A 108,869-nucleotide genomic window follows, 5' to 3' on the forward strand; every position below is an offset into this window, starting at 1 on the left:
TCCCTATGGCTTTTCGGAGTTGTCGCGGAGAGGCCCCGCCCCCACAACGCAAAGCCCCCGCCCCCCAACGCGAAAGAAACGCCACCCCACAAAACAAGGAGGCCCCCTACAACGGAGCAATCTCCGGCGCCCCCAACCGCGCCGCATCAGCCGTAAGATCATCCGGCTGCAACTGCGACTCCCGCTCCGCGGCAACCCGCTTCTCGTAGTGCTCAACCTCCCGCAGCACCTGCGACTTGTCCCACCCCAACACCGGCGCCATCAACTCCGCACACTCCAACGCCACCCGCGTCCCCCGATCAAACGTCTCGATCGAAGCCCGAGTCCGCCGCGTGAGCACATCGTCCAGATGCCGCGCCCCCTCATGAGACGCCGCATAAACAACCTCAGCCCGCAGATAGTCATCCGCCCCCGACAGAGGCTCCCCCAACCCAGGATCCGCAGCGATGAGTTCCAGCACCTCGGTGGCCAACGACCCGTACCGGTTGAGCAGATGCTCGATCCGTGCCACGTGCACCCCCGAGGAAGCGGCGATCCGAGCCCGAGCGTTCCACAACGCCGCGTACCCCTCAGCCCCGATAAGCGGCACGTTCTCCGTCACACACGGCCCCACCCGCTGATCCAGCCCGTGCACCGCGGCGTCGACCGCGTCCTTGGCCATGACCCGGTACGTCGTGTACTTGCCCCCCGCGACCACCACGAGCCCCGGCACGGGATGCGCCACCGTGTGCTCCCGCGACAGCTTGCTGGTCGCCTCCGACTCCCCGGCGAGCAGCGGCCGCAGCCCCGCGTAGACCCCCTCCACGTCGTCCCGCGTCAGCGGCACCGCGAGCACGGAGTTCACGTGCTCCAGCAGATAGTCGATGTCCGCACTGGAAGCGGCAGGATGCGCCTTGTCCAGATCCCACTTGGTATCGGTCGTCCCCACGATCCAGTGCCGCCCCCACGGAATAACGAAAAGCACGCTCTTCTCGGTCCGCAGGATCAACCCCGTACTCGAGTGGATCCGATCCCGCGGCACGACCAGATGGATCCCCTTGGACGCCCGCACATGGAACTGCCCCCGCTCCCCCACCATGGCCTGCGTCTCGTCGGTCCACACCCCGGTCGCGTTGACGACCTGCCGCGCCCGGACCTCGAACTCCCCGCCCTGCTCCAGATCCCGCACCCGCGCCCCGACGACCCGCTCGCCCTCGCGCAGGAAGCCGACGACCCGCGCCCGGTTGGCGACCTGGGCCCCGTACGAGGCGGCGGTACGCACCAGCGTGGCGACGTAGCGGGCGTCGTCCATCTGGGCGTCGTAGTACTGGATGGCGCCGACCAGCGAGTCCTTGCGCAGGCAGGGCGCCACCTCCAGGGCCTTGCTCCGGGAGAGGTGGCGGTGCACCGGCATGCCGCGCCCGTGGCCGCTGGAGACGGACATCGCGTCGTAGAGCGCGACGCCGCTGCCGGCGTAGGCACGCTCCCAGCCGCGGTGGCGCAGGGGGTAGAGGAACGGCACCGGCTTGACCAGGTGGGGGGCGAGGCGCTCGGTGAGCAGCCCGCGCTCCTTCAGCGCCTCGCGCACCAGACCGAAGTCGAGCATCTCCAGGTAGCGCAGCCCGCCGTGGATCAGTTTGCTGGAGCGGCTGGAGGTCCCCGAGGCCCAGTCCCGCGCCTCGACGAGCCCGGTCGACAGCCCCCGGGTGGCCGCGTCCAGCGCGGTGCCCGCGCCGACCACGCCGCCGCCGATGACCAGGACGTCCAGCTCGTGCTCCGCCATCCGTGCGAGAGCCCCACCGCGTTCGGCCGGCCCCAACTTCGCTGTCCTCACCGCTGCCTCCGCTCCGACGCCGGCCCGGGGGTCGCCCGGGGAACCGACGCCACGTGCCGCCGTTGTCCCGTCTGTCGATTCTGTCCGCAGGAGCGCCGGTCGGCCAGCGTGCGCACACGACCCGCGGGCCCACGAACCGCAAGCCACCGGTCGGGGGCCGCCCCCGAGCTGCCGCCACCCGTGCGAACTTCCCCGCCCCCGGGGTTCGTATGCTGAATACCAGTCATATTCGCGTTTAGCCTGACAGCATGCCCGCCGACCTCGCCGTGATCGGACTCGGTCACCACGGCCTCCCGCTCGCCCAGGCCGCCACCACGGCGGCGATCGACACCCTCGGCTACGACCCGGACGCGCGGGCGGTGCACGAGCTGACGGCCGGGCGCCCGCCCGTGGACGGCTCGCTCTCCGCCGCCGAGATCCGCCGGATGCTCGGCAGCGGCTTCCGCGCCACCGGCGACCCCGCCGAGCTGGGCCGGGTGCGCACCGCGGTGCTGTGCGCGCAGACCCCGCTGGGTGCCGACGAGCACACCCTGGACCTGACGGCGCTGCGCGAGACGGCCCGTACCCTCGCGGCGAAGCTGCGCCCGCGCACCACGGTGATCCTCGAATCGCCCGTCTACCCGGGGACGACCGAGGGACTCCTGCGCTCGATCCTGGAGGAGGGCTCGGGGCTGCGCGCGGGCCGCGACTTCCACCTCGCGTACTCCCCCAGCAGGCACGACCCGGGCAGCCGCACCCACGACTACGCGCACATCCCGAAGGTCATCGGCGGCCTGACCCCGGCCTGCACGGAGGCGGCGGCGGTCTTCTACGGGCGCATCACCGACCGGGTCGTACGGGCCCGCAGCCCGCGCGAGGCGGAGGCGGTGAAGGTGCTGGAGACCAACTACCGCCACGTCAACATCGCCCTGGTCAACGAGATGTCCTGGTACTGCCACGACCTGGGCATCGACCTGTGGGACGTGGTGCGCTGCGCGGAGACCAAGCCCTTCGGCTTCCAGGCGTTCCGCCCCGGCCCCGGCGTCGGCGGCCACGGGGTGCCCATCGACCCCAACCACCTGCCGTACTCCACCCGCAGCCTGGGCTACCCGCTGCGGATGGTGGAGCTGGCGCAGGAGGTCAACGGGCGGATGCCGCGCTACGTCACCCAGCGCTGCGCCCAACTCCTCAACGAGCACGGCAAGTCGGTGCGCGGCGCCCGCGTGCTGCTGCTGGGGGTCACGTACAAGCCGGACCTGGCGGATCTGGAGGGCGCCCCGGCGCACGAGATCGGCTCGCGGCTGATGGAGCTGGGCGCGCACCTGTCCTTCCACGACCCGTACGTGATGCAGTGGCGGGTGCACGGCCATCCGGTGCCGCGCGCGGACTCGCTGTACGAGGCGGTGGCGGGCGCGGACCTGACGGTGCTGCTGCAGCAGCACCGCACCTACGACCTGCAGGGGCTGGCGGTGAAGGCGCAGCTGCTGCTGGACACCCGGGGGGCGTCGCCGGCGGGCGCGGCGGAGCGGCTGTGAGCCGGGGCGCGGGGGCGGGCGCGGATACGGGCGCGCGGGCGCCGGGCGGTTGGGCCGGATGAGCGAAACGACGATGCGGAACGAGTCCGCGGGCCACCGACCCGGCGTGCTGCCCGGCCTGCTGGCGGGGGCGGGGGCGGCGCTGGTGGGCGCGCTGCTGCTGGGGCCGCTGCAGGGAAGCTCCGGCCACCGGGTCCTCGAACTCGGCTATTTCGCACTGCTGTTGGGCGTGACGGTGGGTGCCGTGCTCGGCAGGGCGTCCGGCGCGGCGGCCCGCAGCCGCCGGGTCGCCCTGCTGGCGGTTCCGCTGGCACTGCTGGGCGTGCTGCTGACCCAGTGGCTGGCGTCGGCGGCCTACACCGGCTCCTGGCAGGAGGCGCTGCCCTTCTGGCGCCAGACGCTCCTCGGCGGGAACGACGTGACGTTCTTCGCGGTGGCGGCGGTCGAGGCGTACCTGGTGGCCAAGCGGGTCTCGCAGGGCATGTAGCACGGCATTACGGCATTGCGGCATTACTGCTTGACCGTATTGCGAGACCGGGTGGACACTGGTCGCATGACCTACCACGGCTACGTCGCTATCCAGGGCCGGGGCACCATGGCCCTCCCCGCCGAGCTGCGCCGTCGCTACCGGCTGGACGAGCCGGGTGCGCAGATCGAGCTGACCGAGCGGGCGGACGGCGTGATAGAGCTGCGTCCGGCGCTGCCCGTGCCCGTCGACCAGATGTGGTTCTTCACGCCCGGCCACCAGGCCGCCGAGCGTGAGGCCGAGGCCGACATCCGGCACGGCCGCTACCGCGACCACGACTCCGCCGCCGACCTGCTGGCCGCCCTCGAATCGATCAGCGGCGAGGAGACCCCGGGCCGGTGAAGTACCGCACCCTCGCCTCGTTCGACCGCGACTTCGCCCGGCTCCCCGCCGAGCACCGCCGGCTCTTCCTGGCGGCACTGCGCGAGCACTTCCTGCCGGCCATCGAAGCGGGCGGCTTCACCGGCACACCCCCCTGGCCCCGCCGGCTGCGCATCCACCGCCTTGCCGACAGCGAGGTCTACTCCCTGACCTGGAACTTCGCGGCTCCCGACGGCCGCGCCACTTTCCACCTGGAGAAGACCCCGAACGGCGAGCCGCTGCTGGTCTGGCGCCGCATCGGCGACCACGGCATCTACCGCGCCTGACCGCCGCGTACGCGAAGAGGCGGCCCCCACCGGCAGGAACCCGGCGGTGGCCGCCCCTCGGCGTCGCGCTCCGTCAGTGGGTGACGGTGACCTCCACGCGCTGGAACTCCTTCAGGTCCGAGTAGCCCGTCGTGGCCATCGCCCGCCGCAGCGCGCCGAAGAAGTTCATCGAGCCGTCGGGGGTGTGGGAGGGGCCCAGCAGGACCTCCTCCGTCGTGCCCACGGCGCCGAGGTTCATCACCTTGCCCCGGGGGACGTCCTCGTGCACGGCCTCCATGCCCCAGTGGTGCCCGCGCCCCGGCGCGTCCGTCGCGCGCGCCAGCGGCGAGCCCATCATCACCGCGTCCGCGCCGCAGGCCACGGCCTTGGACAGGTCGCCGGAGTGGCCCACGCCGCCGTCGGCGATCACGTGCACGTAGCGGCCGCCGGACTCGTCCATGTAGTCGCGCCGCGCCGCCGCCACGTCCGCCACCGCGGTGGCCATCGGCACCTGGATGCCCAGCACGCCGCGCGTGGTGTGCGCCGCGCCGCCGCCGAAGCCGACGAGCACGCCCGCCGCGCCCGTACGCATCAGGTGCAGCGCCGCGGTGTACGTGGCGCAGCCGCCGACGATCACCGGCACGTCCAGCTCGTAGATGAACTGCTTGAGGTTGAGCGGCTCCGCGGCGCCCGAGACGTGCTCGGCCGAGACGGTCGTCCCGCGGATGACGAAGATGTCGACGCCCGCGTCCACGACGGCCTTGGAGAACTGCGCGGTGCGCTGCGGGGAGAGCGCCGCCGCGGTGATGACACCGGCGTCGCGCACCTCCTTGATCCGCTGGCCGATCAGCTCCTCCTTGATCGGCTCCGCGTAGATCTCCTGCATCCGGCGGGTCGCCGTGCGCTCGTCCAGCTCGGCGATCTCCGCCAGCAGCGGCTCGGGGTCCTCGTAACGGGTCCACAGGCCCTCAAGGTTGAGCACGCCCAGGCCGCCCAGCTCGCCGATGCGGATCGCGGTCCGCGGGGAGACCACCGAGTCCATCGGAGCGGCCATGAACGGCAGTTCGAAGCGGTACGCGTCGATCTGCCAGGCGATCGAGACCTCCTTGGGGTCCCGGGTGCGCCGGCTCGGTACGACGGCGATGTCGTCGAAGGCGTACGCCCGCCGCCCGCGCTTGCCTCGCCCGATCTCGATCTCAGTCACGACCAACCCTTCCCTCGGTGTACGGACCCAGTATCGCCCCTGCGGGCCGCCCCCACCGCCCCGCTCACGGCGCCAGGACGTCCAGCTCCGCCAGCGCCCCCACCGTGATCTCCCGGGTCAGCGCCTCGGCCCGCTCGGCGTCGCGGGCGCGGATCGCCTCCGCCACCCGTACGTGCAGGGTGACGGCCGCCGGATCGGGCTCCTCGAACATCACCCGGTGCTCGGTGCGCGCGCTCAGCACCTCGCGCACCACGTCGCCCAGCCGCGCGAACATCTCGTTCCCGGACGCCTGCAGCACCACCCGGTGGAAGGCGATGTCGTGCACCAGGTACTCCCGCAGCCGGGGCCCGCGCGAGTTGGCGACCATCTCCACCGCACACCGGGTGATCTCGGCGCACTGCTCCGCGCTGGCGTGGAGCGCGGCCAACCCCGCCGCCGCCGGCTCGATCGCCGAGCGCAGCACGGTCAGGGAGCGCAGCTGGCGGGGGCGGTCGGCGCCGGCCATCCGCCAGCGGATCACCTGCGGGTCGAAGACGTCCCAGCGCGCGGGCGGCAGTACGGTGACGCCGACGCGGCGGCGCGACTCCACCAGGTGCATGGACTCCAGCACCCGGACCGCCTCGCGCACGACCGTGCGGGAGACGCCGAAGCGCTCCTCCAGCTCGTCGGTGCGCAGCACCGTGCCGGGCGGGTGCTCACCGGCCGCGATCGCCGGCCCGAGCGTCTCGAGAAGGCGGGCGTGCAGGCCCTGCCGGCTGGTCTCCATGGCGGGTTCATCCTACGCGGGGGCGCCGCTTTGTCGGACACGACCGTTAATTACGTATGACTTTTGCGTCACAGAGTCTTGAATAAGTAATACGTATGGCTCCACAGTGTGGGTGAGCAGTCAACGGAGACAGCGAGGTATCCCGGATGAACGACAAGCCCGTCGTGGTCGTCATGGGCGTGTCCGGTACGGGCAAGTCCACCGTCGGAGCGGCGCTCGCCGCCCGGCTGGACGTCCCGTACGCCGAGGCCGACGCCTTCCACTCCCCCGCGAACATCGCCAAGATGGCCGCCGGGCACCCCCTGGACGACGCCGACCGCGCCCCCTGGCTGGACGCGATCGGCGCCTGGGCGCGCGAGCGGGCCGGCGCCGGCGGCGTGGTCAGCTGCTCGGCGCTGAAGCGCGCCTACCGCGACCGGCTGCGGGCCGCCGCGGGCCCGGGCGTCTTCTTCGTGCACCTCACCGGCACCCCCGAGCTGATCGCCGAGCGACTCGCGGGCCGCCGGGGCCACTTCATGCCCTCCACCCTCCTGGACTCCCAGCTCGCCACCCTGGAGCCGCTGCAACCCGACGAGCCGGGCGTCGCCGTCTCCATCGACGCCGACCCGGCGGCCGTCACCGAGCAGGCGGCCGCCGCCGTACCGGGCCCCCTGGCCGCCTGACCCCCCTTTTCGTACGGGCCCGGGCCTTCCCGGACCCGTAGCAGAAGCCGCCCACGCCCCCCACGGGCGGTCGAACACCCGCACCACCAACCCGTAGAGACCGAACACAAGGACACCCCCATGCCGCATCTCAGTGCCGCGATGCTGGCGGCGGCCCCGGCTCCCGTCGAGCCCATCACCTCCGCCGGCCACGGGCAGCTCGCCCTGGCCGTACTCCTGGGCATAGCCGTCATCGTGCTGCTGATCACCAAGGCGAGGCTGCACGCCTTCCTCGCGCTGATCATCGGCTCCTTCACGCTGGGCGCCGTCGCCGGCGCCCCGCTCGACAAGGTCATCACCAGCTTCTCCACCGGACTGGGCAACACCGTCGCGGGCGTCGGCGTGCTCATCGCGCTGGGCGCCGTACTCGGCAAGCTGCTCGCCGACTCCGGCGGCGCGGACCAGGTCGTCGACACCATCCTGGCCAAGTCCAGCAACCGCGCGATGCCCTGGGCGATGGCCCTGATCGCCGGCATCATCGGGCTGCCGCTCTTCTTCGAGGTCGGCATCGTGCTGCTGATCCCGGTAGTGCTGCTGGTCGCCCGGCGCGGCAACTTCTCCCTGATGCGCATCGGCATCCCGGCCCTCGCCGGCCTGTCCGTGATGCACGGCCTGGTGCCCCCGCACCCCGGCCCGCTCGTCGCCATCGACGCGGTCGGCGCCAACCTCGGCGTCACCCTGGCGCTCGGCGTGCTCGTCGCCGTCCCCACCGTGATCATCGCGGGCCCGCTCTTCTCCCGCTACGCCGCCCGCTGGGTCGACGTCACCCCGCCCGAGGGCCTGATACCCCAGCGCCCCTCCGAGGACCTGGACAAGCGCCCCAGCTTCGCCGCCACCGTGGCCACCGTGCTGCTGCCGGTCGTGCTGATGCTGTCCAAGGCACTGGCCGACATCGTCATCGACGACCCGGCCAACAGCGTCCAGCGGGTCTTCGACGTCATCGGCGCCCCGCTGGTGGCCCTGCTCGCGGCCGTCCTCCTCGGCTTCTTCACCCTCGGCCGGGCGGCGGGCTTCACCCGCGACCGCATCGCCACGACAGTGGAGAAGTCCCTCGTCCCCATCGCCGGCATCCTGCTGATCGTCGGCGCGGGCGGCGGCTTCAAGCAGACGCTGATCGACATCGGCGTGGGCCAGATGATCCTGGACATCTCCCACGACTGGCACATCTCCGCCCTGCTGCTGGCCTGGCTGATCGCGGTCTGCATCCGCCTGGCCACCGGCTCCGCCACGGTCGCCACCATCTCGGCCGCCGGCCTCGTCGCCCCCCTCGCCGCAGGCATGGGCACCGCGGAGGTCTCCCTCCTGGTCCTCGCCATCGGCGCCGGCTCCCTCTTCTTCAGCCACGTCAACGACGCCGGCTTCTGGCTGGTGAAGGAGTACTTCGGCATGAGCGTCGGCCAGACACTGAAAACCTGGTCGGTCATGGAAACGATCATCTCGGTGGTAGGCATCATCTTCGTCCTACTGCTGTCCCTGATCGTCTAACCCAGCACACAAAGATCCCGGTGGCCCGCCCAGACTCCGAGCGGCCCACCGGGATCAACCATTCCATCCCACGCGACAAAGCCATCCCAGCCCGGCCGGCGCTTGAGGCCATGGCGCGAAGCGCCATTCCAGCCCGCCCGGCAGAACCGATCAGCGCGAAAGCACCCCATCCAGCCCGCCCGGCAGAGCCAATCAGCGCGAAAGCACCACCTACAGCCCGTCCGGCGCTTGAGGACGAGGCGCGAAGCGCCAATACAGCCCGGCCGGCGTTTGAGGCCAGAGCTGCGAAGCAGCGATCCGGGGGCCCGGGGGCGAAGCCCCCGCAGCGCAACCCGCACCTACCGCCGAGGGCTGTAGTTCGGCGCCTCGGTAGTCATCTGGATGTCATGCGGATGCGACTCCTTCAACCCCGCCGCAGTAATCCGCACGAACCGCCCGTTCTCCTTGACCTCGGGAATCGTCCGCCCCCCGACGTAGAACATCGACTGCCGCAACCCCCCGACCAACTGGTGCACCACCGAGGACAGCGGCCCGCGATAGGGCACCTGCCCCTCGATACCCTCCGCGATCAGCTGCTCGTCGGACTTGACCTCCTCCTGGAAGTACCGGTCCTTGGAGTACGACTTCGAGCCCCCGCGCGTCTGCATCGCACCGATCGACCCCATGCCGCGGTACGACTTGAACTGCTTGCCGTTGATGAACAGCAGCTCACCCGGCGACTCCTCGCAGCCCGCCAGCAGCGAACCCAGCATCACGGTGTCCGCGCCCGCCACGATCGCCTTGGCGATGTCGCCGGAGTACTGCAGACCGCCGTCGCCGATGACCGGCACCCCCGCGTCCTTCGCCGCCTGCGCGGCCTCGTAGATCGCGGTGACCTGCGGGACACCCACACCGGCGACGACGCGCGTCGTACAGATGGAGCCGGGGCCGACGCCGACCTTGATGCCGTCCACCCCCGCGTCGACCAGCGCCTGGGCGCCGTCCCGGGTGGCGATGTTGCCGGCGACCACGTCCACCGTGGAGTTCGACTTGATCTTCGCGGCCATGTCGGCCACCAGCCGCGAGTGGCCGTGCGCGGTGTCGACCACGATGAAGTCCACCCCGGCCTCGATCAGCGCCTGCGCCCGCTCGTAGGCGTCGCCGGCCACGCCGACCGCCGCGCCGACGATGAGCCGGCCCTCGGTGTCCTTGGCCGCGTTGGGGTACTTCTCGGCCTTCACGAAGTCCTTGACCGTGATGAGGCCCTTGAGCACGCCGGAGTCGTCGACCAGCGGCAGCTTCTCGATCTTGTGCCGGCGCAGCAGCTCCATGGCGTCCGCGCGCGAGATGCCGACCCGGCCGGTGATCAGCGGCATCGGCGTCATGATGTCGCGCACCCGCACGCTGCGGTCCGGCTCGAAGGCCATGTCGCGGTTGGTGACGATGCCCAGCAGCCGCCCCTCGCCGTCGGTGACCGGCACCCCGCTGATGCGGAAGCGCCCGCACAGGGCGTCAGCCTCGGCCAGGGTGGCGTCGGGGTGGATGGTGATCGGGTCGGTGACCATGCCCGACTCGGAGCGCTTGACCTGGTCGACGTGGCGCGCCTGGTCCTCGATGGAGAGGTTGCGGTGCAGTACGCCGGCGCCGCCCTGGCGGGCCATCGCGATGGCCATCCGGGCCTCGGTGACCTTGTCCATCGCGGCGGAGAGCAGCGGGACGTTCACCTTGACGTTGCGGGAGATGTGGCTGGAGGTGTCGATCTCGTGCGGCGCCATGTCGGCGGCGCCCGGCAACAGCAGCACGTCGTCGTAGGTCAGCCCGATGGTGGCGAACTTGGCGGGGACTTCGTCGACGTGGCTGCTCATAACACCCTTTCGCAAGGTCTTGCCCTGGTACGGACTGCCATGCTACTGGGCCCGGCAGCCTGCTTTCGCCCCGCCCCTGAGCGAAAGCTACGAACCACCCACCGCGAAACTGTCCGAACCTCCAAGGAAACCAGGGGAGATGGGCTGCGCCCCGCCCCGGTCGCTCACTCCCCGGCGAGGGCGCGCAGGCGGGAGAGCGCTCGGTGCTGGGCGACACGTACCGCCCCTGGCGACATGCCGAGGACCTGGCCCGTCTCCTCCGCCGAGAGGCCGACCGCGACCCGGAGCAGGACCAGCTCGCGCTGGGTCTCCGGGAGGCGGGCGAGGAGGCGCTGGGCCCACTCCGCGTCGCTGCGCAGCAGCGCCCGCTCCTCGGGGCCGAGGGAGTCGTCCGCCTGCTCCGGCATCTCGTCGGAGGGGACGGCGGTCGAGCCGGGGGAGCGCATCGCGGCCCGCTGCAGGTCGGCGACCTTGTGCGCGGCGATGGCGAAGACGAACGCCTCGAAGGGGCGCCCGGTGTCCCGGTAGCGCGGCAGTGCGCAGAGCACCGCCAGGCAGACCTCCTGGGCGAGGTCGTCGGTGAAGTGCCGCGCGTCGCCCGGCAGCCGCCGCAGCCGGGTGCGTACGTACCGCACGGCCAGCGGGTGGACGAGGCCGAGGAGGTCGTCGGTGGCCTGCTCGTCACCGTCGACGGCCAGCTGGACGAGATCGGCCAGACTGCCGCCGGAGCGGGGGGATGCTCCCTCCCCCGCCCTGATCTCGTCGCCACGCATCCGTCCATGGTGCCCTGCCCCAGGAGCATCCGAGACACCAGCCGGTGGACGATCTTCGTTGTAGACCGAAGCGTTATGAGCAGGCGCGGCGACCATGTCAACACCCTCCCGGTCCGGACCGTCCCCAAGGACCCTCATGCTTCAAGCATGCGGCATCGGGCGCGAAGCCCGCCCCGCCCGCAGCGGCCGGCCCGCCCGCAGAGCGGGCGGGTTGACGGCCGCGTCGTCGCCCGCACGGCGCCCGGGGGCGCCCGGAGGCCGGCGATGGACCCCTCAGCGCACCAGGCCCCAGCGGAAGCCGAGGGCCACCGCGTGTGCGCGGTCCGAGGCGCCGAGCTTCTTGAAGAGCCGGCGCGCGTGCGTCTTGACCGTGTCCTCGGAGAGGAACAGCTCGCGCCCGATCTCCGCGTTGGAGCGGCCGTGGCTCATCCCCTCCAGCACCTGGATCTCCCGCGCGGTGAGCGTCGGGGCGGCGCCCATCTCCGCGGAGCGCAGGCGCCTGGGGGCGAGCCGCCAGGTCGGGTCGGCGAGGGCCTGGGTGACCGTGGCCCGCAGCTCGGCGCGCGAGGCGTCCTTGTGCAGGTACCCGCGGGCGCCCGCGGCGACGGCCAGGGCCACGCCGTCCAGGTCCTCGGCCACCGTGAGCATGATGATCCGGGCGCCGGGATCGGCGGAAAGCAGCCTGCGGACCGTTTCCACGCCGCCCAGTCCGGGCATGCGCACGTCCATCAGGATCAGGTCCGAGCGATCGGCGCCCCAGCGGCGGAGGACTTCCTCGCCGTTGGCCGCCGTTGTCACACGCTCGACGCCCGGCACGGTCGCGACCGCGCGCCGGAGCGCCTCTCGGGCCAGGGGGGAGTCGTCGCAGACGAGGACGGATGTCATGGCCGCCCTCCGGAGCTGATGCGCGTCACCTTGAGCCTCCAGGGCTGATGCGATCTGTACAAAGCGTCTTGGCCGGCGATGGGGCTTCCGGACCGGTCGGTCCGGCGGCCTTCTCAACCGCTTCCGCACTCTCAACGACGGTCACCCGAAAGAGTTACGGGGGCTCCTCATGGCGCGCCTCGGGCGATCTCGCGGCGCCGGGCTCCGCTGCTTCCTCCCCGGAACTCTACGCGCGGGGGCGGTCACTCCACAGGGCCCTTGACAGGTGTCGGGCCCTCGTGCGCGTGACCTGATCGGAGGATTTACCGGCCCTCCATGTCGCTTATGAGCAGTTTTGGGCGAAGAGTAATATTTACATCTAGTTAGTAAGTAGACGTAGGCTTTTTCTGGAAGACGCCCTGTCCGCACCTTCAGAGGGATTTGTGATGGCTGACTTCTCACGCCTGCCGGGCCCGAACGCCGATCTGTGGGACTGGCAGCTCCTCGCCGCATGCCGTGGTGTCGACAGCTCGCTCTTCTTCCACCCGGAGGGCGAGCGGGGCGCCGCCCGCAGCGCCCGCGAGACCTCCGCCAAAGAGGTCTGCATGCGCTGCCCGGTACGAGCGGAGTGCGCGGCGCACGCGCTGGCCGTCCGTGAGCCCTACGGGGTGTGGGGCGGGCTGACGGAGGACGAGCGCGAGGCGCTCATGGGGCGGGCGCGGCACCGGATGGCCACCGCCACCACGGTCACCACGGTGGTGACGGTGGCGGACTGACCGGGTGGGGGCTGCCGCGCCGCGGGCGGGCGGGCGGGCCGGGGGTGGTTACCCCCTGGCCCGGGCGGGGGCGCTGCGGCTACCGTGCGGCGCATGAAGCTGCTCTCCGTGAACCTGGGCCATGCCCGCCACGCCCCCGACATCACCGACGCCGACAGCGGCGTCACCGGCATCGACAAGCGGCCCGCCCAGGGGGCGGTCGCCGTCTCCTCACCCGCGCCCGGCGTCGGTGGGCTGGCCGGCGACACCATCGGCGATCTGCGCCACCACGGTGGTGAGCACCAGGCCGTCTACGCCTTCGCCCGCGAGGACCTCGATGTCTGGGCCGCCGAGCTGGGGCGGGAGCTGCCCGGTGGGGTCTTCGGCGAGAACCTCACCACCGAGGGGGTCGACGTCAACGGTGCGCTGATCGGTGAGCGGTGGCGGGTGGGGGCCGATCTGGTGCTGGAGGTGGCCTCCGTCCGGATTCCCTGTCGGACCTTCGCCGGGTGGCTGGAGGAGCAGGGGTGGGTGCGGCGCTTCACCGAGGCCGCGGCGCCGGGGGCTTATCTGCGGGTGGTCTCGCCCGGGGAGGTCCGGGCGGGGGATTCCGTCGAGGTCGTGCATCGGCCTGAGCACGAGGTGACGGTTTCTTTTCTCTTCCGGGCGCTGACCCGTGAGCGGGGGTTGCTGCCTCGGGTGCTGGTCGCGGGGGAGGCGTTGGATCCTGGGGTTCGGGAGAAGGCGGTGGCGTACGTCGAGAAGTACGGGGACGGGGGCTTCGTGCTTGGGGCGGGGCCTCTCCGCGACAACTCCGAAAAGCCATAGGGATTCACTGGCCATCGGTCGATTTGCTGCTCTGTCGGGGGCCTGCGTTGCGGTGCGTCTTTTCGGAGTCGTCGCTCCGGGCCCCTCACACGGGCGGGTGGGTTCCTGGTGCGCTCGGTGCGGACAACTCCCTTTCTTTTTGGGTTATTTGGGGCCGTATTTGCGGCCTGCTCCTGAGGAGACTCTGCCTAGTAGGGAGCGGGGGATCAGTCTGGTCGCGGTCAGGAGGGCCTTGTAGCGGGGGTCGGGGACCGAGAGGGTTTTGCCTTTTTTCAGGTCGTTCAGGGCTTCTTTGACCAGGTTGTCCGCGTCCAGCCACATCCAGTGGGGGATGTTGGTTGTGCCCATGCCGGCTCGTTCGTGGAACTCCGTGCGGACGAAGCCGGGGCACAGGGCCATCAGGTGTACGCCTGTGCCTGTCAGGTCGCGGGCCGCGCCCTGGGTGAACTGCACTACGTATGCCTTGCTGGCGCCGTAGGTGCCCCGGGGGACGAAGGCTGCTACCGAGGCCACGTTCACTACGGAGCCCCTGCCTCGGGTGCGCATCGCCTCGGTGGCGGCGGAGGTCAGGCGCAGGACCGTTTCGCAGTGCAGTTTGAGCATGCGCAGTTCGTCGGCCATGGAGACCTCCAGGTAGCGGCCCTTGAGGCCGAAACCCGCGTTGTTGACGAGGAGGTCGACGGGGTGGGTCTGGTCGCGTAGGCGGGCTGCGGTCTTCTCGATGCCCTCGTCTTCGGTGAGGTCCGCGGGGAGTACCTCGACCTCGATGCGGTGGCGGTCGTGGAGGTCGTCCGCCTGGCGGCGCAGGCGTTCGGCGTCTCTGGCCACCAGCACCAGGTTGTGGCCTCTCGCGGCCAGTTGGCGGGCGAAGGCTGCGCCGATGCCGGCGGTGGATCCTGTGATCAGGGCGGTTGGCATGGGCATCAGTATGGACGCCCCGAAGCCCGGTCCGCCCTTGGAGGGCGGACCGGGCTTCGGGGCGGTGCGGGCCTCGGGGCGGGGGCTCAGGCGCTCAGATGTCCGGGGCCTGGGCTTCCCTGCCGGTCAGCTCGTCAGTGCGCGTGGCCGTGGCCGCCGGCGGCCTCGGCCTTCTCCTCCTCCGGCTTCTCCACGACGGCGGCTTCCGTCGTGAGGAGCAGGGAGGCGATGGAGGCGGCGTTCTCCAGGGCGGAGCGGGTGACCTTCACCGGGTCGATGACGCCCTGCTTGACCAGGTCGCCGTACTCGCCGGTGGCGGCGTTGTAGCCCTGGCCGGCCGGGAGGTCGGCGACCTTGGAGGTGATGACGTAGCCCTCCTGGCCGGCGTTCTCCGCGATCCAGCGCAGCGGCTCGACCGAGCCGCGGGCGATGATCGAGACGCCGGTGGCCTCGTCGCCCGTCAGGCCCAGGTTGTCGGCGAGCACCTTCGCGGCGTGCACGAGCGCGGAGCCACCGCCGGAGACGATGCCCTCCTCGACGGCCGCGCGGGTGGCGGAGATGGCGTCCTCCAGGCGGTGCTTGCGCTCCTTGAGCTCCACCTCGGTGGCGGCGCCGACCTTGATGACGCAGACGCCGCCGGCCAGCTTGGCCAGGCGCTCCTGCAGCTTCTCGCGGTCCCAGTCCGAGTCGGTGGACTCGATCTCGGCCTTGATCTGGTTGACGCGGCCCTCGACCTCCTCGCCGGCGCCGGCACCGTCGACGATGGTGGTCTCGTCCTTGGTGACGACCACGCGGCGGGCAGAGCCCAGCACGTCCAGGCCGACCTGGTCGAGCTTGAGGCCGACCTCCTCGGAGACGACCTGGCCGCCGGTCAGCGCGGCGATGTCGCCGAGCATGGCCTTGCGGCGGTCACCGAAGCCCGGGGCCTTGACGGCGACCGAGTTGAAGGTGCCGCGGATCTTGTTGACCACCAGGGTGGAGAGCGCCTCGCCGTCGACGTCCTCGGCGATGATCAGCAGCGGGCGGGAGGCCCCGGACTGCATGATCTTCTCCAGCAGCGGCAGGAGGTCCTGGATGGAGGAGATCTTGCCCTGGGTGATGAGGATGTACGGGTCCTCCAGGACGGCCTCCATCCGCTCCTGGTCGGTGACCATGTACGGCGAGAGGTAGCCCTTGTCGAAGGCCATGCCCTCGGTGAAGTCCAGCTCCACACCGAAGGTGTTGGACTCCTCGACGGTGATGACACCGTCCTTGCCGACCTTGTCCATGGCCTCGCCGATCAGCGCGCCGACCTGCTCGTCCTGGGCGGAGAGCGAGGCGACGGCGGCGATGTCGGACTGGTCCTCGATCGGGCGGGCCGTCTTCAGCAGCTCCTCGGAGACGGCGGCGACGGCGGCGTCGATGCCCTTCTTCAGGGAGGCCGGGGAGGCGCCGGCGGCGACGTTGCGCAGGCCCTCGCGGACGAAGGCCTGGGCCAGGACGGTGGCGGTGGTGGTGCCGTCACCGGCGACGTCGTTGGTCTTGGTGGCGACCTCCTTCACCAGCTGCGCGCCGAGGTTCTCGAACGGGTCCTCGACCTCGACCTCGCGGGCGATGGTGACACCGTCGTTGGTGATGGTGGGGGCGCCGAACTTCTTGTCGATGACGACGTTGCGGCCCTTGGGGCCGATCGTCACCTTGACCGCGTCGGCAAGCTTGTTGACGCCGCGCTCGAGGGCGCGCCGGGCGTCCTCGTCGAACTTCAGGGTCTTGGCCATGGGATTGGGTGTGTCCTCTCAAGTGCCCGTCAAGAGCCGGAGCCCCGGTCCCCGCCCTGTCGCTTAGCGCGGAGGTGTTGGGTGGGGCCGGGGCTCTGACTGCAGCTGGCTGCTGTCGGCTGCTTGCGCTGCCGGTCTTACTCGGTCTTACTTCTCGATGATCGCGAGCACGTCGCGGGCCGAGAGGACGAGGTAGTCCTCGCCGTTGTACTTCACCTCGGTGCCGCCGTACTTGCTGTAGAGAACGAGGTCGCCGACGGAGACGTCGAGCGGCAGGCGGTTGCCGTCCTCGAAGCGGCCCGGGCCCACGGCCAGGACGACGCCCTCCTGGGGCTTCTCCTTGGCCGTGTCCGGAATGACCAGGCCCGAAGCCGTGGTCTGCTCGGCGTCGAGCGGCTGGACCACAATGCGGTCCTCGAGCGGCTTGATGGCAACCTTGGAGCTGGCGGTCGTCACGATCCGACCTCCCCCTTCGGAGATCTGCGGGGTCATATGTCTGGGGTGGCGACCTGGTAGGCCCGTCGTCGCGGGTGCCGGACCTGCCCTGTCGCGGTTGGCACTCTCCAGTGGAGAGTGCCAGGGGCGAGCCTAGGACGACTGCTGGCACTCGGTCAAGCGGAGTGCTAATGCGTCGGGGGTCGGGGCCGCAACCCGGACGGCGGAAAGGTGCTCTGACGGGACGTCGGGCACGGTGGCGGGGCGCTCACACGTAGTCCTCCAGCCGGGCCACCGCGAAGCCCTCCGCGTCGGCCTTGCGCAGCACCTGCCGTACGACGTCGGGCATCGTGCCCTTCCAGTCCGCCCGGCCGCGGAAGTGCGTGAGCACGATGTCGCCGGGCTGGAAGGACCGCGAGGCGCGGCGGTAGGCCCAGCGGTCGGGGAAGACCTCCTGCTCCCACAGCGGCACGACCTCCACCCCGCAGGAGGCGGCGGCGCGCAGCGAGTCGCCGTTGTAGTTGCCGAACGGCGGGCGGAAGAGGCGCGGGGCGGTGCCGAACTCCCGGCGCAGCCGCTCCTGCTGGCCGCAGATCTCGCGGCGCTGGGCCTCGTAGGGCATGAGGCGCAGGTTGGGGTGGGTGAGGGTGTGGTTGTTGAGCGCCACCCCGGCGTCCTGCATCTCGTGGAAGTAGGGGTAGTCCTCACTGGCCAGGAAGTCGGAGAGGAAGGCGCTGTAGGGGACGCCGAGTTCGCGCATCATGCGGATCAGCTCGGGGTCCTTGTCCTTGCCGTCGTCGATGGTCAGGAAGATGACCTTCTCGTCCGTCGGGACGCGGGTGATCACGGGAGGCAGTCCGGCGCCGCCACCGGTGGTCTCGAAGCCGCGCGGGGTGGTCAGGCGCGGTTTGGCCGCCGGGGGCAGCGGTGCCAGCAGCGGTGCCCTGGCCAGGCCCCAGGTGCGGGCGGCGGCAGTGCGGCGGGCGTGGGCGCGCGACTGGCGCCAGGCGTCGTAGGCCAGCGCGCGCGCCTCGGTGGAGCGGTACGCCCGCACGGAGGCGGGGGCGGCGGCGGTGCGGCTGTCGAGCAGGACGTCCGCCGGGGTGCGGGGGTTGCGGGCGTCCGCGAGGTCGTGTTCGGGGGATTCACCGGATCGGCCGCAGGAGGTGGCGGCCAGTGCGGTGAGCAGGAGGACGGCGAGGGCGGTGCCGGTCCGCCGGGTCCGGAGGGTTCGAGGGGTTCGAGGAGTTCGAGAGGTCCCCAAGGAGGTGCGCCGCCTCCCTTTTTCTTCATTTCGCCTTACTTGTCTTACTAGTTGCATAAGCGGGATATTGGCAGCTTGGGCTGTTTCTTCCGGGGCGGCGCCCCGGAGGCGTCCACCGGCCGGCCGACAGCCGGCGGGTGGTGCCGGAGAATGGGCCCGTGCGCTCCCCCGAAGACCTCGCCGCCCTGCGCTCCCCCGAGGGCCGCGCCCTGCTCGCCGAACTCCGCGACCACGACCCCGGCCAGGCGCTCGCCCTGGCCACCCGGCTGCGCCGCGACCACCCGGTCGAGCTGGTCTCCGCCGCGCTGACCCAGGCCCGGCTGCGCCAGCGGGCGGCGGCGAAGTTCGGCGCGGACGCGGGGCGGATGTACTTCACCCCCGGCGGCGTGGAGCAGGCCACCCGTACCGTCGTGGCCGAGCACCGCGCGGCGCGCTTCAAGGAGCTGGGGGTCAGCGCGCTGGCCGACCTGTGCTGCGGCAACGGCGGCGACGCCCTCGCCCTGGCCCGCGCCGGCATCCGCGTACTGGCCGTCGACCTCGACCCGCTGACGGCCGCCGTCGCCCGCGCCAACGCCGAGGAGCTGGGCCTGGCCGACCTGGTCGAGGTGCGCTGCGCCGACGTCACCGACGTGGACGTCTCCGACTACGACGCCGTCTTCTGCGACCCCGCCCGGCGCGGCGCCCGCGGGCGGATCTTCGACCCCGAGGCGTACTCCCCGCCCCTGTCCTGGGCGATGGAGGTCGCCGGGCGCGTCTCGCACGCCGCGCTCAAGGTCGCCCCCGGCATCCCGCACGAGCTGGTCCCCGCGGGCGCCGAGGCCGAGTGGATCTCGGACGGCGGCGACGTGAAGGAGGCGGTGCTCTGGTTCGGCACGCCCACCCCGGGCGTGCGCGCCACGCTGCTGCCGGACGGCGCCACCCTGCACACCTCCCTCGCCGCCAAGCTCCCCGACCCGCCCGTGCGCCCGGTCGGCCGCTTCCTCCACGAGCCCGACGGCGCCGTCATCCGCTCCCACCTGGTCGCGGAGGCCGCCCGGCAGATCGACGGCGGGCTCATCGACGAGACCATCGCCTACCTCACCTCCGACACCCTGGTACGCACCCCGTACGCGACCCCGTACAAGATCAGCGACGTCCTCCCCTTCAGCCTCAAGCGGCTCAGGGCCCTCCTGCGCGAACGCGGCGTCGGCACCCTCACGGTGAAGAAGCGCGGCTCCGCCATCGAGCCCGAGGAGCTGCGCCGCAAGGTCAAACCCGCCGGTCCGAACTCCGCCACCGTCTTCCTCACCCGCGTCGCCGGAGCGCCCTCGATGCTCATCGGCACCCCCGTGCGGGATGCGACACTGGGCGGCGATGACTGAGACACCGACGCGGATCAGGGCCGAGATCGATCTGGAGGCCGTACGGGCGAACGTGCGCGCCCTGCGCGCCGCCGCGCCCACCGCGCAGCTGATGGCCGTGGTGAAGGCCGACGGATACGGGCACGGCGCCGTCCCCTGCGCCCGCGCCGCCCGCGAGGCCGGCGCCGCCTGGCTGGGCACCGCCACCCCGCAGGAGGCCCTGGCCCTGCGCGCGGCCGGCGACACGGGGCCGGTGCTGTGCTGGCTGTGGACGCCCGGCGGCCCCTGGCGCGAGGCCGTCGAGGCCGGTATCGACGTCTCGGTGAGCGCGCTGTGGGCGCTGCGGGAGGTGGCCGCCGCCGCGCGCGCCTCGGGCCGCACCGCCCGCATCCACCTCAAGGCCGACACGGGCCTGGGCCGCAACGGCTGCGCGCCCGCCGACTGGGCCGGGTTGACCGCCGCCGCGCGGGCCGCCGAGGCGCGGGGCACGGTGCGCGTCACCGGCCTGTGGTCGCACTTCGCCTGCGCCGACGAGCCCGGCCACCCCTCCGTCACCGCCCAGCAGAGCGCCTTCCGCGAGGCACTGGCCGTCGCCGAGGGCTGCGGACTGCGCCCGGAGGTGCGCCATCTGGCGAACTCCCCCGCCACGCTCACCCTGCCGGACAGCCACTACGACCTGGTCCGCACCGGCGTCGCCGTCTACGGCATCTCCCCCAGCCCCGAGCTGGGCACCCCCGCCGAGCACGGACTGCGGCCCGCCATGACGCTGCGGGCCGCCCTGGCCTCCGTCAAGCGCGTCCCCGCCGGCCACGGCGTCAGCTACGGCCACCGCTACACCACCACCGGCGAGACCACCCTCGCGCTCGTCCCCGCCGGATACGCCGACGGCGTCCCGCGCCACGCCTCGGGCGCCGGCCCGGTGCTGGTCGGGGGCAAGTGGCGGCAGGTCGCCGGGCGGGTGGCGATGGACCAGTTCGTCGTCGACCTGGGCGCCGACTCCGCCGCCCCCGGCGACGACGCGGTCCTCTTCGGCCCCGGCGACGGGGGCGAGCCCACCGCCGAGGACTGGGCGCGGGCGGCGGGCACCATCGCGTACGAGATCGTCACCCGGATCGGCGCGCGGGTGCCCCGCGTCTACCTCGGCAAGAGCGGCGAGAACGACGGGGACGCCGGCAGCGGCACTGACGGAGGAGCCGGTCATGGCTGACAGCGGGGCGGCGGGCGACGGGAGTTGGGCGGGGCGCGCCGGGATCGCGGGCGCGGCGATAGGAGTGGTCGCCGCCGGGGCCGCGGCCGGGATCGCGCTGGAGCGGCTGACGGTCGGCCGCGGGATACGGCGCAAGGCCCGCATGGCCCTGGACGCCGCCAGCCCGTACGGCGCCCTGCACGCCGCCCCCGCCACCGTCCGCGCCGAGGACGGGACGGAGCTGCACTACGAGGTCGAGGAGGTCGCCGACCACGCCGAGCCGGCGCCGGCGCCGCTGCACCGCCGCGTCTTCTCCCGCAAGGGGCCGCCGCCCCTGACGGTGGTCTTCTGCCACGGCTACTGCCTCAACCAGGACGCCTGGCACTTCCAGCGCCTCGCCCTGCGCGGCCGCCTGCGCACCGTCTACTGGGACCAGCGCAGCCACGGCCGCTCCGGGCGCGGGCCGGCGGGCGCGCCGGTCACGATCGAGCAGCTCGGCCGCGATCTGAGGGCCGTGCTGGACGCCGCCGTCCCCGAGGGGCCCGTGGTGCTGGTGGGGCACTCGATGGGCGGCATGACGGTGATGGCGCTGGCCGCCGAGTACCCGGACTACGTGACCGAGCGGGTGGCCGGCGTCGCCTTCGTCGGCACCTCCGCCGGCGGGCTTGAGCAGGTCGACTTCGGGCTGCCCCTCGCCGGCATGCGGGCGGTGCGGCGCCTCGTCCCCGGGGTGCTGAAGGCGCTGGGCAGCTCCCAGGTCACGACGGATCTGGTGGAGCGCGGCCGGCGGGCCACCGCCGACCTCTTCGCCGGCCTCATCAAGCGCTACTCCTTCGACTCCCTCGACGTGGACCCGGCCCTCGCCCGCTTCGCGGAACGCCTGATCGAGTCCACCCCGATCGACGTGGTGGCGGACTTCTACCCGGCCCTCCTCGCCCACGACAAGACCGCTGAGCTGGCCGCCTTCGCCGGCATCCCGGCGCTGGTGCTGGTGGGCGAGAAGGACCTCGTCACCCCGGCCTCGCACAGCGAGGTGATCGCCGCACAGCTGCCCGACGCGGAGCACGTCGTCGTACCGGAGGCCGGCCACCTGGTCCTGCTGGAGCGCCCGGAGGCGGTACAGGAGGCCCTGTCAGCACTGCTGGAACGGGCGGCGACACCAACCGGCCAGGCGACGAAGGGCCGACAACGGCTCTGAGGGCCCTCGCGCCTGTCTGAAGTTCCCCGTCGCCCGTGCACGCGGTGTCCGGTGCGTGCTCTCGGTGTGCGGTGGATCAGGTCATGTGGCGGAGCCACCTGTCCTGATCCACCGTGCGGCGAGAGTGCGTGCTGGGCGCCGCGTGGGAGCCTCTAGGGTGGCTGGCATGCAGGATGTGTACACACAGCTCACCGTCCGGTCGCCCGAGGAGATGCGCGAGCTGGGACGGCGGCTCGCCGGGCTGCTGCGGGCGGGCGATCTCGTCCTCCTCACCGGGGAGTTGGGCGCCGGCAAGACGACACTGACCCGCGGGCTCGGCGAGGGCCTGGGCGTACGCGGCGCCGTCACCTCGCCGACCTTCGTCATCGCCCGCGTCCATCCCCCCCTCGCCGGGGGGCCGCCGCTGGTGCACGTGGACGCGTACCGGCTGGGCGGCGGGCTGGACGAGATGGAGGACCTGGACCTCGACGTCTCGCTGCCGGACTCCGTCGTCGTCGTGGAGTGGGGCGAGGGCAAGGTCGAGGAACTGGCGGAGGACCGGCTGCACGTGCTGATCGCGCGGGCGGTGGGTGGCTCGACCGACGGGGCCGGCGAGTCCGACGAGGGCGGGGTGCGCGAGGTGACGCTCGTGGGCGTCGGCGGGCGGTGGGCGCACAGCGCGCTGGCGGCGGTCGCGCGCTGAGCCTTCCGTGCGGGGCTTTCGTACGGGCCCGCGCGCACCCCTCGTACGTTCCGACGAAGATGCCCGGTGATGCCGACAGCGTGTCGGCAAGGCGTTGCACGCGGCCGGGCGGCCGTGGTGCCATGGCCGTATGCCGCAGACCGGGAAGCACCCAGAGCAGCGGCCGTCGATGCAGGAGCTCCTCGCCGCGGGAGCCGCGGCGCAGGCGGTCTGCACCCCGCCGCGGGATGACCCGGCGGAGTCCGCGGCGGGCGAGCCTCCGCCCCGGACGGAGGCCGGGCGGCGCGAGGCCGCGTAACCCGTTCGGGTGAACCGGCCGGAGCTGTGTGGCCGTCAGCGGCCGTCAGCGGACGACGACCACCGGCGTCCCGACGCCCGCGAAGGACCACATCGCGTCGCCGTTCGCCCGCGCCGAGCGGATGCCGCCCGTCTTGCGCTTGCCGTCGGCGGGCGGCGCGGTCGAGCCGTCCACCGCCGAGCTGAAGCCGATGACGACCTCGCCGACGCTGGTGAAGCGCACCACGTGCTCGATGCGCACCCCGTCCGAGCCGGTGATCTCGTTCGACCGGGTGCTGACGCGGTACTTCCCCGGCACCGGGCTGACGCTGCTGGGCGTCACCTCGTACGTGCGCCGCACCGAGCCGTCCTGGCCGACCAGCCACACCCGCTCGGCGCCCAGCGCGTAGACCACGCGCTTGCCGGAGCCGGAGTTCGCGGGCAGCGCGGTGGGGGCGCCCTTGCGGCCCGGGGCGGCGGAGGACTCCCCGGCCGGGGCGGACGAGCGCGCCACCTCGCCCGGCTCGGGCTCGTTGGCCCCCGCCTGGAAGGCGAGGAAGCCGACGACCGCGAGCGCGGCGGCGGTCAGCACCGCCACGAACGTTCCGGGGTTGCTACGGCGTGCCACGTGCCTGACCTCCGCTGGGCCTTCGACCGGATCCCCCCTGCCGGGGGCTACCCCCGGACCGTACTCCAGTCCGGGCGCGCGGGGCGGGCGGGGCGGACCCGTTAGGCTCATCGTGTGCTACTGCTCGCCCTGGACACCGCCACCCCCGCCGTCACCGCCGCCCTCCACGACGGCTCCCGCGTCGTGTCCGACAGCCACCAGGTGGACGCCCGCCGGCACGGCGAGCTGCTGCTGCCCGCCGTGGACCGGGTGCTGGCCGAGGCCGGGCGCTCGCCGGCCGAGGTGACGGACATCGTGGTGGGCGTCGGCCCCGGTCCGTACACCGGACTGCGCGTCGGGCTGGTCACCGCCGAGACCCTCGGCGCCGCCCTGGGCGCCCGCGTCCACGGCCTGTGCACGCTCGACGGGCTGGCCTACGCCTCCGGGCTGACGGGGCCGTTCGTCGTGGCGACCGACGCGCGCCGCAAGGAGGTCTACTGGGCGCGCTACGCGGACTCCCGTACGCGCCTGGGCGAGCCCGCCGTCGACCGCCCCGCCGGGATCGCCGCCGAGGTCGCGGGGCTGCCCGCCGTCGGCGCCGGCGCGGAGCTGTACCCGGAGGTCTTCCCCGACGCCCGCCCCCCGGCCCACCAGAGCGCCGCCGCGCTGGCCTCCCTCGCCGTGGAGCGCCTGGCGCGCGGCGAGGAGCTGCCGGCGCCGCGCCCGATGTACCTGCGGCGGCCCGATGCGCAGGTGCCGGCCGGGTACAAGGCGGTCACCCCCAAGTGACGCCCCCGGAAAGCCCGTTGGCCGGCGAGGTGCGGCTGCGCCCCATGCGCTGGTGGGACATCCCCGCCGTGCTGGAGCTGGAGCACGACCTCTTCCCCGAGGACTCCTGGTCGGAGGGGATGTTTTGGTCGGAGCTGGCGCACACGCGCGGGGCGCGCGCCAGCCGCTACTACGTGGTCGCCCAGGACCGCTCGGGCCGCCTCCTGGGCTACGCGGGACTGGGCGCCCCCGCCGACCAGGGCGACGTGCTGACCATCGCCGCCGCCCGCTCCACCTGGGGCGGCGGCCTGGGCCCGCGCCTCCTGCACGACCTGCTGGACGCCGCCGCCGCGCGCGGCTGCACGGAGGTCCTGCTGGACGTACGCGCCGACAACCCGCGCGCGCAGCGGATGTACGAGCGCTTCGGCTTCAAGGAGATCGGCGTGCGCCGCGGCTACTACCAGCCGGCGAACGTGGACGCGCTGGTCATGCGGCGCGAGATGAACGGCAAGGAAGAGACGTATGGCTGACTCCCGCAGCGCCTCCCATCCCACCCTCCGCAGGGAGGAACCGCTGGTCCTGGGCATCGAGACCTCCTGCGACGAGACCGGCGTGGGCATCGTGCGCGGCCGTACCCTGCTGGCCGACGCGGTGGCCTCCTCGGTCGACGAGCACGCCCGTTTCGGCGGCGTGGTGCCGGAGGTGGCCAGCCGGGCGCACCTGGAGGCGATGGTCCCGACCATCGAGCGGGCGCTGAAGGAGGCGGGCGTCGCGCCGCGCGACCTCGACGGCATCGCGGTCACCGCCGGTCCCGGTCTGTCGGGCGCGCTGCTGGTGGGCGTCTCGGCGGCCAAGGCGTACGCCTACGCGCTGGGCAAGCCGCTCTACGGCGTCAACCACCTGGCCTCGCACATCTGCGTCGACCAGCTGGAGCACGGGCCGCTGCCCGAGCCGACGATGGCGCTGCTGGTCTCCGGCGGGCACTCCTCGCTGCTGCTGGCCCCGGACATCACCTCGGACGTACGGCCGCTGGGCGCGACGATCGACGACGCGGCGGGCGAGGCGTTCGACAAGATCGCCCGGGTGCTGGGGCTGGGCTTCCCGGGCGGGCCGTTCATCGACCGGGCGGCGCTGGAGGGCGACCCGAAGGCGATCCGCTTCCCGCGCGGGCTGACGGGGCCGCGCGACGCGGCGTACGACTTCTCCTTCTCGGGGCTGAAGACCTCGGTGGCCCGCTGGGTCGAGGCGCGCCGGGCGGCCGGGGAGCCGGTGCCGGTGGCGGACGTGGCGGCGAGCTTCCAGGAGGCGGTCGCGGACGTGCTGACCCGCAAGGCGGTGCGGGCCTGCAAGGACAACGGGGTCGGCCATCTGATGATCGGCGGCGGGGTCGCGGCCAACTCCCGGCTGCGGGCGATGGCCCAGCGCCGCTGCGAGGACGCGGGCATCGTGCTGCGGGTGCCGCGCCCCGGGCTGTGTACGGACAACGGGGCCATGGTGGCGGCGCTGGGCGCGGAGATGGTCGCCCGGGGGCGTACGCCCTCGGCGTGGGACCTGTCGGCGGACTCCTCGCTCCCGGTGGAGGAGACGCACGTACCGGACCCGGCGTACCAGCACGGGCACGAGCACGGGCACGGGTCGGACGACCACGACCACGTGCACGAGCAGGAGCTGCGCAAGGGCAACCTGTACGAATGACGGTCACGCTGATGTGGGAGGCGAAGGCCGCCTCCGGCCGGGGCGCGGAGCTGCTGGCCTGGGCGCGGGCCCAGGACCTGGCGCGCACGCCGCTGCGGCGGGAGGTCCTCACGGCCCCCGGTGAGCGGGTGCTGACGCTCACCTGGTGGCCGGGCCCCTACGAGGCGCCGGCACCGGAGCTGCCCGATCCGCCGGCGGAGTTGCTGGCCCGCCCGGTCCACCGCTGGCGCTTCGAGTCGGTGGCGGTGACCGAACCGGACGGGCCCGCCGCCTGATCCGGGAGCACACTGGACCGCATGAGGTTCGCTCACCGCGTCGAGACCGTACGGGCCGCCGAGGCCGCGCTCATGGCCACCCTCCCGGACGGGACGCTGATGGCCCGGGCGGCTGCCGGTCTGGCGGCCTCGTGCGCCCAGCTGCTGGGCGGGCTCTACGGCCGCCGGATCGCGCTGCTGGTGGGCAGCGGCGCCAACGGCGGCGACGCGCTGCTGGCGGGCGCGCGCCTGGTACGGCGCGGGGCGACGGTGAAGGCGCTGCTGCTGGACCCGGACCGCGCGCACCCCGGCGCCCTGGCGGCGCTGCGGCTGGCGGGCGGCTGGATCGTCCCGGCGACGGCGGCGCAGCTGGCGGACGCGGACCTGGTGGTGGACGGGATCACGGGCATCGGCGGCCGGGGCGGCCTGCGCCCGCACGCGGCGGAGCTGGTACGGGCGGTGCGCGCGCCCGTCGTGGCGGTGGACGTACCCAGCGGCGTGGACGCCGACACCGGCGAGGTGGCGGGCGAGGCGGTACGGGCCGCGGCGACGGTGACCTTCGGGACGTACAAGAACGGCCTGCTCATCGACCCGGGCCACGCCTACGCGGGCGCGGTGCGGCTGATCGACATCGGCCTGGGCCCGTACCTCCCCGGCGCGGACCTGGCGGCGCCCCAACACGCGGACGTGGCCCGGCTGCTGCCCCTCCCCACGGCGGCGAGCGACAAGTACGGCCGGGGCGTGGTCGGCGTCGCGGCGGGCTCGGAGCGCTATCCGGGAGCGGCCGTGCTGGCGGTGGGCGGCGCCCTGTGCGGGGGCGCGGGGGCGGTGCGCTACGTGGGCCCGGCGCGGGAGGCGGTGATCGCCCGCTGGCCGGAGGCGCTGGTGCACGCGGGCGCCCCCGGGGACGCGGGCCGCGTGCAGGCGTGGGTCGTGGGCCCCGGACTGGGCGAGGGCGCGGAGGCGGCCGAGACGGTGGCGCAGGTGCTGGCCTCGGACGTTCCGGTCCTGGTGGACGCGGACGGACTGCGCTACCTCACCCCCCACCAGATCGCGGCGCGCACGGCCCCCACCCTGATCACGCCGCACGCGGGCGAGGCGGCCCGCCTGCTGGGCGTGGACCGCGCGCAGGTGGAGGCCCGCCGCCTGTCCGCGCTGCGGAAACTGGCGGCGGCCTACGGGGTCACCGCGCTGCTGAAGGGGAACACCACCCTGGTCTCGGGCACGCCCGCGCGGGTCAACCCGACGGGCACCCCCTGGCTGGCCACGGCGGGCAGCGGCGACGTCCTCTCCGGCCTGACGGGGGCCCTCCTCGCCGCGGGCCTGCCCCCCACGGAGGCGGCGATGACGGGCGCGTACCTGCACGGGCTGGCGGGACGGCGGGCGGCGCAGGGGGGCGGGCCGACAGGCCGGGTCGGCTGGACGGGAGAGGCGCGGGACACGGAGCGGGACGAGGCGGCCGCCGCCCGGCGCCCCTCCGGGGAGGCGTACGTCCCCGGCGCCCCCATCACGGCGATGGACCTGGTCACGGCGCTCGGCCCGGTCTGGCGGGAGGTGTCGGCGAGCGGGCTGTAGCTACGGCCTCACACCGCGGCTACGGCCTCACGCCGCGGCGCCCTTCACCAGCCGCCACACCACATCGACCCCCGACTCCCCCGGCGTCACGTCCGCCCCCCGCTCGACCGGCCCGCGGCTGACCTCCGTGAAGCCGAGCCGGCGCGGCACGGCCTCGCTGGCCAGGTTGGCGGCGTCGTGGTGGATCTCCACCCGGTCCACCCCGGGGAGTTCGAACGCGGCCGCGACCAGGGCCCGTACGGCCCGCGAGACCGCGCCCCGGCCGGTCGCCCCCGGGTGCAGCCAGTAGCCGATCTCCAGGCCGCCCGCCCCGATCTGCCGGTGCAGGCCGCAGCTGCCGGCCACCGCGCCGTCCACCACGATCGCGTAGTTGAACCCCTCCCCGGTGCGCCACTCCTCCTGGCAGCGGGCCAGGAATCCGGCCGTCTGCTCGCGGGAGGCGGTGGCGGCCCAGGGCATCCAGGGGAGCAGCCGGTCGAGGGACTCCTCGACCATCCGGTCCAGTACGTCCAGGTCGTCGGTGTGCCATCGCCGCAGCTCAACGGTCTCGTACAGCAGCTTCTCGGGAGGAGTGTCCATGACATGATGCTGCCCTGCGGAGACGGCCGGAGCAACCGGGTCGCCAAGGGGCCGCACCCACCCCCGCGCGACCCCCCGCACCCCTCCCCGCAGAATGGAGCCGTGACCCCGTCCCCCGGCATGCTCACCCCCCCGCCCTCCGCCCGGCGCAAGGGTGCCGACGCCTCGCCCTATGTCGACCTCACCCGCGCGGAGTGGAGCGCGCTGCGCGAGAAGACGCCGCTGCCGCTCAGCGCCGAGGAGGTGGAGCGGCTGCGCGGGCTGGGGGACGTCATCGACCTGGACGAGGTCCGCGAGGTCTACCTGCCGCTCTCCCGCCTCCTCAACCTCTACGTCGGCGCCACCCACGGCCTGCGCCGCGCCGTCAACACCTTCCTCGGCGACACCCCCGACGGCAGCGGCGCCCCCCAGACGGGGACGCCCTTCGTCATCGGCGTCGCCGGCAGCGTCGCGGTGGGCAAGTCCACCACCGCCCGCCTGCTCCAGGCGCTCCTGGCCCGCTGGCCCGAGCACCCCCGCGTGGAGCTGATCACCACCGACGGCTTCCTGCTGCCCAACGCCGAGCTGGACCGGCGCGGGCTGATGTCCCGCAAGGGCTTCCCCGAGTCCTACGACCGCCGCGCCCTCACCCGCTTCGTCGCGGACGTCAAGGCCGGCAAGGAGGAGGTGCGCGCCCCGGTCTACTCCCACCTGGTCTACGACATCGTCCCCGGCGAGGAGCTGGTCGTGCGCCGCCCCGACATCCTCATCGTCGAGGGGCTCAACGTCCTGCAGCCCGCCCTCCCCGGCAAGGACGGCCGTACCCGCGTCGGCCTCGCCGACTACTTCGACTTCAGCGTCTACGTCGACGCCCGCGCCGAGGACATCGAGCGCTGGTACCTCGACCGCTTCCGCAAGCTGCGCGAGACGGCCTTCCAGAACCCCTTCTCCTACTTCCGCACGTACACCCAGGTCTCCGAGGAGGAGGCCCTGGAGTACGCCCGCCGCATGTGGCGCACGATCAACGAGCCCAACCTGCTGCAGAACGTCGCCCCCACGCGCGGGCGCGCGGCGCTCGTGCTGCGCAAGGGCCCCGACCACAAGGTGCAGCGGCTCTCCCTGCGCAAGCTCTGAACCGTGCGCAGCCTCTGAGCCCCGTGCGGCCCGTACCGCCGCGCCCGCTACCCTCCCCCCATGCTGCATCTGAGGATCTACGTCCCCGCCGGGCGCACCGAGGAGGTGACCGGCCTGATCCACAAGACCGTCGGCACCACCCACCTCGCGGTCCACCCGGGTGCCTCCCTCGACCCGGCGGGCGACATCGTCACCTGTGACGTGGCCCGCGAGGCGGCCGACGAGCTGCTGCACGCGCTGCGCCGGCAGGGATTGTGCGACGAGGGCGGCGTGGACGTCGACGAGGTGGACCTGACGCTCTCCAGGCGCGCGGACCAGGCGGAGGTGGACGCCCCCGGCGAGGGGCGCGACGCCGTGGTCTGGGAGTCGCTGGTGGAGGCGACCCACGAGGAGTCGACACTCTCCCTGACCTATCTCGCCCTGCTCTCCGTCGCCACCCTGCTCGCCGCCTGCGGCGTCATGATCGACAGCGCGATCCTGATCGTCGGCGCCATGGCCGTGGGGCCGGAGTTCGGGCCGATCGCCGGACTGTGCGTGGCGCTGGTGCAGCGCCGGCCCAAGCTGGTCGTCCGTACGCTGGTGGCGCTGCTGGTGGGCTTCGCGGTGGCGATGGCCCTCACCGTCGGCTTCAGCCTGGCCATGGACTCGCTGGGCTACTTCACCAAGGACATGCTGGAGAAGGCGCGGCCCCAGACCGGTTTCATCTGGCAGCCCGACGCCTTCTCCTTCATCGTCGCCCTGCTCGCGGGCGTGGCCGGCACCCTCTCGCTGACCTCGTCGAAGTCCGGTGCGCTGGTCGGGGTGGCGATCTCCGTGACCACCGTCCCGGCCGCCGCCAACGCGGCCATCGCGCTCAGCTACGGCGACGTCGGCCAGGCGCGCGGCTCCACCGAGCAGCTGCTGCTCAACCTGCTGGGCATCGTCATCGCCGCCACGCTGACCCTCCTGGTGCAGAAGGCGTACTGGGCCTTCCACAACACCCGCGGTCCGGCCGCCCGTTCCGTACGGAGGGCGGCCGACGCGCACCTGGGCGGCAAGCGGCTGTAGGACGCGGGCGGTTCGGGCCCGGATAACGGATCGGCAAAACTTCCCCCCGTCCCCCCCGCCCGGCCCGTGGACCCGTCCTCCTCGCCCTGGTAGGTGTGGCCCTTGCCGTGCGCCCGCGACAAGGGAGGCCCCCATGCCCGTGGTCCGTAGATCCTGGTTCGGCGTCACCGCCGCCACCCTGCTCGCCGGGGTCCTCACCGGCCCCACCGCCCGCGCCGCCGAACCCGCCCCCGCGCCCGTCACCGTCCCGGCCGTACGCGCCTGGGAACCGGCCCCCGGCACCTGGGAGTTGACCGGCGGCACCCGCATCGTCCTCGGCGACCCCGCGCTCGCCGACGTCGCCGACCTGCTCGCCGGCGAGCTGGCCGACCAGGAGGGCGTCCGCCCCCGCGTCGCCGCCGGAGAGCCGCACGCCCACGACATCCACCTCACCCTGGGCGCCCCGGCCCCGGGCGGCAGCCCCGAGGGGTACGAGCTGACCCTGGCCGACTCCGCCCGTATCGCCGCCGCGGACCGCCGGGGCGTGCTGTACGGCACGCGCACCCTGCTGCAGGCGCTGCGGACCGGGAAGGCCCCCGGCGTGCTGGCCCGCGGCACCGTGCGCGACTGGCCCACGCACGGCTCGCGCGGCCAGATGCTCGACGTGGGGCGGAAGTTCTTCCCCGTCGACTACCTCAAGCAGCAGATCCGCCAGCTCGCCTGGTACAAGCTCAACACCTTCCACCTGCACCTGACCGACTGGAACGGCTACCGCATCGAGTCCGACCTCCACCCGGAGATCGTCTCCCCCGAGCACTACACCAAGGCCGAGCTGCGCGAACTGGAGCGCTACGCCGCCCGCTACGGCGTGACGATCGTCCCCGAGATCGACCTGCCCGGCCACGCCGCCGCGATCGGCGCCGCCCGCCCGGACCTGGCGTTCACCTGCGCCTCCCTGTCGTACCCGAACAACCACTGGGAGGGCTCCGACACCGGGCACTGGACGCTGGACTACACCAAGCCCGCCATGCGCGACTTCGCCCGCGACCTCATCGGCGAGGTCGCCGACATCTTCGACAGCCCCTACCTGCACCTCGGCACCGACGAGGTCCCGCTCACCCCGGCGCAGCTCGCCTGCCCCGAACTGGTCGCGTACCAGCAGGAGAAGGGCTACCCGCACGTCGGCGACGTGCTGGTGGAGTTCATCGACGAGATGGACGCGGCGGTGCGCGCCAAGGGCAAGACCACGCAGATCTGGCAGTGGTGGGACTACCAGCAGGAGACCAGCATCGACCCGGACCGGCGGATCGTCGTCAACGAGTGGAAGTCCTCCCCCGAGGCCCGTGCCGCCCAGGGCTATCCGGTGATCGGCAGCCAGGACGGCCCGCTGTACGTCTCCCCGGGCTTCGGCGCCGCCCCCGGCAAGTACGGCTTCTTCGACGTTCGCAAGACCTACCGCGACTACCCCTTCGCCACCGGTGGGAACATCCTCGGCTACCGGGTCTCGCGCTGGTCGGACCGCACGCGGTCCCTCGCCCTGGGCTGGGTGGACTACTTCGCCCGCCGCCCGCTGGCCGTGGTGGCGGACCGCACCTGGGCGACCCCGGCCGGCTCGGACGTACGCCCGTTCCTGGACCGCTACGACCAGGTGGGAGACGCCCTGCCGCTGCGCACCCCCGACCCGGAGAGCCCGGAGTCGCAGATCGGCGCGAACCCGGGGATGCTCAGCCAGGCCGGCTGGACGGCCACGGCGAGCAGCCGGGAGACGGGCCCGCCCTCCCACGCCGTCGACAACGACCCGTACACCCACTGGCACAGCGCCTACACGGCGACGCTCCCGCAGCGGCTGACCGTCGACACGGGCACCGTCCAACGCATCGCGGGCGTGCGCTACATGCCGCGCCAGGACGGCGGGATCAACGGCCGGATCAGGGACTACGAGATCCTCGTCTCGACCGACGGCACCCAGTGGCGCACGGTCGCCTCCGGCACCTTCCCGGAGGACCGCACGGAGTTCATCGTGCCCTTCGAGACAACAGGCGCCCGCCACATCGCCCTGCGAGCGCTGAGCGAGCACGGCCCGTCGGGCACCTTCGCCTCGGTGGCGGAACTGGACGCGGTCCGGGCACGCTGAGCCGACACCGCTGCTCGTACGGAAGCCCCCGCCGGTCACCACGACCGGCGGGGGCTTCCGTACGAGCAGCGGCGGTGTCAGCCCAGCGTCGACTTCACCACGTCCGCCAGCCGACCCGCGACCGCGCGGGCCTGGTCGATGTCGGCGGCCTCGACCATGACCCGTACCAGCGGCTCGGTGCCCGAGGGGCGCAGCAGTACGCGGCCGGTGGCGCCCAGCTCGGCCTCGGCCTCGCGGACCGCGTGCTGGAGCTCGGCACAGGTGGCGACGCGGGAGCGGTCCACGTCGGGGACGTTCACCAGGACCTGCGGGAGTCGCTCCATCACGCCCGCCAGCTCGGCCAGCGTACGGCCGGTGGCGGCGACGCGGGCGGCGAGGAGCAGGCCGGTGAGGGTGCCGTCGCCGGTGGTGGCGTGGTCCAGGGCGATGACGTGCCCGGACTGCTCGCCGCCCAGGGCGAAGCCGCCGCGCTTGAGCTCCTCCAGCACGTAGCGGTCGCCGACCGCGGCCTGGATCAGGGTGAGGCCCTCGCGCTCCAGCGCGAGCTTGAAGCCCAGGTTGGACATCACGGTGGCGACGACCGTGTCCTCGCGCAGCGTCCCGGCCTCGCGCATGGCCAGCGCCAGCACGGCGAGGATCTGGTCGCCGTCGACCTCGTTGCCGTCGGCGTCCACCGCCAGGCAGCGGTCCGCGTCGCCGTCGTGGGCGACGCCCAGGTCGGCGCCGTGCTCCAGGACGGCGGCCCTGAGCTTGTCCAGGTGGGTAGAGCCGTAGCCGTCGTTGATGTTCAGGCCGGTGGGGTCGTCGCCGATGGTGACGATCTCGGCACCCGCGGTGGCGAAGGCCGTCGGGGACACGCGGGCGGCGGCACCGTGGGCGCCGTCGATGACGACCTTGAGGCCGTCGAGGCGGTTGGGCAGCACGCCCAGCAGGTGGGCGACGTAGGTGTCGAAGCCCTCCGCGTGGTCCGTGATACGGCCGACGCCGGCGCCGGTGGGGCGCGTCCAGGGCTCGCCGTGCGCGTGGCGGGCGTACACCTCCTCGATGGCGTCCTCCAGCTCGTCGGAGAGCTTGTGGCCGCCGCGGGCGATGAACTTGATGCCGTTGTCGGGCATCGGGTTGTGGCTGGCGGAGAGCATCACGCCCAGGTCGGCGCCGAGCACGGCGGTGAGGTGGGCGACCGCGGGCGTCGGCAGCACGCCGACCCGCAGCACGTCCACACCCGCGCTGGCCAGGCCCGCCACCACGGCGGCCTCCAGGAACTCTCCGGACGCGCGGGGGTCGCGGCCGACGACGGCCTTGGGGCGCGCGCCGGCACCGGCGGAGGACCCTGAGGGTGCCGCCTCCGCGATCCGGGCCAGGACGTGCGCCGCGGCGACCGAGAGGCCGAGCGCGAGCTCGGCGGTCAGGTCCGCGTTGGCGACACCGCGCACGCCGTCCGTTCCGAAGAGTCGTGCCACTGGTGTTCCTCCGATGATCGGTCTTCGACGGCGGGCATGCGGGTGCCGTCGAAGAGATGAATACCTTTCGACCATACGCGAACGCCCCGCCGGCACCCAGGAGTGCCGGCGGGGCGTTCGTCGTACGAACTCGTACAGCGGCGTCAGATCAACGCTTGCTGTACTGCGTGCCCTTACGGGCCTTCTTCAGACCGGCCTTCTTCCGCTCGACCGCGCGGTCGTCACGGGTCAGGAAGCCGGCCTTCTTGAGGGCGCCGCGGTTGTTGTCCACGTCGGCCTCGTTGAGCGCACGGGCCACACCGAGGCGCAGCGCGCCGGCCTGGCCGGAGATGCCGCCGCCGCTGATGCGGGCGAAGACGTCGTAGCGGTCGTCCAGCTCGAGCACCTTGAAGGGCTCGTTGACCTCCTGCTGGTGGACCTTGTTCGGGAAGTAGGTCTCCAGGGTGCGACCGTTGATCTTCCACTTGCCGGTGCCGGGGACGATACGCACGCGGGCGATCGCCTCCTTGCGACGGCCGGTGCCGGCGCCCGGAAGCGCCTCACCGAAGCGGCCCGCGAGGGACTCGCTGGTGTATTCCTGGGTCTCCGGAGTCTCGGTCGTGTACTCCTCGACCTCGATGATCTCCTCGGCGGTGGTCTCAGCCACGATTCTCCTCAGATTCTTTTCTTCTTAGGGGGGTGGCCGGACTTACTGCGCGACCTGGGTGATCTCGAACGGCACCGGCTGCTGGGCAGCGTGGGGGTGCTCGGCACCGCGGTAGACCTTCAGCTTCGAGATCATCTGACGGCCCAGGGTGTTCTTGGGGAGCATGCCCTTGACGGCCTTCTCGATGGCCTTCTCGGGGTTGTCCGTCAGCAGGTCCTCATAGCGGACGGAACGCAGGCCACCCGGGTAACCGGAGTGGCGGTAGGCGAGCTTCTGGGTCCGCTTGTTGCCGGAGAGGTGCACCTTCTCGGCATTGATGATGATGACGAAGTCACCAGCGTCAATGTGAGGCGCGTACACCGGCTTGTGCTTACCCCGCAGAAGCGTGGCGGCCTGGGTGGCCAGGCGGCCGAGGACGACGTCCTCGGCGTCGATGACGTGCCACTGGCGCTGGACGTCGCCGGGCTTGGGGCTGTACGTACGCACGGTCGTAGCCTTCACTTCTTCAATGAGTGGGTCCTGACAAGGCCACCGGCGAAGGCCTCCACTGGCGGCGGACGGGGACGCAACCCGTATTCGCGGCCGTGCGGCTCAGCGCTGGTGTCCGGTGTAAGGGCCCCTCACGTGAGAATGAGCAAGCCAATACACACAACGAACTGGCAGGATACCGGCTCAGTCAGCCACGGGTCAAAACGCGGCGGACCGACCGGCCCGGACCGACCCCGCGGCCCAGGCGCCCCACCGGTTTCGCGGCCCCTCTCACCTCGCCCGCGCGACCCGCTTCTCGTCCCAGACCGCCTCGGACACCTCCCGCACCCGCCCGTCGGCGCCGAAGACGAGGAAGCGGTCGAAGGTCTTCGCGAACCAGCGGTCGTGGGTCACGGCGAGCACCGTCCCCTCGTACGCCTCCAGCCCCTCCTGCAGCGCCTCCGCGGACTCCAGGTCGAGGTTGTCGGTGGGCTCGTCCAGCAGCAGCGCGGTGGTGCCGGACAGCTCCAGCAGCAGGATCTGCAGCCGCGCCTGCTGCCCGCCCGACAGCTTCTCGAAGCGCTGCTCGGCCTGCCCGGTCAGCTCGTAGCGGCGCAGCGCGGACATCGCCGCGCCCCGGTCCCTGGCGTGCTCGGTCCACAGGATGTCCAGCAGCGTGCGCCCCTCCAGCTCGGGATGGGCGTGGGTCTGCGCGAAGTGCCCCGGTACGACCCGCGCGCCGAGCTTCCACGTCCCCGTGTGCGCCACGTCACCGCCGGCCAGCAGCCGCAGGAAGTGGGACTTGCCGGAGCCGTTGGAGCCCAGCACCGCGACCCGCTCCCCGTAGAAGACCTCCAGCGAGAAGGGCTGCATCAGCCCGCTCAGCTCCAGATTCTCGCAGGTCACAGCCCTGATCCCGGTACGGCCGCCGCGCAGCCGCATCGTGATGTCCTGCTCGCGCGGGGGCGCCTGCGGCGGTCCGGCCTCCTCGAACTTCCGCAGCCGGGTGCGGGCGGCCTGCAGCCGGGAGGCGAGGTCGGAGTTGAAGGCGGCCTTCTGCTTGTACATGGCGACCAGCCGCTTGAGCTTGGCGTGCTCCTCGTCCCAGCGCCGCCGCAGCTCCTCGAAGCGCTCGAAGCGCTCCTTGCGGGCCGCGTGGTACGTACCGAAGCCGCCACCGTGCAGCCACACGTCCGAGCCGGCCGCCCCCGGCTCCACACTGACGATCTTCTCGGCGCTGCGCGACAGCAGCTCGCGGTCGTGGGAGACGAACAGGACGGTCTTGGCCGTCGCCCGCAGCTGCTCCTCCAGCCAGCGCTTGCCGGGGACGTCGAGGTAGTTGTCCGGCTCGTCCAGCAGCAGCACCTCGTCAGTGCCCCGCAGCAGCGCCTCCAGCACCAGCCGCTTCTGCTCGCCGCCGGACAGGGTGCGCACCTCGCGGAACTGGGCCCGCTCGTACGGGACGCCCAGCGCGGCCATCGTGCACTTGTCCCAGAGGATCTCCGCCTCGTACCCCCGCACCTCGGCCCAGTCGCTCAAAGCCTGGGCGTAGGCGAGCTGGGCGGCCTCGTCATCCACGGTCATCACCGCGTGCTCAGCCGCGTCCACGGCCTCAGCGGCCGTCCTCAACCGCGGCTGGGACACAGAGACCAGCAGGTCACGCACGGTGCGCTCATCCCGCACCGACCCGACGAACTGCGGCATCACGCCCAGCCCCCCGCTGACACCCACCGTGCCCCCGTGCGGCTGCAACTCCCCCGCCAGCAACCGCAGCAGGGTCGTCTTGCCCGCCCCATTAGCGCCGACCAGCGCATAGGAGGCACCCTCCCCCACCCGGAAGGAGACGTCGCCCAGCAAAGGGCGCCCGTCGGGAAGGTAGTACTCGAGATGCGCGGCTTCCAGATGACCCATACCGCGATTCTCGCCCCACCGACGCCCTACTGGCGACGGCTTTTCCCACCACGCCCGCTCACGGCCGCGCGGTGAACTCCATCGTGGTGCCGTCCTCCCCCCGCAGGACGAGCGTCCCCGCCCGCCGATCGACGACCCGCCCCCTGCCGTGCAGCACGGCGAGCAGCCGCTTCTCGTACGCACCGGTGTCCGCGTCGCAGCCCACGAGGGTCACCAGCAGGTCGCCGTAGTCGATGGGCCCCGTATCGTGCACCCGCGCCGGCCCACCGAAACCGTTGCAGCCGGTACGCCCCTCAACACGCCCACCCCCGGTAAAGCGGATCCACAACCCCCCACGCGGCGGCTGCTCGACGGCATGCCACTTCGTACCGACCAGGGGCGGCCCCAGGTCGTACCGCAGCCGCACCACGGCGCCGTCAGCACCAGTGAGAGTGAGACGCTCAGGACCAACCTCAGCGACAACTCCACCGGTCAGCGCCTTGTACAGCGCACCCTCCAGCTCCCCCAACGCACCGCTGCACAGCATCATGGTGGCCGTCCACTGCTTGAACTCGACCCGCGCACCGCGCACTTCCACCGCACTGCCCATGCGGTTGCAGACCCGCATCCCAGCGCGCCCATCCTTGATCTCGAAGGTGACGACCTTCCCCTCGGGCACCCGATGCACGAACCCCCCGCGCACCACGACCTCCTCCACCAGCCACGGCGTCCCCTCCAACGGAAGAGCGGATTTCGCATCCCCACCCGCACCGCCCTCCCCCCGGGAAGAGCCACGGGGATCCGTACGAGAGGAAGCATCCCCACCGGACGACGACCCACCAGCCGCACAGGAAACAAGAAGCACAACCGCAGACAGGATCACGCTGACGGAATAACGACTCATGCCGCTTGGACGCCCGAACCCCCCACCGGGTTCCGGCAAACGACAAGCACCCGGATCGCACCAGGAACCCACCCGCCCAAGGGAGGGGCCCGGAGCGACGACTCCGAAAAGACCCTCCGCAACGCAGGCCCCCGACAGAGCAGCAAATCGACCGATGGCAAGTACATCCCTATGGCTTTTCGGAGTTGTCGCGGAGAGGCCCCGCCCCCCAACGCGAAGAAGCCCGCGCCCTCACCCCTCCGCAATAACCACCGCGGACGCAACCCCCGCATCATGACTAAGACTCACATGCCACCGCCGAACCCCCAACACCCCAGCCCGCGCAGCCACAGTCCCCCGCACCATCAGCAACGGCCGCCCACCCGCATCCACCCCCACCTCAGCGTCATGCCACAGCAACCCCCCCGCCGCCCCCAACGCCTTCGCCGCAGCCTCCTTCGCAGCGAACCGCGCAGCCAACGAGGCCACACCCCGAGGCGACCCATCAGGAAGCACCCGCTCAGCAGGAACGAAGAGCCGCCCGGCCAACGCGGGAGTACGCACCAACGCCTCCCCGAACCGCTCGATCTCCGCCACATCGATCCCGACCCCGATGATCACGCGGGATCCCCTCTCGTACGACCACGACCGACCGAACCCCCGCAGCACCCCCGCAGCCTACGACCGCTCAGTAGGGCCGCAGCCCGTACCCCACCGGCAGCACCCCGCCCCCGCCGAGCGGCCACGTCACCGGCAGCCGCCCCCCGTAGCCCGCGCCGAAGAGCGCGTCCGTCAGCCCCGCGCCCTCCGTACCCGGCAGCCACGCGGCCACGAAGGCGTCGGCCCGCGCCAGCTCCTGCCCGATCTCCAGCGGCCGCCCGGAGTACAGCAGAGCCACGCACTTCTCCGCCCGCGAGCAGACCTCACGCAGCTCACGCGCGTTCTCCTCACCGAGCGCCAGGTCGGACACGTCCCCGTGCCCCTCGGCGTACGGCGCCTCACCGCCCACCCAGATCGCCACATCACCCCGCCCCGAACCGGCCACCTCGATACCCGTCCCCCGCACCGCCGCCTCCAGCGCCTGCCGGAAGGTCGTGCCCTCGGTGTGCCGCCCGAGCTGCCCCTGCCAGCGGTAGGACCACCCGCCGAGCTGGCGCCCCAGATCGTCGGCGCCGTTGCCCCCGACGACGATGCGGTAGCGCCCCCGCCGCGGCAGCGGCAGCACGCCGTCGTTCTTCAGCAGCACCTGCGAGGCACGAACGGCCTCCCGCGCGACCGCCCGATGCCGCGCGGAGCCGACCTCCGCCGTCAGCCGGCGATCACCGTAGGGATGCCGGAAGAGGTCCATCCGCTCCTTCACCAGCAGGATCCGCCGGGCCGCGTCCTCGACCCGCGCCCGCGGAATCCGCCCCTGCTCGACGCCCGCGACGATGGCGCCGACCGTCCCCCGGTAGTCGTCCGGCACCATGATCATGTCGATGCCGGCGTTCACCGCGCTCTCCACCTGCGCCGCGAAGCCGTCACCGGGCAGCTGCTGGATCGCCGCGTAGTCGCTGACCACGAAGCCCCCGAAGCCCAGCTCCTCCTTCAGCACCCCGGTGACCAGCCGCCGCTCCCCGTGCACCTTGGCGCCGCGCACACTGCTGTACGTCGCCATCACGGAGCCGACCCCGGCGTCCACCGCCCGCGCGAAGGGCGGCAGATGGACCGCGCGCAGCTCGGCGTCGCCGACGCGGGTGTCGCCCTGGTCGAGCAGATAGCCCCGGGCGGCGTTGCCCGTACCGAAGGCGGTGCCGCCGTCGCCGACGAAGTGCTTGGCGGTGGCGAGCACCGAGTGCGGACCGAGCCGATGCCCCTGGAGCCCGTGCACCGCCGCCGCGCCCAGCGGGCCGACGATGGCGGGCGTCTCCCCGTACCCCTCGTACGTACGCCCCCAGCGCGGATCGCGCGGCACGCAGACGCAGGGGCTGAACGCCCAGCGCATCCCGGCGCCCAGCACCTCGTCGCGGGTGACGCGCTCCGCCCGCCGGACGAGCGCGGCGTCGCGGGTGGCGCCCATGCCGATGTGGTGCGGGAAGAGCACCGCGCCCTGCACGTTGCCCAGCCCGTGCACCGCGTCCACCCCGTACAGCAGCGGAACGCCCAGCCGGCTGCGCATCGCGGCGCGCTGGTAGCCCTCGACCATCCGGGCCCACTGCGCGGCGCTCCCGCCCGTGGACCCGCCCGGGCCGCCGCGCTCGCCGCCGCTGAGCATGGCGCCGATGCCGTAACGGGCAAGGTCGGCGGGGTCCTTGAGGTGGATGTTCTGCACCTGCGTCAACTGCCCGGCCAACTCGGCCAGGGTCATCCGCTCCAGGCACTCCGCGGCGCTCATGCAGCGCCGGCCGTCCTCGTCCGCGGCCCGCGACTGCGGCGCCCCGGCCGCGCCCGCCACCGCGCACAGGGCCATCACCCCGCCCAGCCAGGAGGCGGCCCTTCCCCAAGCTCTCCGAGCAGGGGATACCCCATCCCAAGCTCTCCGAGCAGGAGATACCCCACGCCCCGCCCGCCCGGACGCCTTCCCGCCCCACCGCCCAGCCATGCGCGCCACCCACGCCTCCTTCGCCAACCACCGGACCCGCGACCGGCGGACAAGGGGGCCATTCGACCACCGGAGTTACCGCACCCCGGCACGACACAACCGGCCTGCCCCCGTTCGGGGGCAGGCCGGTTGTGTGTCCGACGCCGTCAGCCGGCGCCCACGGTCAGGCGGCCGCGCCCCCGCCGCTCTGCCGGCGCCGGCGCATGGCCACGTACAGCACGGCCCCGAGGCCGACCGCGGCCACGGCGGACCCTCCGATCAGCACGACACCGTCGGCGCCGGTGGACGCGAGGTCCCCGTCGTCCCCGGCGGACCCGCCGGCGGACTGCGCGGTGCCACCCCCGGTGGAGGAGCCGCCGTCGCCGCCGCCGGTGGTCGAGCCACCGCCGTCCGTACCCCCGTCACCGGAACCGCCGGTGGAGGAGCCGCCGGTGCCGTTGAGCACAAGAGCGGCGGAGTTGTTCTGGCGCGCGTTGTCGAAGTCGTGCGGCTTCGGGGTGTCGCCCGGCTGCCAGACCCCGACGGTGAGCTTGCCGGTCGCGTTCTCGACGACGTCCTGGATCTCCAGCTCGAAGGGGTAGGAGAAGACCTGGTCCTCCAGGATCACCGAGCCCGTGGTGCACACGTAGCGGGGAGCACCGGGCTGCTTGCCGTCCTCCAGCCAGCCGCCGTCCTTCTTCGTGGCGACGCAGCCCCGGGCCACCTTGGTCACCTTGGCGCCCCGCGGGACGAGGAACTCGTACTGCGCCACCGACTCACCGGAGCGGATGTAGCCGATCCAGGCCGGCCCGCGGTTCTGCCAGCCCAGGTCGACGGTCACCTTCGCACCCTTGCCGCCCTTCGCCGCGACGCCCTTGGCGGCGAGGTCGGCGTGGTTGGCGACCTGGAAGGCGGTCTCCGCCATGTTGTTCCACGGGTCGAGGTCCGCGCTGCGCGTGCCGGCGCTCCTGCGGATGCCGAGGGTACGACCGTCGCCGGCCGAGAAGGACAGGCCGCCGCGTGCCTTGGCCCGCGCCTCGGCGGTGTCCGCGCTCACCTGGAACAGGAACTCGTCGTTCCAGGCGTGCCCGGCCAGCTTCAGCCGCTCGGCGGGGTCGGCCTGCCAGACCTCACCGGCCGCGACGGTCTCGTCGATCGCGCAGATCACGACCGAACCGGGACCGGCGAACTGGCTCTCGGAGGTGGAGTACTCGCAGTTCTCGTACCGGTCCACGAACTCCACACCGTGGGTGGCGCGCATGGTCAGCAGCACCCCGTCCACCGGCTGGCTGCCCGCGTTGGCGAACACGAGCGGGGCCTGGTAGACGTCACCCGGCTTGACCTTGCCGGGGGCCGGCAGCGGCTTGGCGACCAGGTCGGGGCCGCCGATCGAGACCTTCGCGGTGTACTCGTCGACGGTCGTGTACGGGTCGTCGACGCTGTCGCGGATACCGGCGGTCACCTTCACCGTGCCGCTCGCGCCGTCGGCGGCGCCCTGCGCGCCGGCCAGCCGGAGCCGGGCGACCTCGTTGCGCCCCTCCCACGTGCCCCAGTCCTCGCAGGTGACGACCGCGCCCGCGGCCTCGCACCCGCTGCCGAGCCCGTCGATGCCGTTCTTCCAGTCGGCGACACCCGCCAGCCCGCTGAGGTCGACGGTGTACTGGACCTGCGAGTCCGTATTGGCCGCGGCGTCCACCCAGACGTCGAAGTCGGAGAACTGGCGCTCCCCGCTCGCCGGATACGGGTAGAGGGCGGCCTCGGCCGGGTTGCTCCCCAGCGTCAGCTCCACCCCCTCGGCATGGGCGGGAGCAGCCAGGCCGAGCAGGGCCAGGCCGGCAGCGCCCAGACCGGCGGCCGTACGCCGCAGGGCGGTGCGCGGGAAACGAGACGTCATAGGTCAACCCGGGGAGGAGAAGTGACGGAAGTCGCCCCTGTGCCAGCAGGCACCCCTAAGACCGGCAAGCCCTTACCGGAGTTGCACATTCCACCGTTACGAACCGATAACGCCCCGGCACGGCAGCGTCCGCAGGTTCCGCGCCTCCGTGTTGCGCGCGGCCAGCGCCCCGTCCGCCGGGTAGCCGACCTCCTCCAGCGTCAGCCCGTGCGGCCGTACGACCTGCACCGACGAATCCCGCACCCCCGCCGCCAGCACCTCGGCCGCCCACTCGGGCTTCCGGTGCCCGTCGCCGACGAAGAGCATCGTGCCGACCAGCGCGCGCACCATGTTGTGGCAGAAGGCGTCCGCCCGCACGGTCGCCTCCAGGACGCCGTCCGCGCGCCGCTCCCAGCGCAGCTCCTGCAGGGTGCGGATCGTCGTCGCACCCTCGCGGCGCTTGCAGAAGGCCGCGAAGTCGTGCTCGCCGAGCAGCAGCCGCGCCGTCTCGTTCATCGCGTCCAGGTCCAACGGCCAGTTGTGCCACAGGACATGGTTGCGCAGCAGGGGGTCCACGCCGCCCGGGTTGTCGCTGACGCGGTAGGCGTAGCGCCGCCACACGGCGGAGAAGCGGGCGTTGAAGTGCGCGGGCGCCTCAGCGACCCGCCACACCCGGATGTCCTGCGGCAGCCGCCCCGCGAGCCGCCGCAGCAGCAGCGGCCCGTGCTCGGCCCACAGCTCCGCGGGCAGGTCGACGTGCGCCACCTGCCCGCGCGCGTGCACCCCGGCGTCCGTACGCCCGGCGACGGTCAGATCGAACGGCCCCGGCTGGCGCGTCACCACCGCCAGAGCCGTCTCCAGCTCCTCCTGTACGGTGCGCTGCCCGCGCTTCTGCTTCGCCCAGCCGGAGAACTCCGTGCCGTCGTAGGACAGGTCCAGCCGCACCCGGACGAAACCGGGCTCCACCTCATCGCTCACGCGTCCGATCCTCTCACCGGCCCGCCACTCGGGCGTCCCCGTACAAACGAAGCGGGCCCGCCCCCGAACGGGAGCGGACCCACCTCAGTGAAACTGCGCGACGACTCAGGCTTCCTTCGTCGTCTCGACCGTGTCGGCAGCCTCGGTCACGACCTCGGCGTCCTTCGCGGTGCGCTTGGTCGCCGCCTCGGCCTCACCGACAGCCTCCTGCTGCACGGTCAGGGCCTCGACCAGCTCGATGATCGCGATGGGCGCGTTGTCGCCGCGGCGGTTACCGATCTTGGTGATCCGGGTGTAGCCACCCGGGCGGTTCTCGTAGCGCGGGCCGATCTCGGTGAAGAGCGTGTGCACGATGCTCTTGTCCGTGATCTCCTGCATGACCAGGCGACGGCTGTGCAGGTCGCCCTTCTTCGCCTTGGTGACGAGCTTCTCGGCGTAGGGGCGCAGACGGCGGGCCTTGGCCTCCGTCGTACGGATCCGGCCGTGCTCGAAGAGCGCGGTGGCCAGGTTGCGCAGCATCAGCCGCTCGTGCGCGGCGCTGCCGCCGAGACGAGCACCCTTGGTGGGCCTAGGCATGGTGTTCCTCAATTCTCCGCACCGGCCGTATCAGGTACCGGAACGGGCCCTGCGGAGATCCTTCTGACCTCCGTCGCGGACCCCAGGGCCAATCACCCTGAGGAAGACGCCCGACCCGAAGGCCGACCATCACCGGAGCGTGCGAACACACCCCGAAGTCCAATTATGCCCCCCGAAACCATCCCCCCGACCGGGCCGAAAGTCCCACCCCCAGCCCACCCGGCACCCGAGACCAAGACGCGAAAGCACCACCCCCAGCCCGCCTGGCGGAGCCGATCAGCGCGAAAGCACCCCATCCAGCCCACCCGGCGGAGCCGACCAGCGCGAAAGCACCACCTACAGCCCGTCCGGCGTTTGAGGACGAGGCGCGCAGCGCCGATACAGCCCGGCCGGCGTTTGAGGCCAGAGCTGCGAAGCAGCGATCCGGGGGCCCGGGGGCGAAGCCCCCGCAGCGGTACGCAACCACCACGGGGACCCGCCACCGAAGGTGACTCAGTACTGCTCGGTCTCCACGAACCCCGCGTCACCGTCATCGTCCGCACCGAACGCGTCCGCCGCCGCCGTCGGATCAAACCCGGGAGGGCTGTCCTTGAGCGCCAGCCCCATCCCCGCCAGCTTCGCCTTGACCTCGTCGATCGACTTGGCCCCGAAGTTGCGGATGTCGAGCAGATCGGCCTCGGAGCGGGCAACCAGCTCACCCACGGAGTGAATGCCCTCACGCTTGAGGCAGTTGTACGACCGAACGGTGAGCTCCAGCTCCTCGATCGGCAGCGCCAGATCCGCGGCCAGCGCGGCGTCCGTCGGCGACGGACCCATGTCGATGCCCTCGGCGTCGATGTTCAGCTCGCGCGCGAGACCGAACAGCTCGACCAGCGTCTTACCGGCGGACGCCATCGCATCCCGCGGCCGCATGGCCTCCTTGGTCTCGACGTCGACGATCAGCTTGTCGAAGTCGGTGCGCTGCTCGACACGCGTGGCCTCGACCTTGTACGTGACCTTCAGCACCGGCGAGTAGATGGAGTCGACCGGGATCCGGCCGATCTCCTGGCCCGCCTGCTTGTTCTGCACGGCGGAGACGTAGCCGCGACCGCGCTCGACGGTCAGCTCCATCTCCAGCTTGCCCTTGCCGTTCAGCGTGGCCAGGACCAGGTCCGGGTTGTGGACCTCGACACCGGCCGGCGGGGCGATGTCCGCGGCGGTGACGACGCCGGGACCCTGCTTGCGCAGGTACATCACCACGGGCTCGTCGTGCTCCGAGGAGACGACCAGCTGCTTGATGTTCAGGATGAGGTCGGTGACGTCCTCCTTGACGCCCGGCACGGTGGTGAACTCGTGCAGGACACCGTCGATACGGATGGACGTGACCGCCGCACCCGGAATCGAGGAGAGGAGGGTCCGACGCAGGGAGTTGCCGAGGGTGTAGCCGAAGCCCGGCTCCAGCGGCTCGATGACGAACCGGGAGCGGTACTCCTCGACGACCTCTTCGGTCAGGGAGGGACGCTGAGCGATCAGCATGAGGTTGTTGCCTCCAGTCTTCGGCGTCCACTATTTGACGCCGAGGCGGATGGACCGACGTCCACTATTTGACGACGGCACGTACCCAGGGTAGGCCCCCCGTCCCGTACGGGACACGGAATCCGGCCACCCGGGGCCAACGACGGCGGGCGCCCCGCGCCACGAGCCCCGTACGGGACCCGGACGCGGGACGCCCCCAGCCGCAAAAAGCCGGCGAACCCTACTTGGAGTAGAGCTCGACGATGAGCTGCTCCTGGACCTGAGTGTCGATGACCGGACGCTCGGGCATGGAGTGCACCAGGACGCGCAGCGACGACGGAATGGACTCGAGCCACGCCGGCACCGTCTTGTCGCCGGCCTCGGCCTGCGCCACCTGGAAGGGGACGAGGTTACGGGCCGACTCGCGGACCTGGATGATGTCGTTCACGGCGACGCGGGCCGACGGGATGTCGGTCTTGACGCCGTTGACGGTGAAGTGCCCGTGACGGACCAGCTGACGGGCGTGGTCGCGGGACTTGGCGAAGCCGGCCCGGTAGACCACGTTGTCGAGGCGGGTCTCGAGGATGCGGAGCAGGTTCTCGCCGGTCTTGCCGGACTTCCTGTTCGCCTCCTCGTAGTAGTTACGGAACTGCTTCTCAAGGACACCGTAGATACGCGCGCACTTCTGCTTCTCGCGCATCTGCAGCAGGTACTCGGAGTCCTTGGTGCGCCCGCGACCGTGCTCACCCGGGGGGTAAGGACGGATCTCGATCGGGCACTTCGCGCTCTCGCACTTAGCTCCCTTGAGGAAGAGCTTCTGCTTCTCCCGACGGCATCGCTTGCAGTCGGCCCCGGTATAACGCGCCATTGTCTTTGTTCTCCTACTTCAGATCGTCAGACGCGGCGGCGCTTGGGCGGGCGGCATCCGTTGTGCGGGGTGGGGGTGACGTCCTGGATCGAACCCACCTCGAGGCCGGTGGCCTGGAGGGAGCGGATCGCGGTCTCACGGCCGGAGCCGGGACCCTTGACGAAGACGTCCACCTTGCGCATGCCGTGCTCCTGAGCGCGACGAGCAGCGGACTCCGCGGCCATCTGGGCGGCGAACGGGGTCGACTTGCGCGAGCCCTTGAAGCCGACGTGGCCGGCAGAGGCCCAGCTGATCACGTTGCCCGAGGGGTCGGTGATCGAGATGATCGTGTTGTTGAACGTGCTCTTGATGTGAGCGTGCCCGTGGGCGACGTTCTTCTTCTCCTTGCGGCGCACCTTCTTGGCGCCAGCAGTACGGCCCTTCGGAGGCATTCAATATCTCCCGTGGAGGTGGTCGGTCCTACAGCGAGCAAGACCGCTGCGAGGACTACTTCTTGCCCGGCTTCTTCTTGCCGGCAATGGCGCGACGCGGGCCCTTGCGGGTGCGGGCGTTGGTGGAGGTGCGCTGACCGCGGACGGGCAGGCCACGACGGTGGCGCAGGCCCTGGTAGCAGCCGATCTCGACCTTGCGGCGGATGTTCGCCTGGATCTCGCGACGGAGGTCACCCTCGGTCTCGATGTTGCCGTCCACGTAGTCGCGGATCTTGACGAGCTGTTCCTCGGTCAGATCGCGGACACGGGTGTTGGGGTCGATGCCGGTCTCGGCGAGCGTACGCTGCGCGAGCGTACGACCGATACCGAACACGTAGGTGAGAGCGACCTCGACGCGCTTTTCGCGCGGGAGGTCAACGCCTTCGAGGCGTGCCATGAATCTGGCTCCTGTGTTCTAGTCGGAGGTCTGACGCAGTGCCGTTCCCGTAGGTGTGCGCCCCCGTGGATCCCGGATGCCTCCGAGAAGGGGAGCGGCAGGTCTTACGAGCCGGGTCCCCGGCCTCCGCGCCGGGGGTGTCGTCCCACACAGGTGGTGCTGTGGGGGTCGGGTCACTGCGTTTCTGTCGTTTTCGCGTGTGCGTCGCGCGAAGCGGTGTTCGCGGAAAGACGTGCGAAGAGTGCGGTCGGTGCGCGTCAGCCCTGGCGCTGCTTGTGGCGCAGGTTGTCGCAGATGACCATGACCCGGCCGTGGCGGCGGATCACCTTGCACTTGTCGCAGATCTTCTTGACGCTCGGCTTGACCTTCATCGGTTCGGAGGTCCTCCGGGTCAGTGCCCTCCCACTCCACGGGAGCGGAGCGTGAGGAGCAGGATCTACTTGTAGCGGTAGACGATCCGCCCGCGCGTCAGGTCGTACGGAGAAAGCTCCACCACGACCCGGTCGTCGGGAAGGATACGGATGTAGTGCATCCGCATCTTGCCGCTGATGTGCGCGAGGACCTGGTGTCCGTTCTGAAGCTCCACCTTGAACATGGCGTTCGGCAGAGACTCGACGACGGTGCCCTCGATCTCGATGGCCCCTTGTTTTTTGGCCATACTTGAGTGCTACACCTTCCGGATTGACTACCTGGAGTGGTCCGAGAGCGCATGAGGGCGCACAAGGACCGACGAGTCAGTCTACGCGACACACCCACAAAAAACGAAATCAGGATTCTCCCCCACGATCCCCCACCCCACACCTCCACCCCCGAAGCCGATCAGCACGAAAGCACCCCACCCAGCCCACCCGGCGGAGCCGACCAGCACGAAAGCACCACCCCCAGCCCGCCCGGCAGAGCCGATCAGCGCGAAAGCACCCCATCCAGCCCACCCGGCGGAGCCGACCAGCGCGAAAGCACCACCTACAGCCCGTCCGGCGTTTGAGGACGAGGCGCGAAGCGCCGATACAGCCCGGCCGGCGTTTGAGGCCAGAGCCGCGAAGCGGCGATCCGGGGGCCCGGGGGCGAAGCCCCCGCAGCGCAACCCGACCAGCCGGCCCCCGAAACTACGCGAGTGGATCGGGAGCCACCGAGACCCCGTACTCCGCCAACTTCGCCCGCCCCCCGTCAACCGCGGTAAGCACCAGCGGCCCATCCTCGGTAAGCGCCACCGAGTGCTCCCAGTGCGACGACCACGACCCGTCATCGGTCTTCACGGTCCACTCGTCCTCAAGCACATGCGTCCGCGCGGTCCCCAGCGAGACCATCGGCTCGATGGCGAGGCAGAACCCGGGGACGAGCTTCGGCCCCTTCCCCCGCCGCCGCTCGACGTAGTTGAGCACATGCGGCTCCATGTGCATCGCCGACCCGATGCCGTGGCCCCCGTACTCCTCGATGATCCCGTAGCGCCCGCCGGCGGGCCGCGGCTGGCGCCGGATGTAGCCCTCGATGGCCTTGGAGACGTCGACGAGCCGGTTGCCCTTGCGCATCGCCGCGATCCCGGCCCACATGGACTCCTCGGTGACCCGGCTCAGCTCGACCAGCTCCGGAGCGTGACCGGAGCCGACGAAGACGGTGATCGCCGCGTCCCCGTGCCAGCCGTCGACGATCGCGCCGGCGTCGATGGAGATGATGTCGCCGTCCGCCAGCACCGTCTCCGCATCGGGGATGCCGTGCACGACCACGTCGTTCACGGAGGTGCAGATGTTGCCGGGGAAGCCCCCGTAGCCGAGGAAGTTCGGCTTCGCCCCGTGATCGGCGAGCACCTTCGCGGCGACCTCGTCCAGCTCCTTGGTGCTCACCCCCGGCTGCGCGGCCTCGGCGCACGCCCGGTGCATCGCGGCGACCACCAACCCCGCCGCGCGCATCTTCGCGATCTGCTCGGGGTTCTTGATCTCCACCATCTCGGTCTGCCGCCCTTTGCACAAAGTCCACTGATACGGATTCCCACGATACGCGCGTCCCGCGAGGAGACGGAAACGCGAAGGACCGGCCCCCGTCCAGTGGACGGAAGGCCGGTCCTTCGCAGCACAGACAGGACAAGCGGTTACGCGGAGGGAAGCGCGTCCATCGACCGCTGCGTGACCTCGGCCACCTTGCCCATCGCGGAGATGGTGGTGACCAGGCCCTGCGCCTTGTAGTAGTCGATGATCGGCTCGGTCTGCGTGTGGTAGACCTCCAGCCGCTTGCGGACGGTCTCCTCGCTGTCGTCGTCACGCTGGTACAGCTCGCCGCCGCAGGCGTCGCAGACGCCCTCGGCCTCGGGCGCGTTGTACACGACGTGGAAGACGTGCGCGCTGTCGTTGCGGCAGATGCGGCGACCCGCGATCCGCTTGACGACCTCGTCCTCGGGGACCTCCAGGTCCAGCACGGCGTCGATCTTCATGCCGGCGTCCTGGAGCATCGCGTCCAGGGCCTCGGCCTGGGCGACGTTGCGCGGGAAGCCGTCGAGCAGGAAGCCCCCCGCGGCGTCCGGCTGCTCCATGCGGTCCTTGGCCATGCCGATCGTGACCTCGTCGGGCACCAGCTGTCCCGCGTCCATGTAGGACTTGGCGCGCAGCCCGAGCTCGGTGCCCTGGCTGATGTTCGCGCGGAACAGGTCGCCCGTGGAGATATGCGGGATCGACAGGTTGTTGGCAAGGTACGCGGCCTGCGTACCCTTGCCCGCACCCGGCGGTCCGACGAGGACGATTCGCATCAGCGGAGGAACCCTTCGTAATTACGCTGCTGAAGCTGACTCTCGATCTGCTTCACAGTCTCAAGGCCGACACCCACGATGATCAGGATGCTCGTGCCACCGAACGGGAAGTTCTGATCGGCTTTGAACAGAACCAGCGCCACCGTCGGTACCAGGGCGATAAGCCCGAGGTAGAGGGAGCCCGGCCAGGTGATGCGGTTGAGCACGTAGCTCAGGTACTCCGCGGTCGGACGCCCGGCCCGGATGCCCGGGATGAAACCACCATACTTCTTCATGTTGTCGGCAACTTCCTCGGGGTTGAACGTGATCGCCACGTAGAAGAAGGCGAAGAACACGATCATGAGGAAGTACAACGTGATGTACCAGGGCGAGCTGGTCTTGACCAGGTTCCCCTCGACCCAGTTCGCCCAGCCCGCGTTGGAGCCGGTGAACTGCACGATGAGCGCCGGGATGTAGAGCAGCGACGAGGCGAAGATGACGGGGATGATGCCCGCCTGGTTGATCTTCAGCGGGATGTACGTCGATGTACCCCCGTAGGAGCGGCGCCCGATCTGGCGCTTGGCGTACTGCACCGGGATGCGGCGCTGCGCCTGCTCCACGAAGACCACCAGGGCCACCATCACGAGTCCCAGGGCGATGACGACGATGAACTCGCCCCAGCCGTCGGCGATCTTGCCGGACTGCTTGATCGCCCACAGGGCGCCGGGGAAGCCGGCCGCGATGGAGACGAACATCAGCATCGACATGCCGTTGCCGATCCCGCGGTCGGTGATCAGCTCACCGAGCCACATGATCAGCGCGGTGCCGGCGGTCATCGTGATGACCATGACGATCGTCGTGAAGATCGAGTCGTCCGGGATGATCTCCGCCTGGCAGTTCGGGAAGAGCGAGCCGCTGCGGGCGGTGGCCACCAGGCCGGTGCCCTGCAGGATCGCCAGCGCGACCGTCAGGTAACGGGTGTACTGCGTGATCTTCGTGGTCCCGGACTGGCCCTCCTTCTTGAGGTCCTCAAGGCGCGGGATGACCACGGTCAGCAGCTGGAGGATGATGCTCGCCGTGATGTACGGCATGACCCCGAGCGCGAAGATGGTCAGCTGCAGAAGCGCGCCGCCGGAGAACATGTTGACGAGACCGAAGAGCCCGGAGGTGGCCTCGATCTGCGACATGCACGTATTGACGGCTTCGTAGCTGACGCCCGGCAACGGGACGTGCGCACCGAGTCGGAAGAGCACGATGATGCCCAGCACGAACAGCAGCTTCTTGCGCAGGTCGGGTGTCTGGAACGCCCGGGCGAACGCGGTGAGCACGGTGCCTCCTGCGGCCCCCATGTGTGTGCACAGGGGCTGACGGTCATGAGTTCAACGGATTAAATTCGGTCAAATGCCGTTTGTCGTACGGGTGATACGACACACGACGGTGCACGCCACCCTACCCGGCACTGTGCCCGGGGCGGAACGACCAACCGGGGTCGCCCTTACAGGACGACCCCGGTTGTTCGTCACACTCAGACGAGCTCCGTCACGGAGCCGCCCGCTGCCACGATCTTCGCCTTGGCGGATTCCGAGACCTTGTCGACGGCCACGGTCAGCGCCACGGTGATCTCGCCCTGGCCCAGGACCTTGACGAGGCTGTTCTTGCGCACGGCACCCTTGGCGACCAGGTCGGCCACGGTGACCTCGCCACCCTCCGGGTAGAGGGAGGCGAGCTTGTCCAGGTTCACGACCTGGTACTCGGTGCGGAACGGGTTCTTGAAGCCCTTGAGCTTCGGGAGCCGCATGTGGAGGGGCATCTGCCCGCCCTCGAAGCGGTCCGGAACCTGGTAACGGGCCTTGGTGCCCTTGGTGCCACGACCGGCCGTCTTACCCTTCGACGCCTCACCACGACCGACACGGGTCTTCGCGGTCTTGGCGCCGGGGGCGGGACGGAGGTTGTGGACCTTCAGCGGGTTGTTCTCCGCCATATCAGTCGACCTCCTCGACCGTCACGAGGTGGCGGACGGTCTGCACCATGCCGCGGATCTCGGGGCGGTCCTCCTTGACGACGCTGTCGTGCAGGCGCTTGAGGCCCAGCGAACGAAGCGTGTCGCGGTGGTTCTGCTTGCTACCGATGTAGGACTTGGTCTGGGTGATCTTGAGCTGCGCCATTACGCACTCACCCCGGCCCGCGCCCGCAGCAGTGCGGCGGGAGCAACGTCCTCAAGCGGCAGGCCACGACGGGCCGCGATCTCCTCGGGGCGCTGCAGGCCCTTCAGAGCGGCCACCGTGGCGTGCACGATGTTGATCGGGTTGGACGAGCCGAGCGACTTGCTCAGCACGTCGTGGATGCCGGCGCACTCCAGCACCGCGCGCACCGGGCCACCGGCGATGACACCGGTACCGGGGGACGCGGGCTTGAGCAGGACGACGCCCGCCGCTTCCTCACCCTGGATCGGGTGGGGAATGGTGCCCTGGATACGGGGGACCTTGAAGAAGTTGCGCTTGGCCTGCTCCACACCCTTGGCGATCGCGGCCGGCACCTCCTTCGCCTTGCCGTAACCGACACCCACGGTGCCGTCACCATCGCCCACCACGACCAGCGCGGTGAAGCTGAAGCGACGACCACCCTTCACTACCTTGGCAACGCGGTTGATCGCGACAACGCGCTCAACGTAAGCGGTCTTCTCGGCGGCAGCAGCGCCACCGTCACGGCCCTTTCGGTCCCGCCGCTCGCCGCCGCCGGCGCCGCCACCGCGGCGCTGGGGTCCAGCCATTGGTCTACCCTCTCTCAGAACTTCAGCCCGGCTTCGCGGGCGGCGTCGGCCAGGGCAGCGATGCGCCCGGCGTACCTGTTGCCACCGCGGTCGAAGACCACGGCCTCGACACCCGCAGCCTTGGCGCGCTCGGCGACCAGGGCACCCACCTGCTGGGCAACCGCGGTCTTGTCACCCTCGGCACCGCGGATGGCCGCGTCCATCGACGACGCGGAGGCCAGCGTGTGGCCCGCGATGTCGTCGACGACCTGCGCCACCATGTGGCGGTTCGAGCGCGTCACGACGAGACGGGGACGCTCCGGCGTACCGGAGACCGTCTTGCGGACGCGGATGTGACGGCGGGTGCGTGCGACACGCTTGTACGCGTCGCCCTTGGCGATCTTCACACCGTATGCCATGGCTTACTTACCAGCCTTTCCGACCTTGCGGCGGATGACTTCGCCTTCGTACTTGACGCCCTTGGCCTTGTACGGGTCGGGCTTGCGGAGCTTGCGGATCTTCGCCGCGACCTCGCCGACCTTCTGCTTGTCGATGCCCTCGACGCTGAAGCGCGTCGGAGCCTCGACCTTGAAGGTGATGCCCTCGGGGGCCTCGACGAGGATCGGGTGGCTGTAGCCCAGCGAGAACTCGAGGTCCGAGCCCTTCGCGAGGACACGGTAACCAACACCGCTGATCTCGAGCTTCTTGATGTAGCCCTGGGTCACGCCGGTGACCATGTTCGCCACCAGCGTGCGGGACAGGCCGTGGAGGGCCTTGTTCTTGCGCTCGTCGTTCGGGCGGGAGACGACGATGGTGCCGTCCTCGTCCCGGGCGACCTCGATGGGCGCGGCAACGGTGTGCGAGAGGGAACCCTTGGGGCCCTTCACGGCGACCGTACGGCCATCGATGGTGACGTCCACACCGGCGGGAACCTGAACGGGCAGCTTGCCAATACGCGACATGTTGCTATTCCTCCGTTCCCGGATTACCAGACGTAGGCGAGGACTTCCCCACCCACGCCCTTCTTGTTCGCCTGCTTGTCGGTGAGGAGACCGTGGGACGTGGAGATGATCGCCACGCCCAGGCCGCCCAGCACGCGGGGCAGGTTGGTGGACTTTGCGTAGACCCGCAGGCCCGGCTTCGAGATGCGCTTGATGCCGGCAATCGAACGCTCGCGGTTGGGGCCGAACTTCAGCTCCAGCACGAGGCTCTTGCCGACCTCGGCGTCCTCGACGCTCCAGCCGGTGATGTAGCCCTCCTGCTGGAGGATCTCCGCGATGTGCGACTTGATCTTGCTGTGCGGCATCGCCACGGAGTCGTGGTACGCCGAGTTGGCGTTCCGCAGACGCGTGAGCATGTCCGCAATGGGGTCAGTCATGGTCATGTGATGGCCTTCGGCCTCTCTCGCCGCGGTTTCCTGTCTGCTCCGTCCCTCTCCCCCGCGCACGGGGCGCGGAGGCGGGTGTGGAACGGGGACCTACGGCGTAGTAGATGGTCTTTACCGAGAACTGCTGGATTACCAGGAGCTCTTGGTCACGCCCGGCAGCTCGCCGCGGTGCGCCATCTCACGGAGGCACACACGGCACAGGCCGAACTTGCGGTACACGGAGTGGGGCCGGCCACAACGCTGGCAGCGCGTGTAGGCACGCACGCCGAACTTGGGCTTACGGGCGGCCTTGGCAATGAGAGCCTTCTTCGCCACGGCTCACGCCTCCTTGAACGGGAAGCCGAGGTGACGGAGGAGGGCACGGCCCTCTTCGTCGTTGGTCGCCGTGGTCACCACGGTGATGTCCATACCCCGGGTACGGTCGATCTTGTCCTGGTCGATCTCGTGGAACATGACCTGCTCCGTGAGACCGAAGGTGTAGTTGCCGCGGCCGTCGAACTGCTTCGGCGACAGACCACGGAAGTCGCGGATGCGCGGGAGCGCGAGCGACAGCAGACGGTCCAGGAACTCCCACATCCGGTCACCGCGGAGGGTGACGTGGGCGCCGATCGGCTGGCCCTCACGCAGCTTGAACTGCGCGATGGACTTGCGGGCCTTCGTCACGGACGGCTTCTGACCGGTGATCGTGGTGAGGTCGCGGATGGCGCCCTCGATCAGCTTGGAGTCGCGGGCGGCGTCGCCCACACCCATGTTGACCACGATCTTGACGAGGCCGGGGATCTGCATGACGTTCTCGATCGAGAACTCTTCCTGCAGCTTGCCCGCGATCTCCTCGCGGTACCGCGTCTTGAGACGGGGCGCGGTGGCAGTGGTGGCAGTCATCAGATGTCCTCACCGGTCCGCTTGGCAACGCGGATCTTGTTGCCGTTGTCATCGAAGCGGTAGCCGACGCGGGTCACGACCTTGTTGCCGTCCTTCTCCACGACCAGCTGGACGTTGGAGACGTGGACGGGGGCCTCGGTGGTGATGATGCCGCCGGTCTTGGACCCGCGGCTGCTCTGGCCGACCTTGGTGTGCTTCTTGACCCGGTTGACACCCTCGACCAGGACGCGCTCGTCAACGGGGAAGGCCTGGATGACCTTGCCCTGCTTGCCCTTGTCCTTGCCGGTGATGACCTGAACCAGGTCGCCCTTCTTGATCTTCATGCTTACAGCACCTCCGGCGCGAGCGAGATGATCTTCATGAACTTCTTCTCGCGCAGCTCTCGACCCACCGGGCCGAAGATGCGGGTGCCGCGCGGGTCGCCATCGTTCTTGAGGATGACGGCCGCGTTCTCGTCGAAGCGGATGTACGAGCCGTCGGGACGGCGGCGCTCCTTGGCGGCGCGAACGATGACCGCCTTGACGACGTCACCCTTCTTCACGTTGCCACCGGGGATCGCGTCCTTGACGGTGGCGACGATGACGTCGCCGATGCCCGCGTAGCGGCGACCGGAACCACCGAGAACACGGATGCAGAGGATTTCCTTCGCACCGGTGTTGTCGGCGATCTTGAGTCGCGACTCCTGCTGGATCACGTCTATCTCCTGATCGTCTGCCGGTTCCCGCCGGGGCTTCCCTTGCGGTCAGCCCCGGCGAGCCTGGCGGAACAAAGTTCTGCGGATCTCCCGCAGAACGCTTACTTGGCCTTCTCGAGGATCTTGACGACGCGCCACCGCTTGGTGGCGGACAGCGGCCGGGTCTCCATCAGGAGGACGCGGTCGCCGACGCCGGCGGCGTTCTGCTCGTCGTGCGCCTTGAGCTTGTTCGTACGGCGGATGACCTTGCCGTACAGCGCGTGCTTGACGCGGTCCTCGACAGCGACGACGACGGTCTTGTCCATCTTGTCGCTGACGACGAGACCCTCGCGGGTCTTGCGGTCGTTCCGGGAAACGGTCTCAGTCACATTCTTCTCGCTCATCAGGCGCTCTCCACCGTCTCGATGCCCAGCTCGCGCTCGCGCATCAGGGTGTAGATCCGGGCGATGTCCTTGCGGACGGCCTTGAGCCGGCCGTGGTTCTCGAGCTGCCCGGTCGCCGCCTGGAAGCGGAGGTTGAACAGCTCTTCCTTGGCCTCACGCAGCTTCGCGACGAGGTCCTCGTCATTCAGCTGGCGCAGCTCGGTTGCCTTAGTAACGGCAGCCATCACGCGTCACCTGCCTCGCGCCGGACGATCCGGCACTTCATCGGAAGCTTGTGGGCGGCGCGGGTCAGCGCCTCCTTAGCAACCTTTTCGTTCGGGTAGGACAGCTCGAACATCACCCGGCCCGGGTGAACGTTCGCGACCCACCACTCCGGCGAACCCTTACCGGAACCCATGCGGGTCTCGGCAGGCTTCTTCGTGAGCGGGCGGTCCGGGTAGATGTTGATCCAGACCTTGCCGCCACGCTTGATGTGACGGGTCATGGCGATACGAGCTGCCTCGATCTGCCTGTTCGTCACGTACGCGGGGGTCACGGCCTGGATGCCGTACTCACCGAAAGCCAGCTCCGTGCCGCCCTTCGCCATACCGCGGCGCTTGGGGTGGTGCTGCTTGCGGTGCTTGACCCGACGGGGGATCAGCATGAGGGTCAGGCCTCCGTTCCAGTGCTCTCAGCAGCCGGAGCAGCGGTGGCCTCGGCCTTGGGGGCCTCGGCTGCCGGAGCGGACTGCTGCGGGCGACGGCCGCCGCGCTCGCCACCGCGGCCACCACGCTCGCCACCGCGGCCACCACGGCCGGCGGGACGGTCGGCGCCACCACGGGCCGGGCGGTTGCCGGCGCGGGCAGCGGCGTTCTCAGCGCGGACCTCGGCGATGTTCTTGACGTCGCCCTTGTAGATCCAGACCTTCACGCCGATACGGCCGAAGGTCGTCTTGGCCTCGAAGAACCCGTAGTCGACGTTCGCACGGAGCGTGTGCAGGGGCACACGGCCCTCGCGGTAGAACTCCGAACGCGACATCTCGGCACCGCCGAGACGACCGCCACACTGGATCTTGATGCCCTTGGCGCCGGCCTTCATCGCCGCCTGCATGCTCTTGCGCATGGCGCGACGGAAGGAGACGCGGGAGGAGAGCTGCTCGGCGACGGCCTGAGCAACCAGCTGCGCATCGGTCTCGGGGTTCTTGACCTCGAGGATGTTCAGCTGGACCTGCTTGCCCGTGAGCTTCTCCAGGTCGCCGCGGATACGGTCGGCCTCCGCGCCGCGACGGCCGATGACGATGCCCGGCCGGGCGGTGTGGATGTCGACGCGGACGCGGTCGCGGGTGCGCTCGATCTCAACCTTCGAGATGCCGGCCCGCTCCATGCCCTGCGTCATCATCCGGCGGATGGCGACGTCTTCCTTGACGTAGTCCTTGTACAGCTTGTCGGCGTACCAGCGCGACTTGAAGTCGGTGGTGATGCCGAGCCGGAACCCGTGCGGGTTTACCTTCTGGCCCATTACCGGGTTCCTTCCTTGCTGCTGACGACCACGGTGATGTGGCTGGTCCGCTTACGGATCCGGTAGGCACGGCCCTGGGCGCGCGGCCGGAACCGCTTCAGGGTCGGACCCTCGTCGACGTACGCCTCAGTGATGACGAGGCTGTCGGCGTCGGTGTGGTCGTAGTTGTGCGCGGCGTTGGCGATGGCGCTGTCCAGCACCTTGCCGACCGGCACGCTCGCGGCCTGCGGGGCGAAACGCAGGACCGCCTGAGCCTCCGTGGCATCCATGCCACGGATAAGGTCCACCACGCGGCGGGCCTTCATGGGCGTGACGCGAACGAATCGCGCCCGGGCCATGGCATCCATGGTTGTCCCTTCGGAATTAGTCATAGTCTTCGCACCCCGCCCGTCAGCGACGCTTCGACTTGCGGTCGTCCTTGACGTGGCCGCGGAAGGTGCGGGTCGGCGCAAACTCGCCGAGCTTGTGGCCGACCATCGACTCAGTGACGAACACCGGGACGTGCTTACGGCCGTCGTGCACCGCGATGGTGTGACCCAGCATCGCCGGGACGATCATCGAGCGGCGGGACCAGGTCTTGATGACGTTCTTGGTGCCTGCTTCGTTCTGGACATCCACCTTCTTGATCAGGTGGTCGTCGACGAAGGGCCCCTTCTTGAGACTGCGCGGCATCTAAACCCGCTCCTAGCGCTTCTTGTTCGTCTTGCGGCGGCGGACGATGTACTTGCTGCTCGCCTTCTTCGGCGAACGCGTACGACCTTCCTTCTTGCCCCAGGGCGAGACCGGGTGGCGACCACCGGAAGTCTTGCCCTCACCACCACCGTGCGGGTGGTCAACCGGGTTCATCACGACACCACGCACGGTCGGGCGGACGCCCTTCCAGCGCATACGGCCGGCCTTGCCCCAGTTGATGTTCGACTGCTCGGCGTTGCCGACCTCGCCGACGGTGGCGCGGCAGCGCACGTCGACCAGGCGGATCTCACCGGACGGCATCCGGAGGTGCGCCATGGCGCCCTCCTTCGCCAGCAGCTGCACCGAGGAACCGGCGGAGCGGGCGATCTTCGCACCGCCGCCGGGACGCATCTCGATGGCGTGGATCGTCGTACCGACCGGGATGTTGCGCAGGGGCAGCGCGTTACCCGGCTTGATGTCGGCCCCGGGGCCGTTCTCGATCCGCTGGCCCTGGATCAGGCCCGCCGGAGCGAGGATGTAGCGCTTCTCGCCGTCCGCGTAGTGCAGAAGTGCGATGCGAGCGGTGCGGTTGGGGTCGTACTCGATGTGCGCGACCTTCGCCGGCACGCCGTCCTTGTCGTGACGACGGAAGTCGATCACTCGGTAGGCGCGCTTGTGGCCACCGCCCTGGTGGCGAACGGTCACACGACCGGAATTGTTACGGCCGCCCTTGCTGTGCAGCGGGCGAACCAGCGACTTCTCCGGCGTGGACCGCGTGATCTCGACGAAGTCGGCGACGCTGGCGCCACGACGGCCAGGAGTCGTCGGCTTGTACTTGCGGATTCCCATTTCTCAGTCCTCGTCCGATATCGGACGGTCCTGCCTCCGTTAGGAGGCCGGACCGCCGAAGATGTCGATACGGTCGCCCTCGGCGAGGGTCACGATGGCGCGCTTGGTGTTCGCGCGCTTGCCGAAGCCGGTGCGGGTGCGCTTGCGCTTGCCCTGCCGGTTGATCGTGTTCACGCCAGTGACGGTGACCTGGAAGACCGCCTCGACGGCCTGCCGGATCTGGGTCTTGTTGGCACGCGGGTCGACGATGAACGTGTACTTGTTCTCGTCGAGCAGCGCGTAGCTCTTCTCGGAGACGACCGGCTTCAGCAGGATGTCACGGGGGTCCGTGTAGGTCTTGCTGGTGACGGTCGCCGTGGTGGTCTCACTCATCAGGCGTCGCTCCCATCGAGCTCAGCCTCGGTCGCGACAGCCTTCGCGGCGGCAACGGGGCCGGCCACGAAACGCTCGAAAGCAGCCTGGGTGAAGACCACGTCGTCGGAGATGAGCACGTCGTAGGTGTTCAGCTGACCGGCATCCAGGATGTGGACGTCGGGCAGGTTGCGGGCGGAGAGCCACGCGGCCTCGTCGCCGTGCTCGATGACCAGCAGGACGTTCTTACGGTCGCTGATCTTGCCGAGCAGGCTCTTGGCGGCCTTGGTGGACACCGCGCCGTCGACCACGCCGGTGATGACGTGGATGCGGTTGTGGCGGGCCCGGTCGGTGAGGGCACCGCGCAGGGCGGCGGCCTTCATCTTCTTGGGCGTCCGCTGCGAGTAGTCACGCGGCTGCGGGCCGTGGACGACGCCACCGCCGGCGAACTGCGGTGCGCGGGTCGAACCCTGACGGGCGCGACCGGTGCCCTTCTGGCGGTACGGCTTGCGGCCGCCGCCTCGGACCTCTGCGCGGGTCTTGGTCTTGTGCGTGCCCTGACGGGCCGCGGCCAGCTGCGCGACGACGACCTGGTGGATCAGCGGAATGCTGACCTTGGCGTCGAAGATCTCCGAGGGGAGCTCGACGCTACCGGCCTTGTCGCCAGCGGGCGAAAGGATGTCAATGGTGCTCATCGGTTACCTCAGGCCCCCTTGGCCGCAGTACGGACCAGGACGAGGCCGCCGTTCGGACCAGGAACCGCACCCTTGATCAGGATGAGGCCCTTCTCCGCGTCAACGGCGTGGACGGTCAGGTTCTGGGTGGTGACGCGCTCGTTGCCCATGCGGCCGGCCATCTTCATACCCTTGAAGACGCGACCCGGGGTGGCGCAGCCACCGATCGAGCCCGGCTTGCGGTGCACGCGGTGGGCGCCGTGCGAGGCCTTGCCACCGGCGAAGCCGTGACGCTTCATGACGCCGGCGAAGCCCTTGCCCTTGCTCTTGCCGGTCACGTCGACCTTGATGCCGGACTCGAAGACCTCGGCCGTGACTTCCTGACCGAGCGTGTACTCGGAGGCGTCGTTCGTCCGGACCTCGACGAGGTGGCGGCGGGGGGTGACGTCGGCCTTGGCGAAGTGGCCCTTGAGGGGCTTGTTCACCTTGCGCGGGTCGATCTCGCCGAAGGCGATCTGGACGGAGTCGTAGCCGTCCTTGTCAGCGGTGTGCACCTGGGTCACGACGCAGGGGCCGGCCTTGACGACGGTGACGGGGACGATGCGGTTGTTCTCGTCCCAGACCTGCGTCATGCCGAGCTTCTCGCCCAGGATGCCCTTGATCTGCTTAGCCATCTTCTCGTTCACCCGCCTCAGAGCTTGATCTCGATGTCGACACCGGCCGGGAGGTCGAGTCGCATCAGAGAGTCAACGGTCTTCGGAGTCGGGTCGAGGATGTCGATCAGGCGCTTGTGCGTGCGCATCTCGAAGTGCTCGCGCGAGTCCTTGTACTTGTGCGGCGACTTGATGACGCAGTACACGTTCTTCTCGGTGGGGAGCGGCACCGGGCCCGCGACCGACGCACCAGTACGGGTCACCGTCTCGACGATCTTCTTCGCCGAAGAGTCGATGACCTCGTGGTCGTAGGCCTTGAGCCGGATGCGGATCTTCTGTCCCGCCATCTCAGCAGAGTCCTGTCTCTCATCTCGCTCTGGTCCGGTGAACGCTTTCGCCGACCCACGCGGTCGGGCGTGTCGCCATCCTCCCCGTACTCCACCCCGGGGAAGTTTCCCAAGGGGGGATGTGGGGGACGATCCCACCGGAGCCTGGCTGGAGCCCCGCCCACGCTTCCCGGAAGATTCCCGCATTTCCGCCCCTGACAAGGGACGACGAATGCACTGGGACTCGCTTCCGGTCCTCCCGGCGGGAGGCGCGCAGCATCGGCAGCCAACCGAGCAACCTGGCTAGTGTGCCATACACCGGCGGACCGACGCCAATCGGCCCTATATCACGGCGTACGCCCACCAACGAGGCACAGCCCACTCCTCCCCCACCCACCACGCAGCGCACCCGGCCCGACCGGCGCTTGAAGCCAGACGCGAAGCACCACTCCCAGCCCGACCGACGCTTGAAGCCAGACGCGAAGCACCACTCCCAGCCCGGCCGGCCCGCGGGCGGAACCCGCCATCGGATGCAGCGAGGCCGAGGCGCGAAGCGCCGATGAAGCCCGGCCGGCGTTTGAGGCCAGAGCCGCGAAGCGGCGATTCGGGGGGCCGGGGGCGAAGCCCCCGCAGCGCAACGCAACCAGCCGACCCCCGCACACCCCAAACGCCGGGAACCCCGCCCCACCGGAGGTGATCCGGTGGAACGGGGTCCCAGCAACGCGCCTACACGCGGAGGGTCACTTGAGAATCTTCGTGACCTGACCGGCGCCGACCGTACGCCCACCCTCACGGATGGCGAACTTCAGGCCCTCCTCCATGGCGATGGGCTGGATCAGCTCAACGCGCATGTCGGTGTTGTCGCCCGGCATGACCATCTCGGTGCCCTCGGGGAGGTGCACGACACCGGTCACGTCGGTCGTCCGGAAGTAGAACTGCGGACGGTAGTTGTTGAAGAACGGCGTGTGACGGCCACCCTCGTCCTTGGACAGGATGTACGCGGTCGCCTCGAACTCGGTGTGCGGCGTGACCGACCCCGGCTTGATGATGACCTGGCCGCGCTCGACGTCCTCGCGCTTGATGCCACGGAGGAGCAGACCGACGTTCTCACCGGCCTGGCCCTCGTCGAGCAGCTTGCGGAACATCTCGATGCCGGTGACCGTGGTGGTGGTCTTCTCCGGACGGATGCCGATGATGTCGACGGTCTCGTTGACCTTCAGGACACCACGCTCGATACGACCGGTGACGACGGTGCCACGACCGGTGATCGTGAAGACGTCCTCGACGGGCATGAGGAACGGCTTGTCGACGTCACGCTCGGGCGTCGGGATCGACTCGTCGACGGCGGCCATCAGGTCGAGGACCGTCTGGCCCCACTCCTTGTCGCCCTCGAGCGCCTTCAGAGCGGAGACCTTGACGACGGGAAGGTCGTCGCCCGGGAACTCGTACTCGGTGAGGAGCTCACGGACCTCGAGCTCGACGAGCTCCAGGATCTCCTCGTCGTCCACCATGTCGGCCTTGTTCAGCGCGACGACGATGTAGGGGACGCCGACCTGGCGGGCCAGGAGCACGTGCTCCTTGGTCTGCGGCATCGGGCCGTCGGTGGCGGCGACCACCAGGATGGCGCCGTCCATCTGCGCCGCACCGGTGATCATGTTCTTGATGTAGTCAGCGTGACCGGGGCAGTCGACGTGGGCGTAGTGGCGGCCCTCCGTCTGGTACTCGACGTGCGCGATCGAGATCGTGATACCGCGCTGACGCTCCTCAGGAGCCTTGTCGATCTGGTCAAACGCCGAGGCCTCGTTGAGGTCGGGGTACGCGTCGTGCAGCACCTTGGTGATCGCAGCGGTAAGGGTCGTCTTACCGTGGTCGATGTGACCGATGGTGCCGATGTTGACGTGCGGCTTAGTCCGCTCGAACTTCGCCTTCGCCACGGGATCCTCCTGTGGAGTGGTTCTGTACGCCTCTACTCATCGGCGCCAGGTGAACTTTTGCTGGGGGCCGGCTGCCGGGGCCCGCCGCGGGCCACCTGGTCGTACGACCGGATGACCTGCGGCGGATCGCCCCGTAAGCCCTTTTGCTACAGCCTAAGGGTTATTCGCCCTTGGCCTTCGCGATGATCTCCTCCGCGACGTTCCTGGGAACCTCGGCGTAGGAGTCGAACTGCATGGAGTAGCTTGCGCGACCAGAGGTCTTGCTGCGCAGGTCACCCACGTAACCGAACATCTCCGACAGCGGAACCAGGCCCGTGACGAGCTTGGCGCCGTGGCGGTCCTCCATGGACTGGATCTGACCGCGGCGGGAGTTGATGTCGCCGATCACATCGCCCATGTAGTCCTCGGGCGTCGTGACCTCGACCTTCATCATCGGCTCGAGCAGGGCCGGGCTGGCCTTGCGGGCGGCCTCCTTGAAGGCCATCGAACCGGCGATCTTGAAGGCCATCTCGGAGGAGTCGACCTCGTGGTAGCCACCGTCGAGAAGGATGACCTTGACACCCGTGAGCGGGTAGCCCGCGAGGATGCCGAACTCCATGGCCTCCTGGCAACCGGCGTCCACGGACGGGATGTACTCCCGCGGGATACGGCCACCGGTGACCTTGTTCTCGAACTCGTAGCCGTCGCCCTCGAGAGGCTCGAGCGCGATCTGCACCTTCGCGAACTGACCGGAACCGCCGGTCTGCTTCTTGTGGGTGTAGTCCAGGCGCTCGACCGGCTTGCGAAGCGTCTCACGGTAGGCCACCTGCGGCTTACCGACGTTCGCCTCGACCTTGAACTCGCGGCGCATACGGTCCACGAGGATGTCGAGGTGAAGCTCGCCCATGCCGGCGATGATCGTCTGACCGGTCTCCTCGTCGGTGTGCACCTTGAAGGAGGGGTCCTCCTCGGCCAGGCGCTGGATCGCCGTGCCGAGCTTCTCCTGGTCGCCCTTGGACTTCGGCTCGATGGCGACCTGGATCACCGGGGCCGGGAAGTCCATGGACTCGAGGATGACGGGCTTCGCCGGGTCGCAGAGGGTCTCACCGGTGGTGGTCTGCTTCAGACCCATGACGGCGACGATGTCGCCGGCGCCCACCGACTCGATCTCCTCACGCTTGTTGGCGTGCATCCGGTAGATCTTGCCGATCCGCTCCTTGCGGCCCTTCACGGAGTTCAGGACCGCGGAACCCGCCTCCAGGCGACCGGAGTAGATCCGGACGAAGGTGAGCTTGCCGAGGTGCGGGTCGCTGGCGATCTTGAACGCCAGCGCCGACATCGGCTCCTCTTCGGACGGCTTGCGCAGGATGACCTTCTCCGGGTCGCTGACGTCGTGGCCCTCGATGGCCTCGATGTCGATCGGAGAGGGCAGGTAGCGCACGACCGCGTCGAGCAGGGGCTGGACACCCTTGTTCTTGAACGCGGTACCGCAGAAGACGGGGGTGACGGTGGCGCCGTCGCCCTTGCCGGAGTTGATGGTGACCCGGCGGATCGCCGCGTACAGCTGCTCCTCGGTGGGCTCGACGCCCTCGAGGTACAGCTCCATCATCTCCTCGTCGTTCTCGGCCACGGTCTCGAGGAGCTTGCCGCGGTACTCGTCCGCCGCCTCGATGTGCGTGTCCGGGATGTCGACGACCTCGTACTTCTCACCGAGGGCGGTGTCGGCCGACCAGACCAGGGCCTTCATGCGGACGAGGTCGACCACGCCGCGGAAGTCCATCTCGGTGCCGATGGGCAGCTGCATCACGATCGGGGTCGCGCCGAGGCGGTCCTCGATCATGTCGACGCAGCGGTGGAACTCGGCACCGGTCCGGTCGAGCTTGTTGATGAAGCAGATCCGCGGCACGCCGTAGCGGTCCGCCTGGCGCCACACCGTCTCCGACTGGGGCTCCACGCCGGCCACCCCGTCGAACACCGTCACAGCACCGTCCAGGACGCGCAGCGAGCGCTCCACCTCGACCGTGAAGTCGACGTGGCCCGGAGTGTCGATGATGTTGATGGTGTAGTCGACGTCGTTGAGCGGCCAGTGGCAGGTCGTCGCGGCGGACGTGATCGTGATGCCGCGCTCCTGCTCCTGCTCCATCCAGTCCATCGTGGCAGCGCCGTCGTGGACCTCACCGATCTTGTACGAGACACCGGTGTAGTACAGGATCCGCTCGGTGGTCGTCGTCTTGCCCGCGTCGATGTGGGCCATGATCCCGATGTTGCGGACCTTGGCCAGGTCAAGCGAAGTGGTGGCCATCTTGGCTCAGTCTTCTCTCTCGTATACGGGGGTGTCGACTACCAGCGGTAGTGCGCGAAGGCCTTGTTCGCCTCGGCCATCTTGTGGGTGTCCTCGCGTCGCTTGACGGAGGCGCCCAGACCGTTCGAGGCGTCGAGCAGCTCGTTCATGAGGCGCTCGGTCATGGTCTTCTCGCGACGGGCGCGGGAGTAGCCCACGAGCCAGCGCAGGGCCAGCGTCGAGGAGCGGCCCGGCTTGACCTCGATCGGCACCTGGTAGGTCGCGCCGCCGACACGGCGGGACTTGACCTCGATGGCCGGCTTGACGTTCTCGAGCGCGCGCTTGAGCGTGATGACCGGGTCGTTGCCGGTCTTCTCGCGCAGGCCCTCCATGGCGCCGTACACGATGCGCTCGGCGGTGGAGCGCTTGCCGTGCAGGAGCACCTTGTTGATGAGGGACGTCACCAGGGGGGAGCTGTAGACCGGGTCGATGATGACCGGGCGCTTCGGGGCGGGGCCCTTACGAGGCATTCTTACTTCTCCTTCTTGGCGCCGTAGCGGCTGCGAGCCTGCTTACGGTTCTTGACGCCCTGCGTGTCGAGGGAGCCGCGGATGATCTTGTAGCGAACACCCGGCAGGTCCTTCACACGGCCACCGCGCACGAGCACGATCGAGTGCTCCTGCAGGTTGTGACCCTCACCCGGGATGTAGGCCGTGACCTCGATGCCCGAGGTCAGACGCACACGCGCGACCTTCCGCAGGGCAGAGTTCGGCTTCTTCGGGGTGGTGGTGAAGACACGCGTGCAGACGCCGCGGCGCTGGGGCGAACCCTCGAGCGCGGGCGTCTTGTTCTTCTCGACCTTGTCCTGCCGGCCCTTGCGGACCAGCTGCTGGATCGTAGGCACTACTTCTCCGGTTTCTGTGTGCCATCTCGGTAAAACTAACCTGGGGATGTGTCTGTGAAGACCGACTCTCGCCCGACCCACGCGGTCGGGTGTGTCGCAAACCGGTGCCCCTGCTGCTTGGCCGGCAGCGGGGAGTGTGCACTCGGCTTTTAGGGCGTCACTCCTCGGGCGTCCCGTGCGGACTCGCCTGAGCGCGCGCGGAAACCCGGGGACACCCCAGGCACAAGGTCAGAGCGTACCTATAGCATCCCCCTGGGTCAAAACGTCAGGGGTCCCACCCCTCGATACGGCATTCGGCGGCATCCGACCCGGCGGCCGCCTCACATCCCGTCGAGGATCGCCGCGAGGATGACCAGCACGTACGAGGCGACCGTCAGCCAGCCCAGGATGATCCCGGCCAGCGCCATGCCCTCGCCGCCCTCCCCCGTGCGACGAATCTCACGCCGGGCCACATGGCCCGTGATCGCCGCCGGGATGCCCGTGACACCGCACGTCATGGGGCTGAGGACGCCGAGGATCAGCGAGGCGGTCGCCGTGCTGTTCGTCTTGCGTACGGGCGGGGGCAGCGGCATCTGCATCCCGAAGCGCGACGGTCCGTAGCCCGGCGCGCCCATTCCGGGCAGGGGCCCCTGCGGGAGGTCGCCCACCAGCCGGTGCAGCTCCCCGTAGGTCTGCGCCCGGAAGACCAGGCCGACCCGCTCGTCGTACTCGACCTTGCTGAGCCGCCCCTCGGCGAAGCCGGCCCGCAGCACGTCCACCGTGCGCTCGCGGTCCGCGTCCGAGGCGCGCATCGACGGGGAGTGGCCGCCCTGGCCGTACGGCTGCATCGACACCTGCCGAACCTCCCCCGGGGCCCGTGGGCCACCCCTTGCCTGCTACGCGTCTCTCCCACCATAGAACGCCGGGAACGCCGCTTCGGGTTCCCCCGAAACGCCGCGGGGGCGGCCCCGGGTCGAAACCCGGGACCGCCCCCGCACGGGACGCACGCGTCAGCCGTTGTACGGACCGTAGTCGTAGTCCTCCAGCGGGACCGCCTGGCCGGAGCCGGAGCCGAAGGGCGAGTAGTCGATGTCGTCGTAGCCGACGGTCGAGTACATCGCGGCCTTGGCCTCCTCGGTGGGCTCCACCCGGATGTTGCGGTAGCGGGACAGGCCCGTACCGGCCGGGATGAGCTTGCCGATGATGACGTTCTCCTTGAGGCCGATGAGCGAGTCGGACTTGGCGTTGATCGCCGCGTCCGTGAGCACTCGCGTCGTCTCCTGGAAGGACGCCGCCGACAGCCAGGACTCCGTGGCCAGCGAGGCCTTGGTGATACCCATCAGCTGCGGACGGCCGGAGGCGGGCTGGCCGCTCTCGGCCACCACACGGCGGTTCTCGGTCTCGAACTTGCCGCGCTCGACCAGCTCGCCCGGCAGCAGCTCCGCGTCGCCGGACTCGATGATCGTCACCCGGCGCAGCATCTGCCGGATGATGATCTCGATGTGCTTGTCGTGGATCGACACGCCCTGCGAGTTGTAGACCTTCTGGACCTCGCCGACCAGGTGGACCTGGACGGCGCGCTGGCCGAGGATGCGCAGCACGTCGTGCGGGTTGGTCGCACCGAAGGTCAGCGGCTGGCCGACCTCCACGTGGTCTCCCTCGCGCACCAGGAGCTTGGCGCGCTTGGAGATGGGGAACGCCGTCTCCTCGGAGCCGTCGTCGGGAGTGACGACGAGCTTCTTGGTCTTCTCGGTCTCCTCGATCCGCACGCGGCCGGCGGCCTCGGAGATCGGGGCGACACCCTTGGGCGTACGGGCCTCGAAGAGCTCGACGACACGGGGCAGACCCTGGGTGATGTCGTCACCGGCCACACCACCGGTGTGGAAGGTACGCATCGTCAGCTGGGTACCGGGCTCACCGATGGACTGGGCGGCGATGATGCCGACCGCCTCACCGATGTCGACCAGCTTGCCGGTGGCCAGCGAGCGGCCGTAGCACATCGCGCAGGTGCCGACCGCCGACTCGCAGGTGAGCACGGAGCGGACCTTGACGTCCTCGACACCGTGCCTGACCAGCTCGTCGATGAGCACGTCGCCCAGGTCGGTGCCGGCCGGGGCCAGCACCTTCCCGTCCACGACGATGTCCTCGGCGAGGCAGCGGGCGTACACGGAGGTCTCGACGTCGTCGGTCTTGCGCAGCACCCCGTCCTCGCCGCGGACGGCGATGGGGAGCTTCAGACCGCGCTCGGTGCCGCAGTCCTCCTCGCGGATGATGACGTCCTGCGAGACGTCCACCAGACGACGGGTCAGGTAACCCGAGTCGGCGGTACGCAGGGCGGTGTCCGCCAGACCCTTGCGGGCACCGTGCGTGGAGATGAAGTACTCCAGCACGGACAGGCCCTCGCGGAAGGACGCCTTGATCGGACGCGGGATGGTCTCGTTCTTGGCGTTGGACACCAGACCGCGCATACCGGCGATCTGACGCATCTGCATCATGTTTCCGCGCGCACCCGAGTCGACCATCATGAAGATGGGGTTCGTCTTCGGGAAGTTCGCGTTCATGGCCTCGGCGACCTCGTTGGTCGCCTTGGTCCAGATGCCGATGAGCTCCTGCGTGCGCTCGTCCTTGGTGATCAGACCGCGCTCGTACTGCTTCTGGACCTTCTCGTCCTGCGCCTCGTACCCGGCGATGATCGCCTTCTTCGCCTCGGGGACGATGACGTCGGAGATCGCCACGGTGACACCGGAGCGGGTGGCCCAGTGGAAGCCGGCCGCCTTCAGGTTGTCGAGCGTCGCCGCCACGATGACCTTCGGGTAGCGCTCGGCGAGGTCGTTGACGATCTCGGAGAGCTGCTTCTTGCCGACCGGGTAGTCGACGAACGGGTAGTCCTCGGGCAGCAGCTCGTTGAAGAGCGCGCGGCCCAGGGTGGTGTTCAGGCGGAACGGGTCGCCCGGCTGCCAGTCCTGCTCCTCGCCCTCCTCCGGCGCCGGCGGGGTCCAGCCGCGGGGCGGGACCGTGCCGACGGGGAAGCGGATGTCGACCCGGGACTGCAGCGCCAGCTCGCCAGCGTCGAAGGCCATGATCGCCTCGGCCGTGGAGCCGAAGGAGCGGCCCTCGCCCTTGGTGTCGCGCAGCTCGCCGTCGGTGGTGAGGAAGAACAGACCGAGGACCATGTCCTGGGTCGGCATCGTCACCGGACGGCCGTCGGCGGGCTTGAGGATGTTGTTCGAGGACAGCATCAGGATGCGGGCCTCGGCCTGCGCCTCCGCCGACAGCGGCAGGTGCACCGCCATCTGGTCGCCGTCGAAGTCCGCGTTGAACGCGGTGCACACGAGCGGGTGGATCTGGATGGCCTTGCCCTCGACCAGCTGCGGCTCGAAGGCCTGGATACCCAGGCGGTGCAGGGTGGGCGCGCGGTTCAGCAGCACCGGGTGCTCGGCGATGACCTCTTCGAGGACGTCGTACACCACGGTGCGGCCGCGCTCGACCATGCGCTTGGCGCTCTTGATGTTCTGCGCGTGGTTCAGGTCCACCAGGCGCTTCATCACGAACGGCTTGAAGAGCTCCAGCGCCATGGCCTTGGGCAGACCGCACTGGTGCAGCTTCAGCTGCGGGCCGACGACGATGACGGAACGCGCCGAGTAGTCGACCCGCTTGCCGAGCAGGTTCTGCCGGAAGCGGCCCTGCTTGCCCTTGAGCATGTCGGACAGCGACTTCAGCGGACGGTTGCCGGGGCCCGTGACCGGGCGGCCGCGGCGGCCGTTGTCGAAGAGCGCGTCGACGGCCTCCTGGAGCATGCGCTTCTCGTTGTTCACGATGATCTCGGGCGCGCCGAGGTCGAGAAGCCGCTTCAGGCGGTTGTTGCGGTTGATGACGCGGCGGTACAGGTCGTTCAGGTCGGAGGTCGCGAAGCGGCCACCGTCCAGCTGCACCATCGGACGCAGGTCCGGCGGGATGACCGGGACGCAGTCCAGGACCATGCCGTTGGGGCTGTTGCGGGTCGTCTGGAACGCGGAGACGACCTTCAGCCGCTTCAGGGCGCGGGTCTTCTTCTGGCCCTTGCCCGTACGGATGATCTCGCGGAGGCGCTCGGCCTCCTCGTCGAGGTCGAAGGACTCCAGGCGCTTCTGCAGCGCCGCGGCGCCCATGCCGCCCGAGAAGTACGTGCCGAAGCGGTCGCGCAGCTCGCGGTAGAGCAGCTCGTCGCCCTCCAGGTCCTGGACCTTGAGGTTCTTGAAGCGGCTCCAGACCTCGTCCAGGCGGTCCAGCTCGCGCTGGGCCCGGTCGCGGATCTGCTTCATCTCGCGCTCGCCGCCCTCGCGCACCTTGCGGCGCACGTCGGCCTTGGCACCCTCGGCCTCAAGCTCGGCCAGGTCGGTCTCGGCCTTCTTGGCGCGGGCCTCGAGGTCCGCGTCGCGGCGCTGCTCGATCTGCTGGCGCTCGACGGAGATGTTGGCCTCCAGCGACGACAGGTCGCGCTGGCGGCGCTCCTCGTCCACCCACGTGATCATGTAGGCGGCGAAGTAGATGACCTTCTCCAGGTCCTTCGGGGCGAGGTCGAGCAGGTAGCCCAGCCGCGACGGAACGCCCTTGAAGTACCAGATGTGCGTGACGGGAGCGGCAAGCTCGATGTGGCCCATCCGCTCACGGCGCACCTTCGCGCGGGTGACCTCGACGCCACACCGCTCGCAGATGATGCCCTTGAAGCGGACACGCTTGTACTTACCGCAGTAGCACTCCCAGTCCCGGGTCGGACCGAAGATCTTCTCGCAGAAGAGCCCGTCCTTTTCCGGCTTGAGGGTGCGGTAGTTGATGGTCTCGGGCTTCTTGACCTCGCCGTGCGACCAGGTCCGAATGTCGTCCGCGGTGGCCAGGCCGATCCGCAGCTCGTCGAAGAAGTTGACGTCGAGCACTATGCGTCAATCCCTCTCAGGGTCTAGTCAATCAATGGTCTGTACGGGTCCGGGGAGAGCCGGCCGGACGAAGGGGTCCGGCCGGCCAACCCGTCAGACCTCTTCGACGCTGCTCGGCTCGCGCCGGGACAGGTCGATGCCGAGCTCCTCCGCCGCGCGGAAGACGTCCTCGTCGGTGTCGCGCATCTCGATGGACATGCCGTCCGAGGACAGCACCTCCACGTTGAGGCACAGCGACTGCATCTCCTTGATGAGCACCTTGAAGGACTCGGGAATCCCGGGCTCGGGGATGTTCTCGCCCTTGACGATCGCCTCGTAGACCTTCACGCGGCCCGTGACGTCGTCGGACTTGATCGTGAGCAGCTCCTGGAGGGCGTAGGCGGCGCCGTAAGCCTCCAGCGCCCACACCTCCATCTCACCGAAGCGCTGGCCGCCGAACTGCGCCTTACCACCCAGCGGCTGCTGAGTGATCATGGAGTACGGGCCGGTGGAGCGCGCGTGGAGCTTGTCGTCCACCAGGTGGTGGAGCTTGAGGATGTACATGTAGCCGATGGAGACCGGCTCCGGGAACGGCTCGCCGGAGCGGCCGTCGAACAGGTGCGCCTTGCCGGTCGGGAGGACCATGCGGTCGCCGTCGCGGTTCGGGATGGTGTGCTGCAGCAGACCCGCCAGCTCGTCCTCACGCGCACCGTCGAAGACGGGGGTGGCGACGTTGGTGCCGGGGGCGACCTGGTCGGCCTCGATGGCCTGCAGGCGCTGCGCCCACTCCTCGCTGAGACCGGAGACGTCCCAGCCGCGGCTGGCGAGCCAGCCGAGGTGGATCTCCAGGACCTGGCCCGGGTTCATCCGGGACGGGACACCGAGGGGGTTGAGGATGATGTCGACCGGGGTGCCGTCCTCCAGGAACGGCATGTCCTCGACCGGCAGGATCTTGGAGATGACGCCCTTGTTGCCGTGGCGGCCGGCGAGCTTGTCACCGTCGGTGATCTTGCGCTTCTGCGCCACGTACACGCGCACCAGCTGGTTCACACCGGGCGGCAGCTCGTCGCCCTCCTCGCGGTCGAAGACGCGCACGCCGATGACCTTGCCGATCTCGCCGTGCGGGACCTTCAGCGAGGTGTCGCGGACCTCACGGGCCTTCTCACCGAAGATCGCGCGCAGCAGGCGCTCCTCCGGGGTCAGCTCGGTCTCGCCCTTGGGCGTGACCTTGCCGACCAGGATGTCGCCGGCGACGACCTCGGCACCGATACGGATGATGCCGCGCTCGTCCAGGTCCGCGAGGACCTCCTCGGAGACGTTCGGGATGTCCCGGGTGATCTCCTCGGGGCCGAGCTTGGTGTCACGGGCGTCGACCTCGTGCTCCTCGATGTGGATCGAGGAGAGGACGTCGTCCTGCACGAGGCGCTGCGACAGGATGATCGCGTCCTCGTAGTTGTGGCCCTCCCACGGCATGAACGCCACGAGGAGGTTCTTGCCGAGGGCCATCTCACCCTCGTCGGTGGACGGACCGTCGGCGAGGACCTGGCCCTCGATGACCCGTGCGCCCTCGTCCACGACGACCTTCTGGTTGAAGGAGGTGCCCTGGTTGGAGCGGGAGAACTTGGCCACCCGGTAGGTGGTGTACGTGCCGTCGTCGTTGGCGACCGTGACGTAGTCCGCGGAGACCTCCTGGACCACACCGTCCTTCTCGGCCTTGATGACGTCGCCGGCGTCGACCGCGCAGCGGTACTCCATGCCGGTGCCGACCAGCGGGGCCTCGGCCTTGATGAGCGGCACGGCCTGGCGCATCATGTTCGATCCCATGAGCGCGCGGTTGGCGTCGTCGTGCTCCAGGAACGGGATCATGGCGGTCGCGACCGACACCATCTGGCGCGGCGAGACGTCCATGTAGTCGACCTCCGTGCCGGGCACGTAGTCGACCTCGCCGCCGCGGCGGCGCACCAGGACGCGGGCTTCCTCGTAGGTGTTCTCGTTCGTCAGCGGGGCGTTCGCCTGCGCGATGACGAAGCGGTCCTCCTCGTCGGCCGTGAGGTAGTCCACCTTGTCCGTGACGACACCGTTCTCGACCTTGCGGTACGGGGTCTCCACGAAGCCGAAGGCGTTGACCCGGCCGTAGGAGGCGAGCGAGCCGATCAGGCCGATGTTCGGGCCTTCGGGGGTCTCGATCGGGCACATGCGGCCGTAGTGCGAGGGGTGCACGTCACGGACCTCGAAGCCCGCCCGCTCACGGGACAGACCGCCCGGGCCCAGCGCCGACAGGCGGCGCTTGTGGGTCAGACCCGACAGCGGGTTGGTCTGGTCCATGAACTGCGAGAGCTGGCTGGTGCCGAAGAACTCCTTGATGGAGGCGACGACCGGCCGGATGTTGATCAGGGTCTGCGGCGTGATCGCCTCGACGTCCTGGGTCGTCATCCGCTCGCGCACCACGCGCTCCATACGGGCGAGGCCCGTACGCACCTGGTTCTGGATCAGCTCGCCGACGTTGCGCAGGCGGCGGTTGCCGAAGTGGTCGATGTCGTCGGTCTCGACGACGATCGTCTGCCCGTTCGGCGCGACCGTCTCGGTCTCGCCGGCGTGCAGCTTCACCAGGTACTTGATGGTGTTGATGATGTCGTCGGTGGTGAGCACGCCCGCGTCGAGCGGCTCCTCCCCGCCGAGCTTCTTGTTGACCTTGTAGCGGCCGACCTTGGCCAGGTCGTAGCGCTTGGGGTTGAAGTAGAGGTTCTCGAGCAGCGTCTGCGCGGCCTCACGGGTGGGGGGCTCGCCCGGACGCAGCTTGCGGTAGATGTCGAGCAGCGCGTCGTCCTGGCCCTGGGTGTGGTCCTTCTCCAGGGTGGCGCGGATCGACTCGTACTCCCCGAACTCCTCGAGGATCTGCTCGGTGGTCCAACCGAGCGCCTTGAGCAGCACGGTCACCGACTGCTTGCGCTTGCGGTCGATGCGGACACCGACCATGTCGCGCTTGTCGATCTCCATCTCCAGCCAGGCACCCCGGGAGGGGATGATCTTGGCGGTGAAGATGTCCTTGTCGGAGGTCTTGTCGATCTGGCTGTCGAAGTAGACGCCGGGCGACCGGACCAGCTGCGAGACCACGACACGCTCGGTGCCGTTGATGCAGAACGTGCCCTTGTCGGTCATGAGCGGGAAGTCGCCCATGAAGACCGTCTGGGACTTGATCTCGCCGGTCTCGTTGTTGGTGAACTCGGCGGTGACGAAGAGCGGGGCCGCGTAGGTGAAGTCGCGGTCCTTGCACTCGTCGATGGAGTTCTTCGGGGGCTCGAAACGGTGGTCGCGGAACGTCAGCGACATCGACCCGGAGAAGTCCTCGATCGGGGAGATCTCTTCGAAGATCTCCTCCAGACCCGACTTCGTGGGGACGTCCTGTCCGCTTTCCAGGGCCGCCTCGACCCGAGCCTTCCAGGCGTCGTTCCCGAGGAGCCAGTCGAAGCTCTCGGTCTGCAGCGCAAGGAGGTTCGGAACCTCGAGGGGCTCCTTGATCTTCGCGAAGGAAATACGCAGCGGGGCGGTGCTGGCGCCGTTGTTCGTGGATGAAGTCGAGGCGGTGCGCGAGGCGGCCAAGAGGGGGTCCTTCCGAGGGCTCGGACTCACTACGCGCATACCGGTCCCACGTCCCTGCAAGCCGCAGGAATGCCCTGATGGGAGCAGTCCGGACGGCAGTGCTTGAGCGTGGAGATGCCCCTGGTGACGGGCAGGGGGCAGCTAACAGGCAGCGCAAAGGGTCAGTGTAGCCACATGGCCCACTGATGTCCAGTCCTGAGTGCTCGGCACTCTCGAGATTGGCAGTGCCAACCTCTCCCCTCGTGTTCCGCTCGTCCTCCGGGACCCGCCTCGAAGCGGGTCGCGTCCTGCGGTCCTGCGCCTGCCTGCCGCGCCTGTGCGGTGTGTGCGGTGTGCCCGAGCGAGTACTTCCCACTCCAGCACCGATCCATGCCTCGGATACGGACCGATGTGACGACCTGAGAATTGCGCGCCGCGTGCGGTTCGTCAAGGCCCCCGCCCGCGTCCCACCTCCGTAGAGGCGTCTCACGTCAACGGAGATCACCATACAGACCGCCCGGCTGCGGGCAAGGACCCCGCGAGGGGAACGCCGAAGGGCGACCACCCGGGTGGGTGATCGCCCTTCGCTGGGAGCCACGCTCCGGCCTGCGCCGGAGGCGGTCTCCCTGAGGAGTCAGAAGACTCGCGAGGTCACTTGACCTCGACGGAGGCGCCGGCGCCCTTGAGGGACTCGGCAGCCTTCTCGGCGGCCTCCTTGGCGACCTTCTCGAGGACGGGCTTGGGGGCGCCGTCCACGAGGTCCTTGGCCTCCTTCAGGCCGAGGGAGGTCAGCTCGCGCACGACCTTGATGACCTGGATCTTCTTGTCGCCGGCACCGGTGAGGATGACGTCGAACTCGTCCTGCTCCTCGACGGCCTCGGCGGCGGGGCCGCCCACGGCGGGGCCGGCGACGGCGACGGCCGCGGCGGCGGTGACGTCGAACTTGTCCTCGAAGGCCTTCACGAACTCGGAGAGCTCGATGAGGGTCATCTCCTCGAACTGCGCGAGCAGCTCGTCCTGGGTGAGCTTCGCCATGATGGCGTCCTTCCACTAATTCGGCAGGTGCCGGATGTACGGGGTGTGGCGGGCGTACGTCGGGCCCGCTGCGACCTCCGCCGCGCTCAGGCGGCGGGGATCAGAAAGCGAGCCGAATTACTCGGCACCGCCCTGCTCGTCCTGCTTGGCGCGAAGAGCGTCCACGGTGCGGACGAGCTTCGAGGGCAGGGCCTGGAAGAGGGACGCAGCCTGCGACTGCTTCCCCTTGAAGGCACCGGCCAGCTTGGACAGCAGAACCTCGCGGGACTCGAGGTCCGCAAGCTTCTTGATCTCATCGGCGGTCAGCGCCTTACCGTCAAGGACACCGCCCTTGATGATGAGATTCGGGTTCTCCTTGGCGAAGTCACGAAGACCCTTCGCCGACTCCACCGGGTCACCGGTGACGAAGGCAACTGCCGTCGGACCAGCGAAGTAGTCGTCGAGCGAGGTGATCCCGGCCTCGTTGGCCGCAATCTTGGTCAGCGTGTTCTTCACCACGGCGTACTGGGCGTTCTCACCGAGCGAACGACGCAGCTGCTTGAGCTGCGACACGGTGAGACCGCGGTACTCGGTCAGCACGGCGGCGTTGGAGCTGCGGAACATGTCCGTCAGCTCGGCAACCGCGGCGGCCTTGTCGGGCTTCGCCATGAGCCTCGGCCTCCTTCCGGGTGATTGCGTGACCGCTCGATCGACGGAAGGAGGGGGGCCTCACATACGAAACGCCCCGGCGCAGGCGCACGGGGCGTTACTCGACCGAATCCTGAAACGGACCCGGGAGTCACTCCACGGTCACCTGCGCGGGTCGTCCGCTGCTGAGCGGATCCTTCGGCCACCACGCCCTGGCGGGCACGGCAACGACCAGCGGTCTTTGGCTTCGGTGGAAGCGTACGCGACGGGACGGCCCGGGAGCAAATCCACCCGGACGGGGCGGCCGGCGCCCCACTCGGGACACCGGCCGACACCCTCAACTGCCGTCAGCTGCCGGAGAGTTCCTTCAGGTCCATGACCTTGGAGGCGGGCGGCACCTCGACCGTCACGGGCTGGTTGATCTCGCCGAAGACGAAGGTCATGTCGAGGGGGCCCTTCTTGCTGTCCCCCCGCATACGGAACTGCTTGGTGTTGTCCTCACCGTCGATCCACATGTCCATCGTGAGCTTGTCGACGCCTTCCTTCCCGAAGTCGTCGAAGGCCTTGGCGTCGTCACTCTTCAGCTCGGCGCGCAGCTGGTCGAGCGTCACGGTGCCGGTGTAATGGGTGGTCTCCACCCCTTCGACCGTCTCCTCGCCGACCTTCTTCAGGTCCTTGGCCGCCCGCATGCCGGCCGTACCGGCCGTCGGGTCCTGGGCGGTGCTCATGCCGTCGAGCGGGTTCTGCCCGTCGGGGAGGTTCCCCAGGTCGAACTTCATCCACTTCTCGGTGCCGCCCTGCTCATCGACGCGCATGTACATCGCCTCGCCGACCAGCCGGAACTCGATCTCGCCCCCGCCTTCGGCGCCGGCCTTGACCTTCATCTTCATGGCCATGACGCGCTTCTTCAGATCGACCGCGCCGTCACCGGCCATCGATCCCTCCGCCATCGTGCCCTTGATCTTGTACGTGAGCGAGGCGATCGCCTCACCCTTCTTCACGGCCTTGTCCACCGCGGCGGCCGGCGAGACGTCCGCAGGCTTGGCGCCGCCCTCCTGGCTGTTCGCCGACGTGCCCTTGGGCTCGTCCTTGGAGCAGGCGGCGGCACCACCGCAGAGCAGTGCACCGGCCAGGAGCGCGGCGGCGGTCTTCCTACGGATCACAGACTTCACGTGTCCCCCACGGACTTCACAGCTGGTTGCCTTCATGACTCGCCACACCGTAGCCCACCCCTGTGACAGCGCTCCAGGCGATAAGCGCAGAGGCCCCGTGGCCGTACGAAAGCACAAAGGTCCGGGCCCGCTCCCCGGACGGGGGAGCGGGCCCGGACCTTTGTCAGAGCAGAACCGCTGCTCAGGCAACCGGCTCCTCGTTGAGGAGGTTGCGGGTGCGGTTCGGGTCGAGCGGGATGCCGGGGCCCATCGTGGTGGTGATGGTGGCCTTCTTGATGTAGCGGCCCTTGGCAGCCGACGGCTTCAGACGAAGAACCTCGTCCAGCGCGGCGGCGTAGTTCTCGACCAGCTTCGTCTCATCGAAAGAGGCCTTGCCGATGATGAAGTGGAGGTTCGAGTGCTTGTCGGTGCGGAACTCGATCTTGCCGCCCTTGATCTCGGTCACGGCCTTGGCCACGTCCGGGGTCACGGTGCCGGTCTTCGGGTTCGGCATCAGGCCACGGGGACCGAGCACGCGGCCCAGGCGGCCGACCTTGCCCATGAGGTCCGGGGTGGCGACGACGGCGTCGAAGTCCAGGCGGCCCTTGGCGACCTCGTCGATGAGCTCGTCGGAGCCGACGATGTCGGCGCCCGCGGCCTCCGCGGCCGCAGCACGGTCACCGGTCGCGAAGACCAGGACCCGGGCGGTCTTACCGGTGCCGTGCGGAAGGTTCACGGTGCCACGGACCATCTGGTCGGCCTTGCGCGGGTCGATGCCCAGGCGGAAGGCGACCTCGACGGTGCCGTCGAACTTGGTCGGCGAGGTTTCCTTGGCGAGGCGGACGGCCTCGAGGGGGGCGTACTGCCGCTCGCGGTCGATCTTGGCGTCCGACGCGCGGAGAGTCTTGCTGCGCTTCACTGCTGTCTCCTGGTGTCTTGCGGAGTTCGTGGTCCACGGGCCAGCGCCGGCCCTGCCACGGGGATGGGGGTGTGTCAGCCTTCGACGGTGATGCCCATGGAACGGGCGGTGCCGGCGATGATCTTCGACGCGGCGTCGATGTCGTTGGCGTTGAGGTCGGGCATCTTGGTCTCGGCGATCTGGCGGACCTGGTCGGCCGTGATCTTGGCGACCTTGGTCTTGTGCGGCTCGCCGGAGCCCTTCTCCACACCCGCGGCCTTGAGGATCAGCTTGGCCGCCGGGGGGGTCTTGGTCACGAAGGTGAAGGAGCGGTCCTCGTAGACCGTGATCTCCACCGGCACGACCATGCCGCGCTGCGACTCGGTCGCGGCGTTGTAGGCCTTGCAGAACTCCATGATGTTCACGCCGTGCTGACCCAGCGCGGGGCCCACCGGCGGAGCCGGGTTGGCTGCGCCGGCGTTGATCTGGAGCTTGATAAGCCCCGTGACCTTCTTCTTCTTGGGAGGCATGCTCTCTCCGGGTCTTGAACGAGAGTGTTCTCTGTGAGACAGCCAACTGCGCCTGTGAGTGGCATACGGATGATTCATCCGGCAGATGGCATACCGCACCACGATAGCCGAGGCCACCCCGGTAAACGAAATCAGGAAGGTCGGAACAGGTCAGGCGGGGTGCGGGGGCACGCACAGCGCCCCGGTACGCGGCAGGTGCCGCGCCCGGGGCGCTGGGAGGAGCGGGTCCGGATCAGTTCTTCTGGATCTGGTCGAAGGAGAGCTCGACCGGGGTCTCCCGGCCGAAGATCTCCACCAGGCCCTTGACCTTCTTGGAGTCCGGGTTGATCTCGTTGATCGTCGCCTGGAGCGTGGCGAACGGGCCGTCCGTGACGGTGACCGAGTCGCCGACCTCGAAGTCCAGGACCTGGATCTCCAGCCTGCGCGACGGCGCCGGCCGGCCCTCGGCCTCGGCCGCCTCGCGGGCGGCCTTCTCCTCGGCCTCCGGGGCGAGCATCTTGACGATCTCGTCCAGGGTCAGCGGGTAGGGGTCGTAGGCGTTGCCGACGAAGCCCGTGACACCGGGGGTGTTGCGCACGACGCCCCAGGACTCGTTCGTCAGGTCCATGCGGACCAGGACGTAGCCGGGGAGCTTGTTCTGCTTGACGTTCTTGCGCTCGCCGTTCTTGATCTGGACGATCTCTTCCTCGGGCACCTCGGCCTGGTAGATGAAGTCCTCGACGTTGAGCGAGACGGCACGCTGCTCGAGATTGGCCTTCACGCGCTTCTCGTAGCCCGCGTAGGTGTGGATGACGTACCACTCGCCGGGCAGGGAGCGCAGCTCCTGGCGGAGGGCCTCGACCGGGTCGACCGGCGCGGTCTCCGCAGCCTCGACGACCTCGACCTCGTCGGCCTCGTCGCCCTCGGCGTCAGCCTCGGTGATCTCGGTCTCGTCGGTCTCGACCTCGACGGACTCCTCGTCCGCCGACTCGGCTTCGACGCGCTCCCCGGCGTCGGCAGCGGTGGACTCGTCCTCTGCCTCGACCTGCTCGGCGCCGTCGCCCTCGATGTCGGCGACCACCGCAGCCTCCTCGCCCTCAGGGGCGTCGACTGCGTCGTTCAGGTTCGGGTCAGACACGTGGCTGCTTCTTCCTGGTACTCAAGGGACTACGCGAAGGGGTCAGCCGAAGACCCACTTCATGGCTTCGGTCATACCCAAGTCAATCACGGTCACGAGACCGATGACGATGACAACGAAGACGATGACGACCGTGGTGTACGTCGAGAGCTGTCGGCGCGTCGGCCAGACGACCTTGCGCAGCTCCGCGATGATCTGGCGGTAGAACAGCCCCAGGCGGGCGAGCGGGCCCTTCTTGGCACGCTTGCCGCCCTTGCGGGCCGGCTTCGTGTCGCCGTCGGGGCGCTCAGGTGTTGCGGTGGAGCCCACGGCTTCCGTCACTGCGTCCTCACCTGATCCCGGGTCGTGGCCGTGCCGCGCCCGGTTGAGCCGCACGGCGATGTGCATCGCTGTCCACGCGGCGGCAGCCGCGTGGTGTTACTGACTGCTTAGGCGCGCCGTGGCCGCCGAACGGCTACGTGCAGCAGGGCCGGAGGGACTTGAACCCCCAACCGCTGGTTTTGGAGACCAGTGCTCTACCAATTGAGCTACGACCCTTTGTGGTCCTCAACTTACCGCATCCCCTTCCCGCACCGAAGTCGGTGGGGAACGCGGATGCCGCTGCCGAGGGCACGAGGAGAGAGTGTACGTGCTTCCCGGCCGCACGTCGAACGGCATATCCGCATCGGCGGATCACGCCCGGCCGTCCGCATACCCGCCCCGGACTGTCAAACCGGTGTGCCTTGGTCCGCCGGCTTCTGGAACGATGCCCGTATGACCGACGCACCCGCTGCCGCCCCGTCCTCCGCCCCTGCCACCGAGCGCCGGGTCTCCGCCCGTATCGGCGCGATCTCCGAGTCGGCGACGCTGGCCGTCGACGCCAAGGCCAAGGCCCTCAAGGCGGCCGGCCGGCCGGTGATCGGCTTCGGCGCCGGCGAGCCCGACTTCCCGACGCCCGACTACATCGTCGAGGCCGCCGTCGAGGCCTGCCGCAACCCGAAGTACCACCGCTACACGCCCGCCGGCGGCCTGCCCGAGCTGAAGGCGGCCATCGCGGCGAAGACGCTGCGCGACAGCGGTTACGAGGTGGAGCCGGCGAACATCCTCGTCACCAACGGCGGCAAGCAGGCCATCTACGAGGCCTTCGCCGCGATCCTGGACCCGGGCGACGAGGTCATCGTCCCCACGCCGTACTGGACCACCTACCCCGAGTCGATCCGCCTGGCCGGCGGCGTCCCGGTGGAGGTCGCGGCGGACGAGACCACCGGCTACCGGGTGGGCGTGGAGCAGCTGGAGGCCGCCCGCACCGGCCGTACGAAGGTGCTGCTCTTCGTCTCCCCCTCCAACCCGACCGGCGCGGTCTACTCCCGCGAGCAGATCGAGGAGATCGGCCGCTGGGCCGCGGAGCACGGGCTGTGGGTGCTGACCGACGAGATCTACGAGCACCTCGTCTACGGCGACGCGGCCTTCCACTCGCTGCCCGTGGTCGTGCCCGGGCTGCGCGAGAAGTGCGTCGTGGTCAACGGTGTCGCCAAGACCTACGCCATGACCGGCTGGCGCGTGGGGTGGGTCATCGGCCCCAAGGACGTCGTCAAGGCCGCGACGAACCTCCAGTCGCACGCCACGTCCAACGTCTCCAACGTCGCCCAGGCCGCCGCGCTGGCCGCCGTCTCCGGCGATCTGGACGCCGTCGCGGAGATGCGCACGGCCTTCGACCGCCGGCGGCGCACGATCGTGCGCATGCTGAACGAGATCGACGGCGTGCTGTGCCCGGAGCCGGAGGGAGCGTTCTACGTCTACCCCTCCGTCAAGGGCGTCCTGGGCAAGGAGATCCGCGGGCGCACACCGAAGACCTCCGCCGAGCTGGCGGAGCTGATCCTGGACGAGGCCGAGGTCGCGGTGGTGCCGGGCGAGGCCTTCGGCACGCCGGGCTACCTGCGGCTGTCGTACGCGCTGGGCGACGAGGACCTCGTCGAGGGCGTCTCGCGGATCCAGAAGCTGCTGGGGGAAGCCGCCGGCTGAGGTTCGCGGCCGACGGCCGCACGACAGCGGGCCGCCCCCCCTTGGGCAAGGGGGGCGGCCCGCTGTCCGCTCAGCGCCTCACAGCGCCGGCGGTTCGTCGTCGTCGCGCAGGGTGTCGCGTATCGCCTCCCGCAGGCTGCGCTTGCGGACCACCCGCACGCCCGGCAGCTCCGCCAGCAGCTCGGCCCGCTGCCCGATGCCCTCGGGCAGCGGAGGCAGCCCGAGGGCGGCCAGTGCGCGGGCAGCGGCCTGGGCGGGCTCTCCCGGGTCCCTGAGGACCGCGGCGAACGGGCGCGCATCGGGCAGGCCGAGGGCCTGGGCGAAGACCTCCGCCGTGGCCAGCGCCTCCGTCTGCCGGGGCATCCCCGCCGGGCCCGTCCAGGCGTGCGCCGCCAGCTGCTTGCCGCCGCGGATCAGCGTGAGGGCGTACGCACCGTCGCCGAGCCGGGAGAACACCAGCACCGGCCAGGTATCCGCGCCGGTCGCCGCGTCCATCAGCCGCACCAGATCGCCCTCCCCCAGCAGGGCGTTGCGCAGGCCGCCGCGCTTTCCCGGCGGGTCCAGCGCGGGGGCCGTCTCCACCCAGGTCCCGGTGCCGCCGGCCAGCGGTGCCATCCGGTACGAGGTGCCGGTCAGCAGCACCGCCTCGGCCACCGCGCGTACCGGGGCGAGGGCGAGCGCCAACTCGCGGGTGACCGGAGGCTTCACCGGAGCGGGCTCGGGCCGGACGCCGGCGCGGGCACGGACCGGGGTGTGGGCGGCCACCTGGGCGCGGGCGCCCTTGCGACAGGTCAGGAACGTGCTGCCTGCCGCGCCCAGGTAGCCCCAGGGGAAGGTCCGGGCATCCGCTCCGATGGCCCGGAACGCTTCCAGCACCTCCTGGTCGCGGCCCCCCTCACGTATCAGTGCCCAGGCCAGGTGGTTGCGCACAGCGCCGGCCCGGTGGTCTCCCGGCTCGAAGGCGGCGGAGACCTCCTGCGCCGCGCTGATGGCCGCCAGCACGCGGGAGTGGGCGATCGGGCCGTACTTCTCCTCCGCGTCGGACCTGTCGCGCAGTGACTCGTCCAGGACGAGCTCGGAGAGGGCTGCCACGGGCAGTCCGCGCAGTACCGAGCCGGCGGGGGCGCGCTCGGCGGCCTCTTCGGCGAAGGCGAGCATCTCCTCGTGCGAGCCGTACCACTTCTTCCCCAGGTACTGCACGGCCGAGGTGTGGGCCGCCCAGTTCAGCGGGTCGGCCTCAAGGGCGCGGGCGAGGTAGCCCTCGAAGGTCTGCCGCTCGGCGCCGATGCCCATGGCCTGGGCGAGTGCGATGGTCCAGGGGACCGGGTCGCCCGGGTTGTGCCGTACCGCCTCCTCGATGAGCGCGACGGCGTCCACGAGGAGGGTGTGGAAGCTCCGGAACTGCTCGTCGGAGACGTTGCGGGCCCGGTCGCCGGTGCGGATCTCCCAGGCGCGGGCGAGTGCCAGGCGCGCCCGCAGCAGAGCGGCGTCGGCCGGCTGGAGTTCGTCCAGCGGCCAGTCGGGGCGCTGGAGCAGGCGCTCGGCCAGTTCGCCGACGTACCAGTTGCGCCGCCACCAGTCGGACTGTTCGCGGGTGGCGGCGAGCAACTCCCGTACGGGAAGGGTCCTTCCCTGCTCGAAGGCGTCCAGCGCGGTGCGCAGGGGCGCGTCGGGACCGTCCACCACCACCTCGTCGTCGTGCGGCAGTCCCTCGGCGGTGGCCGCCATGTTCCGCAGCGTCCGAACCGGGCGCAGCAGCCGTCCGGCCATCCCTGGTCTTGAGGTCATCGTGCTCGCTTCCCTCCCCTGCCACGTCGATCGTGACGGCACATGATCAGCGGAAGTCGCAAGCTGGCGCAATATTTTCCATTGCCCGCCGTTCTCATAATCGAACTTCTCTACGTACAAGGGCTCATTCGGCTGATCCGGCGATGGGAGGCACCGAGGTGGGAGAGGATCTTCCGATGGAGAGTGCGACCGTCGGCCGGGACCTCCGGCTGCTGCCCAAAGCCCATCTGCACCTGCACTTCACCGGCTCCATGCGCAGCGGGACCCTGCTGGAGCTGGCCGACAAGTACGGGGTGCGACTGCCTGAGGCGCTCAGCGGTGGTGAGCCACCCAAACTGCGGGCGACCGACGAGCGCGGGTGGTTCCGCTTCCAGCGGCTGTACGACACCGCGCGCTCCTGCCTGCGGGAGCCCGAGGACATCCGGCGGCTGGTCCACGAGGCCGCCGAGGAGGAGGTCAGGGACGGTTCGGGCTGGCTGGAGATCCAGGTCGACCCCACCTCGTACGCCCCCCTGCTCGGCGGCATGCTCCCGGCCATGGAGGTCATCCTCGACGCGGTGGACACCGCCTCCCGCGACACGGGCGTGGGCATCCGGGTGCTCGTCGCCGCGAACCGGATGAAGCACCCCCTCGACGCCCGCACCCTCGCCCGCCTCGCCGTGCGCTACGCCGACCGCGGCGTCATCGGCTTCGGCCTCTCCAACGACGAACGCCGGGGACTGGCCCGGGACTTCGACCGCGCCTTCCACATCGCCCGCGAGGGCGGCCTGATCGCCGCCCCGCACGGGGGCGAGCTGACCGGCCCCTCCTCCGTACGCGACTGCCTGGACGACCTGCACGCCTCCCGCATCGGCCACGGCATCCGCGCCGCCGAGTCCCCCGCGCTGCTGCGGCGCCTCGCGGCGGAGGGCGTGACCTGCGAGGTCTGCCCCGCGTCCAATGTGGCGCTGGGCGTCTACGAGAAGCCCGAGGACGTCCCCCTGCGCGCCCTGTGGGACGCGGGGGTGCCGATGGCGCTGAGCGCGGACGACCCGCTGCTGTTCGGCTCCCGGCTGGCCGCGCAGTACGAACTCGCCCGCGAGCACCACGGCTTCACGGACGAGGAGTTGGCCGAGCTGGCCCGCCAGTCGCTGCGGGCCTCGGTGGCACCGGACGACGTGCGCGAGCGGCTGCTCACGGGGGTGGACGCGTGGCTGGCGGAGCCGGCGCCGACGGGGTGAGCGCCGCGCGTTACGGGGCGGCGGTGGGCGTCAGAGTCTGACGCCCACCGTTACCGGCTCGTTGACCAGTGTGACGCCGAAGGTCTCGCGGACGCCGTCGCGGACCTCGCGGGCCAGGGTGAGGAGGTCGGCGGTGGTGGCCTCGCCGCGGTTGGTGAGCGCGAGGGTGTGCTTGGAGGAGATGCGGGCCGGGCCGGCGCCGTAGCCCTTGGTGAAGCCCGCCTTGTCGATCAGCCAGGCCGCGGAGGTCTTCGTCAGCCCCTCCCCCGCCGGGAAGGCCGGCGGCTGCGCCTGGGGGCCGAGGCGGTCGACGGCGCGCTTGCGGAAGTCGGTGAAGGCGGCGTCGTCCAGGATCGGGTTGGTGAAGAAGGAGCCCGCCGACCAGGTGTCGTGGTCGTGCGGGTCCAGCACCATGCCCTTGCCCGCGCGCAGCTTGAGCACCGTCTCGCGGGCCGCCGCCACGGGCACCCGCTCCCCGGCCTCGACGCCCAGCAGGCGCGCCGTCTCCCCGTACCGCAGCGGGGCGGACATGCCGCCGGCGTCCTGGAGGCGGAAGCGCACGCGCAGCACGACGAAGCGCTCGGGCTCGGCCTTGAAGCGGCTGTGCCGGTAGCCGAAGCCGCACTGCTCGGCCGGCAGGGTGACGGTCTCGCCGCCGCGGCGGTCGTAGGCGACGACCTCGGTGATGGTCTCGGCGACCTCCTGGCCGTAGGCGCCGACGTTCTGGATCGGGGTGGCGCCCGCCGAGCCGGGGATGCCGGCCAGGCACTCGACGCCGGCGAGTCCGGCCTCGACGGTGCGGGCGACGGCATCCGACCAGTTCTCGCCGGCGGCCAGCTCCAGGTCGGTGCCGTCGAGGACGTATCCGCTGGTGGCGATACGCAGCGCGGTGCCGCGGAAGCCCTCGTCGGAGATGACGAGGTTGGAGCCGCCGCCGACGATCAGCAGCGGGATCCCGGCCGCGTCCGCCTCGCTGACGGCCGCGACGACCTGCGCGTCGGTGGTGGCGGTGACCAGCCGGTCGGCGGGGCCGCCGAGCCGGAAGGTGGTCAGGGGGGCGAGGGGGGTGTTGTCGGTTACCTGCACGGGGTCCAGGGTAGAGCGCGGCGCGGCGGGGCGCGCCCGGCGGCGGCCGGGCGGCGGGACTGCCGGGGCGCGGGGTGGTCAGGAAACGTCGGGGAGGCGGGCGACCAGGCGGAAGCGCTCCAGGACCACGGGGGTGGTGTCGTCCACCGTGAAGCCGGGGTCGCCCAGGGCCGCGCGCAGCTGCTCGCTGTGCCAGAAGCGCTCGTGGGCGGCGCGCCAGCCGGCCACCGTGGCGTGGCCCTCGCCCTCGTCCACCGCGTGGGCGAGGTCCACCTCGGCGAGGGGGACGACGCGTACGGCCGTCACCTCGATGACGGCCACGGGGCGGTCGGCGGAGTCGACCACGACCGCGCGGTGGCCGACCTGCGGGAGGGGCTCGCCCTCGTGCTCGTAGTCGGCGAGGAGTCCCGTGGTCGCCGTCTTGGCGCCGGTGAGGATCGCGGCGACGAGCCGGTCGCGGAGGGGGCCGGGGAAGGCGAACTCGGCCGTGGGGAGGGAGGCGGGGTCGTGGGTGGGCATGGGGCGACCCTAGTCATGCGGGTTCCGGTGGTCACCGGGATATCCGCGGGGTGCGACGGGGCGGGGTGCCGTCGGGTCCCTGGGCCCGCAGACCCGTACCCGGCAGCCCGCCCCGCCTCCGTCCGCTCGGCCGGGAGGGTCAGCGGTAGTTCACGAACTGGACCGCGAAGTCCAGGTCCTGGCCCTTGATCAGCTGGATGACCTCCTGGAGGGCGTCGCGGCTCTTGGCGCTGACGCGCAGCTCCTCGCCCTGGACCTGGGCCTTGACGCCCTTGGGGCCCTCGTCGCGGATGATCTTCGCGAGCTTCTTGGCGTTCTCCTGGGAGATGCCCTCCTCGATCGAGGAGAAGAGCTTGTACTCCTTGCCGGAGATCTGCGGCTCGCCGCTGTCCAGCACCTTCAGCGAGATACCGCGCTTGACCAGCTTGGTCTGGAAGACGTCGAGGACGGCCAGGGCGCGCTCCTCGGAGTTCGCCCGGATCTCGACCTTCTCGCCGGACCAGGCGATCGAGGCCCCGACCCCCTTGAAGTCGTAGCGCTGGGAGATCTCCTTGGCGGCCTGGTTGAGGGCGTTGTCGACCTCCTGCCGCTCGACCTTCGAGACGATGTCGAAACTGGCGTCGGCCATGATTCGGTGGCTCCTCGTACGTAGATCGGTCAGTGTGCCGGGCCCGGCGCCGGGCCCGGAGGCCTCAGCCTAGCCACCTGGCGGGTGATCCAGCCGCGAACATCCGAGTGGCGGAGCACCCCCGGGGATCGGGTATGGTTTACGTCGTCGCCACAGAGCGCCTGACCTCGGTCGGGAGCGACGGGCGGCAAACCCTGGCGGTGTGCCCGAGCGGCCAAAGGGAGCAGACTGTAAATCTGCCGGCTTCGCCTTCCCAGGTTCGAATCCTGGCGCCGCCACATGTGAAGACTTCGGCCCCCGACCGGCATGTCCGGTCGGGGGCCGAAGTCTGTGTGGGCCTCCGCGCCCGGTTCCGTCCCCTTGGCGAGTTGTTGGAGTACGCGTGTCCCGTCCCCGGATATCCCTGCTCGCAGGTCTCGGAGTGCTCGGGCTTGCCGTGGGCTGCTCCGGTACGGACGCATCCACCGCTCGGCCCGCCTCCCCCGCTTCCAGCAGCCCTCCCGCCGTCTCCACCGCCCCCACCGCCGCGCTCCTGGCCAGCACCACGCTCGACCAGGCCGACAAGCGGATGCACGCCCTGCTCGCCGACGTGACCGCCACCGCCGCGCGTCAGGTGAACAGTCCCAGCCTCGGTGCGCTGGCTCCCGTGGACGAGCCCGAACTCGGATGCCACACACTGGGCACGGCGCGGCATCGCGCGGTGATGAGCGTTCTCGGCGGTTCCGATGCTCCGGACACCGGCCCCGACGTCCGCCGTCTGCTGCAGGACCAGGGCTGGAAGTTCACCAGCTGGCAGGAGCCGGACCCCGTGCGCCGCAACGTCGCCTCGCGGGCGAGGCTGGAGGGCTTCTCCCTCGTGGTCTCCTATCGGCCCAAGCTGAGCCAGACGAACGTACTGATCACCACCCCGTGCCTGAAGGGCGAGCCCCTCGCTGAGCGTTCCTTCTTCCCGCACGAGTTCGGCTCCGACTCCTGAGTCCCGGCGCCCGGGTCCCAGTAGTCGGGTCCGACGTGCCGCGGGGGCTACTCGTAGCGCAGTTCGCCGGGGTGCAGCGTGCGCTTGAGCAGGGGGAGGGTTGCCGCCGCCGCGGTGGCTGCCGCCGTGAGGACGATGAGGGTGGCCAGGGCCGGGCGTAGGAGTGGTACCGAGTCGTCGGCGGGCGTCCAGCGGGTGCCCACCGCGAAGCCCGCCGCCGAGGCGAGGAGTACGGCCGGGACCACCGGCAGCAGCGCCTCCAGCAGTACGGCCCGGCGCAGCACCCGGTAGGGCACCCCGGCGGCGTACTGGGCGGCGAGTTGCCGGCGGCGCGTGAGCAGGGACTCGGCGCTGCCGACCGCCAGTCCGCCGGCCGTCACCAGCAGGCCGGTTCCGATGGCGACGGCGGTGAGCCGGAAGCCGCCGATGTAGAAGGACGCGCTGGATCCGTACGAAGCGTGGTGGATGTCCACCAGCATGTTCTGCCACATCGCCGCGAAGCCGGTCCCGATGAAGGCCGCCAGCAGCAGCGTGCCGTGGGTACGGGCGCCGGCCCAGGGGTCCTGGCCCAGCCGGGCGGCGGCGATCAGCAGCGCGGGTCGCTTGGTGCGCCCTGCGAGACAGCGGCTGATCAGCAGCGCGATCGCCCCGGTCGAGAGCATCAGGCCGACCGCGATCAGGCCGATGACGAGCGTGGCCAGCAGGACCAAGGAGCGCTGCCCGTCCCGTACCGCCAGCTGAGCCACCCCGAAGCCGCCCACGATCAGAACGGGGGGTGCCGCCCAGAGCAGCGCCCGCTGGATGATCGGCCTGGTGACGTCGCGGCGGGTGACCGTCAGCGGCTCGGCGATGACGCGGCGCAGCGCGAAGGCGGTGGCCGCGGCCGCCAGCACGGGTACGGCGAGCGTGACGGCGACCAGGGGCAGCCAGGGGAGGGGGATGTCGGTGGGCCAGGTGAGCCGCCGGTTCGCGGGCTCGGCGGCTTCGGCCCAGGCCCACAGTCCGAGGAAGACCGCCAGCCCGGCCACGGAGCCCGCCAGCGCGGCGCCCCCTGATTCCAGGGCGGCGATCCGGCGCACCTGCCACGGAGTGGCCCCCGCCAGCCGCAGTCCGGCGAGTCGGCTGTCCCGCCGCACGGCGCCGATCCTGGTGCACTGGCCGAGGAAGGCCAGCGCGGGGACCAGCAGCAAGAGGAGCGCCGTGACCACACCGGGGCGCAGGCCCGGGTCGCCCAGCAGGTCGTTGGTGTAGGGATGCCGCCCGCTGATCGAGGCCACCGTGACGGCGCCCAGTGCGGCGACCGTGGCGGGCAGGGTGCCGGCCGCGGTGAGCGCGGGCCGGAGCCGCTCGGCTCGGCTGCCGCCGTACAGCAGCATGCGGGCCAGCTTCGCGTCGGAGGTCAGGTTCACGAGAGCTCCTCGGCGGCGGGAGGGGCGGTGGGAAAGGCGGCCGGGTCGAAGGCCGGGGCCGCCAGCACCACGCCGTCGCGCAGTGTGACCTCGCGGTCCGCGTACGCGGCGACGCGCGCGTCGTGCGTGATCAGCAGGACGGCCGTACCGGATTCCCGGACGGCGTGCACCAGGGCCGACATGACCTGCTCGCCGGCCAGCGAGTCAAGCGCCCCGGTCGGCTCGTCGGCGAAGACCACCGTGGGACCGGTCACCAACGCCCGTGCCAGCGCCACCCGTTGGGCCTGCCCTCCGCTCAACTCGCCGGGCTTCAGGCCGGACTGCGCGCGTACGCCGAAACGCTCCAGCCACTCGGCGGCGTGGCCCACGGCCTCCGCGCGGGGGCGGCCGTCGAGCAGCAGGGGGAGCAGGACGTTGTCCAAGGCGGTGAGTTCGGAGATGAGCTGGCCGAACTGGAAGACGATACCGAAGTCCGTACGCCGCAACGCGGATCGGCGCTTCTCGTCGGCCTGGTCCAGGCGCTCGCCACCGTAGAGCACGGCGCCCTCATCGGGGTTGGTGATGCCGGTGAGGCAGTGCAGCAGGGTGGACTTGCCGCTGCCGCTGGCACCGCTGACGGCGAGGATCTCGCCGGCGTCGAGACTGAGGTCCGCTCCACGCAGGGCGCGCGTGAGGCCGTACGACTTGGTGAGGCCGCGGGCCTGGAGGAGCGGGCCGGCGGTGGACTGGAGCCGGGTCGGCGTCATGAGTCGCGGACCTCCTTCTCAAGGGTGCTGATGCGCTGGGCGGTGGATTCCATCCAGCGCAGGTCGGCGTCGAGGTGGGCGAGGGCGTAGTCCGCGGAGAGCACGCTGGAGAGCGGGGCGCCGGGGGCGGTTTTGATGTGGGTCAGCTCGCGCATCCGTGCCATGTGGGCGGCGCGTTGGGCCTGGAGGTACGCACCGGAGGCGCCCTGCGGGCCGGCCAGGATCGCCACGACGACCTTGGCGAAGATGTCGTTGGCGACGAACGGGGCGGCCGGAGCGACCTCGTGCAGCCAGTCGGCGAGCTTGCGCCCTCCGGCCTCGGTGATCCGGTATCGGGTCCGCTCCGGCCCGCCATCCGCCTCGACGTCGAGGACTTCGGCGAGCTCATCACGGACGAGTCGCTGCAGGGTCGCGTACACCTGCCCGTAGGCCAGCGGACGCGCCTGCGGGAAGCGTTCGTCGTGACGTTTCTTGAGGTCGTAGCCATGGCTGGGGCCGGCACTCAGTAGCCCCAGCAGTACGTGTGGGGTGCTCATGCCCATCAGTATGCACCACGAGTATGTACTCAGTGAATAGCTCTCGGCGATCCACCGCGATCCCAGCCACACCGAACCCATCTCCGGGAGTACGAACGCCCGTTACAGTGACGCCCATGGGGCGGCCACGACTGGGCGGCGACGGCAGGTACCACGGCGACCTGCCCTGCAAATGGTGCGAGACCCTCATCCCCCAGAACGGCCGCCGCAGACCCCGCCAGTACTGCCGAACCACACACCGCGTGAAGAACTACGGCGCGTCGCTGGTCGCCGCAGTAGCCGGACTCTTCTGATCCCACCCGGCCGCGAAGAGGACACGGGATTGACCACGCAGCACCCGGACACCTTCCCCCGCGCCCTCGAAGGAGACCCTCGCCGCGCGGAAGTTGCGGGGAAGTGCGGCCCGGGGCTTTCGCGCCCCGGACCGTATCCGCCACCTCAGCCCGCCACCTCAGCCCGCCACCTCAGCCGACCGCCTCAGCCCACTGCCTTCTTCACCAGCATCGCGATCTGCTCCTCCTGCGCCGGAGTCAGCTCAGTAATCGCGAAGGCCGTAGGCCACATCGTCCCCTCGTCCAGCGTCGCGACGTCGTTGAAGCCCAGCGTCAGATAGCGCGCCTTGAACTTCGCCGCGCACTGCACGAAGCAGACGATCTTGCCGTCGCGGGCATAGGCCGGCATCCCGTACCAGAGCTTCGGCGCCAACTCCGGAGCGGCAGTCGTGATCAGCTCATGCAGACGCTCGGAGAGAACCCGATCGCTCCCCTCCATCTCACCGATCTTCTCCACCACCGCAGCCGCGGCCTCAGCAGCCTTCACCTGAGCACTGCGCGTGACCCGCTTCCCGCCCGACTCCCCCTTCAACTCCTTGGCGCGCTCCTTCATCGCAGCCCGCTCATCCTCAGTGAACCCGTCGTACGACTTCCCACCAGCACCAGCGTCCGCCATCGGCCAGCCCTCCTCGACAACCAGGTTGAATGCTCCCCATGTTACGAAGAAAGCCCCCACACGAGGCCTCACCAGCGCGACAGAAAGCCGGCTGCCGGAGCGAGGGGCCCGGAGCGACGACTCCGAAAAGACGCACCGCAACGCAGGCCCCCGACAGAGCAGCAAATCGACCGATGGCAAGTCAATCCCTATGGCTTTTCGGAGTTGTCGCGCAGAGGCCCCGCCCCCCAACGCAAACCACCCCCTCACCCCTCCCGAGCAGTCTTCAACGCACCGGCCCACCAGTCCAGTTCATCCAGCATCAGCTTCGCCGCACCGGAAGCCTCCTCAGGGACCTGCCAGCTACCGTCCGCACCGAAGTGCAGGTAGTAACGCGGGAAGGACACGTACTCCCGCACCGTATGCGCCCACAACTCCCCGAAGACCTGCCGCAGTTGCTCGATGGCCAGCACACCCCCCGTACCACCGCTGTAGCCGACGAAGCCGACCGCCTTGCGCTGCCACTGGGTGAAGTGCCAGTCGATCGCCTGCTTCAGGGCAGCCGGGAAGCTGCGGTTGTACTCGGGAGTGACCACGACGACCGCGTCCGCCTCCGCCAGCTTCCGCGTCAGCGGCTCCATCCCGGCGGGACGCGCAGGATCGGGGTCCATCGCCGGCGGCACCGCAGGCAGTTCACCGGGCAGCTCGATGTCCGCCAGGTCCACGACCTCGACCTCGAACCGCCCGTGCAACTCGGCCTGCTCCCGGAACCACTGCGCGGGCACAGGCCCGAAGCGCCCCTCGCGCACACTGCCGATCACCACGGTGAGCTTGAGCTTCTCAGAGTCGGCCTCGTACGGCCCCTGGGTCTTCTTCTCGATCTCCATGCCCACCAGGCTGCCCGCAAATCCGCAGGTCAGGGAGACCGCGCTGAGGGTAGTAGTACGAGGGCCACGCTACGGACCCCGCCGCGCTGCTACGTTCGTCCACGTGAGCGACAACGAGCTGGGCCTCTTCCTGCGCAACCGCCGCGAAGCCGTCACCCCCGCCGAGGTCGGCCTGCCGGCCGGCCCCCGCCGCCGCACCCCCGGCCTGCGGCGCTCGGAGCTGGCGACGCTCGCCGGGGTCAGCTCCGAGTACCTGACGCGGCTGGAGCAGGGCCGCGACCGCCACCCCTCCGCCGCCGTGCTCGGCGCCCTGGCCGACATCCTGCGCCTGACCCCCGCCGAGCGCGTCCACCTGCACATCCTCACCAAGGGCGCCGGGGGCGGCCCCTGCACGTCGCGCGGCTCGGTGCGTACCGTACGGCCCACGGTGCGCGCCCTGTTGGAGCGCTTGGAGCCCTCCCCCGCCGTGCTCGTCAACGGCTTCGGCGACCTGCTCGCCTGGACCGAGGGGTACGAGCGGCTGGCCCGCCCGCTCGGCCTGCTGGACGGCGAGGCGCCCAACGTCGTCCGCTACGTACTGGCCGACCCGCGCGCCCGCGACGCCTACCCCGACTGGGAACGCGTCGCCGACGCCCAGGTGGTGGCGCTCAAGCAGGGTCCGCTGCGGCACAGCCCCGAGGGGCAGGCCCTGATCCACGAGTTGACGCTGACCGCCGGGGCGGAGTTCACCGGCCGGCTGGAGCGGCTGGCGGGGCTGCTGCCGGGCCGCGGCGTCCAGCGGATCGTCCATCCGGAGGCGGGCGAACTGCGCCTGGCGTACGAGATGTTGGACCTGCCCGTCGACGACGCCCAGCGCCTGGTGGTCCACCTGCCCGCCGACCCGGCCACCGCCGCCGCGCTGGACCGGATCAACTCAACGGGCTCCGGCGCCCTGCGGGCCGTCCCGGCCTGACAGCGCCGCCGGCGTGAACGACCGAGGGCCCCGCCGTCCGGCGGGGCCCTCGACGTCCCTTCTCACGCAGCCACGTCGACCTTCCGCTCCCCCTCGGACCGCGCCACCACCGCCGACGCGGGCCGCCGCCCCGGTATCAGCAGCGCCACCGCCGCGCCCACCGCGACCGCCGCCGCCCCGGACCACAGCGCCGGGCGCAGGCCCTCGACGAAGGCCCCGGTCAGGACGTCGCCGCCGTTCGCGGTGAACACCGCCGCCAGCACCGCCACGCCCAGGGCGCCGCCGATCTCGCGCATCGCGTTGTTCGCGCCGGAGGCGACGCCCTGTTCGCGGGGGTGCACGGCTGACATCACGACGTTCGCGGCGGGCGCGAAGTACATCGCCATGCCGACGCCGCTGAGGACGAACGCGGGCACGTAGTCCCCGTACACGAAGTCCGCCGAGAGCCGGGTCGCGATCCAGCCGAGCCCGACGGCCTGCAGCAGCAGGCCCGTTGCCACCACCGGTCGGCCGCCGACGCGGTCGGAGAGCGCGCCGGCGATCGGGGCGACGATCAGCGACATGCCGGTCCACGGGAGCATCCGTACGCCCGCCTCGGCCGGCGAGTAGCCGCCGGCGCCCTGCAGGAACTGGCTGAGCAGGAAGATCGAGCCGAACATGCCGACGAACATCAGCAGGCTGGCCGCGTTGATCGCGCTGAACGCGCGGTCGCGGAAGAGGCGCATCGGCAGCATCGGGTGGGCGGCGACCCGCTCCCACAGGACGAAGCCGACCAGCAGCGCCGCGCCCGCGAGGAGGCCGGCCAGCACGCCGTACGAGGTCCAGCCGTCGGCGTTGCCGCGGATCAGCCCGTACACCACTCCGAAGAGTCCGCCGCTGACCAGCAGGGTGCCGGGGAGGTCGAGGCGGTCGTTCGCGCCGCGGCTCTCCGCCAGCCGGCGCAGGACGAGCGGGATGAGGGCCGCGCCCAGCGGGACGTTCAGCCAGAAGATCCACTGCCAGGAGAGGTGCTCGGTCAGCAGGCCGCCGACCAGGGGGCCGGTCGCCACCGCGAGGCCCTGGGAGGCGCCCCAGATGCCCAGGGCGGCGCCGCGCCGCCCGGCGGGGACGGCGGCGGTGAGGAGTGTGAGGCTGAGCGGCACCAGCAGGGCCGCGCCGACGCCCTGGGCGGCGCGGGCGGCGATGAGGCCGTCGATGCCGGGGGCCAGCGCCGCGGCGGCGGAGGCGGCGGTGAAGAGGCCGATGCCCGCGGCGAACATCCGCCGGCGGCCGAAGCGGTCGCCGAGGGCGGCGCCGAACATCAGCAGCACGGCGAAGGTGAGCGTGTAGGCGCTCACCGTCCACTCCAGGTCCTCCAGGTGCCCGCCGAGGTCGGTGCGGATGGCGGGGAGGGCGGTGATGACGACGAGGTTGTCCAGCGCGGCCATGAAGCTGGCGAGGCTGGTGATCAGAATGACCCAGACCGTGGTGCCGCGGCGCGGGGCTATCGCTTCCATGACGTGTTCCTCCGCAGAGTAGTTATCGATCAATAACTTCACCGGGCGTGGAAAGGCCCAGGCCGTACGGGGGTGGAGCGGCGGTGCTTGGTGGAGCGTGATGGAGCGCGGTGGAGCGTGGCGATCCGGCGGCCTCAGCGCTCCGGATCCGGGACCACCTCGCGGCTCTCGGACCAGAAGCCGGCCCAGACGCGGTGGTCGGCCGGGAAGCCCAGCGACACCAGGACGTTGATCAGCATCCCGAAGGAGAAGTGCTCGGCGGTGCGCACGTGGTCGCCGCCGAAGTACAGCAGCATCCCGTCGTACATCCCGGCCCAGGCGGCGCGGATCTCCCGCCCGAACTCGTGGTCCCCGGCGGCCTCCGCCTTCGCGACGGCCACGTAGGTCTGCATCTGCATCAGCAGCTTGTCCCGGTCGGCGACGAGCCGCTGGTACGCGACGGCGATCGCCAGCCCGCCGGCCTCCAGGTCATCGCCGTGCGGGCCGTACGCCTCCTCGATCACCCGGCGGGTGTCCTGGAGGCAGCGCAGCGCGGCGGCGCGGAAGATGGCCTGCTTGCCGGGGAAGAGGCGGAAGAGGTAGGGCTGCGAGACGCCGACCCGCCTGGCGATCGTCTCGGTCGAGGTGCCGTCGTAGCCACCCCGGCCGAACTCCACGACCGCCGCGCGGATGACGCTCTCCCGCCGCTCGTCTGCGCTCATCCTGACCATGGACACTAAGTTATTGGCCACTCACTAACTTGTCAACGGGCTTGCCGGAGAAAGAAGTTGGCGGCCGCCGGGACCGCATGGCCCCGACGACCGCCGACTCCGCGCCGTCAGGGCAGCCGGACCACGGCCCGGGCCATGCCCAGCACCTTCTGCCCCGCCGACATCGCCGTCAGGTCCACCCGGACCGTACGGGCCTCGTCGTCCTTCACGGCGATCTTCGCCGAGACCTCGATCAGCGCGCCCTCGTCGTCGTCCGGCACCACGACCGGCTTGGTGAAGCGCACCCCGTAGTCCACCAGCGCGCCGGGGTCGCCGGTCCAGTCCGTCACCACGCGGGCGGCGGCGGCCATCGTGAACATGCCGTGCGCGATCACGTCCGGCAGGCCCACGGAGGTGGCGAAGCGCTCACTCCAGTGGATCGGGTTGAAGTCGCCCGAGGCGCCCGCGTAGCGCACCAGTGTGTCGCGTGTCACGGGGAAGGACTGGGCGGGCAGCTCGTCGCCGACCGCGACCGCGTCGTAGGAAGGCGTCCCGTAGGAGACCATGCTCACTCCCCCTCCCCGGCGGCCCGCGCCACCAGCTTCATCAGAGCCGTCACGACCAGCTCGCCCGACTCGTCGTGCACCTCGCCGCGGATGTCGAGGATGTCGTTGCCGGCCATCGACCTGATCGAGTCGATGGTGGCGGTCACCGCCAGGCGGTCGCCCGCGCGCACCGGGCGGCGGTAGGCGAACTTCTGGTCGCCGTGCACCACCCGGCTGTAGTCCAGCCCGAGCTGCGGGTCCTCGACGACCTGCCCGGCGGCCCGGAAGGCGATGGCGAAGACGAAGGTCGGCGGCGCGATCACGTCCGGGTACCCCAGCGCCTTGGCCGCCTCGGGGTCGGTGTAGGCCGCGGTGGTGTCCCCGATCGCCAGGGCGAACTCGCGGATCTTCTCCCGTCCGACCTCGTAGGGATCGGTGGGGGGGTAGCTCCGCCCCACGAAGGACTGGTCGAGCGCCATCGGGCCCTCCTGCTGGCTGTGTCGCGTCACGCTGCGTCGCTGCGGTCGGGTCCAGTCTGGCGGACGCCGGGCGGCGGCAGGGTGGCGGATACGACAAGAGGCCGACCCCCCGCTTGTGGGGGCCGGCCTCCTGGATCGATCTTTACAGGTCCGCTTATCGAGTCTCGCGGTGCGCTGTGTGGGAGTTGCAGCGCGGGCAGAACTTCTTCATCTCAAGACGGTCCGGGTTGTTACGCCGGTTCTTCTTGGTGATGTAGTTCCGCTCCTTGCACTCCACGCAGGCCAGCGTGATCTTCGGGCGGACGTCGGTGGCAGCCACGTGAGTGCTCCTTGACGGCGGATAGGTATGAACGCAGAAAGAGTAGCCGATCGAAGGACCGAGCCTGCAATCGGCTACCGAGAGTGAGTAGCGGTGACCGGACTTGAACCGGTGACACAGCGATTATGAGCCGCTTGCTCTACCGACTGAGCTACACCGCTTTGACGCACCGACGCTTCCCAGGATAGCGAAGCGACGTGTGCACCAGAGCCCCAAAACGGAATCGAACCGTTGACCTTCTCCTTACCATGGAGACGCTCTACCGACTGAGCTATTGGGGCGAGCGATGAAGACATTACACGCTGAACGGCCGAAGGTGAAATCCGTATCGCAGGCCCCCCTCCGAGACGGCGCGGCGGCGCGCACGGGCCTCCCGGGCCCCCCTAAGCTCGTCCGGCACAGCGAGTGATCATCACCACATCCTCCCGGGAGCGGCCATGGCCGACAGCCGGGCCGGCCGGCCCCAGCAGCCCTCCACCGACGCGGCGGGCGGCCTCGTCCTCTCCGGCGCCCGCCTCGCCGACGGCCGGATCGTGGACGTCCGCCTCGGGGGCGGGCGCATCCAGGCGGTGGGCTGCGCCGGCAGCCTGACCCCGGCGCAGGACGAGCGCCCGCGCGGCAGCCTCGTGGACCTCTCCGGCTATCTGCTGCTCCCCGCGCCGGCCGAGCCGCACGGGCACGCGGAGACCGCGTTCACGGCCGATCTCGCCGGCCCGGTCCCGTACGGCAGCGAGGACGTCCAGCAGCGCACCGTCGAGGCGGCGCTGCTGCAGCTCGGGCACGGGGTCACCGCGCTGCGTACGCACGTGGGCGTCGGGGACGTCCAGGGCCTCGCCGCGCTGGAGGGGGCGCTGCAGGCGCGGCAGTCGCTGCGCGGGCTGGTGGAGCTGACGGTCGTCGCGCTGCCCCGGCTGCTCACCGGCGCCGCGGGCGCGGAGGGGCTGGCGATGCTGCGGGACGCGGTGAAGATGGGCGCGGGCGTGGTCGGCGGCCACCCCGACCTCGACCCCGATCCGGCCGGCCATACGGAGGCGGTGCTGCGCCTGGCCGCCGAGCACGGCCTGCCCGTCGACCTGCACACGGACGCCGCCGAGCCCGCCCGCCTGGCCCGGCTGGCCTCCGCGGCGGCGGGGCTGGCGCCGGGAGCGGTGCTCGGCCCCGCGACGGGGCTGGCGCGGCTGCCGCAGGCGGTGGCCGCGCGGGCGGCCGAGCAGCTGGCGGCGGCCGGGGTGGGCGTGGTCTGCCTGCCGCAGGGCGACTGCGGGGCGCTGGAGCGCACACGCACGCGCAGTGCGCGCGGCTTCGGCCCGCAGCTGGCGCCGGTGCGGCTGCTGCGGGCGGCGGGGGTGCGGGTGGCGGCGGGCAGCGGGGCGCTGCGCGACGCGGCCAACCCGGTGGGCCGGGGCGATCCGCTGGAGGCCGCCTACCTGCTGGCCTCGCTGGGGCAGGCGTCGGGCCCGCGGGCGTACGACATGGTGGCGGGCGGGGCGCGGGCGCTGCTGCGGCTGCCGGAGGTGCGGATCGAGGCGGGCTTCCCGGCGGAGCTGCTGGCCGTACGGGGCGAGCGGATCGAGGCGGCGCTGTCGCTGGCGTACAGCCGGATCGTGGTGCACCGGGGGCGGGTGGTGACGCGGACGAGCGCGGTGCGCGAGTACTGCGACACGGCGGGGGCCGCGGAGTTCGAACTGCCGCGGCAGGGGGCGCGCGGGGGCGGGGCGCAGGACTGAGCCGGCCGTGGTCCGGGGCCTCGTGCGAGGGCCCCGGACCACGGGGGGTCACTGCTCGCTCGACTCCGGGTCGAGCTTGGCCAGTTCCTCCTGCAGCTCCGCGTTCTTCTGCTCAAGCTCCTTGAGTTCCCTGGCGAGTTCGGGGTCGCTCTCCTCAAGATCCTTCAGCATCTCCGGGTCCATCCCCTCGAACTCGTCGAGCCCCTTGAGGTCCATGTCGTCACCGAGGCCGCCGGGCACCTTCGTCTCCTCGGCCATCTTCTCCATCACCGCGCCCAGGTCGAACGGCTTCGCGCCGGCCGGGGCCTCGATCTCCTCGCCCTCGCCGAGGTCGGCGTGCAGCTCCAGGTGGGTGCCCTCCTCGGGCGCGAGGACCCCGAGGTCCGTCGAGACGGAGTGCAGCCCGCCGTGCTTGAGGACGAAGTCGACCGCCACCTCCCGGTCGGGGACGCCCTTGAGGTCCTCCGTGGTCGGGAGGGGGAACTCCTTGGCGCCGCCCGCGAGTTCCTCCAGGTAGGGGGCGACCCCCTTCGCGAGCGCCTGGACCAGGCGGCGCGAGCCCGCGGTCGCGGTGATCCGCTCGACGCCGAGCCTGCCGCCCGCGTCCTTCAGCACCACCGTGTCGGCGAGTGCCTTCTTCAGGTCGGCGAGCAGCTCCGTACCCGCCGCGGGGTCGATCGGCGAGGCGCCCAGTCCGGCGAACGGGCCGCCGAGGCCGGGGGCTCCCATGTCCTCCGCCATCGCCTCCGGGTCCACCGAGATCCACTTGCCCGCGAAGAGGTCCCCGAAGACGTCCATCTCCGGCGGGAGTTCACCGGCGGTCGGGGGCGCCTCCCCCATGAGGTCGCCGAGGGCCGCCATGTCGTAGCGCAGGTAGCTCGTCCCGTCGACCTGGCGCATCTCCATGAACGTGGTCTCCGGCGTGGCCACGGAGAGGGCCGTGTCGACCTCGTCGCCCTCGCCGAGTTTGCCCAGGGGCTTGTCGGCGTGGACGTCGTACGTCACCTCCAGGTCGGCCAGGACGCGGGCGGTGCGGTCGTCCAGCGGCTCGCCGGCCTCCTCGCTGAGGGCGATCAGCTCCCCCGAGGAGGCGTCGAGGTCGAGGGAGACGTGCAGGGACTGCTGGGCCTTGAGCCGGTCGAGGGCGCCGGTGAGCTTCTGGCCGGCGGAGAGGGACTCCATGGTGCCGCAGGCCGCCGCGGCCATGGCTATCGATACGGCGCACAGGGAGGCGGTGATGGCACGGGCGGTACGGATGGCGTACTCCTCGGATGTGTGGCGGGTTCCGCTGACGCAGACGCGCCACCCATCCGAATGGTTGTACGCATGCGCTCAGGTGCGCGGAAGCGGCGCCTTCACCGGAACGATCTCGCGGCCCAGCGGGAGGAGGGAGATCGGGATCATCTTGAAGTCCGCGACGGCCAGCGGGATGCCGATGATCGTGACGGCGGCGGCGATGCCCGTGACGATGTGGCCGATCGCCAGCCACCAGCCGCACAGGATGAGCCAGAGGATGTTGCCGATGAGCGAGCCGACGCCCGCGTCCTGGCGCGGGACCGTGGTGCGGCCGAAGGGCCACAGGGCGTAGCCCGCGATGCGGAACGCGGCGATGCCGAAGGGGATGCCGATGATGGTGATGAACATGACTATGCCGGCCAGTGCGTAGCCCAGCGCCATCCAGAAGCCGCAGAGCACGAGCCAGATGATGTTGAGGAGCGTCTTCACGGTGTCGGGTCCTCTGCTCAGGGGGTGGTGGGCGGCTGCTGGCCGCCGTGGGCCATCTGTTCCAGGCGCTTGATGCGCTCGCCCATCGGGGGGTGGGTGGAGAAGAGGCCCGCGATGCCCTTGCTGTACGGGCCGAAGGGGTTGGCGATCATCAGCTGGCTGGTCGTCTCGATCTTCGGCTCCGGGGGCAGCGGGCGCTGCGCCGTGCCCGTCTCCAGCTTGCGCAGGGCGCTGGCCAGGGCGATCGGGTCGCCGGTGAGCTGGGCGCCGCCCTCGTCCGCCGCGTACTCCCGCGAGCGGCTGACCGCCAGCTGGATGATGGCCGCCGCGATCGGGCCGAGGAAGACCGCCAGCAGCATCGCGAGGGGGCCCGGGCTGTCCTCGTCGCGGCCGCCGCTGGGGATCAGCCAGGCGAAGTTCGCCAGGAACATCACCACCGAGGCCAGCGCGCCGGCCACCGAGGCGGTGAGGATGTCGCGGTTGTAGACGTGCATCAGCTCGTGGCCCAGGACGCCGCGCAGCTCGCGCTCGTCGAGGAGCTGCAGGATGCCCTCGGTGCAGCAGACGGCCGCGTGGCGCGGGTTGCGGCCGGTGGCGAAGGCGTTGGGGGCGGCGGTCGGGGAGATGTAGAGGCGGGGCATGGGCTGGCGGGCCTCGGTGGAGAGCTGCCGCACGATGCGGTACAGCCCCGGGGCCTCGATCTCGCTGACGGGGCGGGCGCGCATGGAGCGCAGGGCGAGCTTGTCGCTGTTCCAGTACGCGTAGGCGTTGGTGGCCAGGGCGACGACGAGGGCGATGATGAGGCCCGTACGGCCGAAGAGGCTGCCGACCAGCAGGATCAGCGCGGACATCGCGCCGAGGAGCACGGCGGTCTTCAGCCCGTTGTGCGACCGGTGCACTGCGCCCTCCTAGACGTGCGTGAGCTGGCGGGCGGCCTGCCGGTCGGCTGGGCCGCGACTCACCACCAGTGGAACCCCCCTGTCTGGCCAACGCGAGGCGGGAGTGGGCGGTTCCCCGGCGGTCCCTGGGGGCGCTGTGGGGTGGATTACGCCGGGCGGGTGAGCCGCGGGTGGGGCCGTACGGGGGCGGGGGCATGGGGTATCCCCTGCTCGAAGAGCCTGGGGAAGGGCCGTACGGGCTACAGCAGCGACTGGCCGGCGAACTTCAGGATCATCTGCGGCGCCCCCGACAGCATCAGCGCGAGCACCGCCGCCAGTGCCAGCGCGGCGGCGGCTCCCCGGGCGGTACGGACCGCGGGGGCCGGGGTCTCGGCGGCGGGCCGCGGGCGGAAGAGCAGCGCCGTCCAGCGGAGGTAGTAGTACAGGCCGAGGACGACGTTGGCGGCCATCACCACCGCCAGCCAGCCCAGGCCCGCGTCCACCGCCGTGCCCAGGACGGCGACCTTCGCGAACAGGCCGATGATGCCGGGCGGCAGTCCGGCCAGGTTGACCAGGAAGAAGGCCAGGGCGAGGGCGGTGAGCGGGCGGGTGGCGCCAAGGCCGCGCAGGTCGGCGACGCGGCGCTTTCCGGTGGCGGCGAGGGCGGCGAAGGCACCGAGGTTCACCACCGCGTACATCAGCGCGTAGGCGACGGTCGCGCCGACGGTGCGGGCGGGATCGGCGCCCCGGTCGGCGGCGTAGCCGGCGGCGGCGATCGGGACCAGGAGGTAGCCGGCCTGGGCGACGGAGGACCAGGCGAGCAGCCGCACCGCGCTGGCCGGGGCGGCGGCGCGCTGGCGCAGGGCGGCGACGTTGCCGACGGTCATGGTGAGCGCGGCCAGGACGGCCAGGGCGGGCGCCCACACCTCGCGGTAGGCGGGGAAGGCCAGCAGGCAGACCAGGACGAGACCGCTGAAGCCGGCCGCCTTTCCGACGACCGAGAGGTACGCGGCGACCGGCAGCGGCGCGCCCACGTAGGTCTCGGGCACCCAGAAGTGGAAGGGGACGGCGGCCGTCTTGAAGGCGAAGCCGACCAGGGTGAGGGCCACGCCGACCCCGGCCAGGGCGGTCAGGCGCGAGTCCACGTCGGCCAGCGCGCCGGCCATCACGTCGAAGTGGAGGCTGCCGGCGGCGGCGTAGACGAAGCCGGCGCCCAGCAGCAGGACGGCGGTGGCGACGACCGAGCTGAGGAAGAACTTCAGCGCCGCCTCGGCCGAGAGGCGGTCACCGCGACGCAGGCCGACCAGCGCGAAGGCCGGCAGCGAGGCGACCTCCAGGGCGATCACCAGCGTCACGAGGTCGCGGGAGGCGGGCAGCAGCGCGGCGCCGGAGACGGAGGACAGCAGCAGGAACCAGAACTCGCCGGCGGGCAGCCTGCCCACCGCCGTGTCGTACAGGCTCAGCAGCGCGGTCAGCAGGGCGCCGCCCAGGACGAGCAGCTGGATGACGAGGGTGAAGCTGTCGGCGCGGTAGGAGCAGACGTCGGGGGCGGTCGTCAGGCAGAAGGTGGCGCGGTGGTCGCCGACCAGCGGCAGCAGGGAGCAGGCGGCGGCCGCGAGCGCCGCGACGGCGACCCAGCCCAGGAGGTGCTTGCGCTCGGGCCGTACGAACAGGTCGGCGACCAGCAGCGCCAGGGCGGCGAGGGCGGGGATGACGGGGGCCGCGACGGCGACCCAGTCGACGGACTGGACCAGGGACATCAGCGGCCTCCCGTGAGGAGCTGGTGGACGACCGGGTTGGTGAGCCCGAGGAGGGCCGCCGGCCACAGGCCGCCGACGACGGTGAGGACGACCAGCGGCGTCCAGGCGGCGTACTCGTAGCCGCGTACGTCGGGCAGGCGGGGGCGTTCGGCGGCGCGCGGGCCCATGCAGACGCGGCGGACGACGACCAGCAGGTAGGCGGCGGTGAGCAGGGTGCCCAGGCCGGCGAGGGCCGTGAAGACGAGGTACGCGGGCCGGCTCAGCCCCTCGGCGGGGCGGAAGGCGCCGAACATCGCCAGCATCTCGCCCCAGAATCCGGCCAGTCCCGGCAGGCCCAGGGAGGCGACGGCGGCGAAGGCGAGCAGGCCGCCCAGGCGGGGGGCGCGGCCGTAGAGGGCGCCGCCGGCGGGGTCGGCGAGCTGGTCGAGGTCGGTGGTGCCGGTGCGTTCCTTCAGGGCGCCGACCAGGAAGAAGAGCAGGCCGGTGATGAGGCCGTGGGCGATGTTGGCGAAGAGCGCGCCGTTGACGCCGGTGGGGTCGAGGGTGGCGATGCCCAGCAGGACGAAGCCCATGTGGCCGACGGAGCTGTAGGCGATGAGGCGCTTGAGGTCGCCGCCCGCGCCCTCGCGGGCCAGGGCGAGGCAGGCGAGGGAGCCGTAGATGATGCCGACGACGCCGAAGGCCGCCAGGTAGGGGGCGTAGAAGCGGGCGCCCTCGGGGGCGACGGGCAGCACCAGGCGCACGAAGCCGTAGGTGCCCATCTTCAGCATCACGCCGGCCAGCAGCACCGAGCCGATGGTGGGGGCGGCGGTGTGGGCGGCGGGCAGCCAGCTGTGCAGGGGCCACATCGGGGTCTTCACCGCGAGGCCGATGCCGATGGCCAGGACGGCGGTGAGCTGCACGGACCGGCTCAGGCCCGAGCCGTTGTCAGTGGCGAGTGCCACCATGTCGAACGTGCCCGCTTCGAAGCCGACGAGGAGGAGGCCCAGCAGCATGACCACGGAGCCGAGCAGGGTGTAGAGGATGAACTTCCAGGCGGCGGCCTGCCGTTCCGCGCCGCCCCAGCGGGCGATGAGGAAGTACATCGGGATCAGGACCATCTCGAAGGCGAGGAAGAAGAGCAGCAGGTCCAGGACGGCGAAGGTGGCGAGCATGCCGGTCTCGAGGACGAGCAGCAGTGCGACGAGCGCCTTGGCCGAGGGGCCCTGGGGCGGGTTGAAGTAGGTGTAGACCGCGCAGAGGAAGGTCAGCAGCGCGGTCAGGACGAGGAGGGGGAGCGAGATGCCGTCGACCCCGAGGTGGAGGCGGACGCCCAGGGCCGGGATCCAGCTGAGGTCGGTGGTGGCCTGGAAGGCGGCGGGGCGGTCGTGGTCGAAGCCCGCGGCCAGGACGATCGACAGGGCCAGGACGGCGCCCGTGACGGTGACGCCGTGCCGCAGCACCGCCTGCTCGGGGCTGCGGCCCCGCAGGCCCGGGGGGGCCGGGAGCAGGGCGGCTGCGGCGCCGAGGAGGGGGAGGACGACGATGGCGGCGAGGATCAGCTGCATGGCGGTGCCATTCATCAGGGAAGCGGCCATGGGTCAGCTCCCCGTGACGGCGACGACGGCGGCGATACCCAGCGCCAGCGAGCCGGCGAGCAGCACGCTGAGGTAGGTCTGGACGTTGCCGGTCTGCGTGCGGCGCACCAGCGTGCCGAGCAGGCGCGGGAGCGCGCCGGCGCCGCTGACGTAGGTGTCGATGACCTGGCGGTCGAGGAAGCGCACCAGTTCGGCGGCGGCCAGTACGGGGCGGACGAAGAGCCGGTGGTAGAGCGCGTCGACGTGGAAGCCGGCGGCGGCCTGCCGGTGCAGCGCCGGGCCCAGCAGCAGTCGGCCGGGGTCGGTGCCGGCGCGGGGGGCGGAGGCTGGTGCGGCCGCGGTACGCCGCCAGGCCGCGTACATGACCAGGATGCCCGCGACGGCGAGGGCGCTGCCCAGGGCCGTGGTGGCCAGGGTGGGGGCGAGGCTGCCGCCGCCGAACCAGTCGGGGAGGAGGGGGTAGGTCAGGCCGAAGGCGAGCGTGGGGACGAAGAGCACCCAGAGCACGGCGTTCATCACCGGGGCGGGCCGGTGGTGGCCGGGGGCGGGCTCGCCGAGGGCGGCGGCCTCCAACTCGGCCTCTCCGGGCGGGCCTTGCGGCGCCTCGGCGGGGGCTGGCTCGCCCGAGCGGCCGTGGAAGGCCAGCAGCCACAGCCGGGCCGCGTAGGCGGCGGTGAGCAGGGCAGTGGCGAGGCCCGCGACCAGCACGATCCACGCGCCGGCGGCCGGGACGCCCGGCGGGGCGTGGGAGCCGGTGGCGTGCTCGGCGGCGCTCAGCACGGCCTCCTTGGAGAAGAAGCCGGAGAAGGGCGCGATGGCGGCCAGCGCCAGCAGTCCGGCGGTCATCGTCCAGTAGGCGTCCGGGATCGCCGCCCGCAGCCGGGGCATCCGGGAGATCTCGGTGAGGGAGTTCGTCCCGGCGGCGTGGATCAGCACGCCGGCGCCCAGGAAGAGCAGCGCCTTGAAGGCGCCGTGCGAGAGGAGGTGGAAGACGGCGGCGTCGCGCGAGCCGACGGCCAGGGCGCCCGTCATGTAGCCGAGCTGGCCGATGGTGGAGTAGGCGAGGACGCGTTTGACGTCGTCCTGCGCCAGCGCCGACAGGGCCGAGCCGACCATGGTGAGCGCCGCGATCACGGCCATCACGACCAGCGCGGCGGTGGAGGCGGCGAAGACGGGCAGCAGCCGGGCCACGACGTAGATGCCGGCGGCGACCATCGTCGCGGCGTGGATCAGCGCCGAGACGGGGGTGGGGCCGGCCATCGCGTCGGGCAGCCAGGTCTGCAGCGGCACCTGCGCCGACTTGCCGACCGCACCGGCGAGCAGCAGCAGGGCGATCAGCGTGGGGTGGTCCAGGCCCGGGCCGGAGACGACGGTGGTGAGGATGCCGTTGATCCGGAAGGTGCCCGCGTCCACGCCCAGGGCGAAGACGCCGAGGAGGAAGGGGACGTCGCCGAGCTTGGTGACCAGGAACGCCTTGATCGACGCCGAGCGGGCCTCGGCGGTCTCCCAGTAGTGGCCGATCAGGAAGTACGAGCAGATGCCCATGACCTCCCAGCCGATGAGCAGCACCATGAGGTCGCCGGAGTAGACGACGAGGAACATGGCGGCGGTGAAGAGGGAGACCAGGGCGGCGTAGGAGGAGTAGCGCTCGTCGTCGCGGAGGTAGCCGATGGAGTAGAGCTGCACGCAGCAGGCGACCACGCCGACCAGGGCCGCGATCAGCACCGCGAAGCCGTCGAGGTGCAGGGCGAGGTCGATGGGGACGGAGCCGGTCGGGGTGTAGCGCGTCGCGGCGTCGATCGCCTCGCCGCCGCCCTGGCGCGCGGCGACGAGGATCGCCAGCACGGCGGCGGCGAGCGTCGGCAGCACGGCCAGCGGTCGGACGAGACCGGGCGCCCGGCCGCCGAGCAGCAGCCCGGCGCCGCCGGCGAGGAAGGGGAGCAGGGGGACGAGGATCGCGAGGGTCACGGTGTTCACGCGGCGGCCTCCTCGGGCGACGGGGCCGTACGCGGCCCGGTGCCGTCCGGGCCGTCCGAGTCGTCCGGGTCTTCGGCGTCCTCGGGACCGGCCGGGGGCTCGGTCAGCTCCCGCATCCGGTCGATGTCGGAGACGGCGCGGGTGCGGTAGACGAGCAGCACGATCGCCAGGCCGATGCCGATCTCGGCGGCGGCCACGGCGATCACGAAGAGGGTGAGGGTCTGCCCGGTGCGCAGGGTGTCGCGCAGCCAGACGTCGAAGGCGACGAGGTTGAGGTTGACGGCGTTGAGCATCAGCTCGACGGACATCAGCACCAGCACGGCGTTGCGCCGGGCCAGCACTCCGTACACGCCGACGCAGAACAGCAGCGCCGCCAGCACGGCGGGGTAGGCGAGATGCATCAGCCCTCCCCCCGGTCCGCGGCGTCCGCGGCCCCGTCGTCCCCGGCGCTGTCGGCCCCGATGGCCCCGCCGGCCCCGCTGTCGCGCCGCGACAGCACGATCGCGCCCACCAGCGCCGCCAGCAGCAGCACCGACAGCGCCTCGAAGGGCAGCACCCAGTGCCGGAAGAGGGCCGCGCCCATGACGTCGGTCGACCCCTGGACGGGGTCCAGCTCGATCCACTGCCCCCGGAAGGCGTCCACGACCAGCGTCACCAGGAGCACCGCGGCGACGCCCGCGACGGCGGCGGCCACCGGCCGGTTGCACGAGTCGGCGTCCGGCGAGGGCCCGATGGGGGCCCGGGTCAGCATCAGCCCGAAGAGCAGCAGCACGACCACCGAGCCGACGTAGATCAGCACCTGCACCCAGGCGATGAACTCGGCGGTGAGCAGCAGGTACTCCACCGCCACCCCGCCCAGGGAGACCACGAGCCACAGCGCGGCGTGCACCAGCTGCCGGGTGCTCACGGCGATCAGCGCCGCGCCGAGCGTGACCAGCCCGACGAGCAGGAAGACGATCTCGACCCCCGTCGGCGAGAGGAAGCCGTGGGATCCGGCCGCCAGCGTCATCACGAGGTCTCCCCCTTCTCCTCCGGAGCTTCAGAAGTCTCAGGAGCCTCCGCGGCGGCTTCCGAGGCCGCCGCCGTGTCCACGTCCCCGAAGGCCGCGGCCTCCGCCTCCACGGCTGCCGCCTCCCGCACGGCCGCCTCGGCGGCCAGTTTCTCGGCCGCCTTCTCCGCCGCCTTGCGCGCGGCCCCCAGCTCCTTGGGCTCCTCCGCCGCCGGGTCCAGCGCCGGCGGGGCGGGCACGGTCCGCATCCACTCGCGCAGCACCTCGCGCTCCTGGGTGAGGTCGTGGACGTCGTAGGCGGCGTACTCGAACTCCGGCGACCAGAACAGCGCGTCGAAGGGGCAGACCTCGATGCAGATCCCGCAGTACATGCACAGCGCGAAGTCGATTGCGAAGCGGTCCAGCACGTTGCGGCTGCGCTCGCGCCCGCCCGGCACGGCGGCCGGGACGGTCTCCTTGTGGGAGTCGATGTAGACGCACCAGTCGGGGCACTCGCGGGCGCAGAGCATGCAGACCGTGCAGTTCTCCTCCAGCAGCGCGATCACCCCCCGGCTGCGCGGCGGCAGTTCGGGCTGCACGTCCGGGTAGTGGGCGGTGTGCGAGCGCCGCGTCATCGTACGGAGCGTGACGGCGAGGCCCTTGGCGAGCCCCCGGCCGGGAACGGCCATCTCTCAGATCACCACCTTGACGACGCCGGTCAGCGCGATCTGCGCCAGGGCGAGCGGAATGAGGACGGTCCAGGCGAAGCGCTGCACCTGGTCCTCGCGGAGCCGCGGGTAGGTGACGCGGATCCAGATGACGGCGAAGGCGAGGACCGCGGTCTTCAGCAGCGTCCACAGCCAGCCCAGGTCGTCGCTGTACGGACCGTGCCAGCCGCCGAGGAAGAGCACGGTGGTCAGCCCGCACAGCACGACGATCCCCGCGTACTCCGCGAGCAGGAAGAGCGCGAAGCGCAGCCCGCTGTACTCGGTGTACGCGCCGAAGATGATCTCCGAGTCGGCGACGGGCGCGTCGAACGGCGGCCGCTGCAGCTCCGCCAGCCCGGCGGTGAAGAAGACGAGGGCGCCGACGAGCTGCCAGGGGGTCCACCACCACTGGTAGCCCTCGACGATCCCGGTCAGCGAGACCGTCCCCGCCGCCATCGCCACACTCGCGGCGGCGAGCAGCATCGGCAGCTCGTACGCCATCAGCTGCGCGGCGGTGCG

117 protein-coding genes and 4 tRNA genes (1 of these 121 running past the window's edge) are annotated in these 108,869 nt (G+C 70.8%); 28 read left to right on the plus strand and 93 right to left on the minus strand.

Annotation, left to right across the window (positions count from 1 at the left end):
- Positions 1–106: 106 nt before the first annotated feature.
- Entirely contained in the window at positions 107–1,813 is a 1,707-nt protein-coding gene (locus ACFQLX_RS12000; protein ID WP_386414360.1) for a glycerol-3-phosphate dehydrogenase/oxidase, read from the minus strand.
- Between the two features lie 248 nt (positions 1,814–2,061).
- On the opposite strand from ACFQLX_RS12000, the gene ACFQLX_RS12005 reads away from it, so the two are divergent.
- From ACFQLX_RS12005 to ACFQLX_RS12020, 4 genes are all read left to right on the plus strand, one after another.
- Positions 2,062–3,327, plus strand: a complete 1,266-nt coding sequence (locus ACFQLX_RS12005) for a nucleotide sugar dehydrogenase (RefSeq protein WP_386414361.1) — start codon at positions 2,062–2,064, stop codon at positions 3,325–3,327.
- Positions 3,328–3,400: 73 nt separating this feature from the next.
- Positions 3,401–3,814, plus strand: a complete 414-nt coding sequence (locus ACFQLX_RS12010; RefSeq protein WP_386414362.1) for a hypothetical protein — start codon at positions 3,401–3,403, stop codon at positions 3,812–3,814.
- A gap of 66 nt (positions 3,815–3,880) precedes the next feature.
- Positions 3,881–4,195 carry an AbrB/MazE/SpoVT family DNA-binding domain-containing protein gene (locus ACFQLX_RS12015; protein WP_386414363.1) on the plus strand — a complete coding sequence of 105 codons (315 nt, stop codon included), beginning with the start codon at positions 3,881–3,883 and terminating at the stop codon, positions 4,193–4,195.
- Entirely contained in the window at positions 4,192–4,500 is a 309-nt protein-coding gene (locus ACFQLX_RS12020; protein ID WP_386414365.1) for a hypothetical protein, read from the plus strand. Before ACFQLX_RS12015 ends, ACFQLX_RS12020 begins: the two co-directional genes overlap by 4 nt.
- A gap of 73 nt (positions 4,501–4,573) precedes the next feature.
- Here ACFQLX_RS12020 and ACFQLX_RS12025 read toward each other — a convergent pair whose 3' ends face one another.
- Together ACFQLX_RS12025 and ACFQLX_RS12030 are read right to left on the minus strand one after the other, a co-directional pair.
- Complete coding sequence (locus ACFQLX_RS12025; protein ID WP_386414366.1) at positions 4,574–5,683, minus strand: GuaB3 family IMP dehydrogenase-related protein; 1,110 nt, start codon at positions 5,681–5,683, stop codon at positions 4,574–4,576.
- Between the two features lie 64 nt (positions 5,684–5,747).
- Complete coding sequence (locus ACFQLX_RS12030; protein ID WP_386414367.1) at positions 5,748–6,449, minus strand: FadR/GntR family transcriptional regulator; 702 nt, start codon at positions 6,447–6,449, stop codon at positions 5,748–5,750.
- A 146-nt stretch (positions 6,450–6,595) separates the two neighbouring features.
- On the opposite strand from ACFQLX_RS12030, the gene ACFQLX_RS12035 reads away from it, so the two are divergent.
- Positions 6,596–7,111: a gluconokinase gene (locus ACFQLX_RS12035; RefSeq protein ID WP_386414368.1), complete on the plus strand. Its 516-nt coding sequence runs from the start codon at positions 6,596–6,598 to the stop codon at positions 7,109–7,111.
- Positions 7,112–7,231: 120 nt separating this feature from the next.
- Positions 7,232–8,635, plus strand: a complete 1,404-nt coding sequence (locus ACFQLX_RS12040) for a GntT/GntP/DsdX family permease (RefSeq protein WP_386414370.1) — start codon at positions 7,232–7,234, stop codon at positions 8,633–8,635.
- 338 nt (positions 8,636–8,973) lie between these two features.
- Here the strand turns inward: ACFQLX_RS12040 and guaB are convergent, their stop codons facing one another.
- The 3 genes from guaB to ACFQLX_RS12055 form a co-directional block, all read right to left on the minus strand.
- Positions 8,974–10,479, minus strand: a complete 1,506-nt coding sequence (gene guaB / locus ACFQLX_RS12045) for an IMP dehydrogenase (protein ID WP_386414371.1) — start codon at positions 10,477–10,479, stop codon at positions 8,974–8,976.
- 164 nt (positions 10,480–10,643) lie between these two features.
- The gene (locus tag ACFQLX_RS12050; protein WP_386414373.1) at positions 10,644–11,252 is read right to left on the minus strand and encodes a sigma-70 family RNA polymerase sigma factor; all 609 of its coding nucleotides are present in this window, start codon (positions 11,250–11,252) and stop codon (positions 10,644–10,646) included.
- A gap of 273 nt (positions 11,253–11,525) precedes the next feature.
- Entirely contained in the window at positions 11,526–12,137 is a 612-nt protein-coding gene (locus tag ACFQLX_RS12055) for a response regulator transcription factor (RefSeq protein ID WP_003948568.1), read from the minus strand.
- Positions 12,138–12,562: 425 nt separating this feature from the next.
- Between ACFQLX_RS12055 and ACFQLX_RS12060 the strand changes: the two genes are divergently transcribed.
- Both ACFQLX_RS12060 and ACFQLX_RS12065 read left to right on the plus strand, forming a co-directional pair.
- Positions 12,563–12,892: a WhiB family transcriptional regulator gene (locus ACFQLX_RS12060; protein ID WP_386414374.1), complete on the plus strand. Its 330-nt coding sequence runs from the start codon at positions 12,563–12,565 to the stop codon at positions 12,890–12,892.
- A 93-nt stretch (positions 12,893–12,985) separates the two neighbouring features.
- Complete coding sequence (locus ACFQLX_RS12065) at positions 12,986–13,699, plus strand: MOSC domain-containing protein (protein ID WP_386414375.1); 714 nt, start codon at positions 12,986–12,988, stop codon at positions 13,697–13,699.
- 144 nt (positions 13,700–13,843) lie between these two features.
- On the opposite strand, the gene ACFQLX_RS12070 is transcribed toward ACFQLX_RS12065, so the two are convergent.
- The 4 genes from ACFQLX_RS12070 to ACFQLX_RS12085 all read right to left on the minus strand — a co-directional run bounded on the left by ACFQLX_RS12070 (position 13,844) and on the right by ACFQLX_RS12085 (position 18,073).
- Entirely contained in the window at positions 13,844–14,617 is a 774-nt protein-coding gene (locus ACFQLX_RS12070) for an SDR family NAD(P)-dependent oxidoreductase (RefSeq protein ID WP_386414377.1), read from the minus strand.
- A 134-nt stretch (positions 14,618–14,751) separates the two neighbouring features.
- Positions 14,752–16,374, minus strand: a complete 1,623-nt coding sequence (gene groL / locus ACFQLX_RS12075; RefSeq protein ID WP_386414378.1) for a chaperonin GroEL — start codon at positions 16,372–16,374, stop codon at positions 14,752–14,754.
- Between the two features lie 147 nt (positions 16,375–16,521).
- Positions 16,522–16,830 (minus strand): co-chaperone GroES, encoded by a 309-nt coding sequence (gene groES / locus ACFQLX_RS12080; protein ID WP_386414379.1) that lies wholly within the window; start codon positions 16,828–16,830, stop codon positions 16,522–16,524.
- Between the two features lie 247 nt (positions 16,831–17,077).
- Positions 17,078–18,073: a polysaccharide deacetylase family protein gene (locus ACFQLX_RS12085; RefSeq protein ID WP_386414380.1), complete on the minus strand. Its 996-nt coding sequence runs from the start codon at positions 18,071–18,073 to the stop codon at positions 17,078–17,080.
- A gap of 158 nt (positions 18,074–18,231) precedes the next feature.
- On the opposite strand from ACFQLX_RS12085, the gene ACFQLX_RS12090 reads away from it, so the two are divergent.
- From ACFQLX_RS12090 to ACFQLX_RS12110, 5 genes are all read left to right on the plus strand, one after another.
- The gene (locus ACFQLX_RS12090; RefSeq protein WP_386414381.1) at positions 18,232–19,434 is read left to right on the plus strand and encodes a THUMP-like domain-containing protein; all 1,203 of its coding nucleotides are present in this window, start codon (positions 18,232–18,234) and stop codon (positions 19,432–19,434) included.
- Positions 19,427–20,620 carry an alanine racemase gene (gene alr, locus ACFQLX_RS12095; RefSeq protein WP_386414383.1) on the plus strand — a complete coding sequence of 398 codons (1,194 nt, stop codon included), beginning with the start codon at positions 19,427–19,429 and terminating at the stop codon, positions 20,618–20,620. The genes ACFQLX_RS12090 and alr overlap by 8 nt, the downstream gene beginning before the upstream one ends.
- Positions 20,613–21,797: an alpha/beta fold hydrolase gene (locus tag ACFQLX_RS12100; protein ID WP_386414384.1), complete on the plus strand. Its 1,185-nt coding sequence runs from the start codon at positions 20,613–20,615 to the stop codon at positions 21,795–21,797. Before alr ends, ACFQLX_RS12100 begins: the two co-directional genes overlap by 8 nt.
- A 166-nt stretch (positions 21,798–21,963) precedes the next feature.
- Positions 21,964–22,479, plus strand: a complete 516-nt coding sequence (tsaE, locus tag ACFQLX_RS12105; RefSeq protein WP_386414386.1) for a tRNA (adenosine(37)-N6)-threonylcarbamoyltransferase complex ATPase subunit type 1 TsaE — start codon at positions 21,964–21,966, stop codon at positions 22,477–22,479.
- Positions 22,480–22,609: 130 nt separating this feature from the next.
- Entirely contained in the window at positions 22,610–22,777 is a 168-nt protein-coding gene (locus ACFQLX_RS12110) for a hypothetical protein (RefSeq protein ID WP_386414387.1), read from the plus strand.
- 45 nt (positions 22,778–22,822) lie between these two features.
- Here ACFQLX_RS12110 and ACFQLX_RS12115 read toward each other — a convergent pair whose 3' ends face one another.
- Positions 22,823–23,383 carry a hypothetical protein gene (locus ACFQLX_RS12115; protein ID WP_386414389.1) on the minus strand — a complete coding sequence of 187 codons (561 nt, stop codon included), beginning with the start codon at positions 23,381–23,383 and terminating at the stop codon, positions 22,823–22,825.
- A gap of 114 nt (positions 23,384–23,497) precedes the next feature.
- Here ACFQLX_RS12115 and tsaB point away from each other — a divergent pair, with 114 nt between their 5' ends.
- Genes tsaB through ACFQLX_RS12140 form a run of 5 tightly spaced genes read left to right on the plus strand, consistent with a single transcriptional unit; the run spans position 23,498 to position 27,654 of the window.
- Positions 23,498–24,151 (plus strand): tRNA (adenosine(37)-N6)-threonylcarbamoyltransferase complex dimerization subunit type 1 TsaB, encoded by a 654-nt coding sequence (gene tsaB, locus ACFQLX_RS12120; protein ID WP_386414390.1) that lies wholly within the window; start codon positions 23,498–23,500, stop codon positions 24,149–24,151.
- Positions 24,148–24,660 carry a ribosomal protein S18-alanine N-acetyltransferase gene (gene rimI / locus ACFQLX_RS12125; RefSeq protein WP_386414391.1) on the plus strand — a complete coding sequence of 171 codons (513 nt, stop codon included), beginning with the start codon at positions 24,148–24,150 and terminating at the stop codon, positions 24,658–24,660. Before tsaB ends, rimI begins: the two co-directional genes overlap by 4 nt.
- On the plus strand, positions 24,653–25,825 hold the full coding sequence (tsaD, locus tag ACFQLX_RS12130; protein ID WP_386414392.1) for a tRNA (adenosine(37)-N6)-threonylcarbamoyltransferase complex transferase subunit TsaD: 1,173 nt from the start codon (positions 24,653–24,655) through the stop codon (positions 25,823–25,825). Before rimI ends, tsaD begins: the two co-directional genes overlap by 8 nt.
- A complete protein-coding gene (locus ACFQLX_RS12135) occupies positions 25,822–26,100 on the plus strand; it encodes a hypothetical protein (protein ID WP_386414393.1) in 279 nt (92 codons plus the stop codon). Before tsaD ends, ACFQLX_RS12135 begins: the two co-directional genes overlap by 4 nt.
- Positions 26,101–26,121: 21 nt before the next feature.
- On the plus strand, positions 26,122–27,654 hold the full coding sequence (locus ACFQLX_RS12140; RefSeq protein WP_386414394.1) for an NAD(P)H-hydrate dehydratase: 1,533 nt from the start codon (positions 26,122–26,124) through the stop codon (positions 27,652–27,654).
- A 27-nt stretch (positions 27,655–27,681) separates the two neighbouring features.
- Here the strand turns inward: ACFQLX_RS12140 and ACFQLX_RS12145 are convergent, their stop codons facing one another.
- A complete protein-coding gene (locus ACFQLX_RS12145; protein ID WP_386414395.1) occupies positions 27,682–28,233 on the minus strand; it encodes a GNAT family N-acetyltransferase in 552 nt (183 codons plus the stop codon).
- A gap of 120 nt (positions 28,234–28,353) precedes the next feature.
- Here ACFQLX_RS12145 and coaA point away from each other — a divergent pair, with 120 nt between their 5' ends.
- The 3 genes from coaA (at position 28,354) to ACFQLX_RS12160 (ending at position 32,506) form a co-directional block, all read left to right on the plus strand.
- Positions 28,354–29,346, plus strand: coding sequence for a type I pantothenate kinase (coaA, locus tag ACFQLX_RS12150; protein WP_386414496.1), 993 nt, complete (start codon positions 28,354–28,356; stop codon positions 29,344–29,346).
- 60 nt (positions 29,347–29,406) lie between these two features.
- A complete protein-coding gene (locus tag ACFQLX_RS12155) occupies positions 29,407–30,393 on the plus strand; it encodes a DUF389 domain-containing protein (RefSeq protein ID WP_386414396.1) in 987 nt (328 codons plus the stop codon).
- Between the two features lie 133 nt (positions 30,394–30,526).
- Entirely contained in the window at positions 30,527–32,506 is a 1,980-nt protein-coding gene (locus ACFQLX_RS12160) for a family 20 glycosylhydrolase (RefSeq protein WP_386414397.1), read from the plus strand.
- A 77-nt stretch (positions 32,507–32,583) separates the two neighbouring features.
- Here ACFQLX_RS12160 and glmM read toward each other — a convergent pair whose 3' ends face one another.
- From glmM to ACFQLX_RS12435, 55 genes are all read right to left on the minus strand, one after another.
- On the minus strand, positions 32,584–33,966 hold the full coding sequence (gene glmM / locus ACFQLX_RS12165; RefSeq protein ID WP_386414398.1) for a phosphoglucosamine mutase: 1,383 nt from the start codon (positions 33,964–33,966) through the stop codon (positions 32,584–32,586).
- 148 nt (positions 33,967–34,114) lie between these two features.
- Entirely contained in the window at positions 34,115–34,612 is a 498-nt protein-coding gene (gene rpsI, locus ACFQLX_RS12170; RefSeq protein WP_386414400.1) for a 30S ribosomal protein S9, read from the minus strand.
- A gap of 42 nt (positions 34,613–34,654) precedes the next feature.
- Entirely contained in the window at positions 34,655–35,098 is a 444-nt protein-coding gene (gene rplM / locus ACFQLX_RS12175) for a 50S ribosomal protein L13 (RefSeq protein WP_386414401.1), read from the minus strand.
- A 273-nt stretch (positions 35,099–35,371) separates the two neighbouring features.
- On the minus strand, positions 35,372–36,991 hold the full coding sequence (locus tag ACFQLX_RS12180; RefSeq protein ID WP_386414402.1) for an ABC-F family ATP-binding cassette domain-containing protein: 1,620 nt from the start codon (positions 36,989–36,991) through the stop codon (positions 35,372–35,374).
- Positions 36,992–37,049: 58 nt separating this feature from the next.
- Complete coding sequence (locus tag ACFQLX_RS12185; protein WP_386414403.1) at positions 37,050–37,709, minus strand: META domain-containing protein; 660 nt, start codon at positions 37,707–37,709, stop codon at positions 37,050–37,052.
- A gap of 396 nt (positions 37,710–38,105) precedes the next feature.
- On the minus strand, positions 38,106–38,474 hold the full coding sequence (locus tag ACFQLX_RS12190) for a holo-ACP synthase (RefSeq protein ID WP_386414404.1): 369 nt from the start codon (positions 38,472–38,474) through the stop codon (positions 38,106–38,108).
- A 67-nt stretch (positions 38,475–38,541) separates the two neighbouring features.
- Positions 38,542–40,302: a glycoside hydrolase family 3 protein gene (locus ACFQLX_RS12195; protein ID WP_386414405.1), complete on the minus strand. Its 1,761-nt coding sequence runs from the start codon at positions 40,300–40,302 to the stop codon at positions 38,542–38,544.
- A gap of 295 nt (positions 40,303–40,597) precedes the next feature.
- The gene (locus ACFQLX_RS12200) at positions 40,598–42,307 is read right to left on the minus strand and encodes a peptidase (RefSeq protein WP_386414406.1); all 1,710 of its coding nucleotides are present in this window, start codon (positions 42,305–42,307) and stop codon (positions 40,598–40,600) included.
- 96 nt (positions 42,308–42,403) lie between these two features.
- Positions 42,404–43,264: a tRNA pseudouridine(38-40) synthase TruA gene (gene truA, locus ACFQLX_RS12205; RefSeq protein ID WP_386414407.1), complete on the minus strand. Its 861-nt coding sequence runs from the start codon at positions 43,262–43,264 to the stop codon at positions 42,404–42,406.
- 105 nt (positions 43,265–43,369) lie between these two features.
- Positions 43,370–43,840 (minus strand): 50S ribosomal protein L17, encoded by a 471-nt coding sequence (rplQ, locus tag ACFQLX_RS12210; RefSeq protein ID WP_386414408.1) that lies wholly within the window; start codon positions 43,838–43,840, stop codon positions 43,370–43,372.
- 492 nt (positions 43,841–44,332) lie between these two features.
- A complete protein-coding gene (locus tag ACFQLX_RS12215) occupies positions 44,333–45,355 on the minus strand; it encodes a DNA-directed RNA polymerase subunit alpha (RefSeq protein ID WP_386414409.1) in 1,023 nt (340 codons plus the stop codon).
- 220 nt (positions 45,356–45,575) lie between these two features.
- Positions 45,576–46,202 carry a 30S ribosomal protein S4 gene (gene rpsD, locus ACFQLX_RS12220; protein WP_386414410.1) on the minus strand — a complete coding sequence of 209 codons (627 nt, stop codon included), beginning with the start codon at positions 46,200–46,202 and terminating at the stop codon, positions 45,576–45,578.
- 26 nt (positions 46,203–46,228) lie between these two features.
- Entirely contained in the window at positions 46,229–46,633 is a 405-nt protein-coding gene (gene rpsK / locus ACFQLX_RS12225; RefSeq protein ID WP_365404258.1) for a 30S ribosomal protein S11, read from the minus strand.
- 55 nt (positions 46,634–46,688) lie between these two features.
- The gene (gene rpsM, locus ACFQLX_RS12230) at positions 46,689–47,069 is read right to left on the minus strand and encodes a 30S ribosomal protein S13 (RefSeq protein WP_386414411.1); all 381 of its coding nucleotides are present in this window, start codon (positions 47,067–47,069) and stop codon (positions 46,689–46,691) included.
- A gap of 257 nt (positions 47,070–47,326) precedes the next feature.
- Positions 47,327–47,440, minus strand: coding sequence for a 50S ribosomal protein L36 (gene rpmJ / locus ACFQLX_RS12235; protein ID WP_003956441.1), 114 nt, complete (start codon positions 47,438–47,440; stop codon positions 47,327–47,329).
- 65 nt (positions 47,441–47,505) lie between these two features.
- Positions 47,506–47,727 (minus strand): translation initiation factor IF-1, encoded by a 222-nt coding sequence (gene infA / locus ACFQLX_RS12240; protein ID WP_003948620.1) that lies wholly within the window; start codon positions 47,725–47,727, stop codon positions 47,506–47,508.
- A 448-nt stretch (positions 47,728–48,175) separates the two neighbouring features.
- Positions 48,176–49,012 carry a type I methionyl aminopeptidase gene (gene map, locus ACFQLX_RS12245; RefSeq protein WP_386414413.1) on the minus strand — a complete coding sequence of 279 codons (837 nt, stop codon included), beginning with the start codon at positions 49,010–49,012 and terminating at the stop codon, positions 48,176–48,178.
- Positions 49,013–49,155: 143 nt separating this feature from the next.
- Positions 49,156–49,806 carry an adenylate kinase gene (locus ACFQLX_RS12250; protein ID WP_386414415.1) on the minus strand — a complete coding sequence of 217 codons (651 nt, stop codon included), beginning with the start codon at positions 49,804–49,806 and terminating at the stop codon, positions 49,156–49,158.
- Entirely contained in the window at positions 49,806–51,113 is a 1,308-nt protein-coding gene (secY, locus tag ACFQLX_RS12255) for a preprotein translocase subunit SecY (protein WP_386414416.1), read from the minus strand. Before secY ends, ACFQLX_RS12250 begins: the two co-directional genes overlap by 1 nt.
- A gap of 197 nt (positions 51,114–51,310) precedes the next feature.
- Complete coding sequence (gene rplO / locus ACFQLX_RS12260; RefSeq protein ID WP_386414418.1) at positions 51,311–51,766, minus strand: 50S ribosomal protein L15; 456 nt, start codon at positions 51,764–51,766, stop codon at positions 51,311–51,313.
- Between the two features lies 1 nt (position 51,767).
- A complete protein-coding gene (rpmD, locus tag ACFQLX_RS12265; protein WP_386414420.1) occupies positions 51,768–51,950 on the minus strand; it encodes a 50S ribosomal protein L30 in 183 nt (60 codons plus the stop codon).
- On the minus strand, positions 51,950–52,555 hold the full coding sequence (rpsE, locus tag ACFQLX_RS12270; protein WP_386414421.1) for a 30S ribosomal protein S5: 606 nt from the start codon (positions 52,553–52,555) through the stop codon (positions 51,950–51,952). Before rpsE ends, rpmD begins: the two co-directional genes overlap by 1 nt.
- Positions 52,556–52,569: 14 nt before the next feature.
- Positions 52,570–52,953, minus strand: a complete 384-nt coding sequence (gene rplR / locus ACFQLX_RS12275; RefSeq protein ID WP_386414422.1) for a 50S ribosomal protein L18 — start codon at positions 52,951–52,953, stop codon at positions 52,570–52,572.
- 3 nt (positions 52,954–52,956) lie between these two features.
- Positions 52,957–53,496, minus strand: a complete 540-nt coding sequence (gene rplF / locus ACFQLX_RS12280) for a 50S ribosomal protein L6 (protein WP_386414423.1) — start codon at positions 53,494–53,496, stop codon at positions 52,957–52,959.
- A 23-nt stretch (positions 53,497–53,519) separates the two neighbouring features.
- Positions 53,520–53,918 carry a 30S ribosomal protein S8 gene (rpsH, locus tag ACFQLX_RS12285; protein ID WP_386414424.1) on the minus strand — a complete coding sequence of 133 codons (399 nt, stop codon included), beginning with the start codon at positions 53,916–53,918 and terminating at the stop codon, positions 53,520–53,522.
- A gap of 132 nt (positions 53,919–54,050) precedes the next feature.
- Positions 54,051–54,236: a type Z 30S ribosomal protein S14 gene (locus ACFQLX_RS12290; RefSeq protein WP_003956452.1), complete on the minus strand. Its 186-nt coding sequence runs from the start codon at positions 54,234–54,236 to the stop codon at positions 54,051–54,053.
- Between the two features lie 3 nt (positions 54,237–54,239).
- Positions 54,240–54,803, minus strand: coding sequence for a 50S ribosomal protein L5 (gene rplE, locus ACFQLX_RS12295; protein ID WP_386414425.1), 564 nt, complete (start codon positions 54,801–54,803; stop codon positions 54,240–54,242).
- Entirely contained in the window at positions 54,803–55,126 is a 324-nt protein-coding gene (rplX, locus tag ACFQLX_RS12300; RefSeq protein ID WP_386414426.1) for a 50S ribosomal protein L24, read from the minus strand. Before rplX ends, rplE begins: the two co-directional genes overlap by 1 nt.
- A gap of 2 nt (positions 55,127–55,128) precedes the next feature.
- A complete protein-coding gene (rplN, locus tag ACFQLX_RS12305) occupies positions 55,129–55,497 on the minus strand; it encodes a 50S ribosomal protein L14 (protein WP_386414427.1) in 369 nt (122 codons plus the stop codon).
- Positions 55,498–55,598: 101 nt separating this feature from the next.
- Complete coding sequence (gene rpsQ, locus ACFQLX_RS12310) at positions 55,599–55,880, minus strand: 30S ribosomal protein S17 (protein ID WP_386414428.1); 282 nt, start codon at positions 55,878–55,880, stop codon at positions 55,599–55,601.
- A complete protein-coding gene (rpmC, locus tag ACFQLX_RS12315) occupies positions 55,880–56,104 on the minus strand; it encodes a 50S ribosomal protein L29 (RefSeq protein ID WP_386414429.1) in 225 nt (74 codons plus the stop codon). Before rpmC ends, rpsQ begins: the two co-directional genes overlap by 1 nt.
- The gene (gene rplP, locus ACFQLX_RS12320) at positions 56,104–56,523 is read right to left on the minus strand and encodes a 50S ribosomal protein L16 (protein ID WP_386414430.1); all 420 of its coding nucleotides are present in this window, start codon (positions 56,521–56,523) and stop codon (positions 56,104–56,106) included. Before rplP ends, rpmC begins: the two co-directional genes overlap by 1 nt.
- A 5-nt stretch (positions 56,524–56,528) precedes the next feature.
- Entirely contained in the window at positions 56,529–57,377 is an 849-nt protein-coding gene (gene rpsC / locus ACFQLX_RS12325; protein WP_386414431.1) for a 30S ribosomal protein S3, read from the minus strand.
- On the minus strand, positions 57,377–57,724 hold the full coding sequence (rplV, locus tag ACFQLX_RS12330; RefSeq protein WP_386414432.1) for a 50S ribosomal protein L22: 348 nt from the start codon (positions 57,722–57,724) through the stop codon (positions 57,377–57,379). The genes rpsC and rplV overlap by 1 nt, the downstream gene beginning before the upstream one ends.
- A 43-nt stretch (positions 57,725–57,767) precedes the next feature.
- Positions 57,768–58,049, minus strand: coding sequence for a 30S ribosomal protein S19 (gene rpsS, locus ACFQLX_RS12335; protein ID WP_386414434.1), 282 nt, complete (start codon positions 58,047–58,049; stop codon positions 57,768–57,770).
- 12 nt (positions 58,050–58,061) lie between these two features.
- Positions 58,062–58,898 carry a 50S ribosomal protein L2 gene (gene rplB / locus ACFQLX_RS12340; protein ID WP_386414435.1) on the minus strand — a complete coding sequence of 279 codons (837 nt, stop codon included), beginning with the start codon at positions 58,896–58,898 and terminating at the stop codon, positions 58,062–58,064.
- A gap of 39 nt (positions 58,899–58,937) precedes the next feature.
- Complete coding sequence (gene rplW / locus ACFQLX_RS12345) at positions 58,938–59,270, minus strand: 50S ribosomal protein L23 (RefSeq protein ID WP_386414436.1); 333 nt, start codon at positions 59,268–59,270, stop codon at positions 58,938–58,940.
- Entirely contained in the window at positions 59,270–59,944 is a 675-nt protein-coding gene (gene rplD, locus ACFQLX_RS12350) for a 50S ribosomal protein L4 (RefSeq protein ID WP_386414437.1), read from the minus strand. Before rplD ends, rplW begins: the two co-directional genes overlap by 1 nt.
- A gap of 8 nt (positions 59,945–59,952) precedes the next feature.
- Positions 59,953–60,597: a 50S ribosomal protein L3 gene (rplC, locus tag ACFQLX_RS12355; protein ID WP_386414438.1), complete on the minus strand. Its 645-nt coding sequence runs from the start codon at positions 60,595–60,597 to the stop codon at positions 59,953–59,955.
- A 17-nt stretch (positions 60,598–60,614) separates the two neighbouring features.
- Positions 60,615–60,923, minus strand: a complete 309-nt coding sequence (gene rpsJ / locus ACFQLX_RS12360; RefSeq protein ID WP_003948644.1) for a 30S ribosomal protein S10 — start codon at positions 60,921–60,923, stop codon at positions 60,615–60,617.
- A gap of 719 nt (positions 60,924–61,642) precedes the next feature.
- Entirely contained in the window at positions 61,643–62,836 is a 1,194-nt protein-coding gene (gene tuf, locus ACFQLX_RS12365; protein WP_386414439.1) for an elongation factor Tu, read from the minus strand.
- A 160-nt stretch (positions 62,837–62,996) separates the two neighbouring features.
- Positions 62,997–65,117 carry an elongation factor G gene (gene fusA / locus ACFQLX_RS12370; protein ID WP_386414440.1) on the minus strand — a complete coding sequence of 707 codons (2,121 nt, stop codon included), beginning with the start codon at positions 65,115–65,117 and terminating at the stop codon, positions 62,997–62,999.
- A 38-nt stretch (positions 65,118–65,155) separates the two neighbouring features.
- Positions 65,156–65,626, minus strand: a complete 471-nt coding sequence (gene rpsG / locus ACFQLX_RS12375) for a 30S ribosomal protein S7 (RefSeq protein ID WP_386414441.1) — start codon at positions 65,624–65,626, stop codon at positions 65,156–65,158.
- A 2-nt stretch (positions 65,627–65,628) separates the two neighbouring features.
- A complete protein-coding gene (gene rpsL / locus ACFQLX_RS12380) occupies positions 65,629–66,000 on the minus strand; it encodes a 30S ribosomal protein S12 (protein WP_003948652.1) in 372 nt (123 codons plus the stop codon).
- 320 nt (positions 66,001–66,320) lie between these two features.
- The gene (locus tag ACFQLX_RS12385; RefSeq protein WP_386414497.1) at positions 66,321–66,827 is read right to left on the minus strand and encodes a DUF1707 and DUF4190 domain-containing protein; all 507 of its coding nucleotides are present in this window, start codon (positions 66,825–66,827) and stop codon (positions 66,321–66,323) included.
- Between the two features lie 162 nt (positions 66,828–66,989).
- Entirely contained in the window at positions 66,990–70,892 is a 3,903-nt protein-coding gene (locus tag ACFQLX_RS12390; RefSeq protein ID WP_386414442.1) for a DNA-directed RNA polymerase subunit beta', read from the minus strand.
- 93 nt (positions 70,893–70,985) lie between these two features.
- On the minus strand, positions 70,986–74,471 hold the full coding sequence (gene rpoB / locus ACFQLX_RS12395) for a DNA-directed RNA polymerase subunit beta (protein WP_386414444.1): 3,486 nt from the start codon (positions 74,469–74,471) through the stop codon (positions 70,986–70,988).
- Between the two features lie 630 nt (positions 74,472–75,101).
- Positions 75,102–75,485, minus strand: coding sequence for a 50S ribosomal protein L7/L12 (gene rplL, locus ACFQLX_RS12400; protein WP_386414445.1), 384 nt, complete (start codon positions 75,483–75,485; stop codon positions 75,102–75,104).
- A gap of 117 nt (positions 75,486–75,602) precedes the next feature.
- On the minus strand, positions 75,603–76,133 hold the full coding sequence (gene rplJ, locus ACFQLX_RS12405; RefSeq protein ID WP_386414447.1) for a 50S ribosomal protein L10: 531 nt from the start codon (positions 76,131–76,133) through the stop codon (positions 75,603–75,605).
- 326 nt (positions 76,134–76,459) lie between these two features.
- Positions 76,460–77,284 (minus strand): SCO4651 family lipoprotein, encoded by an 825-nt coding sequence (locus ACFQLX_RS12410; RefSeq protein WP_386414449.1) that lies wholly within the window; start codon positions 77,282–77,284, stop codon positions 76,460–76,462.
- A gap of 181 nt (positions 77,285–77,465) precedes the next feature.
- Positions 77,466–78,182 carry a 50S ribosomal protein L1 gene (gene rplA, locus ACFQLX_RS12415; protein WP_386414451.1) on the minus strand — a complete coding sequence of 239 codons (717 nt, stop codon included), beginning with the start codon at positions 78,180–78,182 and terminating at the stop codon, positions 77,466–77,468.
- Positions 78,183–78,256: 74 nt separating this feature from the next.
- Positions 78,257–78,691 (minus strand): 50S ribosomal protein L11, encoded by a 435-nt coding sequence (gene rplK / locus ACFQLX_RS12420; protein ID WP_386414453.1) that lies wholly within the window; start codon positions 78,689–78,691, stop codon positions 78,257–78,259.
- A gap of 232 nt (positions 78,692–78,923) precedes the next feature.
- Positions 78,924–79,808, minus strand: a complete 885-nt coding sequence (gene nusG, locus ACFQLX_RS12425) for a transcription termination/antitermination protein NusG (protein ID WP_386414454.1) — start codon at positions 79,806–79,808, stop codon at positions 78,924–78,926.
- 42 nt (positions 79,809–79,850) lie between these two features.
- Complete coding sequence (secE, locus tag ACFQLX_RS12430) at positions 79,851–80,129, minus strand: preprotein translocase subunit SecE (RefSeq protein WP_386414455.1); 279 nt, start codon at positions 80,127–80,129, stop codon at positions 79,851–79,853.
- Positions 80,130–80,272: 143 nt separating this feature from the next.
- Positions 80,273–80,345 (minus strand) — tRNA-Trp (locus ACFQLX_RS12435).
- 216 nt (positions 80,346–80,561) lie between these two features.
- On the opposite strand from ACFQLX_RS12435, the gene ACFQLX_RS12440 reads away from it, so the two are divergent.
- Positions 80,562–81,809 (plus strand): pyridoxal phosphate-dependent aminotransferase, encoded by a 1,248-nt coding sequence (locus ACFQLX_RS12440; RefSeq protein WP_386414456.1) that lies wholly within the window; start codon positions 80,562–80,564, stop codon positions 81,807–81,809.
- A 78-nt stretch (positions 81,810–81,887) separates the two neighbouring features.
- On the opposite strand, the gene ACFQLX_RS12445 is transcribed toward ACFQLX_RS12440, so the two are convergent.
- Positions 81,888–83,597, minus strand: coding sequence for a hypothetical protein (locus ACFQLX_RS12445; RefSeq protein ID WP_386414458.1), 1,710 nt, complete (start codon positions 83,595–83,597; stop codon positions 81,888–81,890).
- A gap of 176 nt (positions 83,598–83,773) precedes the next feature.
- On the opposite strand from ACFQLX_RS12445, the gene ACFQLX_RS12450 reads away from it, so the two are divergent.
- Positions 83,774–84,817, plus strand: coding sequence for an adenosine deaminase (locus ACFQLX_RS12450; RefSeq protein WP_386414459.1), 1,044 nt, complete (start codon positions 83,774–83,776; stop codon positions 84,815–84,817).
- 30 nt (positions 84,818–84,847) lie between these two features.
- Here ACFQLX_RS12450 and ACFQLX_RS12455 read toward each other — a convergent pair whose 3' ends face one another.
- The 3 genes from ACFQLX_RS12455 to ACFQLX_RS12465 all read right to left on the minus strand — a co-directional run bounded on the left by ACFQLX_RS12455 (position 84,848) and on the right by ACFQLX_RS12465 (position 87,050).
- Positions 84,848–85,912: a UDP-N-acetylmuramate dehydrogenase gene (locus ACFQLX_RS12455; protein ID WP_386414498.1), complete on the minus strand. Its 1,065-nt coding sequence runs from the start codon at positions 85,910–85,912 to the stop codon at positions 84,848–84,850.
- A 69-nt stretch (positions 85,913–85,981) separates the two neighbouring features.
- Positions 85,982–86,422, minus strand: a complete 441-nt coding sequence (locus ACFQLX_RS12460; protein WP_386414461.1) for an ASCH domain-containing protein — start codon at positions 86,420–86,422, stop codon at positions 85,982–85,984.
- A 139-nt stretch (positions 86,423–86,561) separates the two neighbouring features.
- Positions 86,562–87,050: a YajQ family cyclic di-GMP-binding protein gene (locus ACFQLX_RS12465; protein ID WP_386414462.1), complete on the minus strand. Its 489-nt coding sequence runs from the start codon at positions 87,048–87,050 to the stop codon at positions 86,562–86,564.
- A gap of 196 nt (positions 87,051–87,246) precedes the next feature.
- Between ACFQLX_RS12465 and ACFQLX_RS12470 the strand changes: the two genes are divergently transcribed.
- Both ACFQLX_RS12470 and ACFQLX_RS12475 read left to right on the plus strand, forming a co-directional pair.
- Positions 87,247–87,328: transfer RNA gene (locus ACFQLX_RS12470), tRNA-Tyr, on the plus strand.
- 104 nt (positions 87,329–87,432) lie between these two features.
- A complete protein-coding gene (locus ACFQLX_RS12475) occupies positions 87,433–88,026 on the plus strand; it encodes a hypothetical protein (protein WP_386414463.1) in 594 nt (197 codons plus the stop codon).
- A gap of 47 nt (positions 88,027–88,073) precedes the next feature.
- On the opposite strand, the gene ACFQLX_RS12480 is transcribed toward ACFQLX_RS12475, so the two are convergent.
- Genes ACFQLX_RS12480 through ACFQLX_RS12490 form a run of 3 tightly spaced genes read right to left on the minus strand, consistent with a single transcriptional unit; the run spans position 88,074 to position 90,717 of the window.
- Positions 88,074–89,435 carry an FtsX-like permease family protein gene (locus ACFQLX_RS12480; protein ID WP_386414464.1) on the minus strand — a complete coding sequence of 454 codons (1,362 nt, stop codon included), beginning with the start codon at positions 89,433–89,435 and terminating at the stop codon, positions 88,074–88,076.
- On the minus strand, positions 89,432–90,181 hold the full coding sequence (locus ACFQLX_RS12485) for an ABC transporter ATP-binding protein (RefSeq protein ID WP_386414466.1): 750 nt from the start codon (positions 90,179–90,181) through the stop codon (positions 89,432–89,434). Before ACFQLX_RS12485 ends, ACFQLX_RS12480 begins: the two co-directional genes overlap by 4 nt.
- Positions 90,178–90,717, minus strand: a complete 540-nt coding sequence (locus tag ACFQLX_RS12490; RefSeq protein WP_386414467.1) for a PadR family transcriptional regulator — start codon at positions 90,715–90,717, stop codon at positions 90,178–90,180. The genes ACFQLX_RS12485 and ACFQLX_RS12490 overlap by 4 nt, the downstream gene beginning before the upstream one ends.
- A 116-nt stretch (positions 90,718–90,833) precedes the next feature.
- Between ACFQLX_RS12490 and ACFQLX_RS12495 the strand changes: the two genes are divergently transcribed.
- Entirely contained in the window at positions 90,834–91,010 is a 177-nt protein-coding gene (locus ACFQLX_RS12495) for a hypothetical protein (protein ID WP_386414469.1), read from the plus strand.
- A gap of 184 nt (positions 91,011–91,194) precedes the next feature.
- Here ACFQLX_RS12495 and ACFQLX_RS12500 read toward each other — a convergent pair whose 3' ends face one another.
- Positions 91,195–91,665 carry an iron chaperone gene (locus ACFQLX_RS12500; protein WP_386414470.1) on the minus strand — a complete coding sequence of 157 codons (471 nt, stop codon included), beginning with the start codon at positions 91,663–91,665 and terminating at the stop codon, positions 91,195–91,197.
- A 245-nt stretch (positions 91,666–91,910) separates the two neighbouring features.
- On the minus strand, positions 91,911–92,531 hold the full coding sequence (locus ACFQLX_RS12505; RefSeq protein WP_386414471.1) for an NADPH-dependent FMN reductase: 621 nt from the start codon (positions 92,529–92,531) through the stop codon (positions 91,911–91,913).
- Positions 92,532–92,634: 103 nt separating this feature from the next.
- On the opposite strand from ACFQLX_RS12505, the gene ACFQLX_RS12510 reads away from it, so the two are divergent.
- Positions 92,635–93,483, plus strand: coding sequence for a helix-turn-helix domain-containing protein (locus ACFQLX_RS12510; protein WP_386414472.1), 849 nt, complete (start codon positions 92,635–92,637; stop codon positions 93,481–93,483).
- A gap of 62 nt (positions 93,484–93,545) precedes the next feature.
- Here the strand turns inward: ACFQLX_RS12510 and ACFQLX_RS12515 are convergent, their stop codons facing one another.
- The 7 genes from ACFQLX_RS12515 to ACFQLX_RS12545 form a co-directional block, all read right to left on the minus strand.
- Positions 93,546–94,979 (minus strand): MFS transporter, encoded by a 1,434-nt coding sequence (locus ACFQLX_RS12515; RefSeq protein ID WP_386414473.1) that lies wholly within the window; start codon positions 94,977–94,979, stop codon positions 93,546–93,548.
- A gap of 134 nt (positions 94,980–95,113) precedes the next feature.
- The gene (locus ACFQLX_RS12520; protein WP_386414475.1) at positions 95,114–95,680 is read right to left on the minus strand and encodes a TetR/AcrR family transcriptional regulator; all 567 of its coding nucleotides are present in this window, start codon (positions 95,678–95,680) and stop codon (positions 95,114–95,116) included.
- Between the two features lie 116 nt (positions 95,681–95,796).
- Positions 95,797–96,234: a MaoC family dehydratase gene (locus ACFQLX_RS12525; protein ID WP_386414499.1), complete on the minus strand. Its 438-nt coding sequence runs from the start codon at positions 96,232–96,234 to the stop codon at positions 95,797–95,799.
- A gap of 2 nt (positions 96,235–96,236) precedes the next feature.
- Positions 96,237–96,692, minus strand: a complete 456-nt coding sequence (locus tag ACFQLX_RS12530; protein ID WP_386414500.1) for an FAS1-like dehydratase domain-containing protein — start codon at positions 96,690–96,692, stop codon at positions 96,237–96,239.
- Between the two features lie 154 nt (positions 96,693–96,846).
- Entirely contained in the window at positions 96,847–97,011 is a 165-nt protein-coding gene (gene rpmG / locus ACFQLX_RS12535; protein WP_323378052.1) for a 50S ribosomal protein L33, read from the minus strand.
- Positions 97,012–97,099: 88 nt separating this feature from the next.
- A tRNA-Met gene (locus tag ACFQLX_RS12540) sits at positions 97,100–97,172 on the minus strand.
- A 47-nt stretch (positions 97,173–97,219) separates the two neighbouring features.
- A tRNA-Thr gene (locus ACFQLX_RS12545) sits at positions 97,220–97,292 on the minus strand.
- 156 nt (positions 97,293–97,448) lie between these two features.
- Between ACFQLX_RS12545 and ACFQLX_RS12550 the strand changes: the two genes are divergently transcribed.
- Positions 97,449–98,738 carry an amidohydrolase family protein gene (locus ACFQLX_RS12550; protein WP_386414477.1) on the plus strand — a complete coding sequence of 430 codons (1,290 nt, stop codon included), beginning with the start codon at positions 97,449–97,451 and terminating at the stop codon, positions 98,736–98,738.
- Between the two features lie 48 nt (positions 98,739–98,786).
- On the opposite strand, the gene ACFQLX_RS12555 is transcribed toward ACFQLX_RS12550, so the two are convergent.
- The 10 genes from ACFQLX_RS12555 to nuoH form a co-directional block, all read right to left on the minus strand.
- Positions 98,787–99,944, minus strand: coding sequence for a bZIP transcription factor (locus tag ACFQLX_RS12555; protein WP_386414479.1), 1,158 nt, complete (start codon positions 99,942–99,944; stop codon positions 98,787–98,789).
- A gap of 126 nt (positions 99,945–100,070) precedes the next feature.
- Complete coding sequence (locus tag ACFQLX_RS12560; RefSeq protein ID WP_386414481.1) at positions 100,071–100,463, minus strand: YccF domain-containing protein; 393 nt, start codon at positions 100,461–100,463, stop codon at positions 100,071–100,073.
- Positions 100,464–100,480: 17 nt separating this feature from the next.
- Complete coding sequence (gene htpX / locus ACFQLX_RS12565) at positions 100,481–101,362, minus strand: zinc metalloprotease HtpX (RefSeq protein WP_386414483.1); 882 nt, start codon at positions 101,360–101,362, stop codon at positions 100,481–100,483.
- Positions 101,363–101,601: 239 nt separating this feature from the next.
- Positions 101,602–103,101 (minus strand): NADH-quinone oxidoreductase subunit N, encoded by a 1,500-nt coding sequence (locus ACFQLX_RS12570; protein WP_386414485.1) that lies wholly within the window; start codon positions 103,099–103,101, stop codon positions 101,602–101,604.
- The gene (locus tag ACFQLX_RS12575) at positions 103,101–104,663 is read right to left on the minus strand and encodes a complex I subunit 4 family protein (protein WP_386414501.1); all 1,563 of its coding nucleotides are present in this window, start codon (positions 104,661–104,663) and stop codon (positions 103,101–103,103) included. Before ACFQLX_RS12575 ends, ACFQLX_RS12570 begins: the two co-directional genes overlap by 1 nt.
- 18 nt (positions 104,664–104,681) lie before the next feature.
- Positions 104,682–106,655, minus strand: a complete 1,974-nt coding sequence (locus ACFQLX_RS12580) for an NADH-quinone oxidoreductase subunit 5 family protein (RefSeq protein WP_386414487.1) — start codon at positions 106,653–106,655, stop codon at positions 104,682–104,684.
- Positions 106,652–107,056, minus strand: a complete 405-nt coding sequence (gene nuoK, locus ACFQLX_RS12585) for an NADH-quinone oxidoreductase subunit NuoK (RefSeq protein WP_386414488.1) — start codon at positions 107,054–107,056, stop codon at positions 106,652–106,654. Before nuoK ends, ACFQLX_RS12580 begins: the two co-directional genes overlap by 4 nt.
- On the minus strand, positions 107,056–107,664 hold the full coding sequence (locus ACFQLX_RS12590) for an NADH-quinone oxidoreductase subunit J family protein (RefSeq protein ID WP_386414503.1): 609 nt from the start codon (positions 107,662–107,664) through the stop codon (positions 107,056–107,058). The genes nuoK and ACFQLX_RS12590 overlap by 1 nt, the downstream gene beginning before the upstream one ends.
- Positions 107,664–108,332 carry a NuoI/complex I 23 kDa subunit family protein gene (locus ACFQLX_RS12595; protein ID WP_386414489.1) on the minus strand — a complete coding sequence of 223 codons (669 nt, stop codon included), beginning with the start codon at positions 108,330–108,332 and terminating at the stop codon, positions 107,664–107,666. The genes ACFQLX_RS12590 and ACFQLX_RS12595 overlap by 1 nt, the downstream gene beginning before the upstream one ends.
- 3 nt (positions 108,333–108,335) lie before the next feature.
- Positions 108,336–108,869: the 3' portion of an NADH-quinone oxidoreductase subunit NuoH gene (nuoH, locus tag ACFQLX_RS12600; protein ID WP_386414490.1), read on the minus strand. Its footprint extends 426 nt past the window's final position; the window shows 534 of its 960 coding nt (coding positions 427–960); the start codon falls outside the window, past its right edge; the stop codon is at positions 108,336–108,338.

Source organism: Streptomyces polyrhachis, from assembly GCF_042663125.1.
Classification (GTDB): domain Bacteria; phylum Actinomycetota; class Actinomycetes; order Streptomycetales; family Streptomycetaceae; genus Streptomyces; species Streptomyces polyrhachii.

What these genes read in the sequence shown, in the direction of transcription:
- ACFQLX_RS12005 (WP_386414361.1), top strand. Translation starts at nt 2,062, where the DNA reads ATGCCCGCCGACCTCGCCGTGATCGGACTCGGTCACCACGGCCTCCCG.
- ACFQLX_RS12010 (WP_386414362.1), top strand. Translation starts at nt 3,401, where the DNA reads ATGCGGAACGAGTCCGCGGGCCACCGACCCGGCGTGCTGCCCGGCCTG.
- ACFQLX_RS12015 (WP_386414363.1), top strand. Translation starts at nt 3,881, where the DNA reads ATGACCTACCACGGCTACGTCGCTATCCAGGGCCGGGGCACCATGGCC.
- ACFQLX_RS12030 (WP_386414367.1), bottom strand. Translation starts at nt 6,449, where the DNA reads ATGGAGACCAGCCGGCAGGGCCTGCACGCCCGCCTTCTCGAGACGCTC.
- ACFQLX_RS12035 (WP_386414368.1), top strand. Translation starts at nt 6,596, where the DNA reads ATGAACGACAAGCCCGTCGTGGTCGTCATGGGCGTGTCCGGTACGGGC.
- ACFQLX_RS12040 (WP_386414370.1), top strand. Translation starts at nt 7,232, where the DNA reads ATGCCGCATCTCAGTGCCGCGATGCTGGCGGCGGCCCCGGCTCCCGTC.
- guaB (WP_386414371.1), bottom strand. Translation starts at nt 10,479, where the DNA reads ATGAGCAGCCACGTCGACGAAGTCCCCGCCAAGTTCGCCACCATCGGG.
- ACFQLX_RS12050 (WP_386414373.1), bottom strand. Translation starts at nt 11,252, where the DNA reads ATGCGTGGCGACGAGATCAGGGCGGGGGAGGGAGCATCCCCCCGCTCC.
- ACFQLX_RS12055 (WP_003948568.1), bottom strand. Translation starts at nt 12,137, where the DNA reads ATGACATCCGTCCTCGTCTGCGACGACTCCCCCCTGGCCCGAGAGGCG.
- ACFQLX_RS12060 (WP_386414374.1), top strand. Translation starts at nt 12,563, where the DNA reads ATGGCTGACTTCTCACGCCTGCCGGGCCCGAACGCCGATCTGTGGGAC.
- ACFQLX_RS12065 (WP_386414375.1), top strand. Translation starts at nt 12,986, where the DNA reads ATGAAGCTGCTCTCCGTGAACCTGGGCCATGCCCGCCACGCCCCCGAC.
- ACFQLX_RS12070 (WP_386414377.1), bottom strand. Translation starts at nt 14,617, where the DNA reads ATGCCAACCGCCCTGATCACAGGATCCACCGCCGGCATCGGCGCAGCC.
- groL (WP_386414378.1), bottom strand. Translation starts at nt 16,374, where the DNA reads ATGGCCAAGACCCTGAAGTTCGACGAGGACGCCCGGCGCGCCCTCGAG.
- alr (WP_386414383.1), top strand. Translation starts at nt 19,427, where the DNA reads ATGACTGAGACACCGACGCGGATCAGGGCCGAGATCGATCTGGAGGCC.
- ACFQLX_RS12100 (WP_386414384.1), top strand. Translation starts at nt 20,613, where the DNA reads ATGGCTGACAGCGGGGCGGCGGGCGACGGGAGTTGGGCGGGGCGCGCC.
- tsaE (WP_386414386.1), top strand. Translation starts at nt 21,964, where the DNA reads ATGCAGGATGTGTACACACAGCTCACCGTCCGGTCGCCCGAGGAGATG.
- ACFQLX_RS12110 (WP_386414387.1), top strand. Translation starts at nt 22,610, where the DNA reads ATGCCGCAGACCGGGAAGCACCCAGAGCAGCGGCCGTCGATGCAGGAG.
- tsaD (WP_386414392.1), top strand. Translation starts at nt 24,653, where the DNA reads ATGGCTGACTCCCGCAGCGCCTCCCATCCCACCCTCCGCAGGGAGGAA.
- ACFQLX_RS12135 (WP_386414393.1), top strand. Translation starts at nt 25,822, where the DNA reads ATGACGGTCACGCTGATGTGGGAGGCGAAGGCCGCCTCCGGCCGGGGC.
- ACFQLX_RS12140 (WP_386414394.1), top strand. Translation starts at nt 26,122, where the DNA reads ATGAGGTTCGCTCACCGCGTCGAGACCGTACGGGCCGCCGAGGCCGCG.
- ACFQLX_RS12145 (WP_386414395.1), bottom strand. Translation starts at nt 28,233, where the DNA reads ATGGACACTCCTCCCGAGAAGCTGCTGTACGAGACCGTTGAGCTGCGG.
- coaA (WP_386414496.1), top strand. Translation starts at nt 28,354, where the DNA reads ATGCTCACCCCCCCGCCCTCCGCCCGGCGCAAGGGTGCCGACGCCTCG.
- ACFQLX_RS12155 (WP_386414396.1), top strand. Translation starts at nt 29,407, where the DNA reads ATGCTGCATCTGAGGATCTACGTCCCCGCCGGGCGCACCGAGGAGGTG.
- ACFQLX_RS12160 (WP_386414397.1), top strand. Translation starts at nt 30,527, where the DNA reads ATGCCCGTGGTCCGTAGATCCTGGTTCGGCGTCACCGCCGCCACCCTG.
- ACFQLX_RS12180 (WP_386414402.1), bottom strand. Translation starts at nt 36,991, where the DNA reads ATGGGTCATCTGGAAGCCGCGCATCTCGAGTACTACCTTCCCGACGGG.
- ACFQLX_RS12195 (WP_386414405.1), bottom strand. Translation starts at nt 40,302, where the DNA reads ATGGCCCTGTGCGCGGTGGCGGGCGCGGCCGGGGCGCCGCAGTCGCGG.
- ACFQLX_RS12200 (WP_386414406.1), bottom strand. Translation starts at nt 42,307, where the DNA reads ATGACGTCTCGTTTCCCGCGCACCGCCCTGCGGCGTACGGCCGCCGGT.
- rplQ (WP_386414408.1), bottom strand. Translation starts at nt 43,840, where the DNA reads ATGCCTAGGCCCACCAAGGGTGCTCGTCTCGGCGGCAGCGCCGCGCAC.
- ACFQLX_RS12215 (WP_386414409.1), bottom strand. Translation starts at nt 45,355, where the DNA reads ATGCTGATCGCTCAGCGTCCCTCCCTGACCGAAGAGGTCGTCGAGGAG.
- rpsD (WP_386414410.1), bottom strand. Translation starts at nt 46,202, where the DNA reads ATGGCGCGTTATACCGGGGCCGACTGCAAGCGATGCCGTCGGGAGAAG.
- rpsK (WP_365404258.1), bottom strand. Translation starts at nt 46,633, where the DNA reads ATGCCTCCGAAGGGCCGTACTGCTGGCGCCAAGAAGGTGCGCCGCAAG.
- rpsM (WP_386414411.1), bottom strand. Translation starts at nt 47,069, where the DNA reads ATGGCACGCCTCGAAGGCGTTGACCTCCCGCGCGAAAAGCGCGTCGAG.
- rpmJ (WP_003956441.1), bottom strand. Translation starts at nt 47,440, where the DNA reads ATGAAGGTCAAGCCGAGCGTCAAGAAGATCTGCGACAAGTGCAAGGTG.
- infA (WP_003948620.1), bottom strand. Translation starts at nt 47,727, where the DNA reads ATGGCCAAAAAACAAGGGGCCATCGAGATCGAGGGCACCGTCGTCGAG.
- map (WP_386414413.1), bottom strand. Translation starts at nt 49,012, where the DNA reads ATGGTGGAGATCAAGAACCCCGAGCAGATCGCGAAGATGCGCGCGGCG.
- ACFQLX_RS12250 (WP_386414415.1), bottom strand. Translation starts at nt 49,806, where the DNA reads ATGCGAATCGTCCTCGTCGGACCGCCGGGTGCGGGCAAGGGTACGCAG.
- rplO (WP_386414418.1), bottom strand. Translation starts at nt 51,766, where the DNA reads ATGGCGGAGAACAACCCGCTGAAGGTCCACAACCTCCGTCCCGCCCCC.
- rpmD (WP_386414420.1), bottom strand. Translation starts at nt 51,950, where the DNA reads ATGGCGCAGCTCAAGATCACCCAGACCAAGTCCTACATCGGTAGCAAG.
- rpsE (WP_386414421.1), bottom strand. Translation starts at nt 52,555, where the DNA reads ATGGCTGGACCCCAGCGCCGCGGTGGCGGCGCCGGCGGCGGCGAGCGG.
- rplR (WP_386414422.1), bottom strand. Translation starts at nt 52,953, where the DNA reads ATGGCATACGGTGTGAAGATCGCCAAGGGCGACGCGTACAAGCGTGTC.
- rplF (WP_386414423.1), bottom strand. Translation starts at nt 53,496, where the DNA reads ATGTCGCGTATTGGCAAGCTGCCCGTTCAGGTTCCCGCCGGTGTGGAC.
- rpsH (WP_386414424.1), bottom strand. Translation starts at nt 53,918, where the DNA reads ATGACCATGACTGACCCCATTGCGGACATGCTCACGCGTCTGCGGAAC.
- rplE (WP_386414425.1), bottom strand. Translation starts at nt 54,803, where the DNA reads ATGACTGCCACCACTGCCACCGCGCCCCGTCTCAAGACGCGGTACCGC.
- rplX (WP_386414426.1), bottom strand. Translation starts at nt 55,126, where the DNA reads ATGAAGATCAAGAAGGGCGACCTGGTTCAGGTCATCACCGGCAAGGAC.
- rpsQ (WP_386414428.1), bottom strand. Translation starts at nt 55,880, where the DNA reads ATGAGCGAGAAGAATGTGACTGAGACCGTTTCCCGGAACGACCGCAAG.
- rpmC (WP_386414429.1), bottom strand. Translation starts at nt 56,104, where the DNA reads ATGGCTGCCGTTACTAAGGCAACCGAGCTGCGCCAGCTGAATGACGAG.
- rplP (WP_386414430.1), bottom strand. Translation starts at nt 56,523, where the DNA reads ATGCTGATCCCCCGTCGGGTCAAGCACCGCAAGCAGCACCACCCCAAG.
- rpsC (WP_386414431.1), bottom strand. Translation starts at nt 57,377, where the DNA reads ATGGGCCAGAAGGTAAACCCGCACGGGTTCCGGCTCGGCATCACCACC.
- rplV (WP_386414432.1), bottom strand. Translation starts at nt 57,724, where the DNA reads ATGGATGCCATGGCCCGGGCGCGATTCGTTCGCGTCACGCCCATGAAG.
- rpsS (WP_386414434.1), bottom strand. Translation starts at nt 58,049, where the DNA reads ATGCCGCGCAGTCTCAAGAAGGGGCCCTTCGTCGACGACCACCTGATC.
- rplB (WP_386414435.1), bottom strand. Translation starts at nt 58,898, where the DNA reads ATGGGAATCCGCAAGTACAAGCCGACGACTCCTGGCCGTCGTGGCGCC.
- rplW (WP_386414436.1), bottom strand. Translation starts at nt 59,270, where the DNA reads ATGAGTGAGACCACCACGGCGACCGTCACCAGCAAGACCTACACGGAC.
- rplD (WP_386414437.1), bottom strand. Translation starts at nt 59,944, where the DNA reads ATGAGCACCATTGACATCCTTTCGCCCGCTGGCGACAAGGCCGGTAGC.
- rplC (WP_386414438.1), bottom strand. Translation starts at nt 60,597, where the DNA reads ATGGCTAAGCAGATCAAGGGCATCCTGGGCGAGAAGCTCGGCATGACG.
- rpsJ (WP_003948644.1), bottom strand. Translation starts at nt 60,923, where the DNA reads ATGGCGGGACAGAAGATCCGCATCCGGCTCAAGGCCTACGACCACGAG.
- fusA (WP_386414440.1), bottom strand. Translation starts at nt 65,117, where the DNA reads ATGGCCACCACTTCGCTTGACCTGGCCAAGGTCCGCAACATCGGGATC.
- rpsG (WP_386414441.1), bottom strand. Translation starts at nt 65,626, where the DNA reads ATGCCTCGTAAGGGCCCCGCCCCGAAGCGCCCGGTCATCATCGACCCG.
- ACFQLX_RS12385 (WP_386414497.1), bottom strand. Translation starts at nt 66,827, where the DNA reads ATGCAGCCGTACGGCCAGGGCGGCCACTCCCCGTCGATGCGCGCCTCG.
- rplL (WP_386414445.1), bottom strand. Translation starts at nt 75,485, where the DNA reads ATGGCGAAGCTCACCCAGGACGAGCTGCTCGCGCAGTTCGAGGAGATG.
- rplJ (WP_386414447.1), bottom strand. Translation starts at nt 76,133, where the DNA reads ATGGCGAAGCCCGACAAGGCCGCCGCGGTTGCCGAGCTGACGGACATG.
- rplK (WP_386414453.1), bottom strand. Translation starts at nt 78,691, where the DNA reads ATGCCTCCCAAGAAGAAGAAGGTCACGGGGCTTATCAAGCTCCAGATC.
- ACFQLX_RS12440 (WP_386414456.1), top strand. Translation starts at nt 80,562, where the DNA reads ATGACCGACGCACCCGCTGCCGCCCCGTCCTCCGCCCCTGCCACCGAG.
- ACFQLX_RS12445 (WP_386414458.1), bottom strand. Translation starts at nt 83,597, where the DNA reads ATGACCTCAAGACCAGGGATGGCCGGACGGCTGCTGCGCCCGGTTCGG.
- ACFQLX_RS12450 (WP_386414459.1), top strand. Translation starts at nt 83,774, where the DNA reads ATGGAGAGTGCGACCGTCGGCCGGGACCTCCGGCTGCTGCCCAAAGCC.
- ACFQLX_RS12460 (WP_386414461.1), bottom strand. Translation starts at nt 86,422, where the DNA reads ATGCCCACCCACGACCCCGCCTCCCTCCCCACGGCCGAGTTCGCCTTC.
- ACFQLX_RS12465 (WP_386414462.1), bottom strand. Translation starts at nt 87,050, where the DNA reads ATGGCCGACGCCAGTTTCGACATCGTCTCGAAGGTCGAGCGGCAGGAG.
- ACFQLX_RS12485 (WP_386414466.1), bottom strand. Translation starts at nt 90,181, where the DNA reads ATGACGCCGACCCGGCTCCAGTCCACCGCCGGCCCGCTCCTCCAGGCC.
- ACFQLX_RS12490 (WP_386414467.1), bottom strand. Translation starts at nt 90,717, where the DNA reads ATGAGCACCCCACACGTACTGCTGGGGCTACTGAGTGCCGGCCCCAGC.
- ACFQLX_RS12495 (WP_386414469.1), top strand. Translation starts at nt 90,834, where the DNA reads ATGGGGCGGCCACGACTGGGCGGCGACGGCAGGTACCACGGCGACCTG.
- ACFQLX_RS12500 (WP_386414470.1), bottom strand. Translation starts at nt 91,665, where the DNA reads ATGGCGGACGCTGGTGCTGGTGGGAAGTCGTACGACGGGTTCACTGAG.
- ACFQLX_RS12505 (WP_386414471.1), bottom strand. Translation starts at nt 92,531, where the DNA reads ATGGAGATCGAGAAGAAGACCCAGGGGCCGTACGAGGCCGACTCTGAG.
- ACFQLX_RS12515 (WP_386414473.1), bottom strand. Translation starts at nt 94,979, where the DNA reads ATGGAAGCGATAGCCCCGCGCCGCGGCACCACGGTCTGGGTCATTCTG.
- ACFQLX_RS12520 (WP_386414475.1), bottom strand. Translation starts at nt 95,680, where the DNA reads ATGAGCGCAGACGAGCGGCGGGAGAGCGTCATCCGCGCGGCGGTCGTG.
- ACFQLX_RS12525 (WP_386414499.1), bottom strand. Translation starts at nt 96,234, where the DNA reads ATGGTCTCCTACGGGACGCCTTCCTACGACGCGGTCGCGGTCGGCGAC.
- ACFQLX_RS12530 (WP_386414500.1), bottom strand. Translation starts at nt 96,692, where the DNA reads ATGGCGCTCGACCAGTCCTTCGTGGGGCGGAGCTACCCCCCCACCGAT.
- ACFQLX_RS12550 (WP_386414477.1), top strand. Translation starts at nt 97,449, where the DNA reads ATGGCCGACAGCCGGGCCGGCCGGCCCCAGCAGCCCTCCACCGACGCG.
- ACFQLX_RS12555 (WP_386414479.1), bottom strand. Translation starts at nt 99,944, where the DNA reads ATGGCCGCGGCGGCCTGCGGCACCATGGAGTCCCTCTCCGCCGGCCAG.
- ACFQLX_RS12570 (WP_386414485.1), bottom strand. Translation starts at nt 103,101, where the DNA reads ATGTCCCTGGTCCAGTCCGTCGACTGGGTCGCCGTCGCGGCCCCCGTC.
- ACFQLX_RS12575 (WP_386414501.1), bottom strand. Translation starts at nt 104,663, where the DNA reads ATGAATGGCACCGCCATGCAGCTGATCCTCGCCGCCATCGTCGTCCTC.
- nuoK (WP_386414488.1), bottom strand. Translation starts at nt 107,056, where the DNA reads ATGCATCTCGCCTACCCCGCCGTGCTGGCGGCGCTGCTGTTCTGCGTC.
- ACFQLX_RS12590 (WP_386414503.1), bottom strand. Translation starts at nt 107,664, where the DNA reads ATGACGCTGGCGGCCGGATCCCACGGCTTCCTCTCGCCGACGGGGGTC.
- ACFQLX_RS12595 (WP_386414489.1), bottom strand. Translation starts at nt 108,332, where the DNA reads ATGGCCGTTCCCGGCCGGGGGCTCGCCAAGGGCCTCGCCGTCACGCTC.